This is a genomic window from Nocardioides allogilvus (genome assembly GCF_003047285.1).
In the GTDB taxonomy this organism is placed as follows: Bacteria; Actinomycetota; Actinomycetes; order Propionibacteriales; family Nocardioidaceae; genus Nocardioides; species Nocardioides allogilvus.
In genome coordinates, this window is record NZ_PZYX01000002.1 from 167,837 (window position 1) to 280,079 (window position 112,243).

A 112,243-nucleotide genomic window follows, 5' to 3' on the forward strand; every position below is an offset into this window, starting at 1 on the left:
GAAATTGCCGATCCGCAGCGGCGGAATGACCCGGCGCAGCGCCTTGATGGGTGGATCGGTGATCGAGTAGACACCTTCGAGCAGCACCAGCAGCACGCCTCGCGGCGACCAGCTCCGGGCGAAGACCTGGACCCAGTCAACGATGAAGCGCACCCACAGGCAGCCGAGGAAGATCCCGACCGCGATGTAGAGGATCGAGAAGACGAACGACACGGGCACTCAGCTCTGGTTGAAGAAGCCGTTCTCCGCGATCCGCTCCTTGTCCTCGGTCGAGACCGAGACGTTGGGCGGGGAGAGCAGGAAGACCTTGTTGGTCACGCGCTCGATGCTGCCACGCGTGGCAAAGATCAGGCCGGCCGCGAAGTCGACGAGGCGCTTGGCGTCGTTGTCGTCCATCTCGGAGAGGTTCATGATGACGGGCGTGCCGTCGCGGTAGTTCTCCCCGACAAGGCGCGCCTCGTTGTAGTTGCGGGGGTGCAGGGTCGTGATTCGGCTCAACTCGGCGACTACTCCAGGAGTGACCGAGGCCGGGCGACGGCGCTCGGAGAGATCGGACACAGGGGCTGGACGACGCTCGCGCGCAGCCGGCACCGGACGCTCGTCCACCGCATCGTGCTGGCTGGTCTCGTGGTCGCCGTCGAACTCGTCGTAGTGACCGGAGTCCTCGAGCAGGCCGAGGTACTCGCCGATCTTGCGCATTGCGCCGCTCATGACAGTGGTCCTCCGGTTGCCGCGGCGCCCTGGGGCACTCGCGAGTTGTGTACGTCTGTTCGCGACATTACTTGACCGATGGCCTCGGACCGAGGACCGCGGAGCCGACACGCACGCGTGTCGCGCCGCGCCTGATCGCGGCTTCGAGGTCGTTGCTCATCCCAGCAGAGAGGATGGCGGCCCCCGGGTGGTCGGCGAGGAACTCCTCGCGGATCTCGCACAGGCGGGCGAAGGCGACGTCCGGGTCCTCCCCCAGCGGGGCCACGGCCATCAGTCCGCACAGCCGCAGGGACCCGGCGGCCTCGAGGGCCGCGGCCAGCGCCGACAGGTCGGCCGGTGCCGCTCCGGCACGGTGCTCGGCACCGGGCTGGTCGAGACTGACCTGCAGGAGCACGTCGACGACGTGGCCGCGCTCGTGCGCACCGCGTTGCAGTCCGCTCACGAGCTTGGGCCGATCGACGGACTCGACGACATCGGCATAGGTCGCGACGGCGGCTGCCTTGTTGCTCTGCAGCCCGCCGACGAAGTGCCAGCGCAGCGGCAGGTCGGCACACTCGGCAGCCTTGGCCGCGGCTTCCTGGTGGCGGTTCTCCCCCACGTCGCGGACGCCCAGGTCGGCCAGGATCCGCACGTCGGAGGCCGGGAAGTTCTTGGTCACGACGGTGAGGTCGACCTCGTCGGGGTCGCGATCGGCCGCGGCACAGGCGGCTTCGATGCGGCGGCGTACGGCGAGCAGGTTGGCCGCGAGGTCGTCGGCGCGCGTCATGAGAGCCACACCAGACCGGCAAACCGTCCAGCGGCAGCACCGTCACGGCGGTAGGAGTGCAGACCACGGTCCTCGCGGGTGCAGCCGCCGACGTCGAGCACCTCGACTCCGGCGCGCGACAGCTGGGCCCGCACACCGGCACCGATGTCGAGGGCAGGGGTGTCCCACGAGGTCTGCGCGTGCGCCTCGGGGACGAGGGCGCTCACCTCGGCGCGCATCTCCTCGGGCACCTCGTAGCAGGAGCCGCACACGTGCGGACCGAGCCAGCCGGTGATGGTGGTGGCTCCGTGCTGGCGCATGACCTCGACCGTGCGGGTCGCGATGTCGAGCACGAGGCCCGGTCGGCCGGAGTGGACCGCAGCGATGACGCCGGCCTCCGGGTCGGCGAGCACGAGCGGCACGCAGTCGGCGACGCGGACCATCAGCCCGAGACCGCGCGTCGTGGTGACGAGGGCGTCACCGTCGGGCACCTGCCCGAGCGGCATCGGCGCGTCCACCACGACGACCTCGTCGCCGTGCACCTGGGACAGTCGGGCGAGCGGGACCCCGACCACGCCCTCGACGTGCGCGAGCAGCTCCGGGAAGTCGTCGCGCAGGCCCTGCAGGTCGATCGAGGAATCGGTGAAGGCCACGTCGACCCGGGACGTGGTCGACGTGGCCTCCAGCGAGTCGCGGAAGACGAACACTTACTTCAGGAAGTCCGGCACGTCGAGGTCGTCGTCGTCGAACTGCACCGAGCGGGTCGGTCGCGGCGCCGGGCTCGGCGTCGAGGACTGGCTCGGCGACTGGGCGGGCGCCGGGTTGGAGGACTGGGCCGCGGGGTTCGGCGTCGTGCGACCGACCCCGGAGTCGGGCGTCGTCGACCTGCTCGCCGCCAGCTCCTGCGCCGCGGCCCGGGTCTCGGCCTGGGTCTGCACCGGGTTGGTCGGTCGCAGCACGTTGCCCTCGGAGCGGCGCTTGGGCATGCCACCGTCGAAGCCGGCCGCGATGACGGTCACGCGGACCTCGTCGCCCAGCGCATCGTCGATCGTCGCACCGAAGATGATGTTGGCCTCGGCGTGCGCGGACTGCGACACCAGGGCAGCTGCCTCGTTGATCTCGAACAGGCCCAGGTCGGACCCACCCGCGATGGAGAGCAGCACGCCGTGGGCACCCTCGATGGACGCCTCGAGCAGCGGGGACGAGACGGCCATCTCCGCCGCCTGCACCGCACGGTCCTCACCGCGGGCCGAGCCGATGCCCATCAAGGCGGAGCCGGCGTTCGCCATCACGGACTTCACGTCCGCGAAGTCGAGGTTGATCAGGCCGGGCGTGGTGATCAGGTCGGTGATGCCCGAGACACCCTGCAGCAGCACCTGGTCGGCCTGCTTGAAGGCGTCGAGCACCGAGACGTTGCGGTCGCTGATCGAGAGCAGCCGGTCGTTGGGGATGACGATGAGGGTGTCGACCTCTTCGCGGAGCTGGCTGATGCCCTCCTCCGCGGCGTTGGCGCGACGGCGTCCCTCGAAGGCGAAGGGGCGCGTCACGACACCGATGGTCAGGGCACCGAGCGAGCGCGCGATGCGAGCGACGACCGGGGCGCCACCCGTGCCGGTGCCACCGCCCTCGCCCGCGGTCACGAACACCATGTCGGCGCCCTTGATGACCTCTTCGATCTCGTCGGCGTGGTCCTCGGCTGCCTTCGCACCCACGTCGGGGTTGGCGCCGGCACCGAGGCCGCGGGTGAGCTCGCGACCGATGTCGAGCTTGACGTCGGCGTCACTCATGAGCAGGGCCTGGGCGTCGGTGTTGATCGCGATGAACTCGACACCCTTGAGGCCGACATCGATCATGCGGTTGACGGCATTGACGCCGCCTCCACCGATACCCACGACCTTGATGATCGCCAGGTAGTTCTGTGCTGCTGCCATGGCTGCAGGCCTCTCGTGAAGTGGGGGTCGAATCGGGTTTCGGGGAAGTCGTCCGGTTGACATCTCTGTGCTGCTCACCCTCGGTGCCGCGGAACCCTAACGGTCAACCTGAGGGTTATAGTTATGTCAACCTCGCGTTGGTCATGACTGTAGGCACGACGACCGAGTCACCGGGACCGACACGCCGCCGCGCGCGGATGAGGCAGATATTTCTCAGCGGGTCGTGGGACTGCCGGGCACGCTGACGTCGTAGACGGTCGCGGCCTGCACGGCGACGATCAGCTGCGCCAGGACCGTGGCCTTGAGGCTGCTCTCGTCGGCACTCCCCCAGAGCACCTGGCGACCGTCGCGCAGCACCAGGGTGATCTGGTCGATGGTCTCCACCTCGACGTGGTCGACCCGACCGGCCAGGTCGTCGGGCAGCGACGACACGACTCCGGCGGCCTCCTTGAGCGCGTCGGCGCCCGTGGACGTGGTCGGCCGGACGCGGGGCATGCCCTTGGGCACGGACTTGTAGTCGCGGAAGACGATGCCCTCGGAGTCCAGTCCGCGGATCTTGCCGCCCAGCTCCACGACCGCCACGGCGGTGCGCTCGGTCACGGTGATCAGCACGCCGTCGGGCCACGCCCGGGTGACGTCGACGTCCTTGACCTCGGAGAGCGTCTGCACACGACGAGCAGCGTCGGCGAGGTCGACGAGGGCCAACTGCTCCCCCTCGGGCACGGCGGCGATGCGCAGCACCCGCTGGTCGGAGAGCAGCTCGTTGCCGGCGACCTCGACCTTCGTGACCGACAGCGCGGAGGAGAAGAACACCAGCCAGACACCGGTGACGAGAGCGGTCACGAGCAGCACCGACGCGGCGACGTACTTCCAGCGCATCCAGCGACGTGCCCACTGCCGGCGCGCGAAACGCTGACGGGTCAGGCGTTCGGCCCGTTCCTCACGGGTCTCAGCCATCGCGTTCCTCGAGGAGCGCGAGGATCGGCGCAGCCAGCTGGGTGATGCTGCCGGCGCCCAGGGTCAGGACCACGTCGCCGGGCCGTGCCCGGCGAACCAGCTCGGCGGGGACGGAGTCGAAATCGGGCTCGAAGACGACCTGGTCGGCCGGAAGCGGGACGGCATCGGCGACCAGCCGGCCGGTGACGGCGGCGTCGGCGTCCTCGCGGGCGAGGTAGACGTCGAGCACCACCACCTCGTCGGCAGCACCCAGCGCCTCGCCCATCTGGGCACCGAAGATGCGGGTGCGCGAGACGAGGTGGGGCTGGAAGGCGACGACGAGCCGGCCGTCGCCGACGACCGAGCGGGCCGCCTGCAGGTCACCGGCGATCTCGACGTGGTGGTGGGCGTAGGAGTCGTAGACTCGCACTCCCCCCACCTCGCCCTTGAGCTCCATCCGGCGACCGGTGCCGGTGAAGGCGGCCAGGCCGGCGGTGAGCTCGTCGAAGGCGAAACCGAGGCGCAGCCCCATCGCCAGGGCGGCCGCCGCGTCGAGGACGTAGTGACGGCCCGGGATGCGCAGCCGCAGCTCGCCGAGGTCGACCCCGTCGCGGACGATGCGACTGGTGGAGGTGCTCCCGTCGAGGACGAGGTCGACGATCCGCAGGTCGCAGTCGTCGCCCTCCCCCACGGTGATCACCTCGAGGCCGGTCGCCCGGGCGGCCGCGGCCAGGGCGCGCGCGCCCGGGTCGTCGGAGACGCAGACCAGGAAGCCGTCGCGGTCGATCGTGTCGGCGAACTCGTCGAACGCCGCGTGGTAGGCCTCCTCGGTGCCCCAGTTGTCGAGGTGGTCGGCCTCGACGTTGGTCACGATCGCGGCGTGCGGGCGGTAGACGAGGAAGGCGCCGTCGGACTCGTCGGCCTCCGCGACGAAGAGGTCGTCGGCGCCGGCGTCGGCGTTGCGGCCCGTCGCGGTGAGCACCCCGCCCACGGCGTACGTCGGGTCCGAGCCGGACGCGAGCAGTGCACTCGTCAGCAGGCCGGTGGTGGTGGTCTTGCCGTGGGTGCCGGCGACGGCGAGCACCCGGTGACCGGCCATGGTCGCTGCCAGCCCGGCCGAGCGCGGCAGCAGCCGGAGGCCGCGACGGCGCGCCTCGGCGACCTCGACGTTGTCCTCGCGGGCCGCGGTCGTGACCACGACGGTGTCGCCGTCGGCGAGGTGGCCCAGGTGCTCGGCGGCGTAGCCGAGGTGGCAGGTGACGCCGAGCTCGCGCAGGGCAGGGAGGAAGGGGGTGTCCTGGTCGTCCGAGCCGGACACCTCGACGCCGTTGGCGGCCATGATCCGGGCGATCGCGGACAGGCCGGCCCCACCGATGCCGATGAAGTGCACCCGGCCGAGCTGGTCGGCGGGGAGCAGCACGTCGGGGACGGGCAGCCTCATCGGGCGCCTGCCTCGAGGATCATGCGGGCGAGCTTCTCGTCCGCGTCCAGCGGGATCACGTCGGCGGCGGCCAGGCCCATCGCGTCGAGGCGGGCGCGATCGGTCAGCAGCGCGGGCAGGGTCGCGGCGGCCCACTCGGGGGTGAGTGCATTGTCGGCGACGAGCAGCCCGCCACCGGCGTCGATGACTGCCCGGGCGTTGAGGCTCTGCTCCCCGTTGCCGATCGGCAGGGGGACGTAGACCGCGGGCAGGCCCACGCCCGAGACCTCTGTGACGGTGTTGCTGCCGGCGCGGCACAGCACCGCGTCGGCAGCGGCATAGGCGAGGTCCATCCGGTCGACGTACTGCTGGACGACGTAGGTGTCGGCGCCTGCGGGCGGCTCGAGCGTGTGCTTGGGCCCGACGACGTGGAGCACCTGGATGCCGGCGGCGGCGAGCGCGGGCGCGGCCTGCGAGATCGCGGTGTTGAGGCGCACCGCTCCCTGGGAGCCGCCGGTCACCAGCAACGTCGGGCGGTCGGCGGAGAGGCCGAAGTGGGCGAGCGCCTCATCGCGCAGCGCGGCGCGGTCGAGGGTCGAGATCATCCGGCGGACGGGCAGCCCGATGTAGGTCGCGTGGGGCAGGGCGGTGGCGGGGAAGCTGGTCGCGACGTGGGTGGTGAAGCGCGCACCGAGCTTGTTGGCGATGCCCGCGATCGCGTTGCCCTCGTGGACGACGAGCGGCAGGCGGCGCGAGCGGGCCGCGAGGTAGGCCGGCACCGAGACGTAGCCCCCGAAGCCGACGACCACGTCGGGACGCACCCGGTCCACGATCTCCACCGCAGCGCGGCGCGCGGCGCGGAGGCGACCCGGCACCCGCATCAGGTCGGCGCCAGGACGGCGCGGCAGCGGCACCCGGGGGACGAACTCCAGCGGCAGCCCCGCCTCGGGGATCAACCGGGCCTCGAGACCCTCGCGGGTGCCCAGGCAGGTGATCTCGACGCTCGGGTCGAGGCGACGCAGTGCGTCGGCGGTGGCGATCAGGGGCGAGGTGTGTCCGGCGGAACCGCCGCCGGCAAGAAGGATGCGCATATCAGGGGGAAATCTATCGGCCGGCCGACAGGCCCGCCGAGCGGTTGCGCTTGCGGGCCGCGAGCGCACGTGCGGCCTCGGGCTCTCGCCGGGCGAACCCGATCAGGATCCCGAGCGCGACCAGGGACGGCAGCAGGGCCGATCCGCCGTACGACACCAGCGGCAGCGGGATGCCGATGACCGGCAGCACCGCGAGCACCATGCCGACGTTGATCATCATCTGGCCCAGCAGCCAGACCACGATGCCGAAGGTCATGTAGCGCACGAACGGGTCGTCGGTGTGCATCGCGATCCGCAGCGCGGCGAAGGCGATGGTGAAGAACAGGCTGATGACCAGGAGAGTGCCGGCGAGACCGAGCTCCTCGCCCAGCACGGCGAAGATGAAGTCGGTGTGGGCCTCGGGCAGAGAGCCCCACTTCTGCGCGGAGCCGCCGATGCCCTCCCCCAGCCAGCCGCCGCTGGACAGGGCATAGAGGCCGTGGGCGGGCTGCCAGCCGGAGCCGAGGTAGTCCTTGAACGGGTCGGCGAAGTTGGTGATGCGCGAGAGCCGCTCGGAGTCCATCGCGGCCAGCAGCAACGCAACCGCGCCGACGATCGAGATGCACACGACGAACAGTCGTGCCGGCGCACCCACCACCCAGAGCATCCCGAGCAGGATGGCGAACAGCACGAGCGCGGTGCCGAGGTCGCGTCCGGCGACCACGAGCCCGGTCGCCAGCAGCATGCCCGGCACCACGGGGATCATCACGTGGTGCACGCTGCCGAGGCGGCGCTCCTTGCGGGCATAGACGTTGGCGGCCCACAGGATCAGGCCGAGCTTGGCGATCTCGGAGGGCTGGATGGCGAGCGGGCCCACCGCCAGCCAGTTCTGGTTTCCGTTGCGCTCGACACCGAGGAACGCGGTCAGCAGCAGCAGCGCCAGCGACACGACGTAGGCGGGCCAGGCGAGGCCACGCACCCACCCGACGGAGAGCCGGGAGGCGACGAAGGCGCACGGCAGGCCGATCAGCACCCACAGCAGCTGGCGCTTCACGACGGCGTAGGAGTCGTCGTAGTAGCGCAGGCTGTAGACGCTGGACGCGCTCAGCACCATGATCAGGCCGATCGCCAGCAGCAGGGCCGACGCACCCAGCAGGAGGTAGTAGGACGACAACGGGCGGTCGAGCGCGGCGCGGAAGGCGGCCGTGCGGGCCCGGGAACCTGAATCGGTCTGGGTGGGGGTCCCGGCGGCGGTCGTGGTGGCCATCCGGTCTCCCCCTTCGTCGTCAGTCTCCGGTCAACCGCCGGTGCACCGCAGCGGCGAACTCGTCACCTCGGGCGCCGTAGTTGGCGAACATGTCCATGGACGCACATCCCGGCGCCAGCAGCACGGTGTCGCCCGGCTGGGCTAGGCGTGCGGCCGCGTCGACGACGCGATCCATCGGTGATCCAGTCTCCCCGTCGTCGATCTCGATGACGGGCACATCGGGCGCGTGTCGCGAAAGCGCGTCGGCGATCACACGACGGTCCCGGCCCAGGAGCACGGCGCCGCGCAGCCGGCCCCGGACCGCCTGGACGAGCTCGTCGAAGTGCGCCCCCTTGGCCAGTCCCCCGGCGACCCAGACGACCGGCTCGTAGGCCTGCAGCGAGCTCATCGCGGCGTGCGGGTTGGTGGCCTTGCTGTCGTCGACCCAGGTGACTCCGCCGCCTTCGGCGACGTGGGCGATGCGGTGGCCGTCGGGCTTGAAGGAGCGCAGGCCGTCGCGCACGGCCTCTTGCGAGACCCCGTGCGAACGGGCCAGCGCGGCGGCGGCCAGGGCATTGGCGACGAAGTGGGGGGCGGGCGACGCCAGGTCGGCGATCGTGCACAGCTCGGCGGCGCTGCTGGCGCGCTGCTCGATGAAGGCTCGGTCGGCCAGGAAGTCCTCGACGACGCCGACCATGCCGACTCCGGGCATGCCGAGGGTGAAGCCGATCGCCCGGGCGCCCTCGACCACGTCTGCCTCGACCACGAGCCGCTCGGTCTCCGGGTCGGCCACGTTGTAGACGGCGGCGCGCTGGACCTGGTGGTAGATCCGGCCCTTGTCGGCGGCGTAGTCGGCCATGGGGTGCGGGCCGTCGTACCAGTCGAGGTGGTCCTCGGCGAAGTTGAGCACGACCGCGGACTCGGCGCTCATCGAGCGGGTGTAATGGAGCTGGAAGCTGGACAGCTCGACCGCGAGGACGTCGTAGGGCTCGGGGTCCATGACGGCCTCGACGACCGGGCGTCCGACGTTGCCGACGGCCGCGCTGCGCAGGCCGGCGGCGCGCAGGATCGAGTCGAGCATCTGCACGGTGGTGGTCTTGCCGTTGGTGCCGGTGACGGCGAGCCACGGAGCTGCGTGCTCGGGGTCGCGCAACCGCCAGGCGAGCTCGATCTCGCCCCAGACGGGGATGTCGCGCGCCGCGGCCTGGGCGAGCAGGGGCGCCGACGGCTTCCAGCCCGGCGAGGTGACGAGCACGTCGACGTCGTCGGGGAGCACGTCGGTGGCACCCTGCTCGAGCCGGATCCGGGCGCCGAGGGTCTCCAGGAGCTGGGCCTTCTCGGCCTTCTCGGCGCTGGTGTTCTCGTCGAGCGCGGTCACGTCCGCACCGAGGAAGAGCAGGTTGTCAGCGGCGGCGAAGCCGGAGACGCCGAACCCGGCGACCACCGCACGCACGCCGTCCCAGGGGGTGTGCCTGCCCAGGGCGTCGAGGTCGGGGGTGGTCATCCGATTCCGGCCACCCATTCGGCGTAGAAGATGCCGAGGCCGCCGGCCACGCACAGGCCGGTGATGATCCAGAAGCGGATCACGACGGTGACCTGCTCCCAGCCGAGCATCTCGAAGTGGTGGTGCAGCGGAGCGATCCGGAAGACGCGGTGGCCGGGCTGCACCCGGAAGACCGAGCGGAACAGTCCGCTGGCGCGACTGAGCTTGAAGACCGAGACCTGCACCATCACCGAGAGGGTGATGACCACGAACAGGCCGCCGATGATGATCAGCAGGAGCTCGGTGCGGGTGAGGATCGCCAGGCCGGCGAGGGCGCCGCCGAGCGCGAGGGAGCCGGTGTCGCCCATGAAGATCTGGGCCGGTGAGGCGTTCCACCACAAGAAGCCGAAGCAGGCTCCGGTGATCGCGGCACACACCACCGCGAGGTCGAGCGGGTCGCGCACCTCGTAGCACTTGGCGCCGGGCCCGATCGCGCACGACTGGCTGTTCTGCCAGATGTTGACCAGCGTGTAGGCGGCGAAGACCAGGATGCTGGCCCCGGTCGCCAGCCCGTCGAGACCGTCGGTGAGGTTGACGGCGTTGCTGAAGCCGGTGACGAAGAACCAGATGAGCACGATCACCACGACGGTCGGCAGCGCGAAGCGCTCGTAGTCGCGGATGAAGGAGATGTGGTGGGACGCGGGGGCGTTGCCGCGGTCGTCGGCCAGCGCGGGCGACAGCGCCAGGATGGCGAAGGTCACCGCGATCACGGTCTGCCCGATCATCTTCGCCCGACTGCGCAGCCCCAGGTTGCGCTGGCGACTGATCTTGATGAAGTCGTCGAGGAAGCCGACGAAGCCGAGGCCGACGAACAAGAAGATCAGCAGCATCGCCGAGGCCGTCGGCAGCTGCATCGTGATCAGCTTGGCCGTGAAGTAGCCGATGACGGTCGCCAGGATGATGACGATGCCGCCCATGGTCGGCGTGCCGCGCTTCGTGTGGTGGGTCGTGGGCCCGTCGTCGCGGATCTCCTGGCCGTAGCCACGGCGCGAGAGCACGACGATCGCGTAACGGGTGCCGATCAGCGAGATCAGCAGGGACAGGCCACCACCGAGCAGGATCGCTCTCATCTGGTGCTGCCTCCTTCTGCGGGTGTGTCGTGCAACGGTTGGTCGAGCAGGGCCTCGGCGACGAGCTCCAGCGCCGCACCTCGCGAGGCCTTCACCAGGACGACGTCGCCAGCCGACACATTCTGTCGCAACCACGCCACTGCCTCGGCGCGCCCCGCCGTGACAATCGCCTCACCCGACCAGTCGTCCTGCTCGGTCGCCGCGGACGCGATGTGCGCCGCCATGTCGCCGATGGTGAGGAGTACGTCGACCTCGGCCGCGGCAGCGGCGGCGCCGACCTGCCGGTGGGCGTCCACGACGCCGTCACCGAGCTCGAACATCTCCCCGAGCACGGCGATCGTGCGCCGGCCGGCCTGCCGGCGGATGCCGCGCAGGACGTCCAGCGCGGCCGCCATCGACTCGGGGTTGGCGTTGTAGGCGTCGTTGATGACAGCACTGCCGTCGACGCGGTCGTGCAGCTCCATGCGCCAGCGCGAGGGCGGGCGGGCGACGGTCAGCCCGTCGGCGACGGCGTCCAGGTCGATCCCGTTGGCCAGCGCCATCGCGGCGGCGGCCAAGGCGTTCTCGATCTGGTGGTTGCCGAGCTGGCCGAGGTGGACGCTCGCGCCGCTCCCCTGCCACTGCAGGTCGAAGGAGGGCCGGCCGAGGTCGTCGGTGAAGACCTCGGTGGCGCGCACCATGGCGTCGGTGCCGAAGGTGACCAGCGTGCCGGGGGTTCGCGGGGCCATCGCGGCGACCAGCGGGTCGTCGGCGTTGAGCACCGCGGTGCCCTCCGCGCCGAGCGCCTCGACGATCTCGCCCTTGGCCTGCGCGATCGCCTCGCGGCTGCCGAACTCGCCGATGTGGGCGGTGCCGACGTTGATCACCGCCGCCACGTCGGGCGGGGCGATGCGGCACAGCTGGGCGATGTGGCCGACCCCGCGCGCCCCCATCTCCACGACGAGGTGCTTGGTCTCCGGCCCGGCGCGCAGCACCGTCAGCGGCACGCCCAGCTCGTTGTTGAAGTTGCCCCGGGTCGCGACGGTCGGGCCGTCGCCCTCGAGGATCGCCGCGAGGTAGTCCTTGGTGCCGGTCTTGCCCTGCGAGCCGGTCAGCGCATAGGTCGTCAGGCCGGCCAGCTCGTCGTGCACGTGGCGCGCCAGGTCGCCGAGCGCGGTCACCACGTCGTCGACCACCACGGTCGGCACGCTCGTGGGCCGGCTGCCCAGGACCGCGACAGCGCCTGCGGCGACGGCCTGCTCGGCGAAGTCGTGGCCGTCGACCCGCTCCCCCACGATCGCGACGAACAGCCCGTCGGCCTCCGGGGTGCGGGTGTCGATGAAGGCGCCACCCGTGACGGTCGCGTCACCGTGGGCCGTGCCGCCGACGACCTCTGCGATCTCGGCCAGCGTCATGGTGATCATCGCGCCGCCAGCCCTGCCACGGCCTCGCGGGCGACGATCCGGTCGTCGAAGGGGTGGACCTCGCCGTGGATCTCCTGGCCCGTCTCGTGTCCCTTGCCGGCGACCAGCACGACGTCGCCGGGTGCCGCGCGGCGTACGGCCTCGATGATCGCGGCCCGGCGGTCGCCGACCTCGACGACCTCGGCCGACCCGTCGCCGGTGCCGGCGAGGACGGCCGCGCGGATCGCGGCCGGGTCCTCGGTGCGGGGGTTGTCGTCGGTCACGATCAGCACGTCGGCGAGCCGGGCGGCGATGGCGCCCATGATCGGCCGCTTGCCGGGATCGCGGTCGCCGCCGGCGCCGAGCACGACGATGACCCGGCCATCGGTGAGCGGACGCAGGGTGGCGATGACGGCCTCGACGGCGTCGGGCTTGTGGGCGTAGTCGACCACCAGCACGAAGTCCTGGCCGGCATCGACCTGCTCCAGCCGGCCCGGCACACCGGGGCCCTGGCCGATCCCGGTGGCGACGAGGCCGGCGTCGAGGCCGGCGATCGCAGCCGAGGCGATGGCGGCCAGCGTGTTGGAGACGTTGAAGGCTCCCGGCACCGGCACCCGCGCCGGGAATCGCAGGCCGTCCGGTCCCAGGACGGTGAAGGAGGTCCCGTCGCCGGCGAGCTCGATGTCGACGGCCTGCCAGTCGGCGGGACCGCGGATCGAGAACGTCTGCATCGGGATCGTGGCCCGCTCCAGCAACAGGCGGCCGAACTCGTCATCGAGGTTGGTCAGTCCACGCCGGGCACGGCCGGGGGTGAAGAGCGAGGCCTTGGCCGCGAAGTAGTCGTCGACGTCGGTGTGGAAGTCGAGGTGGTCACGGCCGAGGTTGAGGAACGTCGCGACGTCGAAGACCACGCCGTCCACGCGGCCCAGGACCAGCGCGTGGGAGGAGACCTCCATCGCGCAGGCCGAGACGCCGCGCTCGCGCATCAGCGCGAACAGGCCGTGCAGGTCGGGCGCCTCGGGCGTCGTCAGCGAGGTCTTGATGTCGGTGCCGGCGACGCGGGTGCCGACGGTGCCGATGACCGCGCCGGTGATGCCGACCGCCTCGAGCCCGTCCTCCAGCAGTCGCGTCGTGGTCGTCTTGCCCTGGGTGCCGGTGACGCCGATCATCTGCATCGCCTGCGCGGGCTCGCCGTAGATCCGCGCGGCCACCTTCCCGAGCACGTGTCGCGGCTGGTCGACGACGATCGCCGCGGTGCCGGCCGGCAGCAGCTCGGCGCCGGCCGGGTCGGTGAGCACGGCGACCGCACCGGCCGCCAGGGCGGTGCCGGCGAAGTCGGCTCCGTGCGCGCGGGCGCCCGGCAGGGCGGCGTACACGTCACCGGACTGGATGCGTTGGGTGCTCAGCGAGATGCCGGTGACCTCCGCGGCCAGCGCACCCACGGTGTGCACGGGCGTGATCGTCTCGAGCCACGCCGCGAGGTCGTGCAGCGGCGTCGCGGTCGGCGACGAGGGGCGCCCCGAAAGCGCATGGTGGTCCACGAGCGGAGGGTATCGCTGCCCGGTCACCACTCGACGGGGAGTCGCGACGGCTTCCCCTCGGTCGGGGGGACGCGGTAGCGGCTCAGCGCGTATCCCATGATCCGGGAGAAGGCAGGACCGGAGATCGAGCCACCGCCTCCGTCGACCTGGGGGTCGTGGAGGACGACGTAGACGGTGAACCGCGGGTCGTCCGCGGGGGCGAACCCGCCGAAGGACACGGAGGTGGATCCGTCGTAGCAACCGCAGTCCGGGTCCACGCGCTGGGCGGTGCCGGTCTTGCCTGCGACGAGGTAACCGGGGACCTGGGCGCGCGGCGCGACGCCGGCGTCCTCGTCGACGACGCGCTCCATCATCCGCGCGGTCTGCTTCGCCGCCCGGGCGCTGACGACCCGCTCCTCGGTCGCCACGTCGGTGCCGACGACGGTGCCGTCCTCGGTCGTCGCGGAGCCCCGGATGATGCTGGGCGAGATCCGCACGCCGCCGTTGGCGATGGTGTTGACGGCCGTCGCCATCTGGACCGCGTTGACCGAGACCGACTGGCCGAAGGCGACGCGGTCCTTGGTCTGCGACGTCATCACGTCGCCGGGCGTCAGGATGCCGGGCGACTCCCCGCGCATGCCGATGCCGGTGCGCTGGCCGAGGCCGAACTTCTGGAGGTAGCCGACGAGGTCGACCGGCGTGAACGCGTCGGCCGCGAGGACGGTGCCGATGTTGGACGACTTGGCGATGACACCGGCCAGAGTGAGCCGGATGTTGCCGTGGTCGAACCAGTCGCCGATCACCCGGTCCTGGCGCGGCAGGTTCGGTGGGATCCGGAGCTTGGTGCGGGGGGTGACCTTGCCGGCGTCGATCAGCGACGCGGCAGTCAGCACCTTCTGCACCGAGCCGGGCTCGTAGGCGTCGTTGATCGCGCGCGAGCCGAGGTCGTCCTCGTCCGCCTCCAGCGGCTTGTTGGCGTTGAAGGTCGGGGCGTCGGCCAGGGCCATCACCTCGCCGGTGCGGGAGTCCTGGACGATGGCGACACCGCTCTTCGCCCTGTACTGCCGCAGCGTCTGGGTGAGCACCCGCTGGGTGAACCACTGCAGGTCCTGGTCGATCGTGGTGGTCAGCGGCGCGCCGTTCTTGGCCGGGACGACGGTGTTCTCCCCCAGCGGGATCCGGTTGCCGCCGCCGGTCTGGAAGCGGGCAGTGCCGTCGGTGCCGGAGAGCTGGGCGTCGAAGGTGCGCTCGAGGCCGCCGAGGGCCTCGTCGGTGCCCATGAAGCCGAGCAGGTTGGCCGCCACGTCGTCGGCGGGATAGTCGCGGATCGGGTCGTCACGCAGGGTGATGCCCTCGTAGCCGGCCTCGTCCAGCTCGCTGAGGACGTCGCCGGCGAGCGTGCTCGGCACCCGGCGCGCGATGTACTCGAAGCGGCTGCCTTCCTCGCGCAGGCGGGTGAGGGTCTTGAAGTAGTCGACGTCGAGCCGCTGCGAGAGCACGGTCGCGAGGGCCGGGGCGTCGTCGGCGGTCATGAAGGGGTCGGCCACGACCATCTTACCGTGGATCGAGTCGGCCAGCGGGAGTCCGTTGCGGTCGAGGATGTCGCCCCTCTCGGCCGGCAGGGTGACCTCCACGACGCTCTCGGCGGCCGCCATGGCGGCGTACGAGTTGGGATCGATGCCCTGCAGCTGGACGAGCCGCGCACCGAAGAACGACAGCACGATCGCGATCACGATCAGGCCGAACCTGAGCCGGAAGTGCGGAGCACCGCGACGCGCGTCCTGAGGACGCAGCCGCTTCTCGCTGGTCGTCTCGTGAGGCAACGTAACTCCGTCCAGAGTGGTGAGCACAAAACTAGGTGGCACCGGCGCCCTCGCGCCGGGTGCCGCGCCGTCAGCGGCGCTTGCGGGCCTGCGTCTTCGTGGCGTCGAGTGGGGTCGGCTCGGCAGTGACCTTCACGATCGTCGGGGCCGGGTCGAGGACCTGCGGCTTGATCGGCGCGGGCGGGGTCAGGTCGAGCTTGTCCTCCGGCAGCGCCGGCACCCTCTCGCCGAGGACCGTGCCGTCGAGGGTGAGGAAGGTGGGCGCGGCCGGCACGACCATGCCCATCTCCTGCGCCTGGTTCGCGACCCGGTCCGGGTTGCGCAGGTCCTCGAGCTCCATCTTCAACGTCTGCTCGCGCGCCGCCAGCGTGGTCGCCTGCTCCTCGAGCGAGGTCGCCGCGAAGGACGACTGCTGCATCGAGGTGTTGAACAGCAGCAGGCCGACGACGCCACTGATCAAGATCAGCGTCACCAGGGTCACGAACGGCACCTTGGGCGCGCGGGTCCGCGCGCGGGGGACGACGGAGAGGCGGGCCCTCTCGACGGCGGCGGTGGCGATGCGCGGAACACGGTTGCGGATCTGGACGGCGGGACTGCTCATCGGGTGGCTCCTCGGCTGGGCCGGGTCTGGGGAAGGGATGGGCGGACTCGTTCGACAGCGCGCAGCCGGACGGAGGCGGCGCGCGGGTTCTGCTCGATCTCCTGCTCGTCGGCGACCTCCGCGCCACGGGTGACCAGGCGCAGCAGCGGCTCGCTGCCCTCGGGCAGGAAGGGCAGGTCCTCGGGGACGTCGAGGCGCGTCACCGCGGTGAACGCGCGCTTGACGAGCCGGTCCTCGAGCGAGTGGTAGGACTCGACCACCACGCGCCCGCCCACGCCGATCGCGTCGATGGCGGCGGGCATCGCGCGGCGGAGCACGGCCAGCTCGTCGTTGACCTCCATGCGCAGGGCCTGAAAGGTGCGCTTGGCCGGGTGTCCCCCGCTACGGCGCGCGGGTGCCGGGATCTCGGCATAGAGCAGCTCGACGAGGCGGGCGCTGGTGGTGAACGGCTCGGTCTCGCGCTGGCGCACGACCGCGTACGCGATCTTCTTGGCGAACTTCTCCTCGCCGTAGTCGCGCAGCACGCGGGTCAGGTCGGCCGCGGAGTAGGTGTTGAGCACGTCGGCCGCCGTGGGTCCGGTGGTGCCGTCCATCCTCATGTCGAGCGGCGCGTCGACGGCGTAGGCGAAACCGCGCTCGCGGACGTCGAGCTGCATGGAGGAGACGCCCAGGTCGAAGAGGACCGCGTCGACGTGGTCGAGGCCCTGGTCGCGCACGACGTCGGCGATCTCGTCATAGACGGCGTGTACGCCGATGAAGCGGTCGCCGAACGGGCGGAGCCGCTCGCCGGCCAGCTCGAGGGCGGCGGTGTCGCGGTCGATGCCGATGACCCGGGCCGTCTCGCACTGCTGGAGGACGGCTTCGGTGTGACCACCGAGGCCGAGGGTGCAGTCGATCATCACGGAGCCCTCGTGGGCGAGTGCGGGCGCCAGAAGAGCAACGACCCGGTCGAGCATGACCGGGGCGTGTTGGGGGGTGCTCATCGGTTCCGCCTACCGACCCACGTGCATGAGGACGAAGAGCGCCACGGTGAGTCCCGCCGAGGTGGCGGCCGAGAAGACCATCAGGCTGACAGCGTCGCGAGCCTGCTCGCGCACGCGCGGTGGCCGGCCGGCCATCCCGCCCGGGCTGCGAGTGACTGCGGTGCTGCTCATGATCTCGACCCCACGTTGGTTGTTGGTGCTGGCGCTGACTGTCTGGCTGGACTGACTGGGCCGCCGGACCTGGTCCCTGCCCGCTCCCCCAGGGAAGTGCCGTCTGACACCGGGGAAGGTGAGTCAGAAGACGAGAGGGAGCGGACACGAGACCGGGTGCTGCGGACCACGTCAGTTGTTCTGTTGTCTGGCTGGTGCTGCTAGATGCCGGGGAAGACCTCGTCGCTGAGCTCGGAGAACTTCTGCTCCTGCTCCTCGGAGTAGGCCGTCCATGCCGTCGGGTCCCAGATCTCGATGCGGTTCATCGAGCCGATGACGACGACGTCCTTGGTGAGAGATGCGTATTCACGTAGCGACCCGGGGATCGAGATGCGCCCCTGCTTGTCGGGGACCTCCTGGGAGGCCGCGGCGAACAGCATGCGGACGTAGTCACGAGTGCCCTTGTTGGTCACCGGCGCCTCGCGGAGCCGGTCGGTCAATCCTTGGAAGTCCTCCATCGACCAGACCGTCAAGCAGCGCTCCTGCCCTCTGGTCACGACGAGTCCCTCCGTGAGCTGGTCCCTGAACTTCGCGGGGAGGAACAGCCGGCCCTTCTCATCGAGCTTGGGCGTGTAGGTGCCGAAGAACATCCGGCACCTCCCCTGCTCGATGTGCGAGAACGACCCTGTCCCCCACTTCGCTCCACCTTACCCCACAACGCTCCACCGTCAACCATGTTCCGGGCGTTTCCCGCCCCGTTCGCGCCGTTTTCGGGGGCCTGCCTGTCGGCGGTACGGCGCGGCGTACCGCGGAAAACCGGGCCCTGGAGCCCCGGTGGAGCGCCGGTGGAGGAGATCGGCGCGACGCGGTGGTGGAAAATGGAGGGAAAGGTGGGGAAGTGCGACCGATCACTTGCGGGCACGTCATACGGTGGTCGCAGCACCCGTCAATCGGGTCGGGACGAGGGAGTGGGCAGCACGTGAGTCAGTCGTTCGCAGGCCAGGCGGATCAAGGGGCAGACCTGGAGACGCTCGCGCGCGTCGTCGGTCGCATCCGCACCAACATCGAGCGCGTCATCGAGGGCAAGCCCGACGTGGTGTCGGCAGCGGTCGTGGTGCTGCTCGCGGAGGGTCACCTCCTGATCGAGGACGTCCCCGGTGTCGGCAAGACCCAGCTGGCCAAGGCCCTGGCGCGCAGCATCGACTCCACGGTGCGCCGCATCCAGTTCACGCCCGACCTGTTGCCCTCCGACGTCACGGGCGTCTCGGTCTTCAACCAGAACACCCGCGAGTTCGAGTTCCGGCCCGGCGGCGTCTTCGCCAACATCGTGGTCGGCGACGAGATCAACCGCGCCTCCCCCAAGACGCAGTCAGCGCTGCTGGAGTGCATGGAGGAGCGCCAGGTCACCGTCGACAACACGACCTACATGCTCGAGAAGCCGTTCATGGTGATCGCCACCCAGAACCCGATCGAGATGGAGGGCACCTACGCCCTCCCCGAGGCACAGCGCGACCGCTTCATGGCGCGGGTGTCGGTCGGCTACCCCGTCGAGGCCGCCGAGATCGCCATGCTCGACTCGCACACCACGGCCAACCCCCTCGACGACCTCGAGCCCGTGACCGACGCCGGCGAGATCCGCAAGCTGACCGAGATCGTCGGGCAGGTGCACGTCTCCTCGGCCGTGCAGCGCTATGCCGTCGCCCTGACCACCGCCACCCGCAACTCCACCGAGCTCCACCTCGGTGCCTCTCCCCGAGCGACGCTGCACCTCGTGCGCGCGGCGAAGGCCGTGGCCGCCATGGCGGGTCGTGACTACGTGCTCCCCGACGACGTCCACGGTCTCGCGCGACCCGTGCTCGCCCACCGCCTGCTGCCCAGTGTCGAGTCCGCCATGAGCGGACGCGCGAGCACCACCATCCTGGACGGCATCCTGGCCGGGGTGCCGGTCCCCGAATCCGGCCGTGCGTGAGGCCCTCGCCGGCCTGACCGTCCGTGGGCGGGTGTTCCTGGCCGCCGGAGTGACCACGATCGTCTGCGCGATCATCGTCGGCCAGACGCCCCTGGTCCGCATCGGCGTCCTGGTGGTGGCGCTCCCGCTCCTCGCCGCGCTGTGGATCGGCCGTTCGCGCTACCGCCTCGCGCTGACCCGCACCGTCTCCCCCCAGCTCGTCGCCGCCGGCCAGTCCGCGCGGGTGCAGCTCACCCTCACCAACGAGGCCCGCACGCCCACCGGGGTGCTGCTGCTCGAGGACCACCTGCCCTACGTCCTCGGCACCCGCCCGCGCTTCGTGCTCGAGGGCATCGGCCACGGCTGGCGCCGCCACGTGACCTACCAGGTCCGCTCCGACGTCCGCGGCCAGTTCCACATCGGCCCGATGTCCGTGCGCGTCACCGATCCCTTCGGCCTGGTCGAGCTCGGCCGCGCCTTCCACACCACCGCTCCGCTGACCGTCACCCCGCGCACCGTCGCGCTGCCCGGCATCCCGCTCGGCGGGGCCTGGACCGGATCAGGCGACAACCGGCCCCGTGCCTTCGCCATCGGCAGCGCGGAGGACGTCACTGTCCGCGAGTACCGACGCGGCGACGACCTGCGGCGCGTGCACTGGCGCAGCTCGGCGCGCGTCGGCGAGCTGATGGTCCGGCGCGAGGAGCAGCCCTGGCAGTCGCGGGCCACCGTGTTCCTCGACAACCGGTTGGTCTCCCACCGCGGCCAGGGCGTCGCCTCGTCGCTCGAGGCCGCTGTGTCCGCCGCGGCGTCGGTCGCGGTGCACCTGAGCCAGCGGGGCTACGCCGTACGCCTCGTCACGGCGACGGGAGAGGAACCCGGCACCGCGTGGCACTCGCGCTCGGCGGCGGTCAACACCGCTCCCCTGCTGGAGGCGCTGGCCGTCGTCCAGGTCGAGCACTCGCCCCAGCTCGACACCGCGTGGCTCGCGGAGCCCGCCCACGGCGGCCTGCTCATCGCCGTGCTCGGCGCCATCTCCGACAACGACGGCCGCTTCCTCAAGCGGCTGCGGCACCACGCCGCCACCTCCGCGGCCATCGCCCTCGACGTCGACGCCTGGGCGCCACACCTCTCCCCGTCCGGCACGGCGACGACCTCGGAAGCCCTGGCCAGCACCGGGTGGCGAGCCGTCACCCTGCGACCACGCGACCACCTCGAGGTCGTCTGGCAAGAGCTCGGACGACTCAGCAACCGGCAGAAGGTCCAGTCATGACCACCCGGATGAGTCGGCGGCGCACCCCGCTCAACCGCACCCTCGGCCTGGCCGGGGTCGCAGCGGCGACCACGTGGTTCACCCTGCTCTCGTGGGGCACGTTCACGACGGCCTCGGCCAGGGCCAGCGTCCCCCTGTTCTTCATCGGTGCACTGATCGCCGTCCTCGGCGGGCTCGGGCGCTGGCTGCGCCTCCCGGTCGTGGTCGTGCTCGTCGTGCAGGTCGTGGTGGGCGCGATGTTCGTGCTCGGCACGGTCACCGGGTCGATGCTGCCGACGCCGACGACGCTCGACGAGTTCCTCACCGCCTTCTCCGACGCGATCGCGTCGGCCCAGGCGTTCAGGGCACCGATCCCCGTCGGGGCGCCCCCCATCACCGCCATCGTGCTGAGCGCCGGTGTCGTCGCGTTCATCGTGGTCGACCTGCTCGCCGGTGCCCTGCGCCGGATCCCGCTGGCCGGGCTCGCGCTCCTGACCGTCTACAGCGTGCCGGTCTCGATCACCGGCAACGGCGCCTCCTGGTTCGCCTTCGTCGCGATGGCCATCGGCTTCCTCAGCATGCTCTACCTCGTGCACGCCGAGCAGGTCGAGCGCTGGGGCCGCGGGATGACCGGCAACGCCGACGACGAGGACGCCGACCCCAGCGCCTTCGGGGTCCGCACCGGCGCCGTACGCGGCTCTGCCGTGGCCATCGGCGCGACCGCAACGTCGCTGGCGCTGGCACTACCGATCCTGGTGCCGACGCTCGATGTCACGCTGTTCGAGGGCAGTGGCCCCGGCACCCGACAGATCGAGGTGGCCGATCCGATGGTCGACCTGCGCCGCGACCTCAACCGCGGCGAGGACATCCCGCTGCTGCGGGTGACCACCTCCCAGAAGAACCCGTCCTACTTCAGGCTGGCGGTACTGACCCGCTTCAACGGTGACACCTGGACGCCCGGTGACCGCGACATCCCCGAGACCCAGGTCGCGCGCGGCATGATGCCGCCGCTCCTCGGCGTCGCCTCGGGCACGAACCGCACGCAGGCGCGATATCGCGTCGAGGTCACCAGCGACTTCGACTCGGAGTGGTTGCCCACCACCCCGCAGGTCTCGCAGATGAGCGTGCTCGGCGACTGGCGCTACGACCGGTCGACGATGGACTTCATGAGCACCGACAAGGGCGTCACCACCGCCGACCTGAGCTATGAGTTCTCCGGCGTCGAGGTGGTCCCGGACCCCGAGCTCATGGACAACTCCGTGTCGGGCGGCGCCGCGGTGCGCTCGGCCTATCTCGAGGTGCCCGGCTCGGTCTCCGGTGAGATCCGCAGCCTGGCGGCCGCGGTCACCGCCGACGAGGCGACCCGGTTCCGCAAGGCCCGGGCCCTGCAGCAGTGGTTCCGCGAGGACGGGGGCTTCGAGTACAGCACCGCCAACGTCGACGACGATCCCGGCAGCCTGAGCGCGTTCCTGGCCGAGTCCGGCCGGGTCGGCTACTGCGAGCAGTTCGCCGCGTCCATGGCGATCATGGCCCGCATCATCGGCATCCCCGCGCGGGTGGCCGTGGGCTTCTTGAACTCGCGGCCCGCCGGTCCCAACCAGTACGAGTTCTGGGCGCACGACCTGCACGCCTGGCCCGAGCTGTTCTTCCCGGGCGCCGGCTGGGTGCGCTTCGAACCCACTCCGAGCGTCCGCGCCGAGACCGTCCCGGCCTACACCAGCGCCGACCTGGCACCGGTGACGTCCAGCCCGTCGCCGAGCGCCCGCGGTCCGGTCGACGAGGTGCCGACGCGCGGCGAGACCGCCGACCCCGACGCCGGTGCCACCGAGGGCGACGGATCGACGTTCCCGTGGCTGGGCGTCGTGCTGGTGACGCTGGCGCTGCTCCTGGTCGCTGCGCTGGTCCTGCTGCCGTCGTTCGTACGCCGCCGTCGGCGCGAGCGCCGCTTGCTGGGCGACATCGAGGCCCTCTGGGCGGAGCTGCGCGACCACGCGGTCGACCTCGGCCACGGCTGGCCGCACGGGCGATCGCCCCGGGCCACCGCCGCCTGGCTGGCCGGCTGGTTCGGCTCCGCCGACGGCGACGAGAGCCTGGATCGGCCTCGGCACGGAGCCGAGCACGCCCCGGACGCCGTGCGCGCCCTCGACCGGCTGGTCGAGCAGGTCGAGCGCGCGCGCTACTCCCGCTCCGGCGCCTCGGTCGACGCCGAACAGGCCATGCTCGACGTGCGCACGATCGAGGAGGCGCTCGACCGCGGGGTCGGGCCCCGGGTGCGCCGCCGGTCGAGGGTGCTGCCGAGGTCGTTGCGGCCCTCGCCGTACGTCCCGGCGCGGGAAGTGGTCACTCGCGAGACGAGTGACTCGGTGCGGGGCTGAGGTCTAGAAACCCTGCTCGCGGCGGTGCCGCCAGCGCTCTTCCATCCGGTCCATGAACGACCCGGACGAGCTCGAGGAGTGGTGGCGGCGCAGGCCGCGCAGCTTGGGCCGGTGTGCCCGACCGCCGTCGACGACGCCGAAGCCCTCGTGCCGCGTCTCGCGCATCGGCTGCTGGAGCATGGCCGGATTGCGCAGGGCGGTCACGCCGATGGTGGCCGCCGCGAGCATGACCACGAAGCCGACGATGCCGACGATCGGCTGGCTGGCCAGCACGCCCGTGGTGAGGGCTGCCATGCCGAGGGCGAACACCACACCGGCGATGATCGCGCGGCGGCGAGCCACCCGTTGCATGGTGGTGCCTCGGAGCGTGGAGGCGAGCTTGGGGTCCTCCTCGACCAGGGCACGCTCCATCTGCTCGAGCAGTCGCAGTTCTTCCTCGGACAGGGGCACGGTCCAAGTCTAGGCACGGGTTGGGCGGCGGAGGTAGCGCCTCTGGAAAATTCACCCTCTCAGGTGGATCGCAGGAGGCTCGCGGGTCTCACCGCGGCCGATCCGAAGCGCCGAGCAGCCCGGTCGACAGCGCGATCTGCCTCGGCCCAGCCGTGCTCCGGCTCGCCCAGGACGAGCTGTCGTTGCACGCTCGCGCGCGGGACCAGCCCCTCCACGCGCACCCCCACCAGCCGCAGCCGGGCCCGCTGGAGACCGAGCGCGTCATAGAGCTGGATGGCAGTGCGATGGATCTCCACCGTCACGTCGGTGGCCTCCGGCAGAGTGCGCGAACGGGTGATGGTGGTGAAGTCGGCGAAGCGGATCTTGATGGTGACGGTCCGTCCGGCCACGCCGGCGGTGCGCATCCGGCCGGTGACGCGGTGCGAGAGCCGGAGCAGCTCGCGCCCGATCACCTCCCGGTCGTCGGTGTCGCGGGCGAAGGTCTCGTCGGCGCCCATCGACCGCTCCGGCTCCAGCGGTCCCGCCTTCGGGGTGATCGCCCGTCGGTCGGTGCCCCATGCCAGCTCGTGCAGCTGCGCGCCGAGGTGGTGGCCGACGGCCCGCTGGAGGGTGCGCACCGGGGTGTTGGCGACGTCGCCGATCGTCATCAGTCCCAGCCTGTGCAACATCGCCTGGGTCTTCTCCCCCACTCCCCACAGCTCGCCGACGTCGAGCGGGTGCAGGAAGGCCGTCACCCGGGAGGGCGGCACCACCACCACGCCGTCGGGCTTGGCCCGGCGACTGGCCAGCTTGGCCACCGAGACCGATGCGGCCACCCCGACCGAGCAGGTGATGCCCTGCTCGTCGTGGACCACAGCTCGCAGGTGCTCGGCGATCTCCACCGGCGACCCCAGCCGTCGGGTCGAGCCGCGTACGTCGAGGAAGGCCTCGTCGAGGGAGACCACCTCGACCAGCGGGGTGACGCGGCGGAAGTTCTCCAGCACCGAGGCCGAGACGCTCGCGAAGGTCTCGAAGTCGGGTGGGATCACCACCGCGCTCGGACACAGCCGCCGGGCCCGCGTCATCGGCAACGCCGAGCGGACGCCGTACGCCCGGGCGAGGTAGTTGGCCGAGAGCACCACCCCGCGGCTGCCGCCGCCGACGATCACCGGCACGTCGGCCAGCTCGGGACGTTCGCGGGTCGCGACGGAGGCGTAGAACGCGTCCATGTCGACGTGCAGGATCGGGGTCGTCGTCAGCACGGGGACACCCCGGTCCCCGGCCGAGCGGTGTGCGAGTCACCGCTGGCGCACGGCGGTGGGGCTGGGTCAGCGCTGGGCGAGCACGTGCAGCTGGGTCGCGAGCGGGAGGAACTCGGCCCGTGTGGAGACGGCGGCTTCGAGCTCGACCAGCGCGGCGGAGGCGCCGGGCTCGAGGTCGAGCAGCGAACCGGGCACGAGGTCGGCGAAGACCCGGACACCGTGGACCGTGATGGTCGACAGGTCGGCCGCGGTGAGCATCGGTGCGAGCTCCTCGGCGGTGAAGCGGTGACCGCCCCGCGCGCCCGCCGTCGGGTCGTCGAGCAGGTCGCGGGCAGCCTGGAAGTGGCCGGCCATGGCGCGCGCCACGACGGCGGCGTGCCGCTGGGCGACGAGCAGGCTGAGGTGTCCGCCGGGACGCAGCACCGAGGCGATGGTCGCCAACGCGGCGGCGGGGTCGTCGACGACGTCGAGCACGCCGTGGCACAGCACCAGGTCGGCCTCGTCGACCAAGGTGGCGAGGTCGGCGAGGTCGCCCTGCTGGCCGGTGACCTGGTCGGCGACGCCGGCCTCGCGGGCTCGCCGGTCGAGCGCGGCGAGCGCGTCGGGGCTGGGGTCGATGACCTCGACCCGGTGCCCGAGCTGGGCAAGGGGTACGGCGAAGCCGCCGGTGCCGCCACCGACGTCGACGATGCGAGCAGGCCCTGCGTCGGTGTCGCCGAGCAGTGCCTGCACGGCCGCCCACACCACGCCGGTGCGGACGGACTGGCGGCGCTCACTGGCTGACATGAGGACAACCCTAGTGGGGCGAGGCGGGTCATCCGGGACTCCCCGGGCTGCGGTGCCACAACTTCCGCGCGACGTCCTTGCTGGACTCCCCGGCCGGCGAGATGTCGGAGTAGGGCGACATCTGGAAGCCGCTGGAGTGCACCAGCACCCGGCGACGCTCGGGTTCGTCGGCCCGGGTGTAGCCCTCGGGCACCCGGGCGAGCTCAGCCTGGACCGCGGCGATCGCGTCCTCGCGGGTGCGGGCGCGCTGCCAGATGGCGTGCAGGGCGGGCAGCTCCCAGGCGCCGGTGGCGCGCAGGGACACCCCTCTGCGACCGGTGCGTCGCAGCTCGCCGCGCACGACCAGCAGCCAGGAGTGGAAGACCGTGGCGGCGTACGGGCCCTGCGCATCCTCGAAGAACGTGCAGTCGACCGGGCCGGTGCTGTCGTCGAGGGTCAGGAAGATGACGCGGCGCCCGGAGCGGATCGGGGGTGTCTGGGTCGCGACCTTCACGCCCGCGACCAGCAGCTCGGAGCGGCTGCGGCGCATGAGGAGGTCCTTGCTGCGGGTGGTGCCGAGCGCGTCGAGGAAGTCGGAGTAGGGGGTCACGACGTGCTGGGTGACGTCGAGCCCGAGGATCTCCAGCTCGGCGCGCATCCGTTCGTCGGTGGTCATCTCCGGCAGCCCGGTCGCCACCTCGCCACCGGAGCCGGGTTCGTCGCCGAGGCTCAAGGTGAGCTGCACCGACTCGATCGGGCGCGGCGCGGCCGTGGCCCTGGACTGGGCGGCGGCCCTGGCCCACACCCCGGAGTCGGCCAGCGGGTGTCGCTCCAGGGTGGGCGCCTGCTCGCGGGTCGTCGGGTCGGTGCTGTTGCGACCGGCCGCCTCGTCGGCGCGCACGGTCGCACGAGCCGGGGCCAGGCCGGTGGTCCGCGACAACCCCCTACCCCGACCACGCGCGGCGCGGTCGACGGCGCGGGCGTGCAGGTCGAGCTCGGCGATCTGGAGCAGGAGGTCGCGGCGGGTGAGCCGGCCGCGCGGCCGGACGGTCTGCTCGCTGTCGCCGATGTCGTAGACCGCGTCGAACCCGCCGGCCAGGACCAGTCGCTCCAGCACCGGGCGTGAGGTCTGGGCGCGCTGGAAGAAGTCGGACAGCGAGACGTAGGGGGCGTCGCGCCGGGCGGCGACGATGCGGGTCACCTCGGCGCCGCTGATGCCCTTGACCTCGGCCAGCGCCAGCCGGATCGCATAGCCCTCGTCGTCGGTCCGCTCCACGACGTAGTTGGCGGCGGAGGCGTTGACGTCGAGCCCGTGCACGCCGATCCCGAACTGCCGGGCGTCGTCGAGGATCAGCCGCTTGGGATACATCCCCGGGTCGTGGGTGAGCACGCCGGCGAGGAAGTGGGCCGGCCAGTGGGCCTTGAGCCAGGCCGACTGATAGGTCGGCAGCGCGAAGGCCGCGGCATGGGCCTTGCAGAAGCCGAAGGAGGCGAAGGCCTCGAGCACCTTCCAGATCCGCTCCACCAGGGGCAGGGCATAGCCGCGACCGAGCGCGCGCGGGAAGAACCAGACCTTCGTCTGCGCCATCCCCTCGACGTCGCCGAGGGCGCGCCGCTTCTCGTCGGCCTCGGCGTAGGAGACGCCGGTGAGCAGCGCGATCATCTCGATGACCTGCTCGTGGAAGACCACCACGCCCTGGGTCTGCTCGAGGATCGGTCGTAGGTCGTCGTGGATGTAGTGGACGGTCTTCCAGCCCTGCTTGGCCTCGAGGTAGGGGGTGATCATGTCGCTCTTGACCGGGCCGGGCCGGAACAGCGAGATGTCGGTGATGATGTCGTCGAAGGAGTCGATGCCGGACTTGCCGACGAGCTCGCGCTGGCCGGGCGACTCGATCTGGAAGACGCCGAGGGTCTTGGCCTCGCTGATCATCGTGAAGGTCGTCTCGTCGTCGAAGGGCACCTGTGCCTCGTCGTCGAGGTCCAACTGCACGTCGTCGACGCGGCTGATCTCGGCCACCGCATGGGCCATCGCCGACTGCATGCGGATGCCGAGCACGTCGAGCTTGAGCAGCCCGAGCGCCTCCACGTCGTCCTTGTCGAACTGGCTCATCGGGAACCCGGCATAGGACGCCTCGACCGGGGTGCGGTCGAGCAGGGTGATGTCGGAGAGCAGCACTCCACAGGGGTGTACGGCGATGTGCCGGGGCAGCCCGTCGAGGCGCTCGACGAGCCGGAACATGAGATCGAGCCGGTCCTCGCCCAGACCGCTGGCCCGCAGCTCGGGCAGCTCGCGCAACGCGACCCGGGCGTCGCGCGCACGGATGTGGGGAAACGCCTTGGCGATCGCGTCGATCTCGCCGGGCGGCATGCCCAGGGCGGCACCGACGTCGCGGACGGCATGGCGGACGCGGTAGGTGTCCATCATCGAGACGCAGACACAGCGCTCCCCGCCGTACTTGTCGAGGATCGCCTCGTAGACCTCGAGGCGTCGCGCCGACTCCACGTCGACGTCGATGTCGGGCAAGGAGGCCCGCAGCGGCGAGAGGAAGCGCTCCATCAGCAGGCCGTGGCGGATGGGATCGACGCCGGAGACGCCGAGGAGGTAGTTGACCAGGCTGCCGGCGCCCGAGCCGCGGGCGGCCCGGCGGATGCCCATCTCGCCGATCAGGTCGGTGATGTCGGCGACGGTGAGGAAGTAGGAGGCATAGCCCAGCCCACGGATCATCTCGAGCTCGTCGTCGAGGCGCTTCCAGATGCGCTGGCGCGGCGCCGAGCCGTAGCGGCTGCCGATGGCGCCCTCGCAGCGGGCGCGCAGCATCCCGTCGGCGCTGGTGCCCGACCCGCTGAGCCGGAACTCGGGGAAGTGCACCTCGCCGATGCCCAGGTCGGCGCGCGGGTCGAGGGCGCAGCGGTCGGCCACGGCCCGGGTGTGGGCCAGCAGCTGGCGAGCCGCCCCCTCGGTGTCGTGGGCGAGGCCGGACAGCCGGCAGATCTCCTCGGCCACCTCCTGCATCTGCTTGCCGGACTTCAAGAAGCCCTCGGCGTTGCCGCGATCGACATGGCGCCGGTCCAGGGCGACGAGTCGTCGCGCCGCGTCGAGCACGTCGACGGTCGGGGCGTCGAGGCGGTCGGCATAGCGCACCGCGTTGGTCAGCACCGTGCCCAGCCCGGCCTGCCGGGCGACCCGGGCCATCCGGGCGGCGTGGGCGGAGCTGTCGGGAAGGCGGTGCGAGACCAGCTCGACGACCAAGTTGTCGCGGGGCACGACGGCCTGCCACGGCGCCAGCGCCGCCAGCGCGAGGTCGTCGCGCCGGCGCCTCGCCGCCACGCCCGGCTCGGAGGCAGGACCGAGCAGCACCATCACGTCGCCGCCCATGAGGTGGGGCGCCAGCGACTCCAGGGTCGCCACCGGCCGGCCGCGCTCACCGGTGAGGTGGGTGGTCGAGACCATCCGGCAGATCGCCGCCCAGCCCGCCTTGCCGGTCGCCAGGAACGTCACCCGGGGCAGCCCGCCCCGATGGGCCGGCAGGTCGCGGTGGGCGCCGCCGCGGACCGGGGTGCGCGCAGCCTCCCCCCGCGAGGAGGGCGTGCCCGGCCAGGTCACCGGCGCCACGGCCAGGTCCACCCCCAGGACCGGCCGGATGCCGGCCCGCGCGCAGGCCTGGGCGAACTTCACCGCGCCGTACGTGCCGTCGCGATCGGTGAGGGCGAGCGTGTCCATCTCCTGCTCGACGGCGCGCTCGACGAGGGTCTGCGGGTGGGATGCCCCGTATTGCAGGGAGTAGCCCGAGGCCACATGGAGATGGACGAACGGGTCAGGCGACACCGGACTGACCGGCCATCTGACCAGCTGCGACGAGACGTTGGTCGAGATGGGCATGGGGCACCAGGCCCAGCGCCGACTCGATCACGGCCAGGAACCGGTCCGCGTCACGGACCAGGTCGTCGGCCTCGCGCTCGCTGACGGCCCGAGTCGAGCCGGACTCGGCAGCCGCTCGCTTGCCGGCGCCGGCCGCGAAGAACCGGGCCCACTCGGCGAGCTCGGGGGCGAGCTCGGCCAGCAGCACCCAGGCGTTCTTCTGGCGACCGCGCCGAGCCGTGGGCTTGGCCCGGGCGGCCAGCAGGGCGGCCGCCGCCCGCAGTGCCGCGACATGGGCGCAGGCATAGCGGGTGGGCACGTCGCGGGCAGTGATCGACTCCTGCAACGACTCGGCAGCCAGCGCGAGGTAGGAATGGGTCGTCGCGGGCAACAGGTGGGGATTCATCATCAACACCGCCCTCAGTCCGCACAGCCGACGAGCTGCCAGTGGCCGTCGGACCAGTCGAAGGAGAGGTCGAAGACGCCGGTGGAGCTGATCCCCCGGCCGGCCTCGACCCGCCAGAGCTCACGCTCGACGAGCAGGTCGGCGTTGACCACCGGCTCGGCGGTCCCACCCGCGCTCTCCTGGGCGGGCTGCCACCACGGAGCGGTCTCCACCCAGTGCGCGAGCACGGCTCGCACCTTCCACAGCCGGCCTCGCCACAGGAACTGGTCGGGGCCCTCGGTCTCTCCTCGTCGAACCTCGACGGGGTCGTCGTACAGCCGCATCTGCGTCTCCTCACCGCTCATCGACCCCGCCACCGGCTCCGGGGGCGGTGGGGGTCGAGGTCACCGCCACCGGAGCCGCGTCCGAACAGATGTTCGAACAAGACCAAAGGTACACGGCCCCACCGACAGTGGGTCAAGAGCGAGGGCGAACCTGCGTCAGTTCACGCGCAGATAGGTGTTGGTCTCCTTGCGCCACAAGAAGATGACGAGCAGCACGCAGAACGCGAAGAAGAGCGCCGAGACGACGACGAACGCGATCGGCAGGCCGTGGTTGAGGCCCAGGGACGAGACGAGCAGGCCGAAGAGGCTGGTCGCGGTGAGGACCAGCCGGGACCAGCCGTGGCCGTCCACGAGGAAGGCGGCGAGCACCACGACCAGCACCACGAACACGATGAACGAGACCAGCGCCAGCGGCACGAACTTCGGCACGATCGCCGCCTCGCGCAGGGCCGCCATCCCGCCCGAGGCGAGGAGCTCCTGCGCCGACGGGTTGCCCTTCGCCCAGGCGAGGATGATCTCGTCGTGCTGGAGCCAGGTCAGCAGCACGGCCGCCCCGCTCACCACGACCAGCGCGAGCAGGCACCGCAACGCGTTGGTGATCGATCCGGGCATGTCCCTCATCCGCAGTCCCTCAGCATCCTCGACAACTTCCCCTGACTAGGCTCGCACCATGGCGAGCGAGCACCCTGCGATCAGATCATTTCGCGACGACCTGCACCGGCGGGGTGGCTCGGGTGACGTGGTCATCCTGCCTGACTCGGTCCACACGGCCGCACTCGCCGCAGCCGCTCTGGGGTGTGAGATCGGCGCCATCGCCAACAGCCTGGTCTTCGACGTCGACGGCTCACCGGTCCTGATCCTCACCTCCGGCGCCCACCGTGTCGACACCGCCAAGGTCGCCGAGCGCATCGGCGTCGACGCGCTCACCCGAGCGACCCCCGACTTCGTCAAGCAGCACACCGGCCAGGTCATCGGTGGCGTCTCCCCCATCGACCACCCCGCCCCCGTGCCGACCTGGATCGACTCCTGGCTGCGCAACTACGAGGTGGTGTGGGCCGCCGCCGGCCACCCCGCCGCCGTCTTCTCCTCGACCTTCGAGGAGCTCGTCACGATGACCGGCGCCCGAGAGATCGAGGTCGCGTGATGGAGATCTGGATCAACCCCGCCTGCTCCAAGTGTCGTACGGCGATCAGCGAGCTGGATGCGGCCGGTGCCGACTACACCGTGCGCCGCTACCTCGAGGACACGCCGAGCGCCGACGAGCTCGCCGCCGTGGTCGAGCGCCTCGGCGTCGAGCCGTGGCACGTCGCGCGCGAGAAGGAGGCCCGCGACGCCGGGATCGACCTCCCCCGCGACGCCGAGCACCGCGCCCACTGGCTGGCCGCGCTCGCCGCCCACCCCCAGGCGATCCAGCGCCCGATCATCACCGCCACCGACGGCACCACCGTCGTCGGTCGCGACCCCGACGCCCTGCGCGCGGTGATCGACGCCGAACAGGCCTGACCTCACTAGGGTGTGGGCGTGGAATCACTCGCCTTGACCTTCTCCAGCGGCTGGGCCAGCGGCATCAACGCCTACCTGGTCGTGCTCGTGCTGGGCGTCGCCGACCGGCTGAACGACTTCACCCAGGTCCCCGACGTGCTCGCGCGGTGGGACGTCCTCAGCGTCGCCGGGTTCCTCTACGCGATGGAGTTCATCGCCGACAAGATCCCCTACATCGACTCCAGCTGGGACGCCATCTCCACCGCCATCCGACCCACGGCCGGTGCCGTGATCGGCGTCCTGCTGGCCGGTGACGCGTCCACGCTCGACCAGGCGGTCCTCGGCGTCGTCGGCGGCGGCACCGCGCTGCTGTCCCACCTCGTCAAGGCCAGCAGCCGACTGGCGATCAACTCCTCCCCCGAGCCGGTGACCAACATCGGCGCGAGCCTCGCCGAGGACGTCGCCGTCTTCGGTGTCGTGGCCTTCGCGATCAACAACCCCGAGGCCGCGGCAGCCATCGCCGGCGTGCTCCTGGCCGCCGGTCTCATCGCGATGTTCTTCATCGCCAGGTTCATCCGTCGGGGGTGGCGCAAGTGGAAGAAGAAGGATCCGATCGCGGCGTCGATGTGAGCGCCCGATGACTGAACTGCGGATCGTCGTCATCGGTGGCGGCTTCGGTGGCCTGGCCAGCGCGGCACGCCTGGCCAAGCTCGGCCACCAGGTCACCCTGCTCGAGCGCTCCACCTCCCTCGGCGGGGCCCTGCAGCCGATCAGTGCCGACGGCTTCACCTGGGACGCCGGCCCCACCACCACCTTGCTGCCGGCCGTCATCCGCGACCTGTTCCGCAAGACCGGTCGGCCGCTGGAGCGCGAGCTCGAGCTCGAGCCGCTCGAGCTGATCCGCGAGCACCGCTTCGAGGACCGCACCGTGCTGCGCCTGCCCAGCGGCTCGCGGGCCGCGCAGATCGCCGCCTTCGACCAGCTCGGCGACGGTGCGGGCGACCTCGGCGCCAGCTGGTCGGCGTACGTCGATGCGCACTCCGAGACCTGGGAGGTGCTGCGGCGCGGCTATCTCGAGCAGCCGTGGGACCCGGCCCTCTCCCCGCGCGAGCTGACCGACCTGCTCGGCAGCCGCGAGATGCTGCACAAGCGGCTGCGCCGCGACTTCAAGGACGAGCGGCTGCGCCTCGTCGCCAGCCATCCGTTCGTCATCGACGGCCACGACCTGCGCAACGTCCCGGCGTGGATGGGCGTGACGTCCTACCTCGAGCAGACCTTCGGCGCCTGGACCGTGCCCGGTGGCCTCTCCGCGATCGGTACGGCGCTGGCCGACCGGCTCGCCACGCGTGGCGTCACCGTCGAGCTGGGCACCACGGCGCTGGACATCGTGCTGCGCGACGGCCGGGCTGTCGGCGTACGCACCGCGAACGGCGACCTCGACGCCGACGCCGTGGTCTGCGCCATCGACCCGCGGCGGCTGCCCGCGCTCGCGGGGTCGGTGCACCGGACCATGCCGGCCATCCCGCCGGTCGTCGCCCACGTGGGCCTCGACGGCGACCTGCCCGACCTGCCGCACGAGGTGGTGCTGCACGGCGACCCGATGCTGGTGGTGCGCACCGGCGGCACGGCCCCCGAGGGCGGCGCCGCGTGGACGATCATCGGCCGCGGCCGCCTCGCCGAGGACGTGCTGCGGGCCCTGGCCCGGCACAAGGTCGACGTCCGCACCCACGTCGTCACCCGGATCGACCGCTCCCCGCGCGACCTCGTCGATGCCTGGGGCGGTTCGCCGCTCGGCGTGCTGTGGCAGGGCCGCGCGACGGTGCGCGACCGGCTCGGGCCGACCACCCCGGTCCCCGGTGTCTACGCCGCCGGCGCGCACGCGACCCCGGGCTCGGGGCTGCCGTTCGTCGGGCTCTCGGCTGCCCTCGTCGCGCAGGAGATCGGGCCGGCCTGAGCACTTTCGTCCACGTGGACGAAAGTGCTCGCCCGGTACGCCGCAGGGCGGGTGCTGCCGCGTGCACAACCGTCCAGACGGACGACTCTGCCCGCCTGTGGACGACGCGAGCGGGGAGCCCGGCTCGTCGGGCAATCTGGCGCCATGGCCGACGAGAAGCTCGACACGCGGCAGCCCTTCACCCGGGCTGCCGGTCTCGAGAGCGGCCTGACCCGGCGCCAGCTGATCGGTCCCGGCTTCCGCACGATCAGCCACGGGATCCTGGTCTCGGCGGAGGTCGCGGACTCACCCGGGCTGCGCACGCGAGCAGCGCTCCTTCCCTTCGGCCCGGACGCCTTCGCCAGCCACTGCTCCGCAGCCAGGGCATGGCAGGCGCCGATCGCGACCTGCCCCGACGAGCACGTCACCGTGCCCGAACCCAACGGTCGCCGGCGGCGTACGAACGTCGTCTGCCACGTCCGCTACGGCGCCACGGTCCGCGACGTCGGCGGCCTGCCCGTCTCCGACCTGGCCGACCTGTTCGTCGAGATGGCCGACGAGCTCCCCCTGGTCGAGCTCGTCGTGCTCGGTGACTGGATGCTGCGCCGCAAGGGCGTGACCCATCGACGTCTGGCGCGCGCGATCGAGGTCGCCCCGGCTTCTCGCGCGGAGCGCGCGCGACGAGCGCTGCGCTACGTCCGACGCAAGGTCGACTCGCCGATGGAGTCACGGCTGCGGATGCTGCTCGTGCTCGCGGGAATCCCGGAGCCCGAGGTCAACCGCGAGATCCGCAACGTCGACGGCGAGGTGCTGCGGCGCTTCGACCTCTGCTGGCCGGGCGTGAAGGTGATCGTGGAGTACGACGGCCGCTTCCACATCGAGCGCGAAGAGAACTGGGAGCGCGATCTCGATCGACGCGAGGCGATCGAGGAGGACCAGTGGCGCATGCTCGTGGTCGTCGCCAAGGGCATCTACAGCGACCCCGGACGCACGGTGCAGCGGGTCTGGAACGTGCTGAGCGCGCGCGGGCTCCCCGGCCTGCCCGATCGTCCGGGCGACGGCTGGCGTCCGCACTTCCCGGGGCAGGTCTGAGCAGATTCGTCCACGTGGACGAAAGTGCTCGACCCGTACGCCGCACGGCGGGTGCTGCCGCGTGCACAACCGTCCAGACGGACGACTCTGCTCAGACGAGCGACCAGGTGACGCTCAGGCTCGCGCCGACGGACGTCTCCCCCGGCTCGATCTTGGCCGACATCGCCATCGCGTCCATCCCGCGCAGGGCAGGCCCGCCGCCGGACGAGCCCTGGCCGATGGCGAGCACGTCACCGAGCGCGGCACCCGCGAGGTCGGCCAGCTGCTGGGCCTGGCGCTGCGCATCGGCGTACGCCGCCGCGACGGCCTGGTCCCGGGCCGCGGCCGGCTCCGCGACCTCGAGGGCCACCCCCTCGACGGCGAGGGCGTCACCCACGCCGGCGGTCAGCTCGTCGAGCAACGCGCCGGCGGCATCGAGGTCGGGGCAGCCGATGGCCAGCGAGTGCCGCGCCTCGAAGCCGCGCTGCTGGCCCTGGTTGTCGTGCCACGGCCAGACGTTGATGCCGGTCGTGCCGATGCGCTTCTCCTCGGTGTGGCGACGAGCGACCTCACCGATCTGCGCCGCAGCAGCCGACGACTCCGCGAAGGCCGCAGCCACCCCGGCCGCGCGGGCCACGGCGGCGACCCGGACGACGGCGGTGTCCGGGGCCACGGACGTGCTGCCCTGGCCGGTGACGGTGACGCTGCGCTCACTCATGAGCGCAACCGTAACGATCAGACCGTGATCTGCAGGGCCGCGAAGATCTCGCGCGTCGCCTTGGAGAAGTTCAGCGTGTAGAAGTGCAGGCCCGGAGCCCCGCCGTGGAGCAGGGCCTCGCACAGCTCGGTCGAGATCCGGATGCCCTCGGCGCGCAGCTCCTCGGGCGTCTCGGCGAGCGGCTCGATGCGCGCCCGCACCTCGTCGGGCATCTCGCGACCGGACAGCTCGACCATGCGGCTCATCGAGTTGAGGTTCAGGATCGGCATGATCCCCGGGATGATCGGCATGTCGACGCCCAGCGCCCGCGCCCGCTCCACCAGCGCGAAGTAGTCGCTCGCGCGCAGCACCATCTCGGTGACCGCGAACTCGGCCCCGGCGTCCTGCTTGGCCTTCAGCACCAGCGCGTCCTGCTCGAGGCTCTCGGCGCTGACGTGGCCCTCGGGGAAGGCCGCGACACCGACAGCCGCGTCGTAGTGCTCCTTGATGAAGGACACCAGGTCGGAGGCGTACTCCAGGCCGTCCTCGGCGCTGACCCACTCGGTGTGCGGTCCGCCGGGCGGGTCGCCGCGCAGCGCGAGGATGTGGGCGACGCCGGCCTCACGGTAGGCATCGAGGATCTCGGCGAGCTCGGCGCGGCTGTGACCGACGCAGGTGAGGTGGGCGACCGGCGTCAGGGAGGTCTCCCGCGCGATCCGGCCGGTGATGCGCACGGTGGTGTCGCGCGACGAGCCGCCAGCGCCGTACGTCACGGACACGAAGGTCGGACGGTAGGGCTCGAGCTCAGTGATGGCGCGCCACAGGCGCTCCTCGCCGGCCTCGTCCTTGGGCGGGAAGAACTCGAACGAGAAAGACTTCTCGCCGCTCTCGATCAGCTCGCGCATGCTGCGCCCAGGTCCACCCGTCATGGGACAAGGGTAGGTACGGGAGCGCTGTCCGAGGCAATCTGTCCACTGGCTAGGCTCCCGGGGGTGAGCGAGAACTGGGATCCGGCCGCCTTCCGCGAGCGTGTCCAGCGGGTGCTCGACGAGTTCCTCGACGAGCAGGCCGCGCGCCTGTCCCCGCTGGGTGACGACGCCGCCCGCCTCGTCGCGGAGGCCCGCACGTCGGTCACCGGCGGCAAGCGGTTCCGGGCGGCATTCTGCTACTGGGGTTTCCGTGCGATCCAGCCCGACCTCACCGACGACACCGCGCTCGTCCGCGCGTGCGCGGCCCTCGAGCTGCTGCACGCCAGCGCCCTCGTCCACGACGACTTCATGGACGCCTCCGACACCCGCCGCGGTCGCCCCGCGACCCACCGCGCCTTCGAGGCCGAGCACCGCGAGGCCGGGTGGACCGGCGATCCGGAGCAGTACGGCGCCGCGGCGGCCATCCTCCTCGGCGACCTGTTGCTCGGCTGGGCCGGCGACATGCTGCGGCACTGCGGACTCCCGAGCGAGCGGGTCGACGCCGGGCTCGTCATGTTCGAGCTGTGCCGCACCGAGGTGATCGCGGGCCAGTTCCTCGACGTCTCGGTGCAGGCGCGCGCCCACGCCGACGTCGACACCGCCATGACGGTGCTGCGCTACAAGTCGGCGAAGTACTCCATCGAGCGCCCCCTCGACATCGGGGCCGCGCTGGCCGGCGCGACGCCGGAGCAGCTCAGCGACCTGTCCCGCTTCGGGCTGCCCCTGGGCGAGGCCTTCCAACTGCGCGACGACCTGCTCGGTGTGTACGGCGACCCGGCGGTCACCGGCAAGCCCGCGGGCGACGACCTCGTCGAGGGCAAGCGCACGGTCCTGGTCGCGATGGCCCTCGACGCCGCCGAGCCGGCAGACGCTGAGCTGCTGCACACCTCGCTCGGCAGCCCGCTCGACGAGGCTGCCGTCGCCGAGCTGCGCCGGATCATCGACGCCTCGGGCGCGCACGCCCAGGTGGAGCGGCTGATCGAGTCGCTGGCCGCCCAGGCCGTCACGGCGCTGGACCGCACGACCATCGGCGAGCACGCCCGCGGCGTACTCACCGATCTCGCGTCCGCCGCGACGCAGCGGACGGTCTGACGCGGGGGCTCTCCGGCTCCCCGGGCGTAGTCCGGGGCGTAGTCAAGTGCGACTTTGTGGTGATCTGCGTGATCGACCACAAGCTCTCACTTGACTACCCAACGAGCGCCAGCCGACCCGCGCCAGCGTCAGCCAACCCGCGGCAGCCGACCCACACTCAGTCGAGCGAGGCGATCTCCGCGACCTCGGGGCCCTCGCCGCGCAGCAGCACCGAGAAGGGCACGCCGCGGTCGGTGTGGACCCGCGAGCCCAGGACGCTCAGCGCGATGTTGAACGCCTTCTCGTCGGTGCGCGCGAGGGTGCTCCAGCCGTCCCAGAGGAGCACGACGCCCGCCTGGCCGGCGCCAATGTCGTGGAGGCAGTCGGCGAGCGCGTCGAAGTTCTGGCCGTAGTGCTCGGGGAAGCCGAGGGCCTCCCCCACAGCGGCGAGGAACTCGGCCTTCGTGCCGCCCAGCCAGCCGTCGACGTGGGCGAAGCCGAAGCCTGCGTGCTCGACGGTGTGCTGCACGTCGGCGACGTCGAAGGCGCCGTGCCACTGGTAGATGCCCGGCTGCGCCTCGCCGTGGATGAGTCCGGCCAGAAGTCCAGCAAGTCCGCTCATGTCGTCACCTGTCGATCCGGGAGAAGGACGAGTAGTGGTCGTCGGTCCAGTAGAACTCGCCGTTGGAACCGGTCACGATCCGCCGCGCTCCGCGGTGGCTCAGGCCCGGTGTCTCGACGGTGTACTCGCGGTAGTAGCCGCGGTCCTGGTCGGGCAGGATCCCCTCGAAGTTGCCGAAGGTGCCGTCGTCCTCGTCGTGGGGGTAGGGCCCGCCCGCGTCGATGAGCGCCAGCGTCTCGCCCGCCTCAGGCGGCAGGTCGCCGACCTGGACGATCGGCAGCCCGCTGTCGGGATCGGTGCCGGACGAGCCGGGCGAGCCGGTCGACTGCGGCGACTGCGGCGACGAGGTCGACGTGTCCCGGGCCCGGTCCTGGCTCGGAGCGGTGTCGTTGTTCTGGATCCACCACACAGCCGCGAGCAGGACGATCGTGATGATCGTGGTGAGCACCTTGCGGCGCTGGGGCGTGAGCTGCATCAGAAGCCCAGCACCTGCGCGCGCCGCTTGACCTCCGTGCCGCGGTTCTCCCGCAGGGCGTCGATCGGGCGACCGGGGTAGTCGTCGTCGGTGAAGATCCAGGCGATGCACTCGCGGTCCTCGAACTTGCGGTCGTGGAGCATGACCAGCAGCCCGGAGAGGCCCTTGACGATCTCCCCGTCCTGGAAGAACGCAGCCGGCACCGAGGGCGGGACACCGGGCTTGGGCACGGCGGCGGCGATCTCGTGGTCCTTGATCATGGTGCGGACCTTGGCCGGCGTGACGCCGAGGAGCTGGGCGGCCTCGTTCCAGTCGAGCCACTCGTCGACGAGGGCGTCGAGATCGGCTTCGGCCAGCGGAACAGGGTTGTCAGAGGACGTCATGGCACCCAGTATCCCCGCCCGGAGCGGCAGCCCGCGACTCCGCGCCACGCCGGGACAGGCTCGCGCGGCCCGCTTCCTCGCCGGGGTTTCGTACGATGGAGCACCGGATCCTTCCCCGTCCGGCGATGGAGGTCGAGCAGTGGAGTCACCCGAGCACGCCCGCGCTGCGGGTCGAGCGGTCCCTGACGCGCTCGTCGGGCGACTCCTCGACCGGCGATATCGCATCGGCCCCCGCATCGCGCGCGGCGGCATGGCCAGTGTCTACGAGGCCACCGACATCCGGCTCGACCGGACCGTCGCGGTCAAGGTCATGCACCCCGGGCTCGGCGACGACGACGACTTCGCGCAGCGCTTCGTCCGCGAGGCGCGCGCCGCCGCCCGGCTCAACCACCCGCACGTCGTGGGCGTCTACGACCAGGGCGACGACGACGGCGTGGTCTTCCTGGCGATGGAGTACGTCCCCGGCCACACGCTGCGCGACGTCATCCGCAAGGAGTCGCCGATGACGCCGGCCCGGGCGCTGTCGCTGCTCGAGCCGGTCGTCTCCGCGCTCGCCGCCGCCCACCGCGCCGGCCTGATCCACCGCGACGTGAAGCCGGAGAACGTCCTGATCGGCGACGAGGCCCACGGCGGTCGCGTGAAGGTCGCCGACTTCGGCCTCGCCAAGGCCGTCAGCGCCGACACCCAGCACACCGCGACCGGCGGCGTCCTGATCGGCACCGTCTCCTACCTCGCACCCGAGCTCGTCGTCGACGGCCGCGCCGATGCCCGCGCCGACGTCTATGCCGCCGGCGTCGTCCTCTACGAGCTCCTCACCGGCAACAAGCCCCACGAGGGCGAGAGCCCGATCCAGGTCGCCTACCGCCACGTCCACGAGGACGTCCCGCCGCCGTCGGAGGCCGCGCCCGGCATCCCGGCGTACGTCGATGCGCTGGTCGCCCGCTCCACGGCCCGCGACAGGTCCCAGCGACCGGCCGACGCCAGCGTCCTCCTGCACCAGATCCACCGCGTCGCCCAGGCCCTGCGGGACGGGATCCTGCACGACCCCAAGCTCACCGCCGACCTCGCGCTCGCGCCGACCCACGCGGACACCGACAACCAGGACGACGAGAGCAACGACACCGCACCGGAGCCGTTCGACCCGATCGCGATGGCCAACTACCGCGAGACCAGCGACGCGACCTCCGACCACGTGCACACGACCGCGATCGAGCAGCTGCCCGCACCCGTCGCCGCCCAGGCGGCGCGCCCGCCCGCACCGCGCAGGCCCGCGACGCCGGCTCCTGTCGACACGGTCGCCCGCAAGCGCTCGGTGAAGGGGCCGCTGTCCTTCCTGCTGGTGGTCCTGCTGCTCGCCGGCGTCGGTGTGGGCGCCTGGTGGTTCGGCTTCGCCCGCTACACCACGACGCCCGGCGTCCTCGGCGTCACCGAGGCGGCCGCGACCTCGCAGCTCGACCGCGCCGGGCTCGGCGTCGAGGTCGGGACGCCGCGGTTCTCCGAGACGGTCGAGGCGGGACTGGTGCTGGGCTCCGACCCGGAGCCCGGCGAGCGGGTGCTCAAGGACGGCACCGTGACGCTGGTCGTGTCCCTGGGCCCGGAGCGCTACGACGTACCCCCACTCAAGGGGATGACCGAGGACCAGGCGCAGGACGCCATCGCCGCGGGCAACCTGGCGTTCGGCGACAGTGTCGAGAAGTTCAGCGACTCCGTGCCGGCCGGATCGGTGATGCGCAGCGACCCACCCGCGGGCACGACGGTCAAGCCCGACACCCCCGTCGACCTGGTGGTCAGCAAGGGCCGCCGGCCGATCGAGATCTCCGACTGGACCGGCAAGGACGCCGACAAGGCGATCGCGGCGCTGGAGAAGCGCAACCTCGCCGTCGAGGTCACCGGCGAGGAGTTCAGCGACACGGTCGCCGAGGGGTCGGTGATCTCGCAGAACCCCACGACCGGCCCGCTCTTCAAGGGCGACGAGGTCCAGCTCGTCGTGTCCAAGGGCCCCGAGCTGGTCGAGGTGCCGCGCGTGATCGCGATGGGGGTCGAGGCGGCCACCGAGAAGCTGGAGGCCCTCGGCTTCCAGGTCGCGGTCGAGAACTCCGACAGCTACATCGGTGTCGGCTTCGTGTTCAGCACGTCCCCCGACGCCGGTGACATGGTCGCCAAGGGCAGCACGATCACCCTCTATCTGATCTAGGGTGCGGCCCATGGCCGAGACCCTGGGCGACCTCTTCGACCTGGCGCAGGACCTGGCCCGGCTGGTGGGTTCGCCGATCACCATCGAGGACCGCGACACCGTGGTCATCGCCTACGGCGGCGAGCACAGCGCGGCCGACCAGGCGCGGGTCGAGACGATCCTCAACCGGCAGGTCCCGGCGAAGTACCGCGACGCGATCGCCGCCGCCGGCGTCTTCGACCAGCTGCGCACCACCGACGACGTCATCCTCGTCGACCTGCCCGAGGTCAGCCTGACGGCGAGGGCGGTGGTGGCACTGCGCCACGAGGGTGAGCTGCTCGGCTCCGTCTGGGCTGCGGTCGGCGGCCCGCCGACGGACCACCAGGTCGACGTCCTCCGCACCGCCGCGCCCGTGATCGCCCGCCAGGTGCTGCATGCCCGCCGCGTCGCCGGCCAGGCCGCGCGGGGGCGCGACGACCAGCTCGAGCTGCTGCTCGCCGGCGGGGAGTCCGCGGTTGCTGCCGCCCAGGACGCCGGCCTCGCAGATCCGCTCGTCGTCATCGCGATCCGCGGCGAGGACCCCGACGCGGCGGTCGACCTGGCAGGCGCGCTGGCACTGCACCTGAGCGCCGTCTGCCCCGACGCCGCCTGCGCCCTCCAGGGCGACACCCTCCTCTGCGTGGTGGGCGCGACCTCCGGGCGTCGCCTCGTCACCGACTTCCTGGCCCGGGTCCCGGGCGGTCGCGGCGTCGTGGCCGGCGTCGGCGTGGCCGTCCCCGCGGCCGACCTGCCCCACTCGCGGGCGGCGGCGACCGACGTGGTCCGCGCCCTCCTGCGACGCGGCGAACCGGGCCGCTGCGCCGAGCTCCCCGAGGTCTATGCCGACGTCATGGTCGACCGCCTGCGCGGGTTCTTGTCGACGTACGGCGAAGCGAGCCCGCTCACCAGGCTGACGGCCTATGACGACCAGCACGACACGGCGCTGGTCGAGGCGATCGACGGCTACCTCGACGCGTCGGGCAACGTGCTGGCCGCGGCGGACGCCTTGCACCTGCACCCCAACACGATCCGCAACCGGCTGCGGCGAGCACGCGAGTCGTGCGGCGTCGACGCGGACGACCCGGCGACCCGGCTGGCGCTGATGGTGCACCTCCAGGCGCGCCGCTGACCCTTGTGCGATTGCACAAGGACGGTGTCGAAACCGTGGCCGCAACGCCACGGCACACCCCGCCCGCCCGTTCGAGGATGTGACCATGGCCACCTCCCAGTCCCCTCAGCACGTCGTCGTCATCGGTGCCGGCATGGTCGGTCTCTCGACCGCCTGGTTCCTCCAGCGTGAGGGCGTCGAGGTCACCGTCGTCGACCGCTACGACGTCGCCGCGGGCGCGTCGTGGGGCAACGCCGGGTGGCTGGCCCCGGCCCTGACCCTGCCGCTGCCGGAGCCCGCCATCCTGGCCACTGGCGTCCGGGCGGCCCTGAGCCCGTCGTCGCCCGTCTACGTGCCGCTGAGCGCCAACCCGCGGCTGCTGCGGTTCCTCGTCGGCTTCGCCCGGCACTGCACCGACAAGCACTGGCGCCGGGCGATGGGTGTCTTCAACGAGGCCAACGCGGTCGCGCTCGACGCCTACGCCGAGATGGCCGGCGCCCCGGGCGACGTCGCGGTCGACGCCCCCACCAAGCCGGCCACCCCGTTCCTCGCCGCCTTCGCCTCCGAGGCCGACCGCGAGGTGCTGGTCGAGGAGTTCCGCCGGGTCAACGCGGCTGGCGGCTCGACCGACTACACGCTGCTCGACCACGACGCCGTGCACGCCCTCGAGCCCGCGCTCGGCGACGGCGTGCAGTGCGGGGTGACGATGAACGGGCAGCGCTACATCAACCCCGGCGAGTTCGTGCACGCCCTGGCCGGAGCCGTGAAGACCGGCGGTGGCCAGGTCGTCACCGGGCGGTCCGCCACCGCGGTCACGCAGCGCGGCGACCGGGCCGAGGTCCGCTTCAGCGACGGCAGCACGATCGACGCCGATGCCGTCGTCGTCGCCAACGGCACCTGGCTCGGCCAGCTCGCCCGCCCCCACGGCGTGCGCACGATCGTGCAGGCGGGCCGGGGCTACAGCTTCACCGTGCACCCCGACGAAGCGCCGAGGAACCCGCTCTACCTCCCCACGCAGCGCGTCGCGTGCACGCCGCTCGGCGGGCCCACCGACGGTCTCCGCGTCGCCGGGATGATGGAGTTCCGCAAGCCCGGCGCCCCGCTGGACCCGCGCCGGATCAAGGCGATCGTCGACGCCGCGACCCCGATGTTCCGAGGGGTCGACTGGGAGGCGCGCACCGACGAGTGGGTCGGCTCGCGGCCCTGCACCGCCGACGGCCTGCCCGTCGTGGGGCGCACGAAGTCGTCACGCGTCTACGTCGCCGGCGGCCACGGGATGTGGGGCATCGCCCTGGGCCCGCTGACCGGCAAGCTCCTCGCCGAGCAGGTCGCCCACGACCGCACCCCCGAGCTCCTGCGGCACTTCGACCCGCTGCGCTGACCCGGACAGGAACTCTTCGACCTCGGCGGGTGTCACCACCGGCCGGGACGGGTGCCGACCGTCCGGGCTGACCCACTCGTCGCCGACGAGGCTGCGCAGCACGCGCGCCGGCACGCCCCCCACGACTGCGTGGTCGGGGACGTCGCCACGGACCACCGAGCCGGCCGCGACGACGACGTTGCGGCCGATGCTGGTGCCCGGGAGGATGATCGCGCCGTGGCCGATCCAGGTGCCGTCGCCGATGCGCACCGGCCGGTGCTCGCCGAGCTGCAGCCCGATCGGGGTGTGCGGGTCCTGGTAGCCGTGGCTGACGTCGGAGACGAACACGTCCTGGCCGAGCCACACGTCGTCACCGACCACGATCGACTCGTGCGCGGTCAGGCTGGTGCGAGCGCCGATCACGCAGCGGTCGCCGATGACGAGGCCGCGGGCCGGGCGCGACGAGTCGTCGTCGCCGTACCCCACGGACAGGGTGCAGTGCCGCCCGACCAGGGTGCCGGCCCCGATGTGGATCGACGAGGCTCCCATCACGGTGGCGGGCGGGAAGGCGATGCAGCTGCTCTCGTCGAGGCTGCCGAACGCGTCCGCGCGCGGGCTGCCGGGCACGATCGCGCCGACCTGCTCCACCCAGTCGCGGCCGGCGTGGACGGCCCGGTGCAGCAGGCGGCGGGTGACGGACACCGGGCGAATCTAGCGCAGTGGCGGACCGGGGAACCCCGATCCCTAGACTCCCCGGGTGAGTCCCGAGAGCAGTGTCCCGTCGCGGCGGGTGTCCTGGCTCGCGGCGCTCGCGCTGCTGGCGATGACGGCGTGCTGGGGCAGCACCTTCTTCCTGATCAAGGACCTGCTCGACCGGGTGCCGACGCTCGACTTCCTGGCGGTCCGGTTCGCGATCGCGGCCGCCGCGATGCTGCTGGTCGCCCCGCGCGCGATCGCCCGCCTCTCCCCCACCGTCCGCCGGCACGCGGTCGTGCTGGGCCTGCTCTACGGCGTCGCCCAGATCCTGCAGACGGCCGGCCTCGCCCACACGCCGGCGAGCGTCAGCGGCTTCATCACCGGCATGTACGTCGTCTGCACGCCGCTGTTCGCGGCCTGGATCCTGCACACCCGCATCGGGCTGGTCACGTGGGCGGCGGTCGCGCTGGCCGCTGCCGGCCTGGGCGTGCTGACCCTCGGCGGCCTCAGTCTCGGGTACGGCGAGGCGATCACGCTCGTCGCCGCGATGCTCTACGCGCTGCACATTGTGGGGCTCGGCGCCTGGTCCTCGGCGCGCGACGCGCTCGGCATGTCGATCCTGCAGATCATCGTGATCGCCGCGATCTGCTTCGTCGCGACGGTCCCCGACGGCATCGTGCTCCCGGGCAACGGGCGCGACTGGCTCTCACTCGTCTACATGGCGATCTTCGCGGGCGCACTGGCGATGCTCGGCCAGACCTGGGCGCAGGCCCACCTGCCGCCGACCCGCACCGCGATCATCATGAGCATGGAGCCGGTGTTCGCGGCGACCTTCGCCGTCGCGCTCGGCGGTGAGGGCATCACGCCCCGGCTGCTGGTCGGTGGTGCGATGGTGCTGAGCGCCATGCTGGTCGTCGAGCTCGTGCCCCGTCGGCACATCGAGGCCGAAGTCACGCACATCGCGGTCTGAACGGGCCCGTAGGCTTGGGCCCGTGACAACTTGTGCCCGCTGCGGCCACGATCTCGGGGTCGGCCGCTTCTGCCTCAACTGCGGCCACCCGGTCGGCGAGCCCGTTCCCGCCGGCGAACCACTCCGCGTCTCCCCCGACGACGCCCCGCTGCCCGATCAGGCGGCCACGGAGGTGCCGCCCTGGGCGCCGTGGGCGATCGGCGCGCTCCTCGTCGTCATCCTCTTCTCCGTCCTGTCCTCCTGTCTCGGCGGCGACGACGAGGACGAGCCGCGGGGCGAGCGCGCGACCCGGACCTCGGAGAAGACTGCGCCGCGCGCGGTCGACCTGACGAGCACGCTCGAGGTCACCGCGCCACCGGCGGCCCCGGCCACCACCGACCTCGACGGCCGGCTCGTCGACTACGACCCCAGCCACATGCTCGACGCGACCCCGTCGACCGCCTGGCGCACGGCGGGCGACGCCTCCGGCGAGACCATCAGCTTCACCCTGCCCGAGCCGAGCACGATCCGGCGGGTCGGGATCCTCAACGGCTATGCCAAGCAGGTGCCGAGCGGGTCCGGCCTCGTGGACTGGTATCCCCACAACCGGCGCATCACGGCCGTCGAGTGGGCCTTCGACGACGGCACCGTGGTCCGGCAGGACCTGAGGGAGAAGGCCAAGCTGCAGCGGTTGACCATCGACCCCGTGACCACCTCCACCGTGCAGCTGCGGCTTCTCGCCGTGACGCCGCCCGGGGCCGGCGTGCTCGGTCGCGACTACACCGCGATCAGCGACGTCCTGGTCGCCGGCACACCGGCGGCCTGACACCTCGTGCCCCGCACCGTCATCACCGCGATCACCGACGCGGAGCAGCGCGCCGCCGCGGCCGGGATCTGGGCGGCGGCTCGACGCGCCGGCGGCCGCACCCCCGCGCCGGGTCGCCAGGAGCGGATCGCGGAGAAGCTCGCCTCCAGTGACGTGGCCCTGCTGGCGACGTACGGCGACAAGCCGGCCGGCATGATCGTGGCCGAGCCCTACCTCGAGGACGACGTCGTCGACCCGACCTGCGGCCACATCTCGATGGTCTTCGTCGAGCCGGGCTACTGGGGCAGCGGCATCGGCGGTGCCCTCGTCCGCGCCCTGCAGGCACCGCCCGCGGGCCAGGCCTGGACGCGGCTGAGCGTGTGGACGCGCGACGACAACCGGCGCGCGCTGCGGCTCTACGACTCCTGCGGCTTCGTCGACACCGGCGACCGGGTCACCCTGCACGAGGGCGACCAGATCAACCGGCTGGAGTGGCGGGCCTCAGCCGCCGGGTGAGCAGGCGCGCGCCAACGCCGTGTCGAAACCCAGGACCACGCCTACAGCTTCGCGAGGATCGAGGCAGCCTTCTTCGCATCGGCCCGCGACACGTCGAGGTGCGTGACGATGCGTACGGCGCGGGGCCCGACCGCGGAGATCCGCACCCCCGCCTCGGCGGCAGCCTCGACGAACGCACCGGCGTCGGTGCGGGGCAGCACGACGATGTTGGTGTCGACGGTGGCCGGGTCCAGGCCGCACGCCTCGGCCAGCAGCCGGGCGTGCGCGTGGTCGTCGGCCAGCCGCTCGACGTGGTGGTCGAGCGCGTGCAGGCCGGCCGCGGCCAGGATGCCGGTCTGCCGCATCCCGCCCCCGAGCCGCTTGCGCCAGATCCGCGCCTCGGCGATGGCGTCGGCCGAGCCGACCATGAGCGAGCCCACCGGGGCGCCGAGCCCCTTGGAGAGGCACACGGCGAGGACGTCGGCGACGGCGCCGTACTCGTGCAAGGGCGTGCCGGTCGCGACGTGCGCGTTCCAGAGCCTCGCCCCGTCGAGGTGGATCTTCGTGCGGGTGGGCACCGCCCACGCGTGCAGCGCCTGCAGGTCGGTCAGCGGGAGGACCGTGCCGCCGGCGAAGTTGTGGGTGTTCTCGACCGAGACTGCGGTCGTGCGCACGAAGAAGGACCCCATGTCGGGAGCGAACAGCGCGTCGATGGCGGCCAGGTCGATCTGGCCGCGGTGGTGGGACCACGTGCGCATCGTCAGCCCGGTGATCGCACCGTGCGCGCCCAGCTCGGCCCGGGCGATGTGCGCCGAGGACTCGCACAACACCTCCTGGCCGACACCGACCAGCGAGCGGACGGCCAGCACGTTGGCCAGCGATCCCGTCGGGGTGAACAGCGCTGCCTCGTGCCCGAAGAGCTCGGCCACGCGCTCCTCCAGGCGGCGCGTGGTGGGGTCCTCGGCATAGACGTCGTCGCCGACCTCGGCCTTCGCCATGGCGGCGCGCATGTCCGACGTCGGGGTGGTCAGGGTGTCGGAGCGGAGGTCGATCATGTGCCCCAACCTAGCGACCGTCCGCGGCCGACGTCGGGGCGGCGGCGCAGGCTCAGGCCTGCTTCGCCCGCAGCATCTCCGCGACGAGGAACGCCAGCTCGAGCGACTGCACGCGGTTGAGGCGCGGGTCGACGACCGACTCGTAGCGGTGGGCCAGACGGTGCTCGTCGATCTCCTCGCCGCCACCGACGATCTCGGTGACGTCGTCGCCGGTCATCTCGACCATCATCCCGCCGGGGACGGTGCCGAGCGCGCGGTGCACGTCGAAGAAGCCCTGGATCTCGTTGAGCACGTCGTCGAAACGGCGGGTCTTGTAGCCCGTCGACGCCTCGAAGGTGTTGCCGTGCATCGGGTCGCTGACCCAGGCCACCTGCACGCCCTCGGCGGTGACCTTCTCGACCAGCGGCGGCAGGCCGTCGCGGATCTTCTCGGCACCGAAGCGGGTGATGAAGGTGAGCCGGCCGGCCTCGTTGGCGGGGTTGAGCTTGGCGGCCAGCGACAGCGCGTCGTCGGCGGTCGCGGACGGGCCGAGCTTGCAGCCGATGGGGTTGCGGATGTGGCGGAAGTACTCCACGTGGGCGCCGTCGAGCTGGCGCGTGCGCTCGCCGATCCAGACCATGTGGGCCGACACGTTGTAGGGCAGCTCGGTGCGCGAGTCGATGCGCGTCATCGCGTGCTCGTAGTCGAGCAGCAGCGCCTCGTGGCTGGAGTGGAAGTCGACCCGGTGGAACTCGTCCGGGTCGGCGCCGATCGCCTTCATGAACGTCAGGGCCCGCTCGATCTCGCCGGCCATCAGCTCGTAGCGCTGGGCGTAGGGCGACTCGCGGACGAAGTCGTTGTTCCAGGTGTGCACCTGGCGCAGGTCGGCGTAGCCACCGGTCACGAAGGCGCGCACGAGGTTGAGCGTCGCGGCCGAGGCGTTGTAGACGTCGACGAGCCGCTGCGGGTCGGGGATGCGCGACTCGGGCGTGAACTCGAAGCCGTTGACCGCGTCACCGCGGTAGGCCGGCAGGGTGACGCCGTCGCGGGTCTCGGTGTCGCTCGAGCGGGGCTTGGCGTACTGCCCGGCCAGGCGGCCGACCTTCACGACCGGCACGGACGCGGCGTACGTCAGCACCACGGCCATCTGCAGCATCACGCGCAGCTTGTTGCGGACGTTGTCGGCCGTCACCTCGGCGAAGGTCTCGGCGCAGTCGCCACCGGCGAGCAGGAAGGCCTCGCCCCGGCTGACCGCCGCGATCTTGTCCTTGAGGTCGTCGCACTCCCCCGCAAACACCAGCGGCGGCGACTTCCGGAGCTTCGCGACCGCGGTGTCCACCGCGGCGCTGTCGGGGTAGGTCGGCTGCTGGGCAGGCTGCAGGGCACGCAACTGCTCGAGGGACGGGATGCTCACTCCCCAAGGGTACGGCGCAGGCCGCCCGACCGCGGCTTCGTGACCGGTGGGCGGGCGGCCGAGCGGCTACTCCCCCAGGTGGTCGATGTCGCGGAAGCCGGTCTTCTTCGCCCGGACGCCGCGGTTGGTCAGCCACGTCAGCACCCACAGGACGACGCCGATGACGAGCATTCCCGCGGCGACCTGGTAGACGATCGCCTCCCTCTGGCCCCACGGGATGGCGATCAGCGCGATCGACAGCAGCGCGGCGAGGACCGGCGTCGGGCCGGGCGAGCGGAAGAACCCCTCGCCGGGATCGCGGCGCAGCACCAGGCAGGCGACGTTGACGACGGTGAACACCGCGAGCAGCAGCAGCGCCGTGGTCGTCGAGAGGTTGGTGACCACGGGACTGTCGGACTGGCTGGCGACGTAGCCGATGAGGCCGAGGGCCAGGACGGTCGAGAACAGGATGCCGACCCACGGCGCCCGGGTCCGGGGTGACACCTTGCCCAGGCTGCGCGGCAGCACGTCCTGCCGGGCCAGGCCGTAGAGCAGCCGGCTGGCCATCAACATGTTGATCAGCGCGGTGTTGGCGACGGCGAAGACGGCCAGGAACGGGAACACCTTGTCGATCGGGAAGTCGGGAGAGCCCTTGCTGACGACCTCCAGCAGGGCACGACCCTCGGACTCGTTGATCGTCTCCAGCTCGCCCGGCGTGAGCACGGCGACCACGGCCAGGGCCACCAGCATGTAGATGAGCACGGCGATCCCGAGGCCGGTGAGCATCGTGCGCGGGAAGATCTTCTGCGGCTCGTGGCACTCCTCGACCATGTTGACCGAGTCCTCGAAGCCGACCATCGCGAAGAACGCGATCGAGGTGGCGAGCGTGATCGCCATGAACATGCCCTTGTCACCGACGTCGTTGAAGGTGGTGATCCGTGAGAAGTCGCCGTCACCTCGGGCCATGGCCCAGAAGCCGACCCCGATCACGATCGCCAGCGCGGTCATCTCGATGAGCGTGAGCACGACGTTGAACTTCACGGACTCGCCGACGCCGCGCAGGTTGATCAGCGCCAGCAGCACCATGAAGCCCATCGCGATCGCCGTGATGACGCCGGTGCCGGGCAGCGCGTCGAGCCAGCCGTTGACGACCAGCCCGCCCGTGAGGTTCTGGGCCAGCACGTTGGCCGACGTCGACGCGCTCGTGATGCCGGAGCAGACCACCGCGAAGGCGACGAGGAAGGTGACGAAGTGGATGCCGAAGGCCTTGTGGGTGTAGAGCGCGGCGCCCGCGGCCTGGGGATACTTCGTGACGAGCTCGAGGTAGGACAGCGCCGTCAGCGTCGCCACGACGAACGCCAGCAGGAACGGCAGCCACACGACACCGCCGACGAGGCCGGCCATCTGCCCGGTGACGGCGTAGACGCCCGCCCCGAGGATGTCGCCCACGATGAAGAGCAGCAGCAGCTTCGGGCCCATCACCCGCTTGAGCTCGAGGTTCTCGCCCTGCGGCTGGCTCTCGATGGTGTTGGCGGACATGGGCTCACACTCCTGTCGAACGGTTTGCGACCCCATCACTGTGGCCTCGGGGAGGGGTGAAGGCAAGCACCCCCGCGCGCAGGTCAGCCGAAGAAGACCTGCGCCTCGGCGTACTCCTCCGGACTCACGAGCTTGAGCTCGCCGGTGCCCTCGATCAGCTTGAGCCGCTCGATCTTCGTCCCGCGCAGCGCCATCATCGTGCCGAAGTCGCCCTCGGCGACCGCGTCGACCGCCTGCAGCCCGAAGCGGGTGGCGAGCCAGCGGTCGAAGGCCGTCGGCGTGCCGCCGCGCTGGATGTGGCCGAGCACGACGGCGCGCGCCTCCTTGCCGGTGCGCGCCTCGATCTCGCTCGCGAGCCGGTCGCCGATCCCGCCGAGGCGGACGTGCCCGAAGGCGTCCTTCTCACCCGAGACGAGCGTCATCTCGCCGCCCTCGCGGGGAACAGCGCCCTCGGAGACCACGATGATCGGGGCATACCTGCTCTCGAAGCGGGTCTCCACCCGCGCGCACACGTCCTCGATGTCGAAGGGCTGCTCGGGGATCAGCACCATGCTCGCCCCGCCGGCGATGCCGCTGTGCAGCGCGATCCAGCCGGCGTGGCGACCCATCACCTCCACCACCAGGACACGGTGGTGCGACTCGGCCGTCGTGTGCAGGCGGTCGATCGCCTCGGTCGCGACGTTGACGGCCGTGTCGAAGCCGAAGGTGAAGTCGGTGCCGGACAGGTCGTTGTCGATGGTCTTGGGTACGCCGACGACGTTGACGCCGAGGTCGGCGAGCTTCGTCGCGACGCCCAGCGTGTCCTCGCCGCCGATCGCGATCAGCGCCTCGACGCCGTCCTTGTCGAGGTTGGCGCGGATGTGCTCGACGCCGCCCTCGATCTTGAACGGGTTGGTGCGGCTCGAGCCGAGGATCGTGCCGCCGCGCGGGAGGATGCCGCGGCACTCGGCGATGCCGAGCTCCATCGTCAGGCCCTCGAGCGGGCCCTTCCAGCCGTCGCGATAGCCCACGAAGTCGAACCCGTGCGTCATCACGCCCTTGCGGACCACGGCACGGATCACCGCGTTGAGTCCCGGGCAGTCCCCGCCTCCGGTGAGCACTCCGACGCGCATCGTCACTCCTCATCGTTGAATTGGATCGATCAAACCCTAGCGATGCGGGCTCGTCGTGTGAAGGGGGTCACGTCGGGGCCTCGCACCGTACGGCGCGGACGGCTCCACTAGCCTCGGCGCCATGACCTTCTCGATCGTGGCCCGCTCCGACGACGGTGAGTCGTGGGGCGTCGCCGTCGCGTCCAAGTTCCTCGCCGTCGGCTCCGCCGTGCCCGCCGCCGTCGCCGATGTCGGCGCGATCGCGACCCAGGCCGACGCCAACGTCTCCTACAAGTTCCTCGCCCTCGCCCACCTCGACGACGGGGCCACGGCCCAGATCGCGCTCGACCGCCTGCTGGAGGAGGACGACGGTCGCGAGGACCGGCAGGTGGGCATCGTCGACATGGAGGGCAACGCAGCGACGTACACCGGTCGCGACTGCTTCGACTGGGCCGGCGGCGCGAGCGGTGACGGCTTCGCGATCCAGGGCAACATCCTGACCGGGCCCGAGGTCGTCGAGGCGATGCAGGCGGCCTGGCTCGCGGGCAGCGACCAGCCCTTCGCCCGTCGCCTGCTCGCCGCCCTCGCGGCCGGCGACCGGGCCGGTGGCGACCGACGGGGACGCCAGTCGGCCTCGCTGCTGGTGGTGCGCGACGGTGCGGGGTACGGCGGTTTCGACGACACCGCAGTGGACCTGCGCGTCGATGACCACACGGACCCCGTGACCGAGCTCGAGCGGTTGCTCGACCTCAACGACCTCTACCTCACGGCCTCGACGCACGACGAGCAGGAGCCGGTCACCGACGAGCTCTTCGCCGAGCTGGAGGCCTTCGCCCGGGCCCAGGGGCATGAGCACTTCCGCGAGTGGGTCGGCTCGCAGAACTACGAGATGCGGGTCGCGCCCGGGCTGCGCCCGGAGTGGATCGACCGGCGTGTGCTGGGGATCGTGCGGAGCAGCTAGGCGGGCTTCGTCGCGACGACGTTGAACTCGTTGTAGGTGAACGCCTTGCCGGTGAAGCGCGGCAACGGGAAGCTGCGCCATTTTTCCGGTCGCAGGCCGAGCGACGTGGAGAGGTCCATCAGGTCCTCGCCCGTCGTCCAGCGCACGTGGGTCGGGTCGGAGGCGTAGCCGCGCTCCTGCGGGCAGATGAAGAGCACCTTCCCGCCGGGCTTGAGGTAGGGAAGGTAGTCGCGGACGACCTGCTCCCCCATCGCGGGAGGCATGTGCTCGATGACGTGCGCGACCAGCATCGCGTCGAAGGCGCCGGGCACCCGCAGCTCGGACTTCTCCCACTCCTCGACCGTCAGGGCGTTGAGGCCGCGCTCACGGGCGAGCTCGACGGAGGTGGCGTTGTGGTCGACGCCGACCGAGTCCGCGCCGAGCGTCTCGAGGTTGCGACCGATGCCGCAGCCGACGTCGAGGGTGCGCCCGAGGTCGTGGCGGCGCAGGTTCCACCGGTAGGGCGCCTGGACGTTCAGCACCTGCTTCCAGCGTGCCGTCTCCTTGTCGTGCAGCCGCTTGGCGTAGTCCTCGCCCCGTGTGTCGCGCATGCGGCAGAACCTACCTGAGTCGGAGCACTAGTTTGGTGCCATGTCTGTCCTCGCCATCGATGCCGGGACGACGGGCGTCACCGCCGTCGTCGTCAGTCCCCAGGGCCAGATCGTCGCCAAGGGCTATCAGGAGTTCGCCCAGCACTTCCCCAGGCCCGGGTGGGTCGAGCACGCCCCCGAGGAGATCTGGCAGGCCACCCTCGAGGCGACCAAGGAGGTGCTGACGAAGGTCGACGCGGCCGAGCTGACCGCCATCGGCATCACCAACCAGCGCGAGACCATCGTGCTCTGGGACCGCGAGACGCTCGGCTCGCCCCGGCGCGCGATCGTCTGGCAGGACCGGCGCACCGCCGACATCTGCACCCGCCTGCGCGACGCCGGCCACGAGGACCGCGTCAGCGAGCTGACCGGGCTCCGCCTGGACCCCTACTTCTCCGGCACCAAGCTGATGTGGCTCGCCGAGCACGAGCCGCACACCTGGGCGCTCGTGCAGTCCGGCCGCTACGCCGTCGGGACGGTCGACTCCTACCTCATCGCCCGGATGACCCGCGGCACGTGGCACGTCACCGACGTCTCCAACGCGAGCCGCACCCTCCTCTTCGACCTCGAGGCAGGCGACTGGTCGGACGAGCTGTGCCAGCTCTTCGGCGTACCCCGCGACGCCCTGCCCGACCTCGTGCCCAGCTGGGGCGAGGTCGCCGCCACCGAGCCGTCGGTGTTCATGGGCCTGTCGCTGCCGATCGCGGGCATCGCCGGCGACCAGCAGTCCGCCCTCTTCGGGCAGACCTGCTTCGACGAGGGCGACTCCAAGTGCACCTACGGCACCGGGTCGTTCATCCTCGCCAACACCGGGACCACGGTGCAGCGCTCCGAGGCGGGACTGCTCAGCACCGCTGCCTGGCGCTCCCCCGACGGCGTCCTCACCTATGCCAACGAGGGCGCGATCTTCGTGACCGGGGCGGCGGTGCAGTGGCTGCGCGACGGCCTGCAGATCGTCGGCAACGCCGCCGAGACCGCGGCCGTCGCCGCCAGCGTGCCCGACACCGACGGCGTCGTGTTCGTGCCGGCGCTCACGGGGCTCGGCGCCCCCCACTGGGACCCGCACGCCCGCGGCATGATCATCGGCATCACCCGCGGCACGACCCGCGCCCACATCGTGCGCGCGACCCTCGAGGCCATCGCCTTCGAGGTGCGCGACGTGCTGGAGACGATGCCGGAGATCGCGTCGCTGAAGGTCGACGGCGGCGCCGCGGCCAACGACCTGCTCTGCCAGTTCCAGGCCGACCAGGTCGGGCTGCCGGTGGAGCGTCCCCAGATCGTCGAGACCACCGCCCTCGGCGCGGCCTTCCTCGCGGGACTCGGCACCGGCGTCTGGGAGTCGACCGACGCGCTGCGCGAGACCTGGGCGCTGGACCGGCGCTTCGAGCCGGTCGGTGAGCGCGACGCAGCCGACCATGCCCACGCGCGCTGGCGCGACGCCGTCGAGCGGTCGAAGGGCTGGGCGGTCTAGACCGGCTCTGACGGCTTCGCGCTACCGAACAGGACGGGTGCTCCTCACGCTGAGGACCCCTTGACTGTTCGGTAGCACCGGCGGGACGGGACGGCGGCGCGTCCTCAGCTCAAGCGCGCGAGCGCGGCCGCGGCCTTGGCCAGCTCCGCCTCGGTCTCGGCGACGGTGTCCGCCGCCTCGGCCCTCACGTCCTCGGCGTCGGAGAGCTCGTCGTCGTTCTCCTCGAGGTCGCTCTCCAGCTGGGCGATGCGGCCCTTCAGCTCGTCGACCTCGGCCTGCAGCTGCAACGACTTCGCCTGCAGGGCCTCGACCTCGTCGCTGGCCGCGGTCAGGGCCTCGCGTGCCGCCTCGACCTCCGCGCGCGCCTCGTCGACCATCTTCGCGGCGGCCCGCTGGGCCTTCTCGTCCGCCTCGGGGTCCGGGACGAGGTGCAGGTCGGGGCGCGGGGGCACCGCCGCCTCGCGGGGTACGGCGACGAAGCCGGCCGCCTCCGGCACCGCCAGCGCTCCCGCGACGTCGACCTGGCCGACACCCGTGGCAGCCAGGGCGGCCACGAGCAGCCCGCTGCGGACAGCGCTCGCCGCGCCCTCGTCGACCATCGCGGCCGTCAGCGTGGCCTCGACCTGGTCGGCGACGGCCTGGGTGACCTTGACACCCTCGTCGTGGGCCAACCCGCGGGCCTGGGTGGTCACCGCCGCGGTCAGCTGGCGGCGCTGGCGGGTCAGCGCCCGCAGCTCCTCGCCGTCGAGGTTGGCCTGGGCCTCCCGCAGGGCTGCCCCGACGGCGAGCACCTGCTCGACCTGCGGTGCGTCGCGCCGTACGAGCAGGTTGACGACCCACGCGGCCAGGGACGGCTTGCGCAGCGCCTTGACCCGGGACGCGAACGACTTGTCCGACTTGTGCTCCTTGGCCAGCGCGTCGCGAGCAGGCGTGAACTCGGCCAGCGGCAGCCCGTAGAGCTGGTCGGCGATCTCGAGGAGCGAGTCGGTCACAGGCTGAGCCTAGGCAGACGTGTCGGCGAGCGGGTGGTGGGCCAGTCCCGCAGCGGCCAGCGCGGCCGTGGCTGCGGCCCGGGCGACGGGTGAGATGTCGCGCGCGCGGCAGTAGATGTCGACGCCCGCCGGCGTGAAGAGCGTCTTGTCGAAGGCCGTGACAGCCCATCGGTCGGCGGGATCGCCGGCAGTCTCGTCGGAGGCGATCACCTGCCAGCGGCTGGTCGTCAGCCGGGTGACGTGTTGCAGGCCGCGCCACTCGAAGCCGGAGTCGGTACGGGTGTCGAAGCCGAGCACGAGCTTGTCGCGGCCGCCGCGGACGTAGGTCACCGCGTCGAGGACGCGGCCGTCGGGCAGCGGCAGATAGCTCACGGCGGGCGCCGAGCGCGATCGCCAGAACGGCAGGCTGCTGGCGACGATCTGCCACGTGCCGGAGACCGGGTCAGTCACGGCTGTACTCCAGCTCGGTCGGGTGCGGCTCCCACGGGCACTCCTGGGTGACGCCGGTCGGCGCCCAGCCGAGCGACTCGTAGAGCCCGCGCGCACGGTGGTTCAGCTCGAGCACCCACAAGCGGCTGGCGCCCGACCGACCGACGCCCTCGCGGCCGAGGCCGCGGCCCCACGCATCGGGATGCACGGCGAGGTGGCGCAGCGACTCGTGGTCGTACGCCGCGAACGCCACCAGCCCCCGATCGCCGGCCACCACCTCGGTGACGACCTCGGGGTCGTCGAGCACGAGCACCCACCGGGTCAGCACCGCGTCGTAGGGGAACGGCCGCTCGCCGAAGACGTGGGCGAGCCCGACCAGGTTGGCGTCGCGCTCGAGGTCGGTCAGCGGCCCGGCGTCAGCGGGGGTGGCTCGTCGCCACTCACTCGTCATCGTCGAGGCCGTGCTCGATGGCCCAGCGGGTCAGCTGCACGCGGTTGTTCATCTGCAGCTTGCGCAGGGTGTTCTGCACGTGGTTCTGCACCGTGCGGTGCGAGATCACGAGGCGCTCGGCGATCTGCTTGTAGCTCATCCCCTTGGCCACCATCTTGAGGATCTCGGTCTCGCGCTCGGTCAGCTCGTCGCGCGGGTCGTCGGCGGGACCCTCGGCCATCCGCCGGAACTCGCCCAGCACCAGGCCGGCCAGGCCGGGCGTGAAGACCGTGTCGCCGGCCGCCACCCGCCGTACGGCATCGATCAGCTCCTCGCGCGACGCCGACTTCACGAGATAGCCGGTCGCCCCTGCCTTCACGGCCTCGAGCACGTCGTTCTGCTCGCCCGACGCCGACAGGATCAGCACCCGGGCGGACGGGTCCTGCTGCAGGACCTGCGCGGTCACCTCGACGCCGTTGGGCCCCGGGATCTGCAGGTCGAGCACGACGACCTGCGGGCGTGCGGCCGGGAAGCGGGCGAGCGCCTGGTGGCCGTCGGCGGCCACGGCCACCACGTCGTACCCCGCCGCGGCCAGGTCGCGCTCCACGGCGTCGCGCCACATGGGGTGGTCGTCGACGACCATGATCCGGATCGGCTCGCTCATGCGGCGACCCTAGTGCGAGTAGCGACCGCGCCGGTGCTGCAACCCGTCGTCGAGGATGCCCAGGCTGGCCGACTCGATCCGGCAGGTGACCTCGATCGACCAGCCGATCTCGCGCACGTCGTGGACGACGCAGTCGGCCCAGGTCTCGGCGTCGGCGAGGCGGGGGCCGAAGGGCGTCTCGACCCAGGTGTCCGCCGCGAACAGCCCGCCGGGGGCCGGCATCTGCCCGGCGAACTTCTCGGCCAGGTCGTGGTGGCGCCACTCGAGGAGCTGCACGACGCAACGTGCACCGTCGGTGTCGCGCAACCGCTCGGCGAGGTCGGAGTCGGGGTCGAGCAGGCCGACGACGTACGACGGCTCGCTCACCGCGACCATCAGCGACGACACCGTCAGCCCGGCGCGCGCGGCCCCGGCACCGGTGGTCCAGAGCGACACCTGGCCGCCGAGCCGGCCGCGCAGCCGACGGGCGGCATCGCGATCCTCGGCGGGCGTGGCGAAGGGGTGTTCGGAGTGGATGGTCACGACTTCCTCCAGGGCATCTTCAACGGCGGCTGCGGCGTACCCAGGGCGCAGGTGCGGCTCGCCGCGACCTTCCAGTAGACCCGTTCGCCCAGCGCCCGGACCGGCGGCAGCCACAGCAGCGGCGCCAGCCAGAACGTCAGCGGTGAGCGGGCGAGGACGCGGCGGATGGCGTCGTAGCCCTCGTAGCGTCCACCCGGGGTGAGGAGCTGCAGCGCCCGGTCGGTGTCCTCGGGGGTGACCCGCGGATCGGCGTGGGCCCCCGGCTCGGCGGTGCCGACGAAGCGGTGGGCCCCGGTCACGTCGAGCCAGGCCAGCACCTTCGCCCACCGGTGGCAGAAGGAGCAGTGGCTGTCCCAGATGATCGTGCGGACGGTGTCGGTCATCGCGGAATCGTCAGCTCCCATTCAGTTCCGTGTGTTCCGGTGTCGAGCGTCGCCGTGCCGCCCAGGTCCTCGATCCTGCCTCGGATCGACTCGCTCACGCCGAGCCGGCCCTCGCGCACGGCCGACTCCAGGCGCCCGGGTGGGATGCCCGGGCCGTCGTCGCGGACCGAGACCACGACGGTGTCGGGCAGCACCTCGAGCAGCACCCATGCCCGGGCGTCGGGGCCGACGTGGGTCTCCACGTTGTCGAGGCACGACCCGACTGCCGCGACCACCTCGTGGGCGACGTCGCCGGGCAGCGGCACCGGCACTCCGGGCGTGGCGAGCTCGACGCGCAGTGCGTGCCCGGTCGCGATCTCCTCGAGCATCCCCGCCAGGTCGCGCACGGCCGGGCCGGTGGTGACCGTGCCCTGCTGGCGGATCAGCGAGCGCAGCACGCGCTCCTGCTCGCCGGCCAGGCGCGCGAGGTCAGCGATCTCGGCGTCGGCCGAGCCGGCGCCCCGGCGCTGGACCAGCGCCAGCACCTGCAGCACCCCGTCGTGCACGGCACGCGCCAGCCGGGTGCGCTCCTCGGCAGCTGCCGCCGCACGCTCGGCGGCGTCGCGCTCGGCCGCCATCCGCTGCAGCGACTCGCACATGTAGCCGACGATCGGCCCGCCGATCATCAGCAGGAAGACGTTGCCGTAGTTGGCCTGGTCGACGCCGTCGCGCAGGCCCAGGTCGGTGATCGACAGCAGCGCGCCTGCGACCAGTCCGCCCTTCCAGTGCCAGTGGATCGCCCACGCGAGCAGCGCGCCCATCACCCAGAAGCCGGGGATGGTGGCGTTGAAGTCGTCGCCCTTGAGCACCGGGGTCGCCGCGATCGCGGCGATCGCCCAGGCGAGGTCGAGGGCGAGGAAGGTGGTCGTACGCCGCTGTGCGCTCGTCGAGGCCCGGATGGCGTAGCCCGTCCAGGCCACCAGCGCCGCGATCAGCACCACGGCGGCCCAGGGGTGGTCGTAGTTGTCGCGCCGGTAGACGTTGAGGACCACCATGTTGATGGTGACCACGACCCGCACCAGGGCCAGCGCCCGGAAGAGCCGGTCCTCGACGGCAGCGCCCGCGCGCACCGCCGCGGGGTCGAGGTCGCGCGGTGTCAGGACGCCTTCTTCTCCGTAGGCGTGGAGTCGGGCCCCTCGGCCTGCTCCTTGGCGGCCGCGGCCGCGGCCTTGGCGAGGTCCTTGGCCTTGGTGGCATACATGTCGACGTACTCCTGCTCGGAGAGACGCATGACCTCGTACATGATCTCGTCGGTGACCGCGCGCAGGATGTAGCGGTCGTTGGCAAGGCCGGCGTAGCGCGAGAAGTCCAGCGGCGGGCCGAACCGGACGACCGGCCGGGTCCACTGGCCGAACATCTTGCCGGTCGGCGCCACCACGTCGGTGCCGACGACGGCGCACGGCACGACCGGGGCGCCGGTCTCGAGCGCGAGCCGGGCGACGCCGGTCTTGCCGCGGTAGAGCTTGCCGTCGTGGCTGCGCGTGCCCTCGGGATAGATGCCGAACAGCTCACCCTCGGCCAGGATCTTCATGGCCGAGTTCATCGCACCCTCGGCGGCGTTGGCGCCCGAGCGGTCGATCGGCACCTGCCCGGCGCCGGAGAAGAACTTCTTCTGGAACCAGCCCTTGATGCCGGGCGAGGTGAAGTACTCGGCCTTGGCCACGAACGTGACCCGCCGCGGCAGCGTCAGCGGCATGAACAGCCAGTCGGCGTAGGAGAGGTGGTTGCTCGCCAGGATCGCCGGGCCCTCGGCGGGCACGTGTTCCACGCCGTAGGCCTTGGGCCGAAAGACGATGCGGAGGACGGGACCGATGGCAACCCACTTCAAGAACCAATACAGCACGGGGTGAGCCTAGCCCCGATACCCACTTCGTGAGCAGGCCCCGACGACCCGTCCGGCTGGTGCACAATCGGCGCATGCTGATCCAGCCGACGGCCGAGCCGTTCTCCGCCCCCGCGCGCCCCGACCTCACCGACGGCCGGAAGATCGGTGTCCTGGTCAGCCACGGATTCACCGGCTCCCCCGCCTCGATGCGCCCGTGGGCCGAGGCACTGGCCGCCCGGGGATTCGCGGTCGAGCTGCCGCTGCTGCCGGGCCACGGCACCCGCTGGCAGGACCTCAACAAGGTCGGGTGGCGGGAGTGGTACGCCGCATTGTCGGCGTCCTTCGACAAGCTGCGTGCGGACAACGACGCCGTCGCGGTGTGCGGCCTCTCCCTCGGCGGAGCGCTCGTGCTCCGCCTGGCCGCCGACCGGCCCGACGAGGTGGCGGGCGTCGTCGTGGTCAACCCGGCCGTGAACACGACCCGGATCGACGTCAAGGCGCTGCCGGTGCTGCGGTTCCTCGTGCGTGCCTTCCCCGCGATCGCCAACGACATCAAGAAGGAAGGCGTCGATGAGTACGCCTATCCCAAGACCCCGCTCAAGGCCGCCTACTCGATGATGTGGCACGGCTGGAAGCCGCTGCGCGCCGACCTGGCCAAGATCACCTCGCCGATCCTGTTCTTCAAGTCCGTCGACGACCACGTCGTCGACGAGACGTCGCTGGCGATCATCAAGAAGTCGGTGTCCTCGCGTGAGTTCACCGAGCGCTCCCTGGCCGAGAGCTATCACGTCGCCACCCTCGACAACGACGCCGAGACGATCTTCACCGAGTCGGCCGAGTTCATCGCGCGCGTCACCGCCTGACCGCTGGGCCACCGATGGTTGAGCAGGCGCGCCAGCGCCGTGTCGAAACCGAGGTCGACCATTTCCGGGCCCGGGTTACCGTTTCCCCTGTGAGCGGACCGGGCGACAACGAGCGCGCGCACGACGAAGCCGACCAGGCCGCGTGGCGAGACATCGTCGACAACTTCGGCGACCGCGCCGAGCTCGACGAACAGGCCCCCGACGAGCGTCCCGCGCCCGCGCCGGAGCCCGTTCCCCCACCGGTGGTGGCCGGCGCTGCGCCGTACGACGAGGCGGAGCGCTTTGTCCCGCCGCCCCCGCCGCCGCTGCCGCGACCGGAGCCCAAGCGGGCCGTCGCGTGGGCCGGACTGTTCGGGGCGCCGGTCGTGGTGCTGTTCATGCTGGTCTTCCAGATCGACCTGCCGACGGTGCTCGACTACCTGCTCGTCGGCTGGTTCGTCGGAGGCTTCATCTACCTCGTCGCGACCATGTCGCGCACCCCTCGCGAGCCTTGGGACGACGGCTCCCGCATCTGACCCCCCGCCGTGTGCGGACGGCCTTGCGCCGGCGCTAGTGTCGGCCGCGTGAGTGTGAGCGAGAGCGTCGAAGTCACCGGCCACCTGATGGACAGCGGGATCCTCTCCCGCATCCTCGACGACATCCGGGAGTACGGCGGCGACTACGTCATCGACCGGTTCGACGTCGGCCACGAGGCCTCCGACACCAGTCGGGCGACGATCGTGGTGACCGCCGAGGACGACGAGTCCCTCCAGCGGCTGCTGATGCGCCTGCAGACCCGCGGAGTCAACCAGATCGATCCGGGTGAGGCGTCGGTGACCGTCGCCGACCTCGACGGCGTCTTCCCGGACGGCTTCTACTCCACCACCAACCTCGCCACCAAGATCCGCCTCCGCGGCAAGTGGTTCGACGTGGAGAACCCCGAGATGGACTGCGGCCTGGTCGTCGACGGCGAGCGCGTCTACACGCTCCCGATGTCGGACGTGAAGATCGGCATGAACATCGTGACCGGCGCCTCGGGCATCAAGGTGACCGTGCCCGTGATCGAGAAGGGTGGCGACTCCTTCGGCTTCATGGAGTCCGACGTGTCGAGCGAGAAGCCGCAGGCGGTGCTGGTGCGCCAGGTCGCCGACGGCATGCGCGAGGCCAAGGCCGCCGGCAAGCACGTGCTCTGGGTCGGTGGTCCGGGCGTGGTGCACACCGGTGCCGCCCCCGCGATGGTGGAGCTGGTCAACGCGGGCTTCGTCGACGTGCTCTTCGCCGGCAACGCGCTCGCCACCCACGACATCGAGTCCTCGCTCTACGGCACCAGCCTCGGCGTCGACCTCGCGATGGGCCGCGGTGTCGAGCACGGCCACGAGCACCACATCCGAGCGCTCAACACGATCCGCAAGCAGGGCTCGATCCGGGCCGCGGTCGAGAACGGCGTCCTGACCGGCGGCATCATGCACGCCCTGGTCAAGCACGACAAGCGCTTCGTGCTCGTCGGCTCGGTCCGCGACGACGGGCCGCTGCCCGACGTCTACACCGACGTCATCGAGGGCCAGCGCGCGATGCGCGCCGAGCTCACCGACGTGGGCTTCTGCCTGATGGTGGCGACGATGCTGCACTCCGTCGCGACCGGCAACATCCTGCCCGCGTCGATCCCGCTCGTCTGCGTCGACATCAACCCGGCGACGGTCACCAAGCTCGCCGACCGCGGCTCGAGCCAGGCGAAGGGCATCGTCACCGATGTCGGGCTGTTCCTCGAGCAGCTCGCGCTGGAGCTGATCCCGGGCTACCGCCGGGGCTGATCGCCCGCGCGTCGCGCCAGCTCGGCCGCACCCACGAGTCCCGCCTCGGGACCGAGCAGGGCCGACACAATGGGCGGTACGCCGCGGTGGGCCGCCCCGACCAGTGAGCGCTGCAGCGCGTTGCGGGCCGGTTCGAGCAGCCGGTCGCCCGCCTGGGAGACCCCGCCGCCGATGACCACGACCTCGGGGTCAAGGGCGGCCACGAGGTTGGCGACGCCGATGCCCAGCCAGTCACCGACCGAGGCGAACGCCTGACGGGCGACGAGGTCGCCCTCCTCGGCCGCATCGGTCACCATCGGGCCGGTGAGGTTGTCGGGGTTGCCACCACACGCCTCCTCGAGCACCGACGGCTGCTCGCCCATGGCCTGGCGGGCGAACCGCACGAGGGCGTTGCCGGAGGAGTACTGCTCCCAGCAGCCCTGTCCCCCGCACTCGCACGGGTGACCGTTGGGCACGACCTGCATGTGGCCGAACTCCCCCGCCATGCCGTTGGCGCCCCGCACGAGCCGGCCGGCCATCAGGATCCCGCCGCCGATACCGGTGCCCATCGTGACCACGACCGCGGACGTGGCGCCTCGCGCGGCGCCGTACGTCCACTCGGCGAGGGCCGCGCAGTTGGCATCGTTGTCGAGGACCACTGGGACACCCCAGCGCTCGCTCAGCCGCCGGCGGACTTCCTCGCCCTGCCAGGGCAGGTGCGGGGCGAACATCACGCGTTCGCCGGGCGCGTCGACGAAGCCGGCGGCGGCGACACCGACCCCGGCGATCGTGGCGCCGTCGGCGGCCTCGAGCACCGCGGCCTCGAGCGCGTCCTCGACCTGTCCGATGTCGACACGACGTCCGGGTGTGGCCCGCCGGGCGGTGCGTGACACACGCCCGGACTCGTCGACCACTCCGGCGAGCACCTTGGTGCCCCCGACATCGACGCCGATCCAGACAGGCGCATTCGCTGAGTTCACACCCAGATCCTGTCGCACCGGGAACCCGCCTACTCCATTTGGGGTAACGATGCCCGACTTCGGTCGTGGGCCACCGAGGCCCTACCTAGCCTCGCAGCAACTTCGTGGAGGGCAACATGTCTGGTCACCGTCGCCGACACAACGCTGAAGAGGGCGCAGCGGCTCTTGAGTTCGCCCTCGTCGCGCCCATTCTCCTGCTGCTCTTCTTCGGCATCTTCAACGTGGGAATCGTGCTCACCCAACAGCTGTCGCTCAGCAACAGTGCTCGCCAGGCCGCCAGGTTCGCCGTGGTGGACGTCGAAGGTCGCGCCTGTGGTGACATCGAGGCTGAGGCAAGAAACGCGGCAGCAACCGTCGGAATGAACCCTGGTGACCCGCTGTATGCACTGAGCGGTGCCACGGGCCCGTGCGAGAGGCCGTGCGCCGGCTCGACCGCCGCGACCAACCTCACGGTGACCCTGAGCTACTACAGCGACTTCCTCGTTCCGATGCCGATCCCGGGCTTCCCGCGTGGCATTGACATCGAGGGGGAGGGAATCTTCCGGTGCGAGCACAACTGAGCCAACGGCGCCGTCACGAGGAAGGCGCCGTCGCGGTGATGGTCGCGATCTTGTCGGTCGTGCTGTTCACGATCGCCGCCTTCGTGGCGGACCTCGGCGTGGCATACACCTCGAAGCGACAGCTGCAGACGGCAGCGGATGCAGGGGCCTTGGCCGGCGCGAAGCGGTTCGCCGGAGAACCCGGCAGCTGCCCCCAGCTGAAGGCGGCCTTCTCGGACGAGGCCGAGGCCGCAGCAGAAGCGATCGCGACCGAGAACCGAGCCGCCCAGGTCAATGAGGACTTCGACGTGGAGTGCCTGACGACGGGGCCCTACGAGGGTGCGTTGCAGGTCACCTACCGCGCATCCGGCGACACCCCGACCTACTTCAGCGGCGGCCAGGACGGAGAGGGGATCACCACCGAGCGTGAGGCGAGCGCCGTCGTTTTCGTCCCCGGCAGCGATCTCAAGCTGCGCCCCTATGGCCTGTGCTCCCTCGACGTCCCTCCCGTCAGCTCGATGCCCACCGGAGTGATCGAGGTCAAGGGGCCGGGGCAGGCACACGGCGGTTCGGGGTGTCCGGACGTCGAGGGAGGCGGCAACTGGTGGTTCATGAGCTGTCCCGGCACCTCCAGCTCCGGGATGAACCCGCACGAGGTTGCGACCGCGATCCGCGACGGCTGTGCCAACGGTGCGGAGGTCGTGACGCCCCAGGACGCGACGTCCCCCGCATCCCTGTCCTCGTCGCTCACGGCACACTGCACGGCCCAGAGCGATGTCAGTCCCTCCTGCCTGGACGCCGACACCGGCGGCAGCAGCCTGTCCAACCCGGACCCGGTGAGCGCCTGGGGCGACATCTTGGGCGAGACCATCGTCGTGCCCGTCTTCTGCTCGATTCCCACCTGCTCACCGACAACGGTCGACGGGGCAGGCACGGGCCGTGTCTATCCCGTCTTCAAGCTCGCTGCCGTGGTCGTCTGCGGCTACCACATGTACGACAAGGGCTCGGACGCGAGCGCTGACGGTGACTGTGCCGGCAACACGTTCACCGACAGCTACGCCGATCTCCTGGGCTGCTCGGGCGCCAACGACGCATGTCTTCCCGCGTGGAACGCGGACGGCACCCCCGCGCCGAACAGGAAACCCAAGGAGTCCATGCGGTTGTTCCTGAGGTTCGTCCAGGAGGTCAGCGGGGTCACGGTGGTCAAGTGCGACCTGGGCGATGCGTGCGACGGGGGGCTGCGCCAGATAGCGATGAATCGCTGACGACGTCAGTTCTTCGCATCCGCCTGGACCGATCGGTCAGGCAAATAGTCCCAATGGGCTATCCCGGGCATGACGCTCGGGTCATTTTGGGTCAGCCGTGCCCCCTCACGCCCCGACCTTCCCTAGTCTCCATCTGTTGTCGCGAGCGCGACCGGATCAAGGAGTGGGAATGCAGCTGCTCAAGCACGCGCGCAGACGCCGGGACGAAGAGGGCGCCGCTGCCCTCGAATTCGCGCTGGTCATCATGCCGCTGCTCCTGGTCGTCGCGGGCATCGTCAACTTCGGCTTCGCCTTCGGCCAGCAGATCTCGCTGGACAACGGCGCGCGCGAAGGGGCACGGTTCGCCGCTGTCGACCGTTCGATGCCCGCTTGTGGACAGATCCAGGCACGCGCCCTTGGTGCGACGTGGGTGAGGAATCCGGCTCCCGCCTTCAGGCTCACCGGCACGCCCGGGCCCTGCGAGCGTCCGTGCGCCGGCTCCGCGGCCAACACCGAGGTCACGGTTGAGCTGGCGATCACGTCGGAGCCGCTGATCCGCCTGCCGCTCCCGACCTTCGACTTCCCCGGGTTCGGCGACGTGGCCATGACTGGCAGGGGGGTGTTCCGATGCGAGTACCGCTGAACCGTCGCAAGCGCGACGAACGCGGTGCCATGGCCATCGTCGTGGCCCTGCTCTTCTTCTTCGTCGTCTTCGGCTTCGCCAGCATCGTCGTCGACGCCGGCCAGGCTGTCGCGAACAAGCGGCAGCTCCAGGGAGCGACGGACGCCGGAGCGCTGGCAGGCGCCCTCGTCTACACCGACGAGGTGGGCACCTGCCAGCAGCTGGCGGCCAACGGCGCCCTCAGGCTCGAGGCCGAAGACGCGGCCAACGACGTCGCCGAGGACAACCGCGGGGGCCAGCAGCAGCTCGAGTTCAACGTTCGCTGCATCACCGATCCCGCCGACCGCTACGTCGGCGGCATCGAGGTCACCTACGGTGCCGACCGCGACACCCCCAGCTACTTCGGCCCCGGCGGCCCGATCACGGCCGACGCGGACGCACGCGCCGTGACGTTCGTGCCCGGAGCCGCGGAGCGCTTCCGCCCCTACGGCATCTGCTCCGCCGACGTTCCCCCGGTGGGAGCGATGCCGGGCGCCGTCGTGGAGATCGCCCAGCCCGGCCAGGCGGCCGGTCGCTCCGGTTGCCCCAGCGCCGACAACGGGGGCAACTGGTGGTTCATGAACTGTCCCGGGTCGCCCAACGGCGGCATGAACCCCGACGCAGTCGCCCAGGTGCTGAGGGAGGGCTGCGTCAACCCTGCCGAGGTGGTGACGCCCCAGAACCCAGCGTCGGCAAGCACCCTGTCAGCCTCCCTCACGGTCAACTGCAACGACCACGGCGACAAGAGCATCAGCTGCCTCGACGCTGAGACCGGCATCAGCGACCTCAAGAACAAGACGCCGGTCGCCGAGTGGACCGGTCTCCTCGGCCAGACCATCATCGTCCCGGTGTTCTGCGCCAGGAACACCTGCGACCCGACCACGGTGGACGGCAGCGGCACGGGCAACGTCTACCCGGTCTACAAGTTCACGGCCATCACCATCTGCGGTTACCACATCTACGCCAAGACCTTCGGCGTGAGCTCGACCGGGGACTGCGCCGGCAACACCTTCTCCTCGACCTACGTCGACAAGCTCGGCTGCGCCAACGACAACGACCCCTGTCTGATGACCTACGACGACAACGGGGTCGCCACCGGCCTGAAGGAGAGGCCCAAGGACTCGGTCCGCCTCTTCGTGCGGTTCCAGCGCAACGTGGCGGGTCTGGCGAGGCCCACCGGGTGCGTGATCGGCAGTGCCTGCGACGGTGGCCTGCGCATCTCCGCCCTGACGGAGTAGTCCCGCAGGTCAGGCTCGGGCGAGATCCGCAGCACCGATGAGTCCCGCCGTGGTGCCGAGCTCCGCCTGACGGACCTCGGCAACCGGACGGTGCCCACGACCGGTGAGCTGTCTGCCGAACGCCGTGCGGATCGGGTCGAGCAGCAGGTCGCCCGCTTCGCTGACGCCGCCGCCGATGGCGACCATCGCCGGGTCGAGGACGGCCGCCAGTGACGCGATGCCCTCCCCCAGCCAGGTGCCGAGGGCGGTCAGCTGCTCGATCGCGAAGCCGTCGCCGGCCCGTGCCGCCTCGGTGATGAGTGGGCCGGTGATCGCGGCGACGTCGCCGCCGGCCCGGTCGAGCAGGTCGCGTGCGCTGCCACCCTGCGCAGCGGCACGCGCCTCGCGGACCAGCGCGGTGCCTGAGCCGTAGGCCTCCAGGCACCCGAGGTTGCCGCACCCACAGGGGATCCCGTCGCGCACGACGCGCAGGTGCCCGATCTCGGCGGCGATGCCGAAGGCGCCGCGGTGCAGTCGTCCGTCGAGGACGATGCCACCACCGACTCCGGTGCCCACGGTGACCAGGAGCAGGTCGTCGACGTCCTTGCCTGCGCCGAAGGCGAACTCACCCCACGCGGCCGCGTTGGCGTCGTTCTCCACCACGACCGGCAGGTGGACCCTGGCCTCGAGCTCGGCCTTGAGGTCGAGGTCGCGCCACGCCAGGTTGGGGGCGAACAGGACGCGCGCACGGTGGCTGTCGACGTACCCCGCTGCACCCACACCGACACAGGCGATGTCGTGGCGGGCGGCGAGGTCGGTGACAAGGCCGGCGATCGCGTCCTCGATCGCCTCGACGTCGTCGGCCGGGGACTCCACCCGGAGCTCCTCGAGCACGCGTCCGTGGGCGTCCACGACTCCCCCGGCGATCTTGGTGCCACCGACGTCGATGCCGCAGGCCAACGGGCCCGGCGTCACGTCGTCTCCTCGGGCCATTCCTCACCGGTGTCGTCGAGGTCGATGTGCTCGACACCGCCGCGGTCCGACCCGGCCGGCGGTGTCGCAGTCGCCAGGATCCCGGCGGCCGCCTGGGCGAGCGAGGCCGCAGCCGTGGTCAGGTGGGCCTTCACCTCCGGGCTCAGCTGGCGTACGGCGTGCACGGCACGGCACACGGGACAGACCGTGCACTCGGCGGAGCCGGTGGCCAGGTGGTCGTTGATGTCGTGGGCCGCGGCGGCGGCGTGCTCGGACAGCCCGGTGACGGTGTCACCGAGCCCGGAGCCCTGCTCCCGCGCCCAGCCGTTGAGGGCGCCGAACAGCTTGGCCGCCTCTTCGGCGAGCGAGCCGACCTCGGCGCCGCGTCCGTCTTCGGTGTCGCTCACGACGCCCCTTCCTTGAATCTGACCTGGAGCTCGCCGCCGACCACGCGGGCACCAGCGATCTGGTGACGACTCAGCCCCGGCGGCAGCGTGAGGAGACGACGATACGACGCCACGCTGACCACGAGCTCGTCGCCATGCCTGGCGAGACCGACCTCCTCGCGGGTGACGTAGGGCAGGGCCAGGTGCACCACGGCACCCGAGGTGGTGCGGGTGATCCGGAAGGGGCCCGTGCCCTCCTGGACGGCCAGTGGGTCGGCGCCGGCATAGACCTCGCAGGCGAGGTCGTGCAGCGCGCTCACGCCGACCGGTTCCCCGGTGCGGTAGACCGAGCGCCACAGCGGCAGGCCCGCGAACGACTCGCTGACCTGCTCCAGCACCTCGCCCTGGGCCGCGACCCAGCCGGCACGCCACTCGTCGGCGTCCTCGGCCGGGAAGATGCGGTTGACCACGACGCCGTCAACGCGATAGCCGAACAGCGAGAGCATCGTGAAGGAGCGGCGCGCCTCGGCGAGCACCACCGACTCGGGGGTCAGGACGATCCGCACGCTGGCGTCGGGGCCGGTGAGCAGCTCGTGGACCTCGTCGAGCTCGGCGTGCAGGCGCTCGATCGCACCGAACACCGAGTCCTCCGGCATCGGCACCTTCGCCGCCCTCGACAGCATCGGTCCGAGCGCCTTCACGATCCTGCGCTCGACCGGGAAGATCCGCTCCATGTACCACCCGAGCGCCTCCGGCAGCGCGAGCAGCCGCAGCGTCTCGGCGGTCGGCGCGCAGTCGACGATGATGACGTCCCACTGGCCGCTCAGCGCCTGGGCCCGCAGCTCGAGCAGGGCCAGCACCTCCTCGGCACCGGGGATGACGGCCAGCTCCTCGGCCGCCACCGGGTCGACGCCGGCGACGTCGAGCACGCGCAGGAGATAGGACTGGATCTCGGCCCACGACTGCTCGAAGCGCAGCTGGGCGTCCACCTGCTGGACGAACAGCCCGGGGGCGACCTCGGTGGGTTCGGCGCCGGCCGGGGCACCGAACGCGTCGGCGAGCGAGTGCGCCGCGTCAGTCGACAGCACGAGCGTGCGCTGTCCGGAGGCGGCCGAGAGTGTCGCCGTACCAGCCGCGACGGTGGACTTACCGACGCCACCCTTGCCGGTGAAGAGAAGGATCCGCACGCGTCAGGACTGCGCGCTCAGAGCGACTCGACGCGCTTCTTCAGGCCCTTGAGCGCGGTGTCGATCAGGATCTTCTCGCCCTTGCGCTTGAGCATGCCGATCAGCGGGATCGAGACGTCGAGCGCCAAGGAGTAGGTGACCTCGGTCGAGCCGTTGCCCAGGTCGCGCAGGGTGTAGCTGCCGTCCAGCGCCTTGAGCATCTTGCCCTCGCCCAGGGTCCAAGTGACCTCACGGTCGCCGTCCCACTCGTAGACGAGGGTGTACTCGTCCTTGATCGGCGAGACGTCGAGCTCGAAGAAGACCTGCTCCGCGCGGCCGTCGGGACCGGGCACGGTCACGTCGGCGGTCGTGACGCCCTTGGCCCATGTGGGGTAGGAGTCGAAGTCGGCGATCACCGCCATCACCGCGGCGGGTGGAGCGTCGATCACGATCGACGAGGTCGTCTGTTCGGCCATGGCGGTGACCCTACCGGACCCTGACCACCGCGCCCGGCGCCGGCAGGCAGCGATAGCCTGCGAGCACCTGTCCCTTGAAGGAGGCCCCCTGTGCGCGAGTTCGCCACGCCGTTGACGACCGAGATCCCCACCGCGGGCAACCTCACCGATGACGTTGTCACCAACGCGCGCGAGGCAGCCGACGCCGTCGTCTTCAGTCGCAACACCGGCGACGGCTGGGACGAGGTCACCGCCGCCGAGTTCCTGGCCGAGGTCAGCGCCGTCGCCAAGGGCCTGATGGCCGCTGGCATCGAGGCCGGCGACCGGGTGGCGCTGATCTCCAAGACGCGCTACGAGTGGACCCTCCTCGACTACGCGATCTGGTTCGCCGGCGCAGCGACGGTGCCGATCTACGAGACGTCCTCCGCCGAGCAGATCGGCTGGATCCTGCAGGACTCCGGCGCCAAGGCCGTCGTGGCCGAGGGCGCCGACCACCTGGCCCGGGTGCGTGAGGCACGCGAGGCCGGCTCGGGCGCAGAGCTCAACCACGTGTGGTCCATCGACGACAACGCCGTGAGCGTGCTCGGCAAGCTCGGCCAGGACATCTCCGACGAGGCGCTCGAGGAGCGTCGTACGGCGACCACGCCGGCCGACCTGGCCACCTTGATCTACACCAGCGGGACGACGGGTCGACCCAAGGGCTGCATGCTCAGCCACGGCAACTTCATGTTCGAGCTGGGTGTGGCCACCCACGAGCTCGACCGGCTCTTCGACACCGAGGGCGCCTCGACGCTGCTCTTCCTGCCCCTGGCCCACGTGTTCGCGCGGATCATCCAGGTCGGCTGCATCAAGAAGCGCGTGCGCCTCGGGCACAGCGCCGACATCAAGAACCTGCTCGGCGACCTCGAGGTATTCAAGCCGACCTTCATCCTGGCCGTGCCGCGCGTCTTCGAGAAGGTCTTCAACACCGCGTCCCAGAAGGCGACCGCCGACGGCAAGGGCAAGATCTTCGACCGGGCCGCCGAGACCGCGATCGCCTTCTCGCGCGCCCAGGACAAAGGCCGAGTGCCGTTGCGCCTGCGCGCCCAGCACGCCCTCTTCGACAAGCTGGTCTACGCCAAGCTGCGAGCCGCCCTCGGCGGGGAGTGCACGCATGCCGTCTCCGGTGGCGCCCCGCTCGGCGAGCGGCTCGGCCACTTCTACCGCGGCATCGGCGTGGTCGTGCTCGAGGGCTACGGCCTGACCGAGACCACGGCCGCCCTCACGGTCAATCTCCCGGACGCCCAGAAGATCGGCACGGTCGGACGGCCGATCCCCGGCACCGCCGTACGCGTCGCGGACGACGGCGAGCTCCTGTTCAAGGGCGGCCAGGTCTTCAGCGGCTACTGGGACAACGAGGCCGCGTCGGCGGAGGCCCTCACCGACGGCTGGTTCCGCACCGGTGACGTGGGCGAGGTCGACGACGAGGGCTTCGTCCGGATCACCGGCCGGAAGAAGGAGATCCTGGTGACCGCCGGGGGCAAGAACGTCGCGCCCGCCGTGCTCGAGGACCGTCTGCGTGCCCACGCACTCGTCGACCAGTGTGTCGTCGTCGGCGACGGCCAGCCCTTCATCGCCGCGCTGGTGACCATCGACCGCGAGTCCTTCCCGGCGTGGGCCGAGGCGCGTGGCAAGTCCGGCTCGGTGGAGAGCAACATCGACGACGCCGACCTGCTGGCCGAGATCCAGCTCGCCGTCGACGACGCCAACAAGGCCGTCTCGCGCGCCGAGGCCATCCGCAAGTTCACGATCCTCCCCGACGAGTGGACCGAGGAGCGCGGGCACCTGACCCCGAGCCTCAAGCTCAAGCGCAACGTCGTGATGCGCGAGTTCCGCCAGGACGTCGAAGCTCTCTACGTCCCCTGAGAATCGCTGCCGATTCGACTCCCAGCGTCCCGGAATCCCACGTTGTGACTACCTGAACGACCGCTCACGTAGTCATAACGGGTGGTGCCGATGCGACCTATGGGCAGTTTGTTCGGTTTAGCCCACAACCCTTCGGCGAGAGCCCTAGATTTTGCGCCTGGGGCTGGAATCTGGGTCCTCCCCAAGCCCCCTGGGCGCGGTTCTGCCACGCCAGTCGGCTGGCCTGAGCACACCCAGATGAAACCCCCTGGATTCTCTGACTGTGAAGGATCGCCACATGGCTCGCCGTTCTGTTCTCCTGCTCGTAGCCGCGCTGATCGCGCTGGTCGGTACGTCGATGATCGTCCTCTACGTCCAGGGCATCGATGCTCGTGCGACCGAGGGCCAGGAGCTCGTCGAGGTCCTCACCGCGACCGATGTCATCGAGATCGGCGACGACGTGTCCGCCGCCCAGGAAGCCGGCAAGTTCGAGAAGACCGAGGTCCGCAAGATCGACCTCGTCGAGGGGGCTCTCTCCTCCACCAGCTCGATCTCCGACCTCGTCGCCCTCGGGACGATCTACCCCGGCGAGCAGATCATCGCCCGGAAGTTCGGCAGCCTCGGTGACGCCGACACCCTTGTCATCCCGGACAACAAGATCGCGATCTCCGTCGAGCTCACCGACCCCGAGCGGGTCGCCGGCTTCGTCAACCCCGGCTCGGAGGTCGCCATCTTCATCTCCGCCGACCCCGTGCGGATCCTCCCCGACGGCAAGGAGCTCAAGCTGGCGCCGTACACCCGCCTGCTGCTCCCCAAGGTCGAGGTCGTCGGCGTCGGCACGACCAGCATCGCTGCCAGGACCACCAAGACCGAGGACGGCGAGGAAGAGGTCGAGCAGGTCGCCCGGACCATCCTCACCGTCGCCGTGGACCAGAAGGAGGCCGAGCGCCTCATCTACGCCGCGCGCAACGGCGACGTCTCCTTCGCCATGCTGACGAGCGAGTCCAAGGTCGTCGACAAGCCGGGCGTCACCGCTGTCGACGTGATGCCCGAACCGTTCCGGAACGCATTGTGACCGCGATCCTCGAGCCCGACGTCGGGCACCTCGCCATCGTGCAGACGATGCTGCACGGGTCGGTGGCGTTCAAGTCGTTCGAGGACCTGAATGCCCACATCGCGGCCAGCCCGCACGAGTTCGCCGTCGTCATCGGCCCCACGGTCGACGTCGACGCGGCCACGGCGTTCGCCAAGTGGGCCCGGATCAGTCGCCCGGACCTCGGCGTGATCCTGCTCCGTCGCACCGTCGACCACGACGTGCTCACCACCGCACTGCGCAGCGGCATGCGCGAGGTCGTCGAGGCCAATGACCTGGCCGGCATCACCACCGCCGTGCACCGTGCGCGGTCGGTCGCCAGCGAGATCGCGAAGACGATCGAGGTCGAGGCCCAGGCCGCTGCCTCGTCCGCCATGGCGCAGGCCAAGGCGGACGTCGCTGCGGCCCAGGCGGCCGCGGACATGCCCCAGGGCAAGGTGCTGACCGTCTTCTCGACCAAGGGCGGCGTGGGCAAGAGCCTGATTGCCACCAACACCGCCGTGGCGCTCAGCGACGCGGGCCACAACGTGTGCCTGATCGACCTCGACGTGAACAGCGGCGACGTCGCGATCATGCTGCAGCTGACGCCGGCCAGGACGATCAACGACCTCGTGGCATTCAACGGGATGATCGACGAGGTTGCGCTCGAGTCGATCCTGACCCGGCACTCCAAGCGCCTCGCCATCGTGGCGGCACCCGTCCGTCTCGACTCCCCCGACCACGCCACCGCGGTCGACATCGGCACCATGATCGACACCCTCAAGGGCATGTTCGACTACGTCGTCGTCGACACGTCCGGCGTGTTCGACGACAACGCGCTGACCGCCCTCGACCGCACCGACACCATCGTCCTGGTCGCAACGCTGGACATCCCCGCGCTGAAGGGCCTCAAGCTCGCCACAGGAACCCTCGACCTCCTGAACTTCCCCCGCGACACCTGGAAGTTCGTGCTCAACCGGGCCGACGGCAAGGTCGGTCTCACGACCGACGAGTTCGAGTCCACCGTCGGCCTGAAGGCCGACATCTCCCTGGTCTCGAGCCGCGAGGTGCTCTCCGCCGTGAACCGCGGAGAGGCGCTGGTGCGTGCCTACCCGTCACACCCCAACAGCAAGGCGATCGTCGCCTTCGCCCACTCGTTCACCAACGTCGATGCGACCCAGTCCGAGGGCCACAAGGTCTCCGGCGGTCGCCTGCGCCTCAGGAGGGGCTGACATGAGTCTCAGCGATCGCATTGCCGCCGCCCAGCGGTCAGCCCGCCCGCAGCAGGGGGCGCCCGCCGAGCCCGTTCCCCCGGTGACCCCGCCGAACGGCACGACCACCCTCGCACCCCCTCCGCCCACAGCGGCGCCGGCGGCGCCGCCCACCTCGGCCACCACCCTGGCCACGCTGACCGCGAGCAAGGCCAAGACCGGCCGCGACCCGTTCGCGGTCGTCAAGAAGATCGTGCACGCCAAGCTCGTCGAGGCCCTCGGCCCTAAGCTCTACGACGCGCACATGACCCAGTCCGAGCTCGAGCAGCAGGTGCACGTCGCGCTGCAGACCGCACTGGCGGACGCCGACCAGCCGATGTCCTCGGTCGACCGGGCCCGCGTCTCCCAGGAGATCGCCGACGACATCCTCGGCTACGGCCCGCTCGAGCCGTTGCTGCGAGACTCGGAGCTCTCCGAGGTCATGGTGAATGCCTACAACAGCATCTACATCGAGCGCAGCGGCAAGCTCGTCAAGACCGACGCGCAGTTCGCCGACGAGGCACACCTGCGCCGCACGATCGACAAGATCGTCAGCAAGATCGGTCGTCGCGTCGACGAGACCAGCCCGATGGTCGACGCTCGCCTGCCCGACGGCAGCCGTGTCAACGCGATCATCCCGCCGCTGGCGCTCGACGGTTCCAAGCTGACCATCCGCAAGTTCTCCGAGGATCCCTACACCATCGAGGACCTGATCAGCTTCGACTCCTTGTCCCGTCAGGCGGCCGATCTGCTCGAGGGCTGTGTCCGCGGTCGCCTGAACATCCTCGTGTCGGGTGGAACGGGTGCCGGCAAGACGACGACGCTCAACGTGCTCTCCTCCTTCATCCCGGACGACGAGCGGATCGTGACCATCGAGGACGCCGCCGAGCTCCGGTTGCACCAGGACCACGTGCTCCGGCTGGAGTCGCGTCCGCCCAACATCGAGGGCAAGGGCGCCGTCACCATCCGTGACCTGGTCAAGAACTCGCTACGCATGCGCCCTGACCGCATCGTCGTCGGTGAGATCCGCGACGCAGCCGCGCTCGACATGCTGCAGGCGATGAACACCGGCCACGACGGCTCCATCTCGACACTGCACGCCAACACGCCTCGTGATGCGCTCGCCCGTCTGGAGACGATGGTGCTGATGGCCGGCATGGACCTGCCCGTGCGCGCCATCCGCGAGCAGGTCGCGAGTGCCGTCGACCTCATCATCCAGCAGACCCGTCTCAAGGACGGCACGCGCCGCATCACCGCCATCACCGAGATCGTCGGCATGGAGGGCGACATCATCACCACCCAGGACGTCTTCCTGTTCGACTACAGCGCCGGGACCGACGAGCACGGCAAGTTCAAGGGCCACCTCAAGTCGATGGGCCTCAGGCCGCGCTTCCTCGAGCACCTCGCTGACCACGGCGTGAAGGTCAACCCCGCCATCTTCGCCACCGGAGGATCACTGCAATGACGCGCCGCCGTCCCGCTCGGGCTGTCGCGGTCCTCGCCGCAGCAGGGCTCGCAGCACTCCTGGTCTCCCCGGCCGCACACGCCGCGGACGAGATCGGCATCGACCACATCGAGTCCGCCGAACGCCGCGTCTCCCTGGTGCTGTCGGTGGACGGTCTGCCCACCGGCGCGATCGCCGACCCCTCGTCCGTCGCGGTCGAGGTGGACGGTCGAGCGGTCGACGCCACGGCGAAGATCGTGTCGGCGGGCGACATCGACCGCTCGACCGTCCTCGTCCTCGACGCCAGCAACAGCATGCGCGGCGCCAAGTTCGCTGCCGCCACAGCCGCTGTCAACGCGTTCCTCGACCAGGCCCCGGCCGACGTGGCCATCGGTCTCGTGACGTTCGCCGGCGACATCCAGCAGACGATCGAGCCCACCACCGACCACGACGCCATCCGCACCGCCCTGCTGGGCATCGAGCTCAGCAAGGGCACGAGCGTCTACGACGCCCTGCTCGAGGGCGTCGACATCGTCGGTGCCGAGGGGTCGCGCGCCGTGCTCCTCCTCTCCGACGGTGCCGACACCGGCAGCGCGACCACGCTCGAAGTGGCGTCCAGCGAGGCCGAGGACCGCGAGGTCGTCGTCGACGTCGTCTCCCTGGGCCGCTCGGCCAAGGCATCGGAGATCGCGGGTCTCGCGGAGGACACCGGCGGCAAGGTCATCCCTGCCGACCCGGCTGCCCTGAGCACGGTCTTCGCAGCGCAGGCCGACGCACTCGCCCAGCAGATCCTCGTGACGTTCGACGCCCCGGACGACTCCAAGGAGGAAGCGTCCATCACCGTGACGCTCCGGGCCGACGAGACGTCCTACACCGACTCGGCGTTCGTCACTCTCGCCGCCGCGACCTCGATCCCTGACGTGGTCGAGAACGGCAAGGCCCTCGTGAGCACGCCGCTGATGCTGCTGGGCGCACTCGTCCTCTTCCTCGGGCTCGTCGGCCTGATGAGCATCGTGATCTCCGGCCCCCGCATCGGACGCTCGAACGCCGAGCGCCGTCTGGACTCCTACTTCGGCTCCACGGGTGGCACGCCCGGCAGCCGCAAGAAGGCCACGGCAGATTCCGGGGCTCTCGACTCCGCAGTGGCGATGACCAACAAGGTCGTCAGCGCCGACATGGAGACACGGATCGCCCAGCGACTCGCCGGCGCCGGGTCGGCGCTCACCGCAGCCGAGTGGTTGCTCATGCACGTCGGCATCGCAGTGGGCTCCGCCCTCGTCTGCTTCATCCTCGGCGGCCCCGGCCTGGCCGTGCTCGGCCTGATCGGTGGAGCGGTCCTCCCGTGGATCTACCTCAGGTTCAGGCACCGCCGTCGGCTCAACGCCTTCAACGCCCAGCTCGCCGAGTCCCTCGGCCTGATGGCGGGCGGGCTCCAGGCGGGTCTCTCGCTGCCCCAGGCCGTGGACACCGTCGTGCGCGAGGGCCACGAGCCAATCGCCGGCGAGCTGCGCCGTGCCCTGATCGAGCAGCGACTCGGTGTCGACATCACCGACGCGATGGACGGCGTCGCGCTGCGCATGGAGAGCGAGAACTTCGCCTGGGTCGTCATGGCGATCCGCATCCAGCGTGAGGTCGGCGGCAACCTCGCCGAGATCCTCAACACCGTCGCGGACACCCTGCGCGAGCGTGAGTACCTCAAGCGACAGGTCCGCTCCCTCAGCGCCGAAGGTCGCCTGTCGGGATACATCCTCGGATTCCTGCCTCCCGCCATCTTCGTCTATCTCTACTTCGTCAACAACGAGTACGTCCGACCCCTGTACACCACGTTCCCTGGATACATCATGTTGCTTGCCGCCTTCGTTCTCCTTGCCCTCGGTTCCTTCTCGATGTCCAAGCTGGCCAAGGTGGAGGTCTGATGTCCCCGATGTTGCTGGCCGGCGCGCTCCTGCTCGTCGCCGCCATCACGCTCTCGTTGTCCGTGATCGGCGTCGTGACCAGCGAGCGCCGTGGCGTCGCCCGGTCCGTTGCCGCCATCCAGGCGATCGACTCCGCCCCCGACGTCTTGAAGGCGGAGCTCGAGCTCCCGTTCGTCGAGCGCGTCATCGGCCCGCTCGGCGACCGCTTCGTCGACATCGGTCGCAAGATGGTGCGGGCAGACACCGCCCAGAAGCTCCAGTATCGGCTCAACATCGCCGGCAACCCGCCCAGCTGGGACGTGAGCCGGATCATCGGCCTCAAGGTGCTCGGGCTCGGCGTCTTCGCCGTCCTCGGCTTCCTCTACTTCCTGGGCCTGGACTGGTCCTTCCTGCGGGTCATCGTCGCGACCGGCCTCGCGGCCGGGTTCGGCTACGTCCTGCCCAACGTGCTGCTCTACAACGCAGGCCAGAAGCGCGAGAAGCTGATGCGAAACTCGCTGCCCGACGCCATCGACCTCCTGACCGTCTCCGTCGAGGCCGGCCTCGGCTTCGACTCGGCGGTCGCACGCGTCGCCAAGAACACGACCGGGCCGCTGTCCCAGGAGTTCAACCGCCTGCTCCAGGAGATGCAGATCGGCGTGGGCCGCGCCGAGGCGATGCGCAGCATGGCGATGCGCTCCTCGCTGCCCGACCTGAAGTCCTTCTGCCTGTCCATGGTGCAGGCGGACGCCCTCGGCATCCCGATCGGCCGGGTGCTGCGCATCCAGAGCCAGGAGATGCGGGTCAAGCGCCGCCAGCGGGCGGAGGAGAAGGCCCAGCAGGTGCCGGTGCGCATCATGATCCCGCTCGTGATGTTCATCCTGCCGTGCCTGTTCATCGTCATCCTCGGACCAGCCGGTCTACAGATCGCCGAGACGTTCAGCAACCGCTGATGCGCAACCAGGTCCGGCCCGATCCCCTCACTGGCATCCCCGTCTCCGCCCGCTCCGCGCGTGCGAGCGCCGCCATCCGTACGTTCACGTTGTCGCTGGCCGCGGGCCTGCTGCTGAGCACCGCCGACGCGACCCGCGCGCTGCCCGTGCTGCTGGCCCTCGGGGTGATCGCGGTCGCCTGCTCCACGTTGGAGCTGGGCGTGCTCACCAGGGGTGGGTCGTGGCTGCCTGTCACCGAGGCCCTCCTGAGCGCGCTGGTCCTGACGAGTGCTCCGCCCGAAGCGGCACTGCTCGTCTACCTGGCCGCACCGCCTGTCATCGCCGGTCTTCGTCATGGCGCCGTGGCCTGCTTCAACGTGACCCTCGTCGGGGCCATCGCCGTGATCGCGACCGCGATCCTCAGCGAAGGCCGCACCGACGTCGCGCGCATCCTCGAGTCGGTGCCCTGGCTGGTGATGGGCCTGGGTGTCGGCCAGCTGGCCGGCTGGCAGTCGCGCTCCGTGCGCGACCTGGAGGCCCGCCAGGCACCGTTCGCCGCCGCCCACCAGCTGATGTCCCAGCTGCACGACCTGACGAGCGCCGGCGCGGTCGGCCTCGACAGCGTGCAGCTCGCCGCCGAGCTCGAGGCCGCACTGCGGCGCACGACCGGGGCCTCGCGCTCGGCCGTGCTGCTGCACGGCCGACAGGACGAGGTCGACCTCATCTCGTCGTACGGCGACCTCAAGCCGCCCCCGGACGTCGACGGCGAGGTGGACCCGAGCATCGCGTCCATCTGCCTGGCCGTCGCGGACAACACGTTCGGCTCCGTCGTGCTGGTCCGGGAGGCAGGGTGGACACTCGAGCTGCTGGCCATGGCACAGGAGGTCGCCGAGGAATTCGTCCTCCGCCTCGACACCGCGGTGACCTTCGACGAGGTGCGCCTGATGGCGACGTCCGAGGAACGCACCCGGATCGCTCGCGAGATGCATGACGGCGTCGCCCAGGAAATCGTGGCGCTCGGCTACGTCGTCGACGAGATCGAGTCCATGACCTCGGAGTCGAGCGTCCAGTCGCTCGCAGCGTCACTGCGCGACGAGATCAGCCGCGTGGTCGCCGACCTGCGCTTCTCCATCTTCGACCTGCGCCACCATGTCGCCGACCACCAACTGGCCGGTGCGCTGGCGGAATATGTCCGCGAGGTCAGCCACGGCACGGACCTGCGGGTCCACCTGGTGCTCGACGAGTCGGGCCCGCCGCTCCCCCGCCGCACCGAGGTCGAGCTTTTGCGCGTCGCCCAGGAGGCGATCGGCAACGTGCGCCGGCACGCCGAGGCGACGAACCTCTGGGTGACCCTCGTCTGCGACGGAGCCAGCATCAGGCTCGAGATCGAGGACGACGGCGTCGGCAACGCCGTCCCGCGCGAGAAGCACTGGGGCCTGCAGACGATGCGCGAGCGTGCCCAGTGCATCGGCGCCGAGCTCACGATCTCGCCACGAACCGAGGGTGGCACCGTCGTGCTGCTCCAGACCAAGCACCACGTCGCCACCGAAGGGATGACTCGACATGAGCACCACAGTTCTCCTCGTCGATGACCACGAGCTGATCCGTCAGGGCCTGGCTCGCGCGTTCGAACGAGACACCGAGACGACCGTCGTCGGTCAGGCGGGCAATGTGGCCGACGCCCTCGTGGCCTTCGAGCAGCTCCGCCCGGACGTCGTGGTCACCGACCTCCAGCTGCCCGACGGACACGGCCTCGACGTCGTGCGCGCCATCCGTGCCACCAACGCCACGACCGGCGTCGTGGTGCTGACCATGCATGCCGGCGACGACCAGATCTTCGCGGCGATGGAGGCCGGCGCGTCCGGCTTCGTCGGCAAGGACAGCAAGGCGACCGAGGTGGTGAGCGCCGCCAAGCACGCGGCGGTCGCCCCGAGGACCTTCCTGTGCACCGGCCTCAGCGAGGCGATGATGCGCCGGGCCACGGGACCCGTGACCCCCAAGCTGTCCGGTCGCGAGGACGAGGTGCTGACCCTGCTCGCGGACGGTCTGGGCACCGGGGAGATCGCCTCCCGGCTCTTCATGAGCGAGTCCACGGCGAAGACCCACATCACGCACATCTACCAGAAGCTCGGCGCCGCCAACCGCGCCCAGGCGCTGGTCGCGGCCATGCGCATGGGGCTCCTGGACCACGTCGCGACGCAGCGGTTCTGACCGGCCGGCCGGACGCACACGTCTGGACCACCCGGTCCAGTCCAGTGGGTTGCGTCACGGTAGTCAAAAGGGACTAGGCGGTCCCGACCGATCATCCGATTCGCAGACGCCGCCCCTCGGACAGACTTCTTCTTGTCGGGTCTGGTGCCTGACGGGCCAAGACTCTCCACCATTCATCACACACAAGGGATATCGAAATGATCCAGTTCCTCAGCCTCATGCTCAACGCTCGCCGTGACGACGAGAAGGGCGCCACCGCCGTCGAGTACGGCCTCATGGTCGCGCTGATCGCCGCCGCCATCATCCTCACCGTCGGCCTCCTCGGCGACGAGCTCGTCAAGCTGTTCACCGAGGTCACCACGGGTATGCAGGGCCGCTGATCCAACACCTGGGGCCGGTGTCCGCGTTCACACGCGGATGCCGGCCCTCGGTACGTTCCGGCCCAAGGAGTGAGCAATGACGATGACCCGCAAGCATGACGAGGACGGCGCGACCGCCGTCGAGTACGGCCTGATGGTCGCGATGATCGCCGCTGCGATCATCGTCTCCGTCGGCCTGTTCGGCGAGGAAGTCCTCGCCCTGTTCCAGGAGATCCCCCCGCAGCTCGGCCGCAACATCTGAGGTCAGTCCTCGGTCGCGAGCGCCAACCGCTCCAACACCGTGGGGTGACTCCCCCACCACCACTGCAGCCACACAGGCGGCGTCGGATCCGCCAGCGAGCGCAGTGCCAACAACTTCTGCATCTCCACGAAGGCGACCGGGTCCCCGGTCGCCTTCAGCGCTTCCACGTCCGCGCGCGTCTCGATCTGCCGGCTGACGCCGTTCTCCAGCGGACTCGCCGCGAGCGTCGCCCACACGCTGAGCGCCAGCACGAGGGGCACGATCCGCGGATCAGCCAGGCCCGGTCGGCCGCGTCTGCGACGGGTGGTGACGACCAGTCCCAGCAGGCCGACTCCGGCGGCCCCTCCCAGGGCGCCCAGCGCCGTACCGATCACGACGTCGCCGTGCGCCGCGTGCGCCAGCTCGTGGGAGATCACCGACAGGGCCTCGTCTCGCGGCAGCGACTCGACCAGGTTGTCGTAGACGACCACCCGCCTGGTGTTGCCGATGCCGGAGACGTAGGCATTGAGCGTGGTCGTACGCCGAGACGCGTCCGCGACGAGCACGTCGTCGAGCCGTACTCCCTGCTGGTCCGCGAGCACGAAGATCTCCGACCTGAGCCCGGGGTCGGTCAGCGGCGTGAAGTCGTTGAACAGGGGCTCGACGACGAGCGGATAGATGAAGGAGCCGAGCACCACGAGCGCCCCGACGAGTCCCCCCGCGATCGCCGGCCAGGCGCGACGCCAGCGTCGTGCGACACCGAGGAGCACGAGCAGCCCGACCGACGTGGTGACCACGGCGACCACCTCGCTCGTCGCCACGTCGCGTGCATATCCGACCCACGTCTGGGTGCTCAGACCGTTGGCCAACCGGTGCCGTTGCAGCATCACGCTGCACGGCAGGGTCGCCAGCCGACCGAGCAGGCTGATCGCGAGCACGCCGAGCACGACCTTCGCCCACCAGCGGCCGGGCAGCCGCTCCATCAGCCGCTCGCCCCAGCGGGTGAACCCGAGCGCCGACGCCACCACGAGGGTGATGGCGAGTGACAGCAGGCTCCACCGACGGGCCCAGGCTGCGTAGTCCTCGCCGCGCCTGATCTGCTCGGCCGTGAACACCGTCTCGGGTCGTACGGCGCTGGGCGCACCACCCGGCACCGGCTGCCACGGCACCCAGAGCGCCGCCACGACGACGAACCCGACCACCGCGACCAGCGTCACGGTGAGCGCGCAGCGGCGAGCGGTCACGGGCGGAGCCCCCTGAGCCGGACCTGCCACCCCCGGAGCACCTCACCCGGGGTCAGTCCCACCGACGCCAGAGCGCGGCGCGTGGTCGCACCGTCCGATGCCTCGTCGTAGACCCGGACCAGGCCGCGCTCGCCGACCCGGGCAGCGACCTCGACACAGGCGAGCCAGGCCAGCTCGTAGGCGGCCTCGAGACTGTCGGACGAGGTGTCGAACTCGGCGACGCCGGGTAGGTGGTCGGGCACCCCGTCGCGGCGCACGAGCGCGCGCGCCCGGGCAGCCGTCGTGCTCAACGGCAGCCCGATGTCGCGCAGGGCGACGTAGTCGGCGAAGCCTTCGAGCAGCCAGGGATCGAGGGAGACCGTGGTCGCGTCGGTGGCGACGTGCACGAGCTCGTGGCTGATCACGACCTGCGCACCCGCGCCGCGCAGCCGCCCCGTGACCTCCGGGTTGACGAAGACCCGCACCGGCCCGCTCGTGCGCTGGGAGCCGTCGGCGGCGGCAGTGACCGCGGCGATACCGGCATACGTCCCGTCAGCGACGTCGAGCGCGTCATCGAGCGCCTCGCTGCTCGCCGGCACCTCCAGGACGACCGAGGGGCGCCACTGCGGGAGCACGCCCCGGACGACGGGGACCGCTCGGCGGACCCGCTGGAGGTAGACGCGCGCCTCCCGGGCGGCCTGCTCGCCGGCTGCCATCACGAGGGCCCGGGGTGTACGCCGTATGACCAGCCGCTCACGCAGCCACAACGGCGAGATGCGGTCGCCGCCGCCCAGGCCGGTGATGGCGACGCGCCCGTCGTCGGGCGCGAACGCGACGAGCACCTCGGCGTGTGCCGGCTCCTCATCGAATCCGTCGATCGCCCAGGTCAGGTCGACGGCGGCGGTCCAGGAACCGTCCGGCGCGACCGCCCCGACCTCGTCGACGTAGCGCGCCGACAGGTCGACGAGTCCGAGCTCGCGCGCGTTGTCGGCGACTGCCCTCAGGAGCCCGACGGACGCAGGATCGTCCGGACGCCCGAGCTCGGCAGCGGCGTCGGGGTGACCTGCAGCCAGGGCCCGGACGAGGTCCTGGACGACGGCCGCCGCAGCGCCCGCCTGCGCCGTCGGCGCAGCCGAGTCGTCGGAGAGGTCGGCCCGGTAGGGCTCGTCGCCACCGACGAGCCAGACGCCTGCTGCGACCAGCCCCACACACAGCGAAAGACCGGCCACCCACCAACGTGGGCGACCGGTCTTCGAGGTCGGGCGATCAGCCAGGGCGAACCGCGCCGACGTAAGGCATGGAGTGGAGACCGGAGACGGCCACACCGGTGCCGGGGTTGGCTGCGTGCACGATCATGCCGTTGCCGATGTACATGCCGACGTGGCTGATCGGGCTGTAGTAGAAGACCAGGTCGCCGGGCTGCAGCGCACTCGCGGAGATGTGCGGGCCGGAGCCGTACTGCGCGCTTGACGAGTGCGGGAGACCGACACCGGCCGCGCCCCAGGCGCGCATGGTGAGGCCCGAGCAGTCGAAGGCGTTGTCGCCGGTGGCGCCGTAGACGTAGGCGTCGCCGACCTGGGCCATGGCGTAGGAGATCGCCGCTGCGGCCCTGCCGGAGGCGGGCACCGAGGCGGGCATGCGCGTGGTCTCGGAGCGCGACGAGGTCATCAGACGCTCACGCTCCTCGGCCTCGAGGTCGGCCAGCAGGTCTTCGGCTTCCTCGAGCTTCGTGTCGATCGTCTTCTTCTCGGCTGCGAGGTCGTCGGTGGTCTCCGCGATCTCGGCGGCACGATCGGCCGTGGCGTCGCGGCGCAGGTCGAGGGCCTCGAGCTCGGTCGAGTAGGCGTCGAACATGTTGTCCTGCAGGGAGTTGAAGCCCGACATGGTCGAGAGCTGCCCCAGGAAGGCACCCGGGTCGTCGGACACGACGACCTGGCCGACGGTGGAGATCGACTCACCCTGGTAGCCGCGCAGGATCGAGTCAGCCACCTCGCCCCGGACCGCGTCGAGCCTGGCGCTCTGGCGCTGCTCGTCGCTGCGGAGGGCCGACAGGTCCTTGCGGAGGTCGGCGAGGTCGAGCTTGGCGTCGTTGTATCGCTCCGAGGCCTGCTCCGCCTCGTGGTAGAGCCGGTCGACCTTGGCCTGGACATCCTTGATGTCCGGGTCAGCCTGGGCCGGTGAAACGGGGATGATTCCGATGGCGGCAATCGCGGTGATTCCCAGCAAGGCGCTGCCGAGTCGCATCCGGTCGTGATTCACGAGCGGGTGTTCTCCCTTGTGTGTCGTACGTCTACCGGGTGAGCTGACGGGTTCGGGCACGACATGCCCTACGCCTCCTCCGCATGCGCGAGCGCATGTCCTTGGAGGCGATTCACCCCAGACGGGAAGTGGTTCCCCGGCTCCGATCCACTGACCGGGGGGTCAACGGATCGAACTCGACGCGGTGCTCGCGCGGACCCGAGTGGCCCACTTCCACGATCACCTGAGGGGTCAGCGTAGTCCGCCCCCGGCACTGCTGCCAATCTCCGTCCCGATGCAGACCGCGTGTCGTTGCTGTGGTGTGGCTCACGTGACTGATGGGGCGTCGAGGCCGGATCAGGCCGATTCCACGATGGGTCCCGTGACCGGCTGGACCAGCCGCAGTGGTGGCACGAGGCCGCCATCGGCCAGCGCCTCGAGGGCGCGGCGTTCGTCGTCGTCGAAGGTGAGCTCGGGCGGTGGCCCCAGCAGCACGGTGACCACGCAGTCGTGGCAGGCCAGTCCCCGCACCAGGCAGCTGTCGCAATCGATTCGTGTCGTCATGTGACGCACCGTGCCACCGAGCACCGACAACGGCCGGTCGCGAGCGACCGGAGGCGTGTTCAGCCAGGGTTGGTGGTGGGGTCCTCGCCGAGCAGGGCCGCCTCGTTGCGGTCCACGATCTCGATGGCGTCGTCGCGCCCGCACCAGCGGCACGACACCGACTCCACGGACTCGCCCCTGACCTCGGTGGACTCCACCGCGTGATCGCCGGCCAGGTCGAAGTGCCAGAACTCGGTCGTGCGCCGTGTGCGGGTCACGTCGAAGCGGGTCAGGTTGCCGCAACCGCCGCAGCGCCAGCGGTGGGACGAGGTCGGCAGTTCTGTGGTCACGGATCCAGCCTAGTGGCGCGGCGTCCCCGACGATGTCGGTGGTCGGACCTAGCGTCGTGGACATGACCACCGCAGCAACCACCTCCCGATGGGAGGCCCAGCGCAGCTTCGACGAGCTGGGCCGGCCGCTGCGCGACATCACCTTCTGCGTGGTCGACCTCGAGACGACGGGTGGATCTGCGGCGGCGGGGTCGATGATCACCGAGATCGGGGCGGTCAAGGTCCGCGGCGGAGAGGTGCTCGGCGAGTTCCAGACCCTGGTCAACCCGCATGCGGCGATCCCGCCGTTCATCGCCGTGCTCACCGGCATCACCAACTCGATGGTCAGCGACGCGCCCTCCATCGATTCCGCCCTCCCGGCGTTCCTGGAGTTCGCCGCCGGCAGCGTGCTGGTGGCCCACAACGCCCCCTTCGACGTCGGCTTCCTGCGCCACTTCGCCAGCGCCCAGGACCTGGCGTGGCCCGCCTTCGAGGTGCTCGACACGGCCAAGCTCGCCCGCCGCGTGATCACCCGCGACGACGCGCCCAACTGCAAGCTCTCCTCGCTCGCCCAGCTGTTCAACGCGACCACGACCCCCAACCACCGTGCCCTGTCCGACGCGCGCGCGACCGTCGACGTGCTGCACGGACTGATGGAGCGACTGGGCGGTGTCGGCGTCCACACCCTCGAGGAGCTCCAGACCTTCACCTCCCGGGTCTCCACCGCCCAGCGCCGCAAGCGCCACCTGGCCGAAGGACTGCCGCACGCCCCCGGCGTCTACCTCTTCCGCGACGACCGCGCGCGCGTCCTCTACGTCGGCACGTCCAAGGACCTGCGCAGCCGGGTGCGCACCTACTTCACCGCGTCCGAGACCCGCACCCGGATGGGCGAGATGGTCGGATTGGCCGAGTCGGTCTCCACCATCACCTGCGCCACCCCGCTCGAGGCCGAGGTCCGCGAGCTGCGCCTGATCGCCGAGCACAAGCCGAAGTACAACCGCCGCTCCCGCTTCCCGGAGAAGATGCACTTCGTCAAGCTCACCCGCGAGCCCTGGCCGCGACTGTCCCTGGTGCGTCGCGTGCTCGACGACGACGCCGATTATCTCGGCCCGTTCTCGTCGAAGAAGTCTGCCGACAAGTGCCTGGCCGCCCTGCACGAGACGTTCCCCGTCCGGCAGTGCTCCGACCACATCGGGGTCAATCCCTCCCGCACCCCCTGCGTCCTCGCCGAGATGGGGCGATGCCTGTCCCCCTGCGACGGCAGCGCCGACCCGACGACCTATGCCGCGGTCGTCCGGCAGCTGCGCGACACCTTGCTCCATCGGCCTGACGAGGTCGTCGATGCCATCCAGCGACGGATGACCGCCCTGGCCGACCTGGATCGCTTCGAGGAGGCCGGAGTGCACCGCGACCGGCTCGCCACCTTCGTGCGAGCGGCCGCGCGCACCCAGCGGCTCTCCGCCCTCACCGGGTGCCCCGAGGTCGTAGCAGCGCGCCGCGAGGACGACGGGCGCTGGGCAGTCCACATCGTGCGGCACGGCCGGCTGGTCGCTGCGGGCGTCATCCCCTCAGGCGCCGACGCACACCACTACGTCCACCAGCTTCGCGCGAGCGCGGAGACGGTGATCGATGCGCCGGGCCCGGTCCCGGCAGCCACCGCCGAGGAGACCGAGAAGGTGCTCCGCTGGCTGGAGGCGCCAGGCATCCGCCTCGTCGACGTGGCCGGCGAGTGGGCCTGCCCCGTCGGCGGGGCGACGCGCCATCTGTCGGTCTACGACGCGGTCGAGGCGTCCCGGCTGTCACTGGTGCCCTTCGACGAGCAGCGCCTGCCGTCCGCCGTCCACCAGCCCGCGCGCTGAGGAGCGTCAGTCCAGCCCGAGCGAGAAGGCCGACTCCAGGTCATGGCGCGAGAAGGTGCGGAACGCGATGTGCGTCTCGGTGGACGTGACGCCCTCCACCTTGTTCAGTGAGTCGGCGACGACGGCGGCGATGTCCTCGTGCTTGCTGACCCGGATCATCGCGATCAGGTCGATCTGGCCGGTCACCGAATAGACCTCACTGACGCCGTCCAGCGCCGCGATCGCCTCGGCGACCTCAGGGATGCGGGCGACGTCGGCCTTGACGAACACGATGGCAGTGATCATGGGCGACACCGTACCGCCGCCTCGGCCCACCGAGCACTGAAGGCAGGGGTCGCCCGATCGGGTAGTGGATCTAGTCCTTTCGGGCCACCTCGGGTCATTTGCTCACGCACGAACCTCTTCCCTCTTTAGCGTGTCGACGTCTGCGTGCAATCAGGCCCTACGAGGGGAACTATCGGGATGTCACACATTGGTCTTGGACGTGTGTGCGGAGCGCGCACCTGCGCCGCCGTCGCACTCGCACTCGGCGCCTCACTGTTCGGGCTAGTTGTGATGTCCAGGGAGGTTGTCCCGCCGAGCGGCGGTGAGTCGGTCTGACAGGTGAAGGCCTCCGGTTGTGAAGTGGAGCTGTCTAGAAACCGCTTCACCAACCAGGAGGCCTTCATGTCCCACGCTAACGCCACCCTCACCCCGATCACCCGTCTGCGCATGGCACGGTTGGTCGTCGACCGCGGCTGGACCTACGCCTCAGCGGCGAAGATGTTCATGGTTGCTCCGCGGACTGCCAAGAAGTGGGCCGACCGCTACCGCACCGAAGGGCAGGCCGGGATGGCCGACCGAAGCTCTCGACCCCACGCCAGCCCGAACAAGACAAGACCTGCGCTCGTTCGACGGATCGTGCGGCTCCGTTGGCGCCAACGACTCGGTCCCGTCCAGATCGCCGGCCGCCTCGGGATGCAGGCCTCGACCGTTCACGTCGTGCTGGTGCGATGCCGAATCAACCGGCTCTCCCACATCGACCGAGTCACCGGCGAACCGCTGCGCCGCTACGAACATCCCCACCCCGGCTCGCTGATCCATGTCGACGTCACCAAGTTCGGCAACATCCCCGATGGTGGCGGGCACAAGTTCCTCACCCGACAGCAGAGCAAGCTCAACGCCCGGGCCACCGCGCGCCGCACGGGAGAACGCGGCAAGAATTCCGAGCCGCGGATCGGAACCGCGTTCGTTCACACCGTCATCGACGACCACTCAAGAGTGGCCTACGCCGAGATCTGCACCGACGAGACGGCCGCCACCGCGATCGGAGTCTTGGAACGCGCGGTGGCCTGGTTCGCCGAGCACGGAGTCACCGTCGAACGAGTCCTGTCCGACAACGGCTCGTGCTACCGCTCATACGCATGGCGCGACGCCTGTGCGGAGCTCGACATCGTCCACAAACGGACCCGGCCCTACCGGCCCCAGACCAACGGGAAGATCGAGCGATTTCACCGCACCCTGGGCGACGGCTGGGCCTACGCACGGTTCTACGACTCAACCGAGCAACGCAACATCGCCCTACCCGGGTGGCTTCATTTCTACAATCACCACCGAGCCCACTCCGCTATCGGAGCCAAGCCACCGATCACCCGACTGACCAACGTGCCTGGACATCACAGCTAGTCCCGATGGCGTCCGCCGCCCCTTCAGCTCCGACGGACCTGGCAGCCTCACAACCCAACGGCACGACCACGGTCATGACCTGGACGCGAGTGCCGAGCGCCCTCACCTATGAGGTCGTGATCGACAACAACGGCGATTTCTCCTCACCCGAGTTCACGTCCCGCACCGCGAACAACACGGTGGTGCCAACCACCAATCTCCGCACCGGAACCAACCATTGGCGTGTGCGTGCCTTCGCTGGCTCGGAGGCATCCGACTGGTCCACCAGCACCTTCGACCCAGGGCCGGTAGGCGTACCGCAAGCGGTCTCTCCTGCAAACGGTGAACCGCTCAAGCAACCAGAAGACCCTCCCCTGCTGACGTGGGGTGCTGTGCACGGCGCCACCGAATACATCGTCGAGGTGGACCGCGACGTGGACTTCATCGGGGCCGGCTCCTACACCACCAAGACGACGTCGCTCGTCGTTCCCGACCCTCTCGGCGCAGGCACCTGGCATTGGCGCGTCAAGGCCTCCCGCGGCACTGGACTGGTGTCCGAGCCCTCGAGTGCGCGCACGTTTCAGATCCTGCCGATTGATGTCCCCACGCTCATCTCCCCCGCGAACGACGCCAACACCCAGATCGAAGATGTGGTGCTGGACTGGAAGCCGGTGCCCGGAGCGAAGTCCTACGAGGTTCAGGTCGCAAACAACGAGACCTTTACCAACATCACCGAGACGCGAATCGGGATCCTCGGAACCAAGTATTCCCCAGCGAAGGGCTACAACAACGACCAGTACTACTGGCGCGTGCGCGCCATCGATCTGGGCGGTACGGCAACGCCGTGGGCCGAATCGCAGTTCAATTTCAAGCGACAATGGCCGGACCGGCCGTGGCCCGTGTTTCCGATGCAGGACGGGTTCACCACGACACCCGACACTGTCAACCACGATCCCTTTGCACTGCCGAACAAGATCATCACCACGCCGGCGCCTTACTTCCAGTGGACTCCGGTCCAACACGCGAGCCACTACCAGCTCGACGTGAGCACCGACGCGAACTTCTCGACCTTCGCGTCGTGCCGGATTGCCGGAACCACGTACACCCCGGGCAACGCCGTCCATTCCGACACCAGCATGAGCCGTGGTTCGGAAGAGGATTGTCTCGTCCAGGAAGGCAGCCAGATGTTCTGGCGAGTGCGCCCCATGGACGCACCATTCAATGACATCGGCTTCTTCGACGGGATCCAGGGCATTTACTCGCCGACCCAAAGATTCACTTGGGATCCGGTGTACTTCTCCGGCTTGAGTCCCATGGGCGGAGTGACGGTGGCTGTGCCGACGTTCAGCTGGACGCCTGGGGTCGCGGCTGAAAAGTACAAGGTGGAGATCTTCAAGAGCGGTGCAGCAAGTCCAATCCACACCAAGACCACCTACGCGACTTCCTACACGCCGGTCGATCTCGAACTCAAGCCCGCCGACGGGCCTTTCACCTGGCGGTTGTCAGCGCTCGAAGCCGGCGGGCGGTCGTCTGCCCTCGTCTCCAACACCTTCAACGTCTCGGGCACGACCCCGACGTCAGGAGCCCCCGCGCTGACCGCGCTTTCGGGGCGTGCCTCCGACCCGGCAACGATGCGTGCACCTTCGCTGACGTGGGAACCGTTGGCTGGCGCTTCGTACTACCGCGTGTCGATCGGAGACGACGACGGGACGAACTTCTACTGGATCCCGACGTCGGACGAGTCGTTCGACAAGAAGTCCTACTTCCCGGCCTTCACCGAGACCGGCAAACGGGTGCTCCGTCCAGGCGCGTACAAGTGGGTGGTCGAGGCCTACGACGCCACCAACCTGCCGATCGGCGTGTCAGCGGTCAATGTGTTCCGGATCGCAAATTTCCCCGCGGTCACCGGGCAGACCATCGCCCTCGACGGCAAGACGCTCGATGCCGGGGCCGGATGCGACCTCGCGTTGGTCGACGCTGGCGCCTTCTGTGACGGCGTTCCTGCGACGCCCGTCCTGTCCTGGGACCAGTCCCTCGGCATGTCGTCCTACGTGGTCTACACCTCCCAAGACGCCAACTTCACGAACCTGACCGAGCTGACCCGGATTCCGAACACCTGGAACACCCGCTACGCGTTCACGTTCAGCAACAAGCAGCCCGCCCTCCCCGACAACGAGTCCGGAGTGCCCTATTACTGGCACATCCGCCCCTGCAAGGCGATCGCGGTTTGTGGGCCCGATCCGGTCAGCGCGTCCACGAGTAGGGCAACCAACGCGTTCCTCAAGACGTCGCCCAAGGTGGCGCTGTCCTCTCCGGGCGACACCGCCCCGGTCGACACCCACGAGGTCACCTTCGACTGGGCCGACTACTTCGACACGAACCAGTCAGTGCAGTGGCAGATCGAGAAGAGTCCTCAAAGCGGCAAGTGGTATCGGCTTCAGGTTGACGACAACAGCAACTTCTCGACTCCGATCGACGACATCAAGGTGGACCAGAGCACTTACACCGCCTTCACCAAGCTCTACCCCGAAGGCACGTTGCACTGGCGCGTCGGTGCCATCGATGGCGCTGACAATGAGCTCAACTGGTCGCAGCCGCGCACCTTCGTCAAGTCCAGCCCCCGACTCGCGCTCACGTCACCGCTGCCTGGCTCGACCGTGTCCGGCGTGACGCCCTTCAGGTGGGACTCTCAGGCCTTCGCCAGTGAGTATGTCGTCGAGGTCTACAAGGACGAGGACACCACGTTCTCGACCACAAATCGGATGTTCTCCGCGAAGGTGAGGACCGCGGCGTACGCCTGGACATCACCGCTGCCCCCCAGCCCCAAGCCCTACGTCTGGCGCGTTCGACGTATCGACTCGAACGGCAATGAAGGCCCGTGGTCCACCACCGGAAGGTTCACCGTCGATGGCGGCACGCTTACGCTGGCCTCACCCGCCGACGGCGCCGCTCAGCCGCCGAACGGTCCGGTGATGGCGTGGAATCCGCTGCTCGGTGCGGCGAAGTACCGGGTGGAGATCTTCGCCCTCGCCACGGGCCAGAACCAGACTCCTGTGACCACAGTGGCAACGTCGTACGCCCCGACGAGCATCTTCGCGACGGGAACCTATCGGTGGAGCGTGACGGCTCTCGACCCCAACAACAATGCGCTGACCACAGCCGCCAGGACATTCACCGTCGATGCGGGACTGACGGCGACATCGCCTCCCGCGATCGCGGCGCCCGTCAGCTCTGCGATCGGGCAGACATTGACGAGCACCCCTCCTGTGTGGAATCAGCCGGATGTGTCGAACGTCTACCAGTGGCTGCGCGACGGTAGTCCGATCAGCGGCGCGACGTCATCGACGTACACCATGGTCGCCAGCGACTACACGAAGCAGATCTCGCTGCGCGTCACTGGGAAGAAGCCCGGATACACCGATGGGGTCACCATCAGCAATGCCATCGGCGTCACCGCCGGTGGGGCGCTGCAAAACACCTCACCGCCGACGATCTCCGGCAGCGCCATCGTCGGCAGCAGCCTCATGACGACCGCTGGCACTTGGTCCGAAGCATCACCTGTCCTTCGGTATCAGTGGCTGCGTGCCGGTGCGCCGATCCCCAACGCCAAGTCGAGTTCCTACAGGCTGACGACAGAGGATGCCGGCAAGGGCATCTCAGTGACGGTCTTCGCCTCGAAGACCGGTTTCAACGAGGGGTCGGCCTCCACGGCGCCGGTGACGGTCGCGCGGCTGACGTCGACCACTGTCGCCACCCTCTCCAGGACACGGGTCAAGCCCGGCAAGCGGGTGAAGATCGGCATCACCGTCACCGTTCCGGGTGTCGCCGGGCCCGTAGGCATGATCAAGGTGTTCGACGGCGCGAAGAAGTTGAAGACACTGACGTTGGTGAGCGCCCGGGACGGAAAGATCGGTTGGCGGCTTCCCAAGCTGAAGAAGGGCAAGCACAAGATCAAGGCCGTGTATCTGGGCAACAACTCGACCGCAGGTTCCAAGTCGAAGCGAATCAAGCTCTACGTCGTCAGGTAGCCCCACGCACGATCCCGCCGCACGTACGCTCCGTACGTGACCTGGATCGGCAACCACTGGCTCGACATCCTCGGCTGGGGCGGCAGTGCACTGCTGGTGTACTCCCTGCTCCAGTCGAGGGTGCTCAGGCTGCGCGTCCTCAACCTCGCGGCGTGCCTGATCCTCACGGTGTTCAACTGGGCCCTCGAGGTCTGGCCGATGGTCGGCATGAACCTCGTCCTGTCCGCGATCAACCTGTGGTTCATCTTCTCGCTGCTGCGCGACCGCCACGATGAGGCGGCGTTCCAGGTGCTGCAGGTGCGAGGGGATGACGAATACCTGCGTCATGTAATCCGGGTGCATGCCGCCGACATCCTGCGGTTCAACCCTGACTTCGTCCACGATCCGTCGGCGGAGGGCTTGGACTCGTTCCTCGTCACACGTGGCGACGAGACCGTCGGTGTCGTGCTGCTGAGGGCGGCCGGCGACACCGCGCACGTCCTGCTCGACTACGTCACGCCGCGCTACCGCGACTTCTCGCCGGGCGAGTTCGTCTGGCGCCGGAGCGGGCTGCTCAGCGACCAGGGCTATCGCCGTGTCGTCACCTCTCCCGCCATGGTCGCCCCCTACTACGACAGGGTGGGCTTTCGCCGCGAGGGCGAGTCCTTCGTCCTCGATCTCTGACCGGGTCTGGTCAATCTCGGGACACGGGCAACCAGATCCAGCACGATTGACCCGTGTCGCGAAGGTCGAAGGTGTTGCTGGCGGTGATCGCGGCGCAGGTCGCGGTCCCTGCCGTCGCGCTCGGCCTCGCCCCCGCTCCGTTCGGGTTCCAGATGTATGCCGGCACCGGCTGGACGCAGGTCGAGGTCACGCGCCACGACGGATCCACCATGCAGATCCACCCCACCGGTCTCGTCGCGAACTATCGCGCCGAGATCGACTGGACACGGCGGCTGCCTGAGCGCATCTGCGAGAGCGACAGCGCCATTGCCGCTGTCACCGTGAGGCGCTGGCGCGAGGACAGGACGCTCACATGTCCCTGACACCACCCGACCCCCGGGCGATGGCGGTCTGCCGGATCCTGCTCGGCTGCGCCTTCGTGATGGATGCCCTCGAGGCCTCCGGGATCCTCCTGCGCATCGAGCAGGGCAGGCTGGCGGTGCCCGGCCCGCTGCCCCTGCCGATCACCGACACGACCATCCAGGCGTGGACCCTGCTCAGTGTCATCGCCGGGGCCATGGTGTTCGCGGGAGTGGTCACCGAGGCGGCCGCTGCGGCCGCCGCGGCGCTGGCGGTCCTCGCCCTGGCGTGGGACCAGCAGGTGTACAGCAGCCACCTGTGGCTCACGACCCTGCTCCTGACCTACCTGGTCTTCTCGAAGTCCGACTCCCGTTGGTCCGTGCGTGCCGCACTGCTCGGCAGACGGGACGCGGTGCCTGCGTGGCCGGCGCTGCTGATGGTGACCCAGCTGTCGGTGTGCTACTTCTTCGCCGGGTTGTCGAAGCTCAACCCCTGGTGGCTGGCCGGCGACGAGCTGCGGCCGACCGTGCGTCTCGACCTGCCCGGCGCCGGGTTCACCGTGCTCGCCGCGCTCGTCATTGCGACGGAGGTCTTCATCGCGACCGGCATGTGGTTCCGGCGAACGCGGCTGCTGGCGATCGGGACCGGTGTGCTGCTGCACGCCAGCATCGTGGCGCTGATGTACAAGCCGTTGACCCTGGTCGCCTTCACGTTCGCGTGCCTCGCGGTCTACCCCCTGATGGTGTCCGCTCCGTTCGTCCGCTCCCGCGATCGTGACGCGCGCCGAGCAGCCGATGCACGCGACGCCGTGCTGAGGTAGTACTCGCCGTTCCCCACGACAGGGGTTGTGCCCCGCTACGTCGCGAGCCAGCATGAGACGCCTGACCGGAGGTGTCCATGTTCCGCACGAGGTGGCTGAGCAACAACCGCATCATCGTCGGCATCTTCGTCGTCCTGGCGATCCTCAACGCCTACGCGATGTCCCACGGCTACTACCTCTGACGCCGCGTCACGCTCTCAGCGCGATGACGCCTCGACCCAACGCTCCAGGCTGGCGAGCGCGGCACCGGAGTCGATGGCATCGGCTGCCTTGGCCAAGCCGGTGGCGAGCGCGTCCATCGGCTCGCCCGCCGGGTCGTCGTACACAGCGAGCGCTGCACCGGCGTTGAGCACGACCGCGTCGCGGACCGCACCCTTCTCCCCCGCCATCACCCGGCGGACGACCTCGGCGTTGTGGGCGGCATCCCCACCCCGGAGGTCCTCGATGGTCGCGCGCGCGAGCCCAAGGTCGGCCGGCTCGACCGTGCTCACGACCACCTCGCCCGCGTGCACCGCCCACAGGGTCGAGGTCGTGGTCGTGGTGAGCTCGTCGAGCCCGTCGTCGCCGCGCACGACCCAGGCGTCCACGCCCCGCGCGGCGAACACGCCGGCCATCACCGGCGCCTGAAGGGCGTTGGCGCAGCCGATCGCCTGTGCCGCAGGACGGGCCGGGTTGGTCAGCGGGCCCAGCAGGTTGAAACTGGTGGCGATGCCGAGCTCGCGGCGAGGCACGGCGGCGTAGCGCATGGCCGGGTGGAATGCGGCTGCGAAGCAGAACGTGATGCCTGCTTCGGTCGCGACCTCGGCGACCCGGTCGACCGGCAGGTCGAGACGGATCCCCAGCACCTCGAGCACGTCCGCCGAGCCGGACTGCGAGGACGCCGAGCGCGAGCCGTGCTTCACGACGGTGGCGCCAGCACCCGCGGCGACGATCGCGGCCATCGTCGAGATGTTGACCGACCTGGACCGATCGCCACCGGTGCCGACGATGTCGAGCAGCCTGCCCGGGACCGTGATCCGGTTGCCGGCGTCGAGCATCGCGTCAGCCAGCCCGGTGACCTCCTCGATCGTCTCGCCCTTGGCGCGCAACGCGACGGCGAAGCCCGCGATCTGGGCTGGCGTGGCCTCCCCGGCGAGCAGCTGGGCCATCGCCCAGCCCGTCTGGTCCGACGTCAGGTCGTCACCGGCGACCAGCGAGGAGAGGACGTCAGGCCAGGTGTGCGTCATGCGGGCGAGTCTCCCAGACGCAGTGGTGCTGCACCCGGTCCGTCTCGCCGACCGTCACAGGCTCAGGCGGTGGTCGCCGGCACTCGCGAGCGCAGCAGCGACACGACGGCCTCGGCGAGCTGGACCGGGTCGATCGGGTGCGGCACCGCTGCCTCGGCCCGCGACCACGTCGCCAGCCAGGCGTCCTGCGGACGACCGGTCAGCACCAGCACCGGCGGGCACTGGTAGATCTCGTCCTTGAGCTGCTTCGCGATGCCCATGCCACCGGCGGGGACCGCTTCTCCGTCGAGGATCGCCAGGTCGATGTGGCCGGCGTCCATGTTCTGGATCACGACCGGCTCGGTCGCGACCTCGACGTACTCCAGCTCAGGCAGGTCGGGATGCGGCCGGCGGCCGAGGGCGAGGATGACCTGCTGACGGGTGTCGATGTCGTCGCTGTAGACGAGGACCTTCAGGGCAGCGCGTTCCGATGACGTGGTCTGGCTCACGTTCGGCATGCTATCCCTCGCGGTCGGCCCGCGCCGCACGTGCCTCCATCAGGTCCAGCCGCCGGTCCTCGCGCACGGCCTCCTTCATCGAGGACCGCACCCACTGCACGAACAGCACGACGAAGAACACCAGGCCGATCAGGTCTCCCGCGCCCCAGAGGATCCCGCCGGCGAGGTGCTGGTCCTCGAGCGCCGGCGGCAGCCAGGACGCCATCGGCCCTTCCCGCAGCGCGAGGTAGTGCTCCTCGCCCAGCAGCGTGGTCTGGCCCATGATCGTCACGCCGAGGAACGCGTGGAACGGCAGCGTCATCACGGTCAGCAGCACCCGGAACGGGTAGCCGACGCGACCGGGCAGGGGGTCGATCCCCATCAGGGGCCAGAAGAACAGCGCGCCGACCGTCACGAGGTGGACGTGCATCATCTCGTGCACGAACGGCGAGGCCAGCGAGGCGGCGTACCACCCGGAGAAGTAGAGCGCCCACGGCGAGATGACATAGAGCAGGAACGTCAGCGGCGGGAACGAGAGCACCTTCGCCACCCGTGAGTGGAGTACGGCGAGGAGCCAGCGCCGCGGCCGTGGCGGGAGCGTGCGCAGGGCGAGCGTGACGGGCGCGCCGAGCGCCAAGGACAGCGGCACCAGCATCGACAAGATCATGTGCTGCACCATGTGCACGCTGATCAGGGTGGTGTCGTAGCGCCCGATCCCCGAGGCCGTGGCGAAGAAGAACGACCCCATGCCGGCGACCACGAAGGCCAGCGTGCGCCCGATCGGCCAGGCGTCCCCGCGGCGGCGCAGCACGGCCACGCCGACGAGGTAGAGCCCCACGATCCAGACGGTCAGGACGAAGGGCAACGGATCGATTCCCCAGTCGGTGAACACGCGTCCGACGGTGAACCGCTCCAGGTTCGGATCACTCTGCAACGCTGCACTCACCACGGTGTGAACAATATGACGCCCAAAGTGAGGGGGTCGGGGTGCCCTCGGCAACGGCTACCGACATAATGAGTCCGTGGCGACAGCACAAGCGACGATTCCGGCATCCCGACTGCACGGGCACCACGATCGACCGAGCATGGTCAGCGTGGGCACGATCATCTGGCTCTCCAGTGAGCTGATGTTCTTCGCAGCCCTCTTTGCGTCCTATTTCACGATCAGGGCCGTGAGCCCCGACCTGTGGGCGCAGGAGACACAGCTGCTCAACGTGCCCTTCTCGACGGCCAACACCATCATCCTGGTGCTGTCCTCGGTGACCTGCCAGCTCGGCGTCTTCGCCGCGGAGCGCGGCCAGGTCGGGCGCAAGGGCTCGGTCCTCAACGTCGGCGGCTGGGGCCTGCGTGAGTGGTTCATCCTCACGTACATCATGGGCGCCGTCTTCATCGGTGGCCAGGCACTGGAGTACGCCGAGCTGATCCACGAGGGCATGACGATCCCGAGCTCTGCCTACGGCACGATGTTCTACCTCACCACCGGCTTCCACGGCATCCACGTGACCGGCGGTCTGATCGCGTTCCTCTTCGTCCTCGGACGCACCTATCTCGCACGTCGCTTCACCCACGAGCAGGCCGTGACCGCCATCGTCGTGTCCTATTACTGGCACTTCGTCGATGTCGTGTGGATCGGGCTGTTCGCCACGATCTACCTCATCAAGTAGCCCCCAAAAGCGACACCTCCCGGACAGTCAGGATTCTCCAAGTGCGTTTGTTGAACCGCTCCGCAGGTCGGATCTCCCGGCACCGCCGCGGACCCGTCGCGGGTCTGGCCGTGCTTCTCCTCGGCCTGCTCATGACTGGTGGCCTCTACACCGTCTTCGCCCCCGCCCAGGCCCAGAAGGCCCAGAGCGACACCGAGCTCATCGAGGAGGGGCGCAAGCTCTTCCTCGTCGGTTGCGCCTCGTGCCACGGCGAGAACGGCGAGGGCATCGCCACCGTCCGTGACGGCTACCTCAAGGGCCCCTCGCTGGTCGGTGTCGGCGCGGCCGCCGTCGACTTCCAGGTCGAGACCGGGCGCATGCCCATGGCCCAGCCCGGACAGCAGGCGCCCCGCAAGGAAGCTGCCTACAGCGCCGAGGAGACGGCCGCGCTGGCGGCGTACGTCGCGTCGCTGGCCCCCGGACCGGCGATCCCGTCCGAGGCGGACTACTCGATCGAGGGACTGTCCGAGGAGGAGCGCGAGGAGGCGATCGTGCGCGGTGGTCAGATCTTCCTGACCAACTGCACCGCCTGCCACAACTTCAACGGCTCCGGCGGCGCCATGCCGCGCGGCGGCTACGCCCCCTCGCTGAAGGGTGTCGAGAGCAAGCACATCTACGAAGCGCTGCTGACCGGCCCGCAGGCCATGCCCAACTTCAGCAACGGCAACCTCTCCCCCGAGGAGAAGCGCGACGTCATCGCCTACCTCCGCAGCCTCGAGACCACCCCTGAGTACGGCGGTTTCGGACTCGGCGGCCTCGGCCCCGTCTCCGAGGGCCTGTTCGCCTGGCTCTTCGGCATCGGCGGTCTCGTCGGCTTCGCCGTGTGGATCGCCGCTCACACCACCCGCACCTCCAAGACCCACCCGATCGAAGAAGGGGCAGAGGCATGACCGACTCGCACGACCACACGCCCGCCGTCGTGGAAGAGCCGATCGCCAACCCCGGTCTGCCGGCGCACCAGTGGCGCCCCACCGACCTCGACGAGCGCGCCGCCAAGCGCGCCGAGCGACAGGTTGCCGGCTTCTTCGGCCTCTCGATGGTCTGCGCGATCCTGTTCGTGGTCGCCTACTTCACCCTCGAGATCGGTGACAACTTCGACACCTTCATCGGGCTGGGCGCCTCCACCGTCGCCCTGGGCCTGGCTCTCGGTGGCGCGCTGCTGTTCATCGGCATCGGCATCATCCAGTGGGCCCGCAAGCTCATGGGTGACCACGAGATCTCCGAGCTGCGCCACCCGGCGGCCTCCAGCGACGCGGACCGCGAGGCCACCCTCGAGGCCCTCTCGCTCGGCATCGAGGAGTCCGGCATCGGCCGTCGACCCCTCGTGCGCAACACGCTCCTCGGCGCCATGGGCATGATGGGCCTGCCGGCCGTCGTGCTGCTGCGCGACCTCGGACCGACCAACGCGCAGGTCGCCGACGCCGAGAAGGGCACCGGACTCCAGCACACCATCTGGAAGAAGGGCATGCGCGTCGTGCGCGACGTGGTCGGCACCCCGATCAAGGCTTCCGAGCTCGAGATCGGTGACCTCGTCAACGCCGCCCCCGAGGCGCTCTTCCCGACCGAGGCCAACGGCTACCCCGAGATCGAGGGTGTCGAGCTGCAGGTCCAGAAGGCCAAGGGCGCGATCATCATCGTCAAGATGGAGCCCGACGAGATCAAGGCCGGCGAAGGCCGCGACAACTGGACCGTCGACGGCGTCATCTGTTACTCCAAGATCTGCACCCACGTCGGTTGCCCGATCTCCCTGTACGAGCGGACCACGCACCACGTCCTCTGCCCGTGCCACCAGTCCACGTTCGACCTGGCCGACAGCGCCAAGGTCATCTTCGGTCCTGCGCACCGCCCTCTCCCCCAGCTGCCCCTGGCAGTCGACGAGGAGGGCTACCTCATCGCACAGGCCGACTTCAACGAGCCCATCGGGGCTAGCTACTGGGAGCGTGAGAAGCAATGAGTCTCGACACGAGCAAGGTGGCGAACTCCAACCGCGCCACCGCTGCAACACCTGCCAAGCCCTCCAAGCTCGGCGGCGTCGCCGGCTGGGCAGACGAACGTCTGGGCCTGGCCACCATGGCGAAGAAGAACCTTCGCAAGGTCTTCCCGGACCACTGGTCGTTCATGCTGGGCGAGATCGCCCTGTGGAGCTTCGTCGTCCTGCTCCTCTCGGGTGTCTTCCTCACGCTCTGGTTCAACCCGAGCATGGGCGAGGTCCACTACGAGGGCTCCTACGACCAGCTGCGCGGCATCGAGATGTCGGAGGCCATGGCCTCCACTCTCAACATCTCCTTCGACGTGCGCGGCGGCCTGCTGATGCGCCAGATGCACCACTGGGCGGCCATGCTCTTCATCGCCGCGATGATGGTGCACCTCCTCCGCGTTGCCTTCACCGGCGCCTTCCGCAAGCCGCGTGAGGTCAACTGGGTGATCGGCTGCGTCCTGCTGCTGCTCGGCACGCTCGAGGGCTTCACCGGCTACTCGCTCCCCGACGACCTGCTCTCCGGCACCGGCGTCCGCGCCGCGGACGGCTTCTTGAAGGCCACCCCGGTCGTCGGCAGCTACATGTCGTTCTTCCTCTTCGGCGGCGAGTTCCCCGGCGATGCGATCATCCCGCGCCTCTACATCATCCACGTGCTGCTGATCCCGGGCCTGCTGCTCGGCCTGATCGCCGCTCACATGCTGCTGCTCGTCTACCACAAGCACACGCAGTGGGCCGGCCCCGGCCGCACCGAGGAGAACGTCGTCGGCTTCCCGATGCTCCCCGTCTACGCCGCGAAGGCCGGTGGCTTCTTCTTCATCGTCTTCGGCGTCTCGGCCATCATGGGCGGCCTGCTGACGATCAACCCGGTCTGGAAGTTCGGCCCCTACGACCCGACCAAGGTCACCGCGGGCTCCCAGCCTGACTGGTACATGGGCTGGCCCGACGGCCTGCTGCGGATCATGCCCGGCTGGGAGTCGGTCCTCTTCGGCTACACCATCTCCTGGAACGTCATGATCCCGATCCTGATCGTGCCGCCGCTGATGCTGATGGTGCTGATCATGCTGCCCTTCATCGAGGCCTGGATCACCGGCGACAAGCGCGAGCACCACCTGCTCCAGCGCCCGCGCAACGCGCCGACCCGCACGGCCGTCATGGTGTCCCTGATGACGTTCTACGGCCTCGCCTGGGCCGCAGGCGGCAACGACATCATCGCGATCAAGCTCAACGCGAGCATCAACCAGATCACCTACTTCATGCGAGTGGCGGTCTTCGTCGGTCCCGCGATCGCCTTCTTCGTGACTCGCCGCTGGTGCATCTCGCTGCAGCGCCACGACAACGAGAAGCTGCTCCACGGCTACGAGACCGGCGTCATCATGCGCTCCACCGAGGGTGGCTATACCGAGCGGCACCTGCCGATCAGCGAGGCTTCGGCCTACACCCTCACGGCGCGCGAGCGCGACGAGATCTACACCGTCGACGGCGACACCGACGCCAACGGCGTCGTGGCCCCGGGCTCCCGGGTCCAGGCCGTTCGGGCCTCGTTGTCGCAGAAGATGTTCGGTCACAACGTGCAGAAGCCGACCGCCGAGGAGCTCGAGGAGGCGCACCACCACGCCGAGCACGAGCACGTCCTGGAGGCGGGTCTCGACCACCCGGCCGACGGACACCAGTTCGACGGGCACAGCGACCACACGGTCGAGGACGCACCGCTGCGCGGTCACTGACCCACCGCTCCACCCACTGGCCCGGCTCTCTCGAGAGCCGGGCCAGTGGCATTTCGGGGTGGCGGCCCCTCCCCCGGGCAGCCCCTGGAGCTCGCGGCACACCGCCTGCCGCCTGCATGGTGGCGGCACCTCGCAAGCTCGGCCGGGGTTTCGGCGCAAGGTGCCGCCACCCCCGCAGAGCCAGCCACGACGGTGGCGGCAGATCACGAGTGCGAAGGCCACGCGGAGGCAAAGTGCCGCCACCCCAGGAGACAGCCGGCAAGGTGCCGCCACTTCACGAGTGCGCCTCCCCCGTCGGGTGCCGCCACCACGCCGCTCTGAGCCAGCGGCGGGTCGACCTCAGCTGAGGGCGGAGCCCGCCTTGTACGACGCGAAGTCGGCGTTCCAGTCGCCGTACCCGTTCTCGAGCGTCATCCAGCGGTCGGTGCCGGTGTACTCGACGACGTCGCCACGCTTCGTCATGGCGTAGAGCCAGGCGGCGTTCTCGGTGGACAGACCGGTGCAGCCGTGGGAGACGTTGGCGGAGCCCTGCGAGCCGACCGACCACGGAGCGGCGTGGATGAACTCACCGCTGCTGGTCACCCGCATCGCCCACTGGACGTCGTCGATGTCGTAGGCCTCGGGGTCGTTGCTCGCGATGCCGACGGTCTCGGAGTTCATCCGCTTCTCGGCGAACTTCTCCATGATGACCTTGGTGCCGGAGCGAGTGGTGAAACCGGGTTTCCCCGTGGTGATCGGGATGGTCCGGACCAGCGCACCATTGGTGAAGACCTGCATCTGGTGGGACGCCGCGTCGACCTTGTAGACGTTCGCGTCGCCGACGTGGAAGTCGATCACCCGGCTCTCCTGGCCGTAGATGCCGTTGCCGGCCGGGATCGAGTTGAGGTCGAGGTCGACCGAGACGTCCGTACCGGCCTGCCAGTAGGTCCTCGGCCGGAACCGAACCTCGTAGTCGTTGAACCAGTGCCACGTGCCTGCCTGCGCCGGCGTGCTGGTCACCGTCATGTGCCGCTCGAAGGCGGCCTTGTCGCTCACCGGGAGGTCGAACCTGACCACGACCGGCATCCCGACACCCACCGTCTCGCCGGCCAGCGGCGCGACGGAGGGGTAGGCCTGCTGGTCGAGCGTGAGGTCCTCGGTGTGGAACCGCAGCTGCTTGGTGACGACCTGGCCGTCGTTGCGCTCGGCCCTGGCTCGCGCGACGTAGTCGGTGCCGGGCTCGAGCCGCGAGGCGAGCGTCCAGGTCTGCCCGTCGCGGTCGCCGTCGAGCTTCGTCCCGTCGCCGGCGAGGAGCGTGAGGGTCTTCAGGGTGCCGTCGACCAGCTTGAACCGCAACGGCGCAGCGATGCGTACGGCGCCCAGGTCCGCGGCACTGGCCGTGAGCCGGACCGGGACGACCGGACCGGACTTCTCCGGCGACTCAGCCCCGCCACGGATGTCGTCGAGGCCCTCGGCCACGTCGCAGGCCGCGAGGGAGGCGGTCAGCAGTAGTGCCGCACCGATGACGCTGAGACGTGCAGACATGAACGCGTTACCCCCGTGAAGACCGACGATCGGTCCTCAGCGTAACCCCGCGCCCGCAACGCGACCCAGTTCTGGGCGTCGTGGTGACGTGGACTACGTCACCACGACGCAACCGGGGATCAGTGCGCGTGCTCGCCGCGGTAGTACTCGAAGATCCAGCCGCTCAGCGTCACCATGCCGATGACGCCGCCGATGATGAACAGCCACCAGGCGGACATCGCGGTCGCGAAGACCACGGTGGACAGCGCCAGGGCGCACCACAGCGGCCACCACGAGTAGGGCGGGAAGAAGCCCAGCTCGCCCGCGCCGTCGGCGATCTCGCCGTCCTTGCGGTCCTCGGGACGAGGGTCCATCCGGGCGGCGTGCACGCCGAGGTAGAGCGAGACCATCAGCGTCAGCAGGGTGGTCATCGTCAGGGCCGACGTGCCGGTCCAGTCGTAGGTGATCAGCCAGTAGGCCGGCGTGACCAGGACCAGGAAGACGGTGCAGATGACGAACAGCCATGCTTCGTTCTTCATCGGGCGTCTCCCTCGGTGTCGATGTCGTTGTCGATGCGGTCGTTGAGCATGGCCTCGCGGCCCTCGACCTCAGGCGCGTCGGCGAGGTCGCCGCGGCGCTCCGCGTCGTTCTCGTGCAGCTCGAGCATCGCGATCTCCGGGTGGTGCAGGTCGAAGGCCGGCGACTCGGAGCGGATGCGCGGGATGGTGACGAAGTTGTGACGCGGCGGCGGGCAGCTGGTGGCCCACTCCAGGGAGCGGCCCCAGCCCCACGGGTCGTCCACGTCGACGAGCGGCGCGTTGCGCGAGGCGAAGACGTTGTAGAGGAACGGCAGCGTCGAGGCACCGAGCAGGAAGGCACCGATCGTGGACACCTGGTTGAGCGAGGTGAACCCGTCCTCGGGGAGGTAGTCGGCGTAGCGACGGGGCATGCCCTCGACACCGAGCCAGTGCTGGACCAGGAAGGTGGTGTGGAAACCGACGAAGAGCAGCCAGAAGTGCAGCTTGCCGAGGCGCTCGTTGAGCATCCGGCCGGTCATCTTGGGCCACCAGAAGTAGAACCCGGCGAACATCGCGAACACCACGGTGCCGAACACGACGTAGTGGAAGTGCGCGACCACGAAGTAGGAGTCGGACACGTGGAAGTCGAGCGGCGGGCTGGCCAGGATGACGCCCGTGAGGCCACCGAACAGGAAGGTCGTCAAGAAGCCGATCGACCACAGCATCGGGGTGTCGAAGGACAGAGATCCCCCCCACATCGTGCCGATCCAGTTGAAGAACTTCACGCCTGTCGGTACGGCGATGAGGAATGTCATGCCGGAGAAGAACGGCAGGTCCACGGCGCCCGTGACGAACATGTGGTGCGCCCACACGGCGACCGAGAGGATCGCGATGCCGAGCGTGGCGCCGACCAGTCCGACGTAGCCGAAGAGCGGCTTGCGGCTGAAGACCGGGAGGATCTCGGACACGATGCCGAAGAACGGCAGCGCGATGATGTAGACCTCCGGGTGACCGAAGAACCAGAAGAGGTGCTGCCACAGGATCGGCCCGCCGTGGACGGGGTCGAAGACGTGGGCACCGAAGAGGCGGTCGGCCTCGAGCGAGAGCAGCGCGCCGGCGAGGATCGGGAACGCGATCAGCACGAGCAGCGAGGTGATCAGCGTGTTCCACACGAAGATCGGCATCCGGAACATGGTCATGCCGGGTGCGCGCATGCAGATGATCGTGGTGATGAAGTTGACGGCACCGAGGATCGTGCCGAGACCGGCCATCCACAGACCCATGATCCACAGGTCACCACCGACACCGGGCGAGCGCACGGCGTCGGACAGCGGCGTGTAGGCGAACCAGCCGAAGTCGGCGGCACCGGCCGGGGTCAGGAAGCCGGAGGCAGCGATCAGGCCGCCGAACAGGAACAGCCAGTAGCTGAACATGTTCAGTCGCGGGAACGCCACGTCGGGCGAGCCGATCTGCAGCGGCATGATCACGTTGCCGAAGCCGAAGAACAGCGGCGTCGCGAACAGCAGCAGCATGATCGTGCCGTGCATGGTGAAGAGCTGGTTGTAGAGCTCGTCGTTGACGACCTGGTTGCCCGGGAACGCCAGCTCGGAACGGATCAGCATGGCCATCAAGCCGCCGACCATGAACCACCCGAACGAGGTGATGAGGTACATCTTGCCGATCAGCTTGTGATCGGTCGTGGTCATGATCCGGACCAGCTGCTGGCCCAGCGTCTTGCCAGCAGGCGTTGCGGTGGTCGCCGCAGTCGCGGTGCTCACTCGTGGCCCCCTTCAGTGTCGTCGTGGAGCCCGGCCACGGTGCGGGCGTTGGCGCCGCCGAGCAGCGGGGCGTCGGACTCGGCGCCCTGCTCGGCCAGGCCTGCGAGATAAGCGTCGTAGTCAGCCTGGCTGACGACCTTGACGTCGAAGAGCATCCGCGAGTGGTCGACACCGCAGAGCTCGAAGCACTTGCCGTTGTAGTCGCCGATCACGGTCGGCGTGGCCTGGAACTTGTTGATCCGGCCGGGCACGACGTCCATCTTCATCAAGAAGGCGTCGATGCCGAAGGAGTGGATGACGTCCGGCGAGTGCAGGTTGAACTGGATCCGCTGGTCGACCGGCAGGATCAGCGTCGGACGCGAGTCACCGTCGCCCACCGTGTAGACGTAGCCGTCGTAGCGGTAGTCGTTGTCGGTGTAGTTGGGCGTGGCCGGCCCGGTGGGCTCGCCGACGCCGTGGTTGAAGGTCCACTGCCACTGCTGGCCGACGACCTCGATGGTCACGTCGGGCTCGGGCTCGATCTCGATCATCTCGTTCTGGACGTTGACGGTCCAGTAGAAGAAGACGATCACCATCATGATCGGCGCGATCGTGTAGAAGATCTCGAGCGGCAGGTTGTAGCGCGTCTGCACCGGGATCTCGTCGTCGCTGCGGCGGCGGTACTTCACCACGACCCAGAAGATCAGCGCCCAGACGATGGCGCCGGTGATCATCGCGGCCACCCAGGACCACTTCCACAGCTCGAAGGTGTGGGGCGCCTGGGCCGTCGCTGGCTCCGGCATCGCGAGCCGCGCGATCTGGTCCTTGTCAGCAGCATCGCATGCGCTCAGGAAGAGCAGGGTCGCTGCGATCAGCGCACCCATGGCAAGCCGGCGCACCGGCGCGGCTGCACGTTTGGGGAGTTGCAGACCCACGAACGAGCCTCTCTCTAGGTCCAGTCTCGACACGAGCGAAGACTATCGTCATTCAGGTCCGGTGGCGGTGGCGGGTCGGGTGTCGAGCCGCTCACGTTCCCGGGGGCGCCGATCACCGTCGATGGTCTACGTTCGGCGCGTGAGCAAGGATATCGACGCCGCGTCCTCGACGCCCTTGCACCCGGCGGCGCGCGAGGCGTTCCTGGCCGCCCTGGATCGGGGGTACGCCGATCCGCGGCGCCTGCACGCCACGGCCCGCGACGCCCGCCTCCTGCTGGACAACGCGCGCGAGGCCACGGCCGACGCCCTCGCCGTACGACCCGACGAGGTGTCCTTCACGGCCACCGGCACCGAGGCGGTGCACCGGGGGCTGCTCGGGCTGGCCTACCGCGGGCTGCGCGACGGGCTGCCGATCGCCCACACGGCCGTCGAGCACTCCGCCGTCCTGCACGCCGCCCGCTGGGGCGGCACTCCCCTGCCGGTCGCGGTCGACACCGCGGGCCACGTCGACCTGGCGCAGCTGCCCTCGACGGCTGCGGTGGTCGCGGTCCAGAGCGCCAACCACGAGGTCGGCACCCTCCAACCCGTCGCGAAGGCCGGCGCACAGACCGACGCGCCGCTCTTCATGGACGCCTGCGCCTCGATGGGCCGGCTCCCCCTCCCCCAGGGCTGGGCCGCCGCGGCCGGCTCCGCGCACAAGTGGGGCGGGCCGGCCGGTGTCGGCGTGCTGCTGGTGCGCAAGGGCGCCCGGTGGCGCAACCCCTTCCCCGGCGACGACCGGGTCGACGAGCGGACCTCCGGCTTCGAGAACGTCCCCGCGATCCTCGCGGCCGCGGCGTCGCTCCAGGCCGTGGTGGCCGAGCGCGACGAGGTCAACGCCCGCCAGCACGCACTCATCGCCCTGGTGCGCGCCCGCGTCGCCGCGGAGGTGCCGGACGTCGAGGTCGTGGGTGATCCGGACGACCGGCTCCCCCACCTCGTCACGTTCTCGTGCCTGTACGTCGACGGCGAGGCGCTCGTCCACGAGCTGGATCGGCGCAGCTTCGGGATCGCGAGCGGGTCGGCCTGCACGTCCTCGACCCTGGCGCCGAGCCACGTCCTGGAGGCGATGGGGGTGCTGACCCACGGCAACGTGCGGGTCTCGCTCCAGCGCGACACCACGCGTGAGCAGGTCGAGGCTTTCTGCGACGTGCTGCCCGAGGTCGTCCGCGAGCTGCGAGCGAGGGTGGGACTGTGACCGAACCCGTCGTCGAGCTGGACTGTCGGGAGCTGCGCTGCCCGATGCCGGTCATCGAGCTGGCCAAGCACCTCACCGACGTCGAGGTGGGCCAGCTCATCGGCGTGGTCGCCCACGACGTGGCAGCACGCGTCGACGTACCGGCCTGGTGTCGCCTGCGCGAGCAGGAGTACGCCGGGGAGGACACCGCGTCCGACGGCGCGCCTCGTTATCTGGTCCGGCGACTCAGCTAGTCACAGGACCGGAGCGACCTCGTCAGGGGTGCAGCGTGACGAGGTGCGGTTCGAAGTCCGCGGTCGCGTCGGCGCCGTACGTCGCAGTGCAGCGCTCGAGGAAGGCCGCGCGCGACAGGACGTACTCCTGGGTGCCGACCTGCTCGACGACGTAGACCGCGAGCAGGCAGCCGAGCTGGGCCGCGCGCTCGTGGGAGAGGCCCCAGCCGAGAGCGGCCAGGAAGCCGGCGCGGAACGCGTCGCCGACACCGGTGGGCTCGACCTTCTCGATCTCCGGGACGGCGGCGACGGTGATGGACTCCGCGCCCTCGCGGTCGATGCGGACGCCCTCGGCGCCGAGCGTGACGACCCAGGTGCCGACGCGGGAGAGGACGTCCTCGACCGACCAGCCGGTCTTCTGGGTGATGAGGTTGGCCTCGTACTCGTTGGAGAAGAGGATCTCGGCGCCGTCGATCAGCGGCCGGATCATGTCGCCGTCGCCGAAGGCGAGCTGCTGCGAGGGGTCGGCGACGAACTTGTAGCCGCGCTGGCGGCACTCGTCGGTGTGGCGGAGCATCGCCTGCGGGTCGTCGGGGCCGATCAGCACGAAGTCCGGGTCACCGACGCGGTCGGCGATCGGCTTCAGCTCGATCTCGCGGGCCTCGCTCATGGCGCCGGGATAGAAGCTGGCGATCTGCGCGTGCGCGCTGTCGTTGGTGCAGACGAAGCGCGCGGTGTGCCGCGTCTCGGAGACGTGCACCGACTCGCAGTCGACGTTGTGGCGCTCCAGCCAGGCGCGATATTCCGCGAAGTCCTCGCCGACGGCACCCACGAGCACGGGCGTCAGACCGAGGTTGCCGAGGCCGAAGCAGATGTTGGCGGCGCAGCCGCCGCGGCGCACCTCGAGGTCCTCGACGAGGAAGGAGACCGACAGCTTGTCGAGCTGGTCGACGACGAGGCTGTCGGAGAACTTGCCCGGGAAGGACATCAAATGGTCGGTCGCGATGGATCCGGCAATGAGAAGAGGCACGGCGGAACAGTACCCGCGCGCGCGTCTGCGCCCACATCGTTGAGCCCTCGAAAACTACCGATCGGTACGACGTGGGCTACGCACGAGTAGCCGTTAGCGTCCTTGGCATGACGCCTCGCACTCCTGCCTCGCACCTGGTCCACGACGAGCTGTCGCCGACCCCGGAGATGGCTGCCGACTGCCGCGCCCTCGGCGCGAACCTCCACCTCGAGCGGGTTGCCCGGGCGGCGGTGGAGACCCCGCCCAGCCTCCACTTCGCGGACTTCCCCAGCGACGTACCCAAGCGCGAGATCCAGGTGAGCGAAGCCGCCGCCCGGATCGCCAACGCGCTCCACCTGCATCTCGACTGAGCCCTCCCAGGTGTCGAGACAAGGCAAAGGCCCCCGTCCATCGGACGGGGGCCTTTGTGTGGTCGATCAGTGGAAGGAGTCTCCACACGCGCACGAGCCCGTGGCGTTGGGGTTGTCGATCGTGAAGCCCTGCTTCTCGATGGAGTCGACGAAGTCGATCTGCGCACCGTTGAGGTAGGGGACGCTCATCCGGTCGACGACCACGGTCACGCCGTCGAAGTCGGTGGTGACGTCGCCGTCGAGGGTGCGCTCGTCGAAGAAGAGCTGGTAGCGCAGGCCCGAGCAGCCACCAGGCTGGACGGAGATGCGCAGGGCCAGGTCGTCGCGACCCTCCTGCTCGAGGAGGCTCTTGACCTTGGACGCTGCGACATCGCTCAGGTTGATCTGGTCGGTGCGGCGGTCAGTGGTCGTCTCGAGCTGCTCGGTCATTGGTGCTCCCAAAAAGATTGTCGGGCGGTTGCCTGGCTCAATCCTCGCACATCAGCGGTTATTCCCCGACCCGTTGTGACGCATCAGCGAGACCAGGTGCGAGCGGTCCGCTGCGCGAGCTCGGCGAGGGCACCGGAGGGGTCGGCGAACGCCCGCTCCTCCCCCACCAGGTCGACGAGGGAGTAGGCCGACTCGATGCCCAGCGCCCGCATCTCCCGAGAGCCGACGAGCACCTGCCCTGCGAGCGCGATGCAGGGGCGCAACGCCTCGGCTGCGATCCCGGCGACGCCGTACGGCACCTTGCCCGAACGGCTGGAGAAGTCGAAGGCGCCCTCGCCGGTGATGACGAGGTCGGCTCGTCGTGCCCGGGCTGCCAGGCGCACGTGCTGCGCGACCAGCTCGATCCCCGGCTCCCGGGTGGCACCGAGGGCGAGCAGCGCGAAGCCGATGCCGCCGGCGGCACCGGCGCCCTTCTCGAGGGAGGTACGGCGATCGGTGGCTGCCGCGAACTTCTCGAGGACGCCGTCGATCTCGACGATCCGGTCCTCCTCGATGCCCTTCTGCGGGCCGAAGGTCTTGGTCGCGCCGAAGAGGCCGGTCAGCGGGTTGTCGACGTCGGTCGCGGCGACTAGCTCGATGCCGGCCAGGCGTTCCCGGGCCGGCCCCAGGTCGACGGTGGTGACGGTGTCGAGGGCGATGGCGCCGCTGTCGAGGATGCCGTCGGAGGTGGCCCCCAGCGCAGCCAGCACGCCGGCGCCGCCGTCGTTGGTGCCGGAGCCGCCGAGCCCGATCACGATCTTGCGGGCCCCGGACTCGATGGCCGCGAGGATCAGCTCCCCCACCCCGGAGCTGTCGCCGAGCTCGGCGCCGCCCTCCATCAGGTGGATGCCGACCGCCTGCGCGGACTCGATGTAGGCGACGTCCTCGACGAACAGGATCGTCGCGGGCACGCGCTCGCCGTGCGGGGCCTCGACGGCGACGCCCAGGAGCTCCCCACCGAGAGCGGCGTGGAGCACGTCGACGAACCCCGGGCCGCCGTCGGCCATCGGCGCCAGGTCGAGCACGTCATCGGGCGAGTGCCGCCCCCAGCCCTCGGCGATGGCGTCGGCCGCCTCGACCGCGGTCAACGTGCCGGCGAACTTGTCGGGAGCAATCAGCACGCGCATGCCGGCCATCTTGTCGCACGTGCACACACGATCCACAGCGCGCTGCGCCACTTCGCTCGGGGTCATCGGAGTGCACGGCAGGATGGCGCCATGACGCAGGTGCTGATCCGCCCGGCCCGGGAGGCCGACCTCGAGGCGCTGAGCGCGATCACGGCGACGAGCTACCACGAGGTCGACCGGCGGACGTTCCACCGCTCCTGGCCCGACCCGGAGATCAGGCCACCGGCTCGCAACGGCCTGTGGATCGACCGCACCCGCCACACCCTCACCACCGACCCAGAGGGCTGCTGGGTCGCGGAGGTCGACGGCGAGGTCGTCGGCGGCGCCATCTCCCGCGTGCGGGAGCTGATGTGGATCCTCGCGTCGTTCGCGGTCAGGCCCGGGCTCCAGGGGCAGGGCATCGGCCACCAGCTGCTCGCTGCCGCGATGCACCACGGCCGGGGGTGCCTGCGCGGGATGCTCGCCGCGAGCGCGGATCCGGGCGCCGTACGCCGTTATCGGCTCGCGGGCTTCACGCTGCACCCCCAGATGTTCCTCACCGGGGTCGTCGACCGCGACGCGATCCCCGTCGTCGAGCGGGTCCGTGAGGGCTCCGCCGGTGACATCGACCTGCTCAACTCCATCGACCGGCAGACCCGCGGCGCCGCCCACCTCTCCGACCACGAGGTGCTGCTCGACCAGCTGCGCCTGATCGTCTGCGAGCGCACGAACGGCGCCGCCTATGCCTACGTCGACGAGACCGGCGCACCGTCCCTCCTCGCAGGCACCACGCGGCGTACGGCGACGGACGTCATGTGGGAGGCCCTCGGCTCCTCGACGCCCGGCACGACGGTCTCGGTGCACCACATCACCGCGGCCAACGAATGGGCCGTCGACGTCGGCCTGGCCGCGCGGATGTCGCTGCACCAGAGCGGCTACCTGTGTCTCAGGGGCATGAAGCCGCCGGCGCCCTACATCCACCACGGATCGCTGCTGTGAGGGCAGTGGGCCGCCCCCAATAGACTGGGGCCATGACCACCATCGACCTGCCGCTGCTCCCGCTGGGCAAGGGCCGCGACCTCACCGCAGAACGCGGCGTGGAGTGCCCGGGCGACATGCCCGCCGCCTCCGACCCGGACCTCGTGGCGCGCGCCCGCGCGGCGAAGGAAGCCCTCGGCGACCGGGTGTTCGTGCTCGGCCACCACTACCAGCGCGACGAGGTCATCGAGTTCGCCGACGTCACGGGCGACTCCTTCAAGCTCGCGCGCGACGCGGCCGGGCGCCCGGACGCCGAGTTCATCGTCTTCTGCGGCGTGCA

Annotated in this window: 113 protein-coding genes, 1 pseudogene and 1 riboswitch (2 of these 115 cut by a window edge); of the genes and pseudogenes, 49 read left to right on the forward strand and 65 right to left on the reverse strand. The window is 70.4% G+C overall.

The genetic code is table 11. The features are described from left to right. The 18 genes from C9J87_RS04105 to mraZ form a co-directional block, all read right to left on the reverse strand. Positions 1 to 213 carry the 5' portion of a YggT family protein gene (locus C9J87_RS04105; RefSeq protein ID WP_010833522.1) on the reverse strand. The gene continues 78 nt to the left of window position 1, outside the view, so the window shows 213 of its 291 coding nt (coding positions 1-213); it begins with the start codon at positions 211 to 213; its stop codon lies beyond the left edge, outside the window. 6 nt (positions 214 to 219) lie between these two features. Then, entirely contained in the window at positions 220 to 711 is a 492-nt protein-coding gene (locus C9J87_RS04110; protein WP_036490953.1) for a cell division protein SepF, read from the reverse strand. A 67-nt stretch (positions 712 to 778) separates the two neighbouring features. Continuing rightward, positions 779 to 1,477 carry a YggS family pyridoxal phosphate-dependent enzyme gene (locus C9J87_RS04115; protein ID WP_010833524.1) on the reverse strand — a complete coding sequence of 233 codons (699 nt, stop codon included), beginning with the start codon at positions 1,475 to 1,477 and terminating at the stop codon, positions 779 to 781. Continuing rightward, positions 1,474 to 2,163 (reverse strand): polyphenol oxidase family protein, encoded by a 690-nt coding sequence (locus C9J87_RS04120; protein WP_010833525.1) that lies wholly within the window; start codon positions 2,161 to 2,163, stop codon positions 1,474 to 1,476. Before C9J87_RS04120 ends, C9J87_RS04115 begins: the two co-directional genes overlap by 4 nt. Further along, positions 2,164 to 3,387, reverse strand: a complete 1,224-nt coding sequence (ftsZ, locus tag C9J87_RS04125) for a cell division protein FtsZ (RefSeq protein WP_107704820.1) — start codon at positions 3,385 to 3,387, stop codon at positions 2,164 to 2,166. It abuts the gene before it with no gap. A gap of 213 nt (positions 3,388 to 3,600) precedes the next feature. After that, the gene (locus tag C9J87_RS04130; RefSeq protein ID WP_107704821.1) at positions 3,601 to 4,344 is read right to left on the reverse strand and encodes a cell division protein FtsQ/DivIB; all 744 of its coding nucleotides are present in this window, start codon (positions 4,342 to 4,344) and stop codon (positions 3,601 to 3,603) included. Further along, a complete protein-coding gene (gene murC, locus C9J87_RS04135; protein ID WP_107704822.1) occupies positions 4,337 to 5,764 on the reverse strand; it encodes a UDP-N-acetylmuramate--L-alanine ligase in 1,428 nt (475 codons plus the stop codon). Before murC ends, C9J87_RS04130 begins: the two co-directional genes overlap by 8 nt. Beyond that, the gene (gene murG / locus C9J87_RS04140) at positions 5,761 to 6,834 is read right to left on the reverse strand and encodes an undecaprenyldiphospho-muramoylpentapeptide beta-N-acetylglucosaminyltransferase (RefSeq protein ID WP_107704823.1); all 1,074 of its coding nucleotides are present in this window, start codon (positions 6,832 to 6,834) and stop codon (positions 5,761 to 5,763) included. Before murG ends, murC begins: the two co-directional genes overlap by 4 nt. A gap of 13 nt (positions 6,835 to 6,847) precedes the next feature. Next, positions 6,848 to 8,080 (reverse strand): putative lipid II flippase FtsW, encoded by a 1,233-nt coding sequence (gene ftsW / locus C9J87_RS04145; RefSeq protein WP_107704824.1) that lies wholly within the window; start codon positions 8,078 to 8,080, stop codon positions 6,848 to 6,850. Positions 8,081 to 8,099: 19 nt separating this feature from the next. Continuing rightward, positions 8,100 to 9,563 (reverse strand): UDP-N-acetylmuramoyl-L-alanine--D-glutamate ligase, encoded by a 1,464-nt coding sequence (murD, locus tag C9J87_RS04150; RefSeq protein WP_107704825.1) that lies wholly within the window; start codon positions 9,561 to 9,563, stop codon positions 8,100 to 8,102. Further along, on the reverse strand, positions 9,560 to 10,672 hold the full coding sequence (gene mraY / locus C9J87_RS04155; protein WP_107704826.1) for a phospho-N-acetylmuramoyl-pentapeptide-transferase: 1,113 nt from the start codon (positions 10,670 to 10,672) through the stop codon (positions 9,560 to 9,562). Before mraY ends, murD begins: the two co-directional genes overlap by 4 nt. Further along, positions 10,669 to 12,075, reverse strand: coding sequence for a UDP-N-acetylmuramoyl-tripeptide--D-alanyl-D-alanine ligase (locus C9J87_RS04160; protein WP_107704827.1), 1,407 nt, complete (start codon positions 12,073 to 12,075; stop codon positions 10,669 to 10,671). The genes mraY and C9J87_RS04160 overlap by 4 nt, the downstream gene beginning before the upstream one ends. After that, the gene (locus C9J87_RS04165; protein ID WP_232819825.1) at positions 12,072 to 13,595 is read right to left on the reverse strand and encodes a UDP-N-acetylmuramoyl-L-alanyl-D-glutamate--2,6-diaminopimelate ligase; all 1,524 of its coding nucleotides are present in this window, start codon (positions 13,593 to 13,595) and stop codon (positions 12,072 to 12,074) included. Before C9J87_RS04165 ends, C9J87_RS04160 begins: the two co-directional genes overlap by 4 nt. Positions 13,596 to 13,618: 23 nt before the next feature. Beyond that, positions 13,619 to 15,397: a peptidoglycan D,D-transpeptidase FtsI family protein gene (locus C9J87_RS04170; protein WP_232211507.1), complete on the reverse strand. Its 1,779-nt coding sequence runs from the start codon at positions 15,395 to 15,397 to the stop codon at positions 13,619 to 13,621. Between the two features lie 70 nt (positions 15,398 to 15,467). After that, on the reverse strand, positions 15,468 to 15,998 hold the full coding sequence (locus C9J87_RS04175; protein ID WP_010833535.1) for a hypothetical protein: 531 nt from the start codon (positions 15,996 to 15,998) through the stop codon (positions 15,468 to 15,470). Then, positions 15,995 to 16,981, reverse strand: a complete 987-nt coding sequence (rsmH, locus tag C9J87_RS04180) for a 16S rRNA (cytosine(1402)-N(4))-methyltransferase RsmH (RefSeq protein ID WP_036490960.1) — start codon at positions 16,979 to 16,981, stop codon at positions 15,995 to 15,997. Before rsmH ends, C9J87_RS04175 begins: the two co-directional genes overlap by 4 nt. Positions 16,982 to 16,990: 9 nt before the next feature. After that, on the reverse strand, positions 16,991 to 17,152 hold the full coding sequence (locus C9J87_RS19595; protein WP_156887223.1) for a hypothetical protein: 162 nt from the start codon (positions 17,150 to 17,152) through the stop codon (positions 16,991 to 16,993). A 200-nt stretch (positions 17,153 to 17,352) separates the two neighbouring features. Beyond that, positions 17,353 to 17,781 (reverse strand): division/cell wall cluster transcriptional repressor MraZ, encoded by a 429-nt coding sequence (gene mraZ / locus C9J87_RS04185; RefSeq protein WP_010833537.1) that lies wholly within the window; start codon positions 17,779 to 17,781, stop codon positions 17,353 to 17,355. Between the two features lie 329 nt (positions 17,782 to 18,110). On the opposite strand from mraZ, the gene C9J87_RS04190 reads away from it, so the two are divergent. Genes C9J87_RS04190 through C9J87_RS04200 form a run of 3 tightly spaced genes read left to right on the forward strand, consistent with a single transcriptional unit; the run spans position 18,111 to position 22,703 of the window. Further along, positions 18,111 to 19,100, forward strand: coding sequence for an AAA family ATPase (locus C9J87_RS04190; RefSeq protein ID WP_198652273.1), 990 nt, complete (start codon positions 18,111 to 18,113; stop codon positions 19,098 to 19,100). Further along, on the forward strand, positions 19,093 to 20,349 hold the full coding sequence (locus tag C9J87_RS04195; protein WP_010833539.1) for a DUF58 domain-containing protein: 1,257 nt from the start codon (positions 19,093 to 19,095) through the stop codon (positions 20,347 to 20,349). The genes C9J87_RS04190 and C9J87_RS04195 overlap by 8 nt, the downstream gene beginning before the upstream one ends. Continuing rightward, positions 20,346 to 22,703, forward strand: a complete 2,358-nt coding sequence (locus C9J87_RS04200; RefSeq protein ID WP_107704828.1) for a transglutaminase family protein — start codon at positions 20,346 to 20,348, stop codon at positions 22,701 to 22,703. Before C9J87_RS04195 ends, C9J87_RS04200 begins: the two co-directional genes overlap by 4 nt. Positions 22,704 to 22,706: 3 nt before the next feature. On the opposite strand, the gene C9J87_RS04205 is transcribed toward C9J87_RS04200, so the two are convergent. The 7 genes from C9J87_RS04205 to C9J87_RS04235 form a co-directional block, all read right to left on the reverse strand. Continuing rightward, positions 22,707 to 23,153, reverse strand: a complete 447-nt coding sequence (locus C9J87_RS04205) for a DUF3040 domain-containing protein (RefSeq protein WP_010833541.1) — start codon at positions 23,151 to 23,153, stop codon at positions 22,707 to 22,709. A 59-nt stretch (positions 23,154 to 23,212) separates the two neighbouring features. Beyond that, positions 23,213 to 24,394, reverse strand: a complete 1,182-nt coding sequence (gene dinB, locus C9J87_RS04210) for a DNA polymerase IV (protein ID WP_232819826.1) — start codon at positions 24,392 to 24,394, stop codon at positions 23,213 to 23,215. A 66-nt stretch (positions 24,395 to 24,460) separates the two neighbouring features. Next, positions 24,461 to 25,180 (reverse strand): methyltransferase domain-containing protein, encoded by a 720-nt coding sequence (locus C9J87_RS04215; protein ID WP_107704829.1) that lies wholly within the window; start codon positions 25,178 to 25,180, stop codon positions 24,461 to 24,463. 28 nt (positions 25,181 to 25,208) lie between these two features. Beyond that, positions 25,209 to 29,039, reverse strand: a complete 3,831-nt coding sequence (locus tag C9J87_RS04220; RefSeq protein ID WP_107704830.1) for a DNA polymerase III subunit alpha — start codon at positions 29,037 to 29,039, stop codon at positions 25,209 to 25,211. Further along, complete coding sequence (locus tag C9J87_RS04225) at positions 28,975 to 29,427, reverse strand: SAV_6107 family HEPN domain-containing protein (RefSeq protein ID WP_232211508.1); 453 nt, start codon at positions 29,425 to 29,427, stop codon at positions 28,975 to 28,977. The genes C9J87_RS04220 and C9J87_RS04225 overlap by 65 nt, the downstream gene beginning before the upstream one ends. An 11-nt stretch (positions 29,428 to 29,438) precedes the next feature. Next, positions 29,439 to 29,768 carry a DUF6504 family protein gene (locus tag C9J87_RS04230; RefSeq protein ID WP_232819827.1) on the reverse strand — a complete coding sequence of 110 codons (330 nt, stop codon included), beginning with the start codon at positions 29,766 to 29,768 and terminating at the stop codon, positions 29,439 to 29,441. Positions 29,769 to 29,903: 135 nt separating this feature from the next. Then, complete coding sequence (locus C9J87_RS04235; RefSeq protein ID WP_010833547.1) at positions 29,904 to 30,359, reverse strand: hypothetical protein; 456 nt, start codon at positions 30,357 to 30,359, stop codon at positions 29,904 to 29,906. Between the two features lie 58 nt (positions 30,360 to 30,417). Between C9J87_RS04235 and C9J87_RS04240 the strand changes: the two genes are divergently transcribed. The 5 genes from C9J87_RS04240 to C9J87_RS04260 all read left to right on the forward strand — a co-directional run bounded on the left by C9J87_RS04240 (position 30,418) and on the right by C9J87_RS04260 (position 34,254). Beyond that, positions 30,418 to 30,891, forward strand: a complete 474-nt coding sequence (locus tag C9J87_RS04240) for a YbaK/EbsC family protein (protein WP_107704831.1) — start codon at positions 30,418 to 30,420, stop codon at positions 30,889 to 30,891. After that, the gene (locus C9J87_RS04245; RefSeq protein ID WP_010833549.1) at positions 30,891 to 31,250 is read left to right on the forward strand and encodes an ArsC/Spx/MgsR family protein; all 360 of its coding nucleotides are present in this window, start codon (positions 30,891 to 30,893) and stop codon (positions 31,248 to 31,250) included. Before C9J87_RS04240 ends, C9J87_RS04245 begins: the two co-directional genes overlap by 1 nt. A gap of 18 nt (positions 31,251 to 31,268) precedes the next feature. Next, entirely contained in the window at positions 31,269 to 31,859 is a 591-nt protein-coding gene (locus tag C9J87_RS04250) for a DUF4126 domain-containing protein (RefSeq protein ID WP_107705011.1), read from the forward strand. Between the two features lie 7 nt (positions 31,860 to 31,866). Next, positions 31,867 to 33,183 carry a phytoene desaturase family protein gene (locus C9J87_RS04255; RefSeq protein ID WP_107704832.1) on the forward strand — a complete coding sequence of 439 codons (1,317 nt, stop codon included), beginning with the start codon at positions 31,867 to 31,869 and terminating at the stop codon, positions 33,181 to 33,183. A gap of 144 nt (positions 33,184 to 33,327) precedes the next feature. Continuing rightward, on the forward strand, positions 33,328 to 34,254 hold the full coding sequence (locus C9J87_RS04260) for a hypothetical protein (RefSeq protein ID WP_010833552.1): 927 nt from the start codon (positions 33,328 to 33,330) through the stop codon (positions 34,252 to 34,254). Between the two features lie 91 nt (positions 34,255 to 34,345). Here the strand turns inward: C9J87_RS04260 and C9J87_RS04265 are convergent, their stop codons facing one another. Beyond that, positions 34,346 to 34,951, reverse strand: coding sequence for an SIMPL domain-containing protein (locus C9J87_RS04265; RefSeq protein ID WP_107704833.1), 606 nt, complete (start codon positions 34,949 to 34,951; stop codon positions 34,346 to 34,348). A 17-nt stretch (positions 34,952 to 34,968) separates the two neighbouring features. Then, the gene (metF, locus tag C9J87_RS04270; RefSeq protein WP_036490970.1) at positions 34,969 to 35,859 is read right to left on the reverse strand and encodes a methylenetetrahydrofolate reductase [NAD(P)H]; all 891 of its coding nucleotides are present in this window, start codon (positions 35,857 to 35,859) and stop codon (positions 34,969 to 34,971) included. A gap of 63 nt (positions 35,860 to 35,922) precedes the next feature. Between metF and C9J87_RS04275 the strand changes: the two genes are divergently transcribed. Then, entirely contained in the window at positions 35,923 to 36,990 is a 1,068-nt protein-coding gene (locus C9J87_RS04275) for a polyprenyl synthetase family protein (protein ID WP_107704834.1), read from the forward strand. 157 nt (positions 36,991 to 37,147) lie between these two features. On the opposite strand, the gene C9J87_RS04280 is transcribed toward C9J87_RS04275, so the two are convergent. From C9J87_RS04280 to C9J87_RS04290, 3 genes are read right to left on the reverse strand one after another with little or no spacing between them, the layout of a single operon-like run. Next, positions 37,148 to 37,591, reverse strand: coding sequence for a barstar family protein (locus C9J87_RS04280; protein ID WP_010833556.1), 444 nt, complete (start codon positions 37,589 to 37,591; stop codon positions 37,148 to 37,150). Positions 37,592 to 37,595: 4 nt separating this feature from the next. Beyond that, entirely contained in the window at positions 37,596 to 38,066 is a 471-nt protein-coding gene (locus C9J87_RS04285; RefSeq protein ID WP_107704835.1) for a ribonuclease domain-containing protein, read from the reverse strand. Further along, a complete protein-coding gene (locus tag C9J87_RS04290; RefSeq protein ID WP_010833558.1) occupies positions 38,066 to 38,449 on the reverse strand; it encodes an Rv2175c family DNA-binding protein in 384 nt (127 codons plus the stop codon). Before C9J87_RS04290 ends, C9J87_RS04285 begins: the two co-directional genes overlap by 1 nt. 139 nt (positions 38,450 to 38,588) lie before the next feature. Between C9J87_RS04290 and pknB the strand changes: the two genes are divergently transcribed. The 3 genes from pknB to C9J87_RS04305 all read left to right on the forward strand — a co-directional run bounded on the left by pknB (position 38,589) and on the right by C9J87_RS04305 (position 43,150). After that, positions 38,589 to 40,643: a Stk1 family PASTA domain-containing Ser/Thr kinase gene (gene pknB, locus C9J87_RS04295; RefSeq protein WP_232819828.1), complete on the forward strand. Its 2,055-nt coding sequence runs from the start codon at positions 38,589 to 38,591 to the stop codon at positions 40,641 to 40,643. Positions 40,644 to 40,653: 10 nt separating this feature from the next. Beyond that, positions 40,654 to 41,790, forward strand: a complete 1,137-nt coding sequence (locus C9J87_RS04300; protein WP_107704837.1) for a PucR family transcriptional regulator — start codon at positions 40,654 to 40,656, stop codon at positions 41,788 to 41,790. Positions 41,791 to 41,875: 85 nt separating this feature from the next. Beyond that, positions 41,876 to 43,150 (forward strand): NAD(P)/FAD-dependent oxidoreductase, encoded by a 1,275-nt coding sequence (locus C9J87_RS04305; protein WP_107704838.1) that lies wholly within the window; start codon positions 41,876 to 41,878, stop codon positions 43,148 to 43,150. Between the two features lie 156 nt (positions 43,151 to 43,306). On the opposite strand, the pseudogene C9J87_RS20405 reads toward C9J87_RS04305, so the two are convergent. Beyond that, positions 43,307 to 43,678, reverse strand: a pseudogene (locus tag C9J87_RS20405) (acyltransferase); the annotation flags it as partial. 208 nt (positions 43,679 to 43,886) lie between these two features. On the opposite strand from C9J87_RS20405, the gene C9J87_RS04315 reads away from it, so the two are divergent. From C9J87_RS04315 to C9J87_RS04325, 3 genes are read left to right on the forward strand one after another with little or no spacing between them, the layout of a single operon-like run. Then, a complete protein-coding gene (locus C9J87_RS04315; protein ID WP_232819829.1) occupies positions 43,887 to 44,795 on the forward strand; it encodes a DMT family transporter in 909 nt (302 codons plus the stop codon). 22 nt (positions 44,796 to 44,817) lie between these two features. Then, the gene (locus C9J87_RS04320; RefSeq protein ID WP_157953117.1) at positions 44,818 to 45,600 is read left to right on the forward strand and encodes an NADase-type glycan-binding domain-containing protein; all 783 of its coding nucleotides are present in this window, start codon (positions 44,818 to 44,820) and stop codon (positions 45,598 to 45,600) included. A 6-nt stretch (positions 45,601 to 45,606) separates the two neighbouring features. Then, complete coding sequence (locus tag C9J87_RS04325) at positions 45,607 to 46,095, forward strand: GNAT family N-acetyltransferase (protein WP_010833564.1); 489 nt, start codon at positions 45,607 to 45,609, stop codon at positions 46,093 to 46,095. Between the two features lie 41 nt (positions 46,096 to 46,136). Here the strand turns inward: C9J87_RS04325 and C9J87_RS04330 are convergent, their stop codons facing one another. From C9J87_RS04330 to C9J87_RS04345, 4 genes are all read right to left on the reverse strand, one after another. Continuing rightward, a complete protein-coding gene (locus C9J87_RS04330) occupies positions 46,137 to 47,129 on the reverse strand; it encodes a threonine aldolase family protein (protein WP_010833565.1) in 993 nt (330 codons plus the stop codon). 52 nt (positions 47,130 to 47,181) lie between these two features. After that, positions 47,182 to 48,522, reverse strand: coding sequence for a class II 3-deoxy-7-phosphoheptulonate synthase (locus tag C9J87_RS04335; protein ID WP_010833566.1), 1,341 nt, complete (start codon positions 48,520 to 48,522; stop codon positions 47,182 to 47,184). A gap of 66 nt (positions 48,523 to 48,588) precedes the next feature. After that, complete coding sequence (locus tag C9J87_RS04340; protein WP_010833567.1) at positions 48,589 to 50,040, reverse strand: APC family permease; 1,452 nt, start codon at positions 50,038 to 50,040, stop codon at positions 48,589 to 48,591. A gap of 83 nt (positions 50,041 to 50,123) precedes the next feature. Then, positions 50,124 to 51,152 (reverse strand): 6-phosphofructokinase, encoded by a 1,029-nt coding sequence (locus tag C9J87_RS04345; RefSeq protein WP_036493089.1) that lies wholly within the window; start codon positions 51,150 to 51,152, stop codon positions 50,124 to 50,126. A gap of 121 nt (positions 51,153 to 51,273) precedes the next feature. Here C9J87_RS04345 and C9J87_RS04350 point away from each other — a divergent pair, with 121 nt between their 5' ends. Next, complete coding sequence (locus C9J87_RS04350; RefSeq protein WP_107704840.1) at positions 51,274 to 52,092, forward strand: DUF1028 domain-containing protein; 819 nt, start codon at positions 51,274 to 51,276, stop codon at positions 52,090 to 52,092. Here the strand turns inward: C9J87_RS04350 and C9J87_RS04355 are convergent. Beyond that, the gene (locus C9J87_RS04355) at positions 52,089 to 52,682 is read right to left on the reverse strand and encodes a class I SAM-dependent methyltransferase (protein ID WP_010833570.1); all 594 of its coding nucleotides are present in this window, start codon (positions 52,680 to 52,682) and stop codon (positions 52,089 to 52,091) included. The genes C9J87_RS04350 and C9J87_RS04355 overlap by 4 nt on opposite strands. Positions 52,683 to 52,722: 40 nt before the next feature. Here C9J87_RS04355 and glpK point away from each other — a divergent pair, with 40 nt between their 5' ends. Continuing rightward, positions 52,723 to 54,192 carry a glycerol kinase GlpK gene (glpK, locus tag C9J87_RS04360; protein WP_107704841.1) on the forward strand — a complete coding sequence of 490 codons (1,470 nt, stop codon included), beginning with the start codon at positions 52,723 to 52,725 and terminating at the stop codon, positions 54,190 to 54,192. A gap of 104 nt (positions 54,193 to 54,296) precedes the next feature. Here glpK and C9J87_RS04365 read toward each other — a convergent pair whose 3' ends face one another. Genes C9J87_RS04365 through C9J87_RS04400 form a run of 8 tightly spaced genes read right to left on the reverse strand, consistent with a single transcriptional unit; the run spans position 54,297 to position 59,494 of the window. Further along, positions 54,297 to 55,184, reverse strand: a complete 888-nt coding sequence (locus tag C9J87_RS04365) for a hypothetical protein (RefSeq protein WP_107704842.1) — start codon at positions 55,182 to 55,184, stop codon at positions 54,297 to 54,299. 9 nt (positions 55,185 to 55,193) lie between these two features. Next, entirely contained in the window at positions 55,194 to 55,634 is a 441-nt protein-coding gene (locus C9J87_RS04370; RefSeq protein ID WP_010833573.1) for a hypothetical protein, read from the reverse strand. Further along, on the reverse strand, positions 55,627 to 56,064 hold the full coding sequence (locus C9J87_RS04375; protein ID WP_010833574.1) for a GNAT family N-acetyltransferase: 438 nt from the start codon (positions 56,062 to 56,064) through the stop codon (positions 55,627 to 55,629). The genes C9J87_RS04370 and C9J87_RS04375 overlap by 8 nt, the downstream gene beginning before the upstream one ends. Next, positions 56,054 to 56,707, reverse strand: a complete 654-nt coding sequence (locus tag C9J87_RS04380; RefSeq protein WP_107704843.1) for a response regulator — start codon at positions 56,705 to 56,707, stop codon at positions 56,054 to 56,056. The genes C9J87_RS04375 and C9J87_RS04380 overlap by 11 nt, the downstream gene beginning before the upstream one ends. A 9-nt stretch (positions 56,708 to 56,716) precedes the next feature. Further along, positions 56,717 to 57,229 carry a flavin reductase family protein gene (locus C9J87_RS04385; RefSeq protein WP_010833576.1) on the reverse strand — a complete coding sequence of 171 codons (513 nt, stop codon included), beginning with the start codon at positions 57,227 to 57,229 and terminating at the stop codon, positions 56,717 to 56,719. Continuing rightward, entirely contained in the window at positions 57,226 to 57,612 is a 387-nt protein-coding gene (locus C9J87_RS04390; RefSeq protein WP_036490982.1) for a thiol-disulfide oxidoreductase DCC family protein, read from the reverse strand. Before C9J87_RS04390 ends, C9J87_RS04385 begins: the two co-directional genes overlap by 4 nt. Further along, positions 57,609 to 58,721, reverse strand: coding sequence for a MacS family sensor histidine kinase (gene macS, locus C9J87_RS04395; RefSeq protein ID WP_107704844.1), 1,113 nt, complete (start codon positions 58,719 to 58,721; stop codon positions 57,609 to 57,611). Before macS ends, C9J87_RS04390 begins: the two co-directional genes overlap by 4 nt. Positions 58,722 to 58,747: 26 nt before the next feature. Then, on the reverse strand, positions 58,748 to 59,494 hold the full coding sequence (locus tag C9J87_RS04400) for a lysophospholipid acyltransferase family protein (protein ID WP_107704845.1): 747 nt from the start codon (positions 59,492 to 59,494) through the stop codon (positions 58,748 to 58,750). A 74-nt stretch (positions 59,495 to 59,568) separates the two neighbouring features. Between C9J87_RS04400 and C9J87_RS04405 the strand changes: the two genes are divergently transcribed. The 3 genes from C9J87_RS04405 to C9J87_RS04415 all read left to right on the forward strand — a co-directional run bounded on the left by C9J87_RS04405 (position 59,569) and on the right by C9J87_RS04415 (position 62,129). After that, a complete protein-coding gene (locus C9J87_RS04405; RefSeq protein ID WP_107704846.1) occupies positions 59,569 to 60,339 on the forward strand; it encodes an alpha/beta hydrolase in 771 nt (256 codons plus the stop codon). A gap of 89 nt (positions 60,340 to 60,428) precedes the next feature. Beyond that, on the forward strand, positions 60,429 to 60,854 hold the full coding sequence (locus tag C9J87_RS04410) for a hypothetical protein (protein ID WP_107704847.1): 426 nt from the start codon (positions 60,429 to 60,431) through the stop codon (positions 60,852 to 60,854). A gap of 48 nt (positions 60,855 to 60,902) precedes the next feature. After that, a complete protein-coding gene (locus tag C9J87_RS04415; protein WP_107704848.1) occupies positions 60,903 to 62,129 on the forward strand; it encodes an ornithine cyclodeaminase, nickel-pincer nucleotide-dependent in 1,227 nt (408 codons plus the stop codon). On the opposite strand, the gene C9J87_RS04420 is transcribed toward C9J87_RS04415, so the two are convergent. Then, on the reverse strand, positions 62,114 to 63,088 hold the full coding sequence (locus C9J87_RS04420; RefSeq protein WP_051204215.1) for an ROK family protein: 975 nt from the start codon (positions 63,086 to 63,088) through the stop codon (positions 62,114 to 62,116). The genes C9J87_RS04415 and C9J87_RS04420 overlap by 16 nt on opposite strands. A 116-nt stretch (positions 63,089 to 63,204) precedes the next feature. On the opposite strand from C9J87_RS04420, the gene C9J87_RS04425 reads away from it, so the two are divergent. From C9J87_RS04425 to C9J87_RS04440, 4 genes are all read left to right on the forward strand, one after another. Further along, positions 63,205 to 63,648 (forward strand): TadE/TadG family type IV pilus assembly protein, encoded by a 444-nt coding sequence (locus C9J87_RS04425; protein ID WP_036490990.1) that lies wholly within the window; start codon positions 63,205 to 63,207, stop codon positions 63,646 to 63,648. Continuing rightward, on the forward strand, positions 63,633 to 64,892 hold the full coding sequence (locus tag C9J87_RS04430; protein WP_010833584.1) for a pilus assembly protein TadG-related protein: 1,260 nt from the start codon (positions 63,633 to 63,635) through the stop codon (positions 64,890 to 64,892). The genes C9J87_RS04425 and C9J87_RS04430 overlap by 16 nt, the downstream gene beginning before the upstream one ends. Before the next feature lie 169 nt (positions 64,893 to 65,061). Next, a complete protein-coding gene (locus tag C9J87_RS04435) occupies positions 65,062 to 65,514 on the forward strand; it encodes a TadE/TadG family type IV pilus assembly protein (protein WP_010833585.1) in 453 nt (150 codons plus the stop codon). Beyond that, positions 65,499 to 66,770, forward strand: a complete 1,272-nt coding sequence (locus C9J87_RS04440) for a pilus assembly protein TadG-related protein (protein WP_107704849.1) — start codon at positions 65,499 to 65,501, stop codon at positions 66,768 to 66,770. The genes C9J87_RS04435 and C9J87_RS04440 overlap by 16 nt, the downstream gene beginning before the upstream one ends. 9 nt (positions 66,771 to 66,779) lie before the next feature. On the opposite strand, the gene C9J87_RS04445 is transcribed toward C9J87_RS04440, so the two are convergent. From C9J87_RS04445 to C9J87_RS04460, 4 genes are read right to left on the reverse strand one after another with little or no spacing between them, the layout of a single operon-like run. Continuing rightward, positions 66,780 to 67,724 carry an ROK family glucokinase gene (locus C9J87_RS04445; RefSeq protein ID WP_232211510.1) on the reverse strand — a complete coding sequence of 315 codons (945 nt, stop codon included), beginning with the start codon at positions 67,722 to 67,724 and terminating at the stop codon, positions 66,780 to 66,782. Next, a complete protein-coding gene (locus tag C9J87_RS04450) occupies positions 67,721 to 68,128 on the reverse strand; it encodes a hypothetical protein (protein WP_010833588.1) in 408 nt (135 codons plus the stop codon). The genes C9J87_RS04445 and C9J87_RS04450 overlap by 4 nt, the downstream gene beginning before the upstream one ends. Further along, entirely contained in the window at positions 68,125 to 69,294 is a 1,170-nt protein-coding gene (locus C9J87_RS04455; protein WP_010833589.1) for an ArsA family ATPase, read from the reverse strand. Before C9J87_RS04455 ends, C9J87_RS04450 begins: the two co-directional genes overlap by 4 nt. 17 nt (positions 69,295 to 69,311) lie before the next feature. Next, on the reverse strand, positions 69,312 to 69,749 hold the full coding sequence (locus tag C9J87_RS04460; RefSeq protein WP_010833590.1) for an SRPBCC family protein: 438 nt from the start codon (positions 69,747 to 69,749) through the stop codon (positions 69,312 to 69,314). A gap of 90 nt (positions 69,750 to 69,839) precedes the next feature. Here C9J87_RS04460 and C9J87_RS04465 point away from each other — a divergent pair, with 90 nt between their 5' ends. The 10 genes from C9J87_RS04465 to C9J87_RS04510 all read left to right on the forward strand — a co-directional run bounded on the left by C9J87_RS04465 (position 69,840) and on the right by C9J87_RS04510 (position 81,037). After that, positions 69,840 to 71,633 (forward strand): AMP-dependent synthetase/ligase, encoded by a 1,794-nt coding sequence (locus C9J87_RS04465; RefSeq protein WP_010833591.1) that lies wholly within the window; start codon positions 69,840 to 69,842, stop codon positions 71,631 to 71,633. Positions 71,634 to 71,910: 277 nt separating this feature from the next. Continuing rightward, positions 71,911 to 72,687, forward strand: coding sequence for a Flp pilus assembly protein CpaB (gene cpaB / locus C9J87_RS04470; RefSeq protein ID WP_010833592.1), 777 nt, complete (start codon positions 71,911 to 71,913; stop codon positions 72,685 to 72,687). Further along, the gene (locus C9J87_RS04475; RefSeq protein ID WP_010833593.1) at positions 72,684 to 73,916 is read left to right on the forward strand and encodes an AAA family ATPase; all 1,233 of its coding nucleotides are present in this window, start codon (positions 72,684 to 72,686) and stop codon (positions 73,914 to 73,916) included. The genes cpaB and C9J87_RS04475 overlap by 4 nt, the downstream gene beginning before the upstream one ends. Position 73,917: 1 nt before the next feature. Beyond that, complete coding sequence (locus tag C9J87_RS04480) at positions 73,918 to 75,399, forward strand: CpaF family protein (RefSeq protein ID WP_036490996.1); 1,482 nt, start codon at positions 73,918 to 73,920, stop codon at positions 75,397 to 75,399. Next, entirely contained in the window at positions 75,396 to 77,294 is a 1,899-nt protein-coding gene (locus tag C9J87_RS04485) for a type II secretion system F family protein (RefSeq protein ID WP_010833595.1), read from the forward strand. The genes C9J87_RS04480 and C9J87_RS04485 overlap by 4 nt, the downstream gene beginning before the upstream one ends. Continuing rightward, the gene (locus C9J87_RS04490) at positions 77,294 to 78,226 is read left to right on the forward strand and encodes a type II secretion system F family protein (RefSeq protein WP_010833596.1); all 933 of its coding nucleotides are present in this window, start codon (positions 77,294 to 77,296) and stop codon (positions 78,224 to 78,226) included. The genes C9J87_RS04485 and C9J87_RS04490 overlap by 1 nt, the downstream gene beginning before the upstream one ends. Then, a complete protein-coding gene (locus C9J87_RS04495; RefSeq protein WP_010833597.1) occupies positions 78,226 to 79,797 on the forward strand; it encodes a sensor histidine kinase in 1,572 nt (523 codons plus the stop codon). The genes C9J87_RS04490 and C9J87_RS04495 overlap by 1 nt, the downstream gene beginning before the upstream one ends. Next, on the forward strand, positions 79,769 to 80,416 hold the full coding sequence (locus tag C9J87_RS04500; protein WP_010833598.1) for a response regulator transcription factor: 648 nt from the start codon (positions 79,769 to 79,771) through the stop codon (positions 80,414 to 80,416). Before C9J87_RS04495 ends, C9J87_RS04500 begins: the two co-directional genes overlap by 29 nt. A gap of 197 nt (positions 80,417 to 80,613) precedes the next feature. Beyond that, positions 80,614 to 80,796 (forward strand): Flp family type IVb pilin, encoded by a 183-nt coding sequence (locus C9J87_RS04505; RefSeq protein WP_036490998.1) that lies wholly within the window; start codon positions 80,614 to 80,616, stop codon positions 80,794 to 80,796. A gap of 76 nt (positions 80,797 to 80,872) precedes the next feature. After that, positions 80,873 to 81,037, forward strand: a complete 165-nt coding sequence (locus C9J87_RS04510; RefSeq protein ID WP_084622871.1) for a Flp family type IVb pilin — start codon at positions 80,873 to 80,875, stop codon at positions 81,035 to 81,037. 2 nt (positions 81,038 to 81,039) lie between these two features. On the opposite strand, the gene C9J87_RS04515 is transcribed toward C9J87_RS04510, so the two are convergent. The 5 genes from C9J87_RS04515 to C9J87_RS04535 form a co-directional block, all read right to left on the reverse strand. Then, entirely contained in the window at positions 81,040 to 82,260 is a 1,221-nt protein-coding gene (locus tag C9J87_RS04515) for a M48 family metallopeptidase (protein WP_036491001.1), read from the reverse strand. Further along, positions 82,257 to 83,468: a hypothetical protein gene (locus C9J87_RS04520; RefSeq protein WP_156887224.1), complete on the reverse strand. Its 1,212-nt coding sequence runs from the start codon at positions 83,466 to 83,468 to the stop codon at positions 82,257 to 82,259. The genes C9J87_RS04515 and C9J87_RS04520 overlap by 4 nt, the downstream gene beginning before the upstream one ends. A gap of 37 nt (positions 83,469 to 83,505) precedes the next feature. Beyond that, the gene (locus tag C9J87_RS04525) at positions 83,506 to 84,498 is read right to left on the reverse strand and encodes a C40 family peptidase (RefSeq protein WP_036491003.1); all 993 of its coding nucleotides are present in this window, start codon (positions 84,496 to 84,498) and stop codon (positions 83,506 to 83,508) included. Between the two features lie 13 nt (positions 84,499 to 84,511). Further along, positions 84,512 to 84,676: riboswitch (cyclic di-AMP (ydaO/yuaA leader) on the reverse strand. Between the two features lie 158 nt (positions 84,677 to 84,834). Further along, positions 84,835 to 85,041, reverse strand: a complete 207-nt coding sequence (locus C9J87_RS04530) for a hypothetical protein (protein ID WP_036491004.1) — start codon at positions 85,039 to 85,041, stop codon at positions 84,835 to 84,837. Between the two features lie 59 nt (positions 85,042 to 85,100). Next, on the reverse strand, positions 85,101 to 85,370 hold the full coding sequence (locus tag C9J87_RS04535) for a hypothetical protein (RefSeq protein ID WP_010833603.1): 270 nt from the start codon (positions 85,368 to 85,370) through the stop codon (positions 85,101 to 85,103). Between the two features lie 62 nt (positions 85,371 to 85,432). Between C9J87_RS04535 and C9J87_RS04540 the strand changes: the two genes are divergently transcribed. Beyond that, complete coding sequence (locus C9J87_RS04540) at positions 85,433 to 87,208, forward strand: DEDD exonuclease domain-containing protein (RefSeq protein ID WP_036493112.1); 1,776 nt, start codon at positions 85,433 to 85,435, stop codon at positions 87,206 to 87,208. Positions 87,209 to 87,214: 6 nt separating this feature from the next. Here C9J87_RS04540 and C9J87_RS04545 read toward each other — a convergent pair whose 3' ends face one another. After that, complete coding sequence (locus C9J87_RS04545) at positions 87,215 to 87,493, reverse strand: Lrp/AsnC family transcriptional regulator (RefSeq protein WP_010833605.1); 279 nt, start codon at positions 87,491 to 87,493, stop codon at positions 87,215 to 87,217. Between the two features lie 381 nt (positions 87,494 to 87,874). On the opposite strand from C9J87_RS04545, the gene C9J87_RS04550 reads away from it, so the two are divergent. The 5 genes from C9J87_RS04550 to C9J87_RS04570 all read left to right on the forward strand — a co-directional run bounded on the left by C9J87_RS04550 (position 87,875) and on the right by C9J87_RS04570 (position 94,702). Continuing rightward, a complete protein-coding gene (locus C9J87_RS04550; protein WP_107704850.1) occupies positions 87,875 to 88,873 on the forward strand; it encodes an IS481 family transposase in 999 nt (332 codons plus the stop codon). Positions 88,874 to 88,947: 74 nt separating this feature from the next. Then, positions 88,948 to 92,880 carry an Ig-like domain repeat protein gene (locus tag C9J87_RS04555; RefSeq protein ID WP_107704851.1) on the forward strand — a complete coding sequence of 1,311 codons (3,933 nt, stop codon included), beginning with the start codon at positions 88,948 to 88,950 and terminating at the stop codon, positions 92,878 to 92,880. A 36-nt stretch (positions 92,881 to 92,916) separates the two neighbouring features. After that, positions 92,917 to 93,543: a GNAT family N-acetyltransferase gene (locus C9J87_RS04560; protein WP_010833607.1), complete on the forward strand. Its 627-nt coding sequence runs from the start codon at positions 92,917 to 92,919 to the stop codon at positions 93,541 to 93,543. Positions 93,544 to 93,596: 53 nt separating this feature from the next. Next, the gene (locus tag C9J87_RS04565) at positions 93,597 to 93,905 is read left to right on the forward strand and encodes a hypothetical protein (protein WP_156887225.1); all 309 of its coding nucleotides are present in this window, start codon (positions 93,597 to 93,599) and stop codon (positions 93,903 to 93,905) included. Beyond that, a complete protein-coding gene (locus tag C9J87_RS04570) occupies positions 93,896 to 94,702 on the forward strand; it encodes an HTTM domain-containing protein (protein WP_084622874.1) in 807 nt (268 codons plus the stop codon). The genes C9J87_RS04565 and C9J87_RS04570 overlap by 10 nt, the downstream gene beginning before the upstream one ends. Positions 94,703 to 94,899: 197 nt before the next feature. Here C9J87_RS04570 and trpD read toward each other — a convergent pair whose 3' ends face one another. From trpD to C9J87_RS04585, 3 genes are all read right to left on the reverse strand, one after another. Beyond that, positions 94,900 to 95,928 carry an anthranilate phosphoribosyltransferase gene (gene trpD, locus C9J87_RS04575; protein WP_010833610.1) on the reverse strand — a complete coding sequence of 343 codons (1,029 nt, stop codon included), beginning with the start codon at positions 95,926 to 95,928 and terminating at the stop codon, positions 94,900 to 94,902. Positions 95,929 to 95,990: 62 nt separating this feature from the next. Beyond that, positions 95,991 to 96,425, reverse strand: a complete 435-nt coding sequence (locus tag C9J87_RS04580; RefSeq protein ID WP_107704852.1) for an Rv3143 family two-component system response regulator — start codon at positions 96,423 to 96,425, stop codon at positions 95,991 to 95,993. Between the two features lies 1 nt (position 96,426). Beyond that, entirely contained in the window at positions 96,427 to 97,296 is an 870-nt protein-coding gene (locus C9J87_RS04585; RefSeq protein WP_232819830.1) for a cytochrome c oxidase assembly protein, read from the reverse strand. A 130-nt stretch (positions 97,297 to 97,426) separates the two neighbouring features. Here C9J87_RS04585 and ctaE point away from each other — a divergent pair, with 130 nt between their 5' ends. The 4 genes from ctaE to qcrB are packed head-to-tail and all read left to right on the forward strand — an operon-like array spanning position 97,427 to position 101,809. Next, complete coding sequence (gene ctaE / locus C9J87_RS04590; RefSeq protein ID WP_036491008.1) at positions 97,427 to 98,068, forward strand: aa3-type cytochrome oxidase subunit III; 642 nt, start codon at positions 97,427 to 97,429, stop codon at positions 98,066 to 98,068. 41 nt (positions 98,069 to 98,109) lie between these two features. Next, positions 98,110 to 98,997: a cytochrome bc1 complex diheme cytochrome c subunit gene (gene qcrC / locus C9J87_RS04595; protein ID WP_107704853.1), complete on the forward strand. Its 888-nt coding sequence runs from the start codon at positions 98,110 to 98,112 to the stop codon at positions 98,995 to 98,997. Then, positions 98,994 to 100,061 carry a cytochrome bc1 complex Rieske iron-sulfur subunit gene (gene qcrA / locus C9J87_RS04600; RefSeq protein WP_010833615.1) on the forward strand — a complete coding sequence of 356 codons (1,068 nt, stop codon included), beginning with the start codon at positions 98,994 to 98,996 and terminating at the stop codon, positions 100,059 to 100,061. Before qcrC ends, qcrA begins: the two co-directional genes overlap by 4 nt. Further along, a complete protein-coding gene (qcrB, locus tag C9J87_RS04605; RefSeq protein ID WP_010833616.1) occupies positions 100,058 to 101,809 on the forward strand; it encodes a cytochrome bc1 complex cytochrome b subunit in 1,752 nt (583 codons plus the stop codon). The genes qcrA and qcrB overlap by 4 nt, the downstream gene beginning before the upstream one ends. A 339-nt stretch (positions 101,810 to 102,148) precedes the next feature. Here qcrB and C9J87_RS04610 read toward each other — a convergent pair whose 3' ends face one another. The 4 genes from C9J87_RS04610 to ctaC all read right to left on the reverse strand — a co-directional run bounded on the left by C9J87_RS04610 (position 102,149) and on the right by ctaC (position 106,522). After that, positions 102,149 to 103,333 carry a L,D-transpeptidase gene (locus C9J87_RS04610; RefSeq protein WP_107704854.1) on the reverse strand — a complete coding sequence of 395 codons (1,185 nt, stop codon included), beginning with the start codon at positions 103,331 to 103,333 and terminating at the stop codon, positions 102,149 to 102,151. Between the two features lie 119 nt (positions 103,334 to 103,452). Continuing rightward, the gene (locus C9J87_RS04615) at positions 103,453 to 103,851 is read right to left on the reverse strand and encodes a cytochrome c oxidase subunit 4 (protein WP_107704855.1); all 399 of its coding nucleotides are present in this window, start codon (positions 103,849 to 103,851) and stop codon (positions 103,453 to 103,455) included. Further along, positions 103,848 to 105,608, reverse strand: a complete 1,761-nt coding sequence (gene ctaD / locus C9J87_RS04620) for an aa3-type cytochrome oxidase subunit I (protein ID WP_456299533.1) — start codon at positions 105,606 to 105,608, stop codon at positions 103,848 to 103,850. Before ctaD ends, C9J87_RS04615 begins: the two co-directional genes overlap by 4 nt. Further along, on the reverse strand, positions 105,605 to 106,522 hold the full coding sequence (gene ctaC, locus C9J87_RS04625) for an aa3-type cytochrome oxidase subunit II (RefSeq protein ID WP_232819831.1): 918 nt from the start codon (positions 106,520 to 106,522) through the stop codon (positions 105,605 to 105,607). Before ctaC ends, ctaD begins: the two co-directional genes overlap by 4 nt. A 139-nt stretch (positions 106,523 to 106,661) precedes the next feature. Here ctaC and C9J87_RS04630 point away from each other — a divergent pair, with 139 nt between their 5' ends. Together C9J87_RS04630 and C9J87_RS04635 are read left to right on the forward strand one after the other, a co-directional pair. Next, a complete protein-coding gene (locus tag C9J87_RS04630) occupies positions 106,662 to 107,759 on the forward strand; it encodes a cysteine desulfurase family protein (protein ID WP_232819832.1) in 1,098 nt (365 codons plus the stop codon). Next, entirely contained in the window at positions 107,756 to 107,992 is a 237-nt protein-coding gene (locus C9J87_RS04635; protein WP_010833622.1) for a sulfurtransferase TusA family protein, read from the forward strand. The genes C9J87_RS04630 and C9J87_RS04635 overlap by 4 nt, the downstream gene beginning before the upstream one ends. A gap of 22 nt (positions 107,993 to 108,014) precedes the next feature. Here C9J87_RS04635 and C9J87_RS04640 read toward each other — a convergent pair whose 3' ends face one another. Next, positions 108,015 to 109,001, reverse strand: a complete 987-nt coding sequence (locus C9J87_RS04640; RefSeq protein WP_036491013.1) for a carbohydrate kinase family protein — start codon at positions 108,999 to 109,001, stop codon at positions 108,015 to 108,017. Positions 109,002 to 109,108: 107 nt separating this feature from the next. Between C9J87_RS04640 and C9J87_RS04645 the strand changes: the two genes are divergently transcribed. Then, entirely contained in the window at positions 109,109 to 109,351 is a 243-nt protein-coding gene (locus tag C9J87_RS04645) for a hypothetical protein (RefSeq protein WP_010833624.1), read from the forward strand. 66 nt (positions 109,352 to 109,417) lie between these two features. On the opposite strand, the gene erpA is transcribed toward C9J87_RS04645, so the two are convergent. Both erpA and C9J87_RS04655 read right to left on the reverse strand, forming a co-directional pair. Next, positions 109,418 to 109,780 (reverse strand): iron-sulfur cluster insertion protein ErpA, encoded by a 363-nt coding sequence (gene erpA, locus C9J87_RS04650; RefSeq protein ID WP_010833625.1) that lies wholly within the window; start codon positions 109,778 to 109,780, stop codon positions 109,418 to 109,420. 83 nt (positions 109,781 to 109,863) lie between these two features. Beyond that, positions 109,864 to 110,946 (reverse strand): glycerate kinase family protein, encoded by a 1,083-nt coding sequence (locus tag C9J87_RS04655; RefSeq protein WP_107705015.1) that lies wholly within the window; start codon positions 110,944 to 110,946, stop codon positions 109,864 to 109,866. Between the two features lie 90 nt (positions 110,947 to 111,036). On the opposite strand from C9J87_RS04655, the gene C9J87_RS04660 reads away from it, so the two are divergent. Next, positions 111,037 to 111,924, forward strand: coding sequence for a GNAT family N-acetyltransferase (locus C9J87_RS04660; protein WP_010833627.1), 888 nt, complete (start codon positions 111,037 to 111,039; stop codon positions 111,922 to 111,924). A gap of 32 nt (positions 111,925 to 111,956) precedes the next feature. Next, positions 111,957 to 112,243 carry the 5' end (the start) of a quinolinate synthase NadA gene (gene nadA / locus C9J87_RS04665; protein ID WP_010833628.1) on the forward strand. 886 nt of this gene lie beyond the right edge of the window, so the window shows 287 of its 1,173 coding nt (coding positions 1-287); its start codon is at positions 111,957 to 111,959; its stop codon lies off the right edge, out of view.

Coding starts and splice junctions, on each gene's coding strand:
- C9J87_RS04555 (WP_107704851.1), top strand. CDS start 88,948: ATGACCTGGACGCGAGTGCCGAGCGCCCTCACCTATGAGGTCGTGATC.
- C9J87_RS19595 (WP_156887223.1), bottom strand. CDS start 17,152: ATGAGCAGCACCGCAGTCACTCGCAGCCCGGGCGGGATGGCCGGCCGG.
- C9J87_RS04245 (WP_010833549.1), top strand. CDS start 30,891: ATGGAGATCTGGATCAACCCCGCCTGCTCCAAGTGTCGTACGGCGATC.
- C9J87_RS04655 (WP_107705015.1), bottom strand. CDS start 110,946: ATGCGCGTGCTGATTGCTCCCGACAAGTTCGCCGGCACGTTGACCGCG.
- C9J87_RS04255 (WP_107704832.1), top strand. CDS start 31,867: ATGACTGAACTGCGGATCGTCGTCATCGGTGGCGGCTTCGGTGGCCTG.
- C9J87_RS04485 (WP_010833595.1), top strand. CDS start 75,396: ATGACGCGCCGCCGTCCCGCTCGGGCTGTCGCGGTCCTCGCCGCAGCA.
- C9J87_RS04225 (WP_232211508.1), bottom strand. CDS start 29,427: ATGATGAATCCCCACCTGTTGCCCGCGACGACCCATTCCTACCTCGCG.
- C9J87_RS04340 (WP_010833567.1), bottom strand. CDS start 50,040: ATGTCCGCCAACACCATCGAGAGCCAGCCGCAGGGCGAGAACCTCGAG.
- C9J87_RS04645 (WP_010833624.1), top strand. CDS start 109,109: ATGACGCCTCGCACTCCTGCCTCGCACCTGGTCCACGACGAGCTGTCG.
- C9J87_RS04265 (WP_107704833.1), bottom strand. CDS start 34,951: ATGAGTGAGCGCAGCGTCACCGTCACCGGCCAGGGCAGCACGTCCGTG.
- mraZ (WP_010833537.1), bottom strand. CDS start 17,781: ATGTTCTTCGGCACCTACACGCCCAAGCTCGATGAGAAGGGCCGGCTG.
- C9J87_RS04660 (WP_010833627.1), top strand. CDS start 111,037: ATGACGCAGGTGCTGATCCGCCCGGCCCGGGAGGCCGACCTCGAGGCG.
- C9J87_RS04350 (WP_107704840.1), top strand. CDS start 51,274: ATGACCTTCTCGATCGTGGCCCGCTCCGACGACGGTGAGTCGTGGGGC.
- C9J87_RS04380 (WP_107704843.1), bottom strand. CDS start 56,707: ATGAGCGAGCCGATCCGGATCATGGTCGTCGACGACCACCCCATGTGG.
- mraY (WP_107704826.1), bottom strand. CDS start 10,672: ATGAGAGCGATCCTGCTCGGTGGTGGCCTGTCCCTGCTGATCTCGCTG.
- C9J87_RS04495 (WP_010833597.1), top strand. CDS start 78,226: ATGCGCAACCAGGTCCGGCCCGATCCCCTCACTGGCATCCCCGTCTCC.
- C9J87_RS04215 (WP_107704829.1), bottom strand. CDS start 25,180: ATGTCAGCCAGTGAGCGCCGCCAGTCCGTCCGCACCGGCGTGGTGTGG.
- rsmH (WP_036490960.1), bottom strand. CDS start 16,981: ATGAGCACCCCCCAACACGCCCCGGTCATGCTCGACCGGGTCGTTGCT.
- qcrA (WP_010833615.1), top strand. CDS start 98,994: ATGACCGACTCGCACGACCACACGCCCGCCGTCGTGGAAGAGCCGATC.
- C9J87_RS04610 (WP_107704854.1), bottom strand. CDS start 103,333: ATGTCTGCACGTCTCAGCGTCATCGGTGCGGCACTACTGCTGACCGCC.
- C9J87_RS04115 (WP_010833524.1), bottom strand. CDS start 1,477: ATGACGCGCGCCGACGACCTCGCGGCCAACCTGCTCGCCGTACGCCGC.
- metF (WP_036490970.1), bottom strand. CDS start 35,859: ATGACGGGTGGACCTGGGCGCAGCATGCGCGAGCTGATCGAGAGCGGC.
- C9J87_RS04440 (WP_107704849.1), top strand. CDS start 65,499: ATGCGAGTACCGCTGAACCGTCGCAAGCGCGACGAACGCGGTGCCATG.
- glpK (WP_107704841.1), top strand. CDS start 52,723: ATGTCTGTCCTCGCCATCGATGCCGGGACGACGGGCGTCACCGCCGTC.
- C9J87_RS04550 (WP_107704850.1), top strand. CDS start 87,875: ATGTCCCACGCTAACGCCACCCTCACCCCGATCACCCGTCTGCGCATG.
- C9J87_RS04505 (WP_036490998.1), top strand. CDS start 80,614: ATGATCCAGTTCCTCAGCCTCATGCTCAACGCTCGCCGTGACGACGAG.
- C9J87_RS04500 (WP_010833598.1), top strand. CDS start 79,769: ATGAGCACCACAGTTCTCCTCGTCGATGACCACGAGCTGATCCGTCAG.
- C9J87_RS04330 (WP_010833565.1), bottom strand. CDS start 47,129: ATGATCGACCTCCGCTCCGACACCCTGACCACCCCGACGTCGGACATG.
- C9J87_RS04280 (WP_010833556.1), bottom strand. CDS start 37,591: ATGAGCGGACTTGCTGGACTTCTGGCCGGACTCATCCACGGCGAGGCG.
- C9J87_RS04570 (WP_084622874.1), top strand. CDS start 93,896: ATGTCCCTGACACCACCCGACCCCCGGGCGATGGCGGTCTGCCGGATC.
- C9J87_RS04300 (WP_107704837.1), top strand. CDS start 40,654: ATGGCCGAGACCCTGGGCGACCTCTTCGACCTGGCGCAGGACCTGGCC.
- cpaB (WP_010833592.1), top strand. CDS start 71,911: ATGGCTCGCCGTTCTGTTCTCCTGCTCGTAGCCGCGCTGATCGCGCTG.
- C9J87_RS04130 (WP_107704821.1), bottom strand. CDS start 4,344: ATGGCTGAGACCCGTGAGGAACGGGCCGAACGCCTGACCCGTCAGCGT.
- erpA (WP_010833625.1), bottom strand. CDS start 109,780: ATGACCGAGCAGCTCGAGACGACCACTGACCGCCGCACCGACCAGATC.
- C9J87_RS04390 (WP_036490982.1), bottom strand. CDS start 57,612: ATGACCGACACCGTCCGCACGATCATCTGGGACAGCCACTGCTCCTTC.
- qcrB (WP_010833616.1), top strand. CDS start 100,058: ATGAGTCTCGACACGAGCAAGGTGGCGAACTCCAACCGCGCCACCGCT.
- C9J87_RS04110 (WP_036490953.1), bottom strand. CDS start 711: ATGAGCGGCGCAATGCGCAAGATCGGCGAGTACCTCGGCCTGCTCGAG.
- C9J87_RS04200 (WP_107704828.1), top strand. CDS start 20,346: ATGACCACCCGGATGAGTCGGCGGCGCACCCCGCTCAACCGCACCCTC.
- C9J87_RS04160 (WP_107704827.1), bottom strand. CDS start 12,075: ATGATCACCATGACGCTGGCCGAGATCGCAGAGGTCGTCGGCGGCACG.
- C9J87_RS04375 (WP_010833574.1), bottom strand. CDS start 56,064: ATGACGAGTGAGTGGCGACGAGCCACCCCCGCTGACGCCGGGCCGCTG.
- C9J87_RS04480 (WP_036490996.1), top strand. CDS start 73,918: ATGAGTCTCAGCGATCGCATTGCCGCCGCCCAGCGGTCAGCCCGCCCG.
- murC (WP_107704822.1), bottom strand. CDS start 5,764: ATGAGGCTGCCCGTCCCCGACGTGCTGCTCCCCGCCGACCAGCTCGGC.
- ftsW (WP_107704824.1), bottom strand. CDS start 8,080: ATGGCCACCACGACCGCCGCCGGGACCCCCACCCAGACCGATTCAGGT.
- trpD (WP_010833610.1), bottom strand. CDS start 95,928: ATGACGCACACCTGGCCTGACGTCCTCTCCTCGCTGGTCGCCGGTGAC.
- C9J87_RS04615 (WP_107704855.1), bottom strand. CDS start 103,851: ATGAAGAACGAAGCATGGCTGTTCGTCATCTGCACCGTCTTCCTGGTC.
- C9J87_RS04530 (WP_036491004.1), bottom strand. CDS start 85,041: ATGACGACACGAATCGATTGCGACAGCTGCCTGGTGCGGGGACTGGCC.
- C9J87_RS04240 (WP_107704831.1), top strand. CDS start 30,418: ATGGCGAGCGAGCACCCTGCGATCAGATCATTTCGCGACGACCTGCAC.
- C9J87_RS04220 (WP_107704830.1), bottom strand. CDS start 29,039: ATGCCCATCTCGACCAACGTCTCGTCGCAGCTGGTCAGATGGCCGGTC.
- ftsZ (WP_107704820.1), bottom strand. CDS start 3,387: ATGGCAGCAGCACAGAACTACCTGGCGATCATCAAGGTCGTGGGTATC.
- C9J87_RS04345 (WP_036493089.1), bottom strand. CDS start 51,152: ATGCGCGTCGGAGTGCTCACCGGAGGCGGGGACTGCCCGGGACTCAAC.
- C9J87_RS04175 (WP_010833535.1), bottom strand. CDS start 15,998: ATGAGCAGTCCCGCCGTCCAGATCCGCAACCGTGTTCCGCGCATCGCC.
- C9J87_RS04540 (WP_036493112.1), top strand. CDS start 85,433: ATGACCACCGCAGCAACCACCTCCCGATGGGAGGCCCAGCGCAGCTTC.
- murG (WP_107704823.1), bottom strand. CDS start 6,834: ATGCGCATCCTTCTTGCCGGCGGCGGTTCCGCCGGACACACCTCGCCC.
- C9J87_RS04235 (WP_010833547.1), bottom strand. CDS start 30,359: ATGCCCGGATCGATCACCAACGCGTTGCGGTGCCTGCTCGCGCTGGTC.
- C9J87_RS04405 (WP_107704846.1), top strand. CDS start 59,569: ATGCTGATCCAGCCGACGGCCGAGCCGTTCTCCGCCCCCGCGCGCCCC.
- C9J87_RS04545 (WP_010833605.1), bottom strand. CDS start 87,493: ATGATCACTGCCATCGTGTTCGTCAAGGCCGACGTCGCCCGCATCCCT.
- C9J87_RS04580 (WP_107704852.1), bottom strand. CDS start 96,425: ATGCCGAACGTGAGCCAGACCACGTCATCGGAACGCGCTGCCCTGAAG.
- C9J87_RS04425 (WP_036490990.1), top strand. CDS start 63,205: ATGTCTGGTCACCGTCGCCGACACAACGCTGAAGAGGGCGCAGCGGCT.
- C9J87_RS04305 (WP_107704838.1), top strand. CDS start 41,876: ATGGCCACCTCCCAGTCCCCTCAGCACGTCGTCGTCATCGGTGCCGGC.
- C9J87_RS04460 (WP_010833590.1), bottom strand. CDS start 69,749: ATGGCCGAACAGACGACCTCGTCGATCGTGATCGACGCTCCACCCGCC.
- C9J87_RS04435 (WP_010833585.1), top strand. CDS start 65,062: ATGCAGCTGCTCAAGCACGCGCGCAGACGCCGGGACGAAGAGGGCGCC.
- C9J87_RS04510 (WP_084622871.1), top strand. CDS start 80,873: ATGACGATGACCCGCAAGCATGACGAGGACGGCGCGACCGCCGTCGAG.
- C9J87_RS04230 (WP_232819827.1), bottom strand. CDS start 29,768: ATGAGCGGTGAGGAGACGCAGATGCGGCTGTACGACGACCCCGTCGAG.
- C9J87_RS04290 (WP_010833558.1), bottom strand. CDS start 38,449: ATGACGTCCTCTGACAACCCTGTTCCGCTGGCCGAAGCCGATCTCGAC.
- C9J87_RS04355 (WP_010833570.1), bottom strand. CDS start 52,682: ATGCGCGACACACGGGGCGAGGACTACGCCAAGCGGCTGCACGACAAG.
- murD (WP_107704825.1), bottom strand. CDS start 9,563: ATGACCACCCCCGACCTCGACGCCCTGGGCAGGCACACCCCCTGGGAC.
- C9J87_RS04260 (WP_010833552.1), top strand. CDS start 33,328: ATGGCCGACGAGAAGCTCGACACGCGGCAGCCCTTCACCCGGGCTGCC.
- C9J87_RS04490 (WP_010833596.1), top strand. CDS start 77,294: ATGTCCCCGATGTTGCTGGCCGGCGCGCTCCTGCTCGTCGCCGCCATC.
- C9J87_RS04285 (WP_107704835.1), bottom strand. CDS start 38,066: ATGCAGCTCACGCCCCAGCGCCGCAAGGTGCTCACCACGATCATCACG.